This is a genomic window from Rhizobium sp. B230/85 (assembly GCF_019355735.1).
Classification (GTDB): domain Bacteria; phylum Pseudomonadota; class Alphaproteobacteria; order Rhizobiales; family Rhizobiaceae; genus Rhizobium; species Rhizobium rhododendri.
In genome coordinates, this window is record NZ_CP072156.1 from 1610093 (window position 1) to 1724915 (window position 114823).

At 61.0% G+C, this 114823-nt stretch carries 110 protein-coding genes, 1 tRNA gene and 1 pseudogene (2 of these 112 cut by a window edge); 49 read left to right on the top strand and 63 right to left on the bottom strand.

Annotated elements, in window-relative coordinates:
- From J5289_RS07755 to J5289_RS07775, 5 genes are all read left to right on the top strand, one after another.
- On the top strand, nt 1-2 hold a 2-nt sliver of the coding sequence (locus J5289_RS07755) for a hypothetical protein (RefSeq protein ID WP_209183259.1). It extends 211 nt beyond the left edge of the window; a 2-nt sliver of its 213-nt coding sequence is all that appears in the window; the start codon falls outside the window, past its left edge; only part of the stop codon is in view: it crosses the left edge, with 2 bases visible at nt 1-2.
- Between the two features lie 133 nt (nt 3-135).
- Complete coding sequence (locus tag J5289_RS07760; RefSeq protein WP_142829860.1) at nt 136-384, top strand: hypothetical protein; 249 nt, start codon at nt 136-138, stop codon at nt 382-384.
- A 47-nt stretch (nt 385-431) separates the two neighbouring features.
- On the top strand, nt 432-1103 hold the full coding sequence (locus tag J5289_RS07765; protein ID WP_111220345.1) for a response regulator transcription factor: 672 nt from the start codon (nt 432-434) through the stop codon (nt 1101-1103).
- Complete coding sequence (locus J5289_RS07770) at nt 1093-2493, top strand: HAMP domain-containing sensor histidine kinase (protein WP_209183260.1); 1401 nt, start codon at nt 1093-1095, stop codon at nt 2491-2493. The genes J5289_RS07765 and J5289_RS07770 overlap by 11 nt, the downstream gene beginning before the upstream one ends.
- 103 nt (nt 2494-2596) lie before the next feature.
- Nucleotides 2597-3025, top strand: a complete 429-nt coding sequence (locus J5289_RS07775) for a hypothetical protein (protein WP_142829856.1) — start codon at nt 2597-2599, stop codon at nt 3023-3025.
- 9 nt (nt 3026-3034) lie between these two features.
- Here J5289_RS07775 and J5289_RS07780 read toward each other — a convergent pair whose 3' ends face one another.
- The gene (locus J5289_RS07780) at nt 3035-3940 is read right to left on the bottom strand and encodes an LD-carboxypeptidase (RefSeq protein ID WP_209183261.1); all 906 of its coding nucleotides are present in this window, start codon (nt 3938-3940) and stop codon (nt 3035-3037) included.
- A 190-nt stretch (nt 3941-4130) separates the two neighbouring features.
- Here J5289_RS07780 and ccmI point away from each other — a divergent pair, with 190 nt between their 5' ends.
- The 9 genes from ccmI to J5289_RS07825 all read left to right on the top strand — a co-directional run bounded on the left by ccmI (nt 4131) and on the right by J5289_RS07825 (nt 16041).
- Nucleotides 4131-5297, top strand: coding sequence for a c-type cytochrome biogenesis protein CcmI (gene ccmI / locus J5289_RS07785; RefSeq protein ID WP_209183262.1), 1167 nt, complete (start codon nt 4131-4133; stop codon nt 5295-5297).
- Nucleotides 5294-5743, top strand: a complete 450-nt coding sequence (gene ccmE / locus J5289_RS07790) for a cytochrome c maturation protein CcmE (RefSeq protein WP_111220349.1) — start codon at nt 5294-5296, stop codon at nt 5741-5743. The genes ccmI and ccmE overlap by 4 nt, the downstream gene beginning before the upstream one ends.
- Nucleotides 5740-7728 (top strand): heme lyase CcmF/NrfE family subunit, encoded by a 1989-nt coding sequence (locus tag J5289_RS07795; RefSeq protein WP_209183263.1) that lies wholly within the window; start codon nt 5740-5742, stop codon nt 7726-7728. Before ccmE ends, J5289_RS07795 begins: the two co-directional genes overlap by 4 nt.
- 176 nt (nt 7729-7904) lie before the next feature.
- A complete protein-coding gene (locus J5289_RS07800; protein ID WP_209183264.1) occupies nt 7905-8375 on the top strand; it encodes a cytochrome c-type biogenesis protein in 471 nt (156 codons plus the stop codon).
- Between the two features lie 153 nt (nt 8376-8528).
- On the top strand, nt 8529-10082 hold the full coding sequence (locus J5289_RS07805) for a Do family serine endopeptidase (RefSeq protein WP_209183265.1): 1554 nt from the start codon (nt 8529-8531) through the stop codon (nt 10080-10082).
- 164 nt (nt 10083-10246) lie between these two features.
- A complete protein-coding gene (locus J5289_RS07810; RefSeq protein WP_111220777.1) occupies nt 10247-10924 on the top strand; it encodes a response regulator transcription factor in 678 nt (225 codons plus the stop codon).
- A complete protein-coding gene (locus J5289_RS07815; RefSeq protein WP_209183266.1) occupies nt 10921-12333 on the top strand; it encodes a HAMP domain-containing sensor histidine kinase in 1413 nt (470 codons plus the stop codon). Before J5289_RS07810 ends, J5289_RS07815 begins: the two co-directional genes overlap by 4 nt.
- Nucleotides 12334-12402: 69 nt before the next feature.
- A complete protein-coding gene (locus J5289_RS07820) occupies nt 12403-12942 on the top strand; it encodes an MOSC domain-containing protein (RefSeq protein ID WP_209183267.1) in 540 nt (179 codons plus the stop codon).
- Nucleotides 12943-13092: 150 nt separating this feature from the next.
- Complete coding sequence (locus J5289_RS07825; protein ID WP_209187370.1) at nt 13093-16041, top strand: bifunctional [glutamine synthetase] adenylyltransferase/[glutamine synthetase]-adenylyl-L-tyrosine phosphorylase; 2949 nt, start codon at nt 13093-13095, stop codon at nt 16039-16041.
- A 21-nt stretch (nt 16042-16062) separates the two neighbouring features.
- On the opposite strand, the pseudogene J5289_RS07830 reads toward J5289_RS07825, so the two are convergent.
- The 9 genes and pseudogenes from J5289_RS07830 to J5289_RS07865 all read right to left on the bottom strand — a co-directional run.
- A pseudogene (locus tag J5289_RS07830) lies at nt 16063-18369 on the bottom strand (PAS domain-containing sensor histidine kinase); the annotation flags it as partial.
- Nucleotides 18370-18581: 212 nt separating this feature from the next.
- On the bottom strand, nt 18582-21230 hold the full coding sequence (pepN, locus tag J5289_RS07835) for an aminopeptidase N (protein WP_209183270.1): 2649 nt from the start codon (nt 21228-21230) through the stop codon (nt 18582-18584).
- A 179-nt stretch (nt 21231-21409) separates the two neighbouring features.
- Nucleotides 21410-22654, bottom strand: coding sequence for an MFS transporter (locus J5289_RS07840; protein WP_142829836.1), 1245 nt, complete (start codon nt 22652-22654; stop codon nt 21410-21412).
- 254 nt (nt 22655-22908) lie between these two features.
- Entirely contained in the window at nt 22909-23097 is a 189-nt protein-coding gene (locus J5289_RS29185) for a hypothetical protein (protein ID WP_247749021.1), read from the bottom strand.
- A 155-nt stretch (nt 23098-23252) separates the two neighbouring features.
- Nucleotides 23253-24128 (bottom strand): uracil-DNA glycosylase family protein, encoded by an 876-nt coding sequence (locus tag J5289_RS07845; protein WP_209183271.1) that lies wholly within the window; start codon nt 24126-24128, stop codon nt 23253-23255.
- 61 nt (nt 24129-24189) lie between these two features.
- On the bottom strand, nt 24190-25479 hold the full coding sequence (locus tag J5289_RS07850) for an Hsp70 family protein (protein WP_209183272.1): 1290 nt from the start codon (nt 25477-25479) through the stop codon (nt 24190-24192).
- Nucleotides 25480-25631: 152 nt separating this feature from the next.
- Nucleotides 25632-28748: an efflux RND transporter permease subunit gene (locus tag J5289_RS07855; protein ID WP_209183273.1), complete on the bottom strand. Its 3117-nt coding sequence runs from the start codon at nt 28746-28748 to the stop codon at nt 25632-25634.
- The gene (locus tag J5289_RS07860; RefSeq protein WP_209183274.1) at nt 28745-29980 is read right to left on the bottom strand and encodes an efflux RND transporter periplasmic adaptor subunit; all 1236 of its coding nucleotides are present in this window, start codon (nt 29978-29980) and stop codon (nt 28745-28747) included. Before J5289_RS07860 ends, J5289_RS07855 begins: the two co-directional genes overlap by 4 nt.
- A 396-nt stretch (nt 29981-30376) precedes the next feature.
- Nucleotides 30377-31165 carry an SDR family oxidoreductase gene (locus J5289_RS07865; protein ID WP_209206599.1) on the bottom strand — a complete coding sequence of 263 codons (789 nt, stop codon included), beginning with the start codon at nt 31163-31165 and terminating at the stop codon, nt 30377-30379.
- A 252-nt stretch (nt 31166-31417) separates the two neighbouring features.
- On the opposite strand from J5289_RS07865, the gene J5289_RS07870 reads away from it, so the two are divergent.
- Together J5289_RS07870 and J5289_RS07875 are read left to right on the top strand one after the other, a co-directional pair.
- The gene (locus tag J5289_RS07870) at nt 31418-33082 is read left to right on the top strand and encodes an electron transfer flavoprotein-ubiquinone oxidoreductase (protein WP_209183276.1); all 1665 of its coding nucleotides are present in this window, start codon (nt 31418-31420) and stop codon (nt 33080-33082) included.
- Nucleotides 33083-33093: 11 nt separating this feature from the next.
- Nucleotides 33094-33624, top strand: coding sequence for a GNAT family N-acetyltransferase (locus tag J5289_RS07875; RefSeq protein WP_209183277.1), 531 nt, complete (start codon nt 33094-33096; stop codon nt 33622-33624).
- A gap of 68 nt (nt 33625-33692) precedes the next feature.
- Here the strand turns inward: J5289_RS07875 and mgtE are convergent, their stop codons facing one another.
- The 3 genes from mgtE to J5289_RS07890 form a co-directional block, all read right to left on the bottom strand.
- On the bottom strand, nt 33693-35066 hold the full coding sequence (gene mgtE / locus J5289_RS07880; RefSeq protein ID WP_209187372.1) for a magnesium transporter: 1374 nt from the start codon (nt 35064-35066) through the stop codon (nt 33693-33695).
- A 364-nt stretch (nt 35067-35430) separates the two neighbouring features.
- Nucleotides 35431-36444 carry a zinc-binding alcohol dehydrogenase family protein gene (locus J5289_RS07885; RefSeq protein ID WP_209206598.1) on the bottom strand — a complete coding sequence of 338 codons (1014 nt, stop codon included), beginning with the start codon at nt 36442-36444 and terminating at the stop codon, nt 35431-35433.
- A gap of 130 nt (nt 36445-36574) precedes the next feature.
- Nucleotides 36575-37777: an MFS transporter gene (locus tag J5289_RS07890; RefSeq protein WP_257623404.1), complete on the bottom strand. Its 1203-nt coding sequence runs from the start codon at nt 37775-37777 to the stop codon at nt 36575-36577.
- A gap of 338 nt (nt 37778-38115) precedes the next feature.
- Here J5289_RS07890 and J5289_RS07895 point away from each other — a divergent pair, with 338 nt between their 5' ends.
- Nucleotides 38116-39063, top strand: a complete 948-nt coding sequence (locus J5289_RS07895; protein WP_209183280.1) for a diacylglycerol kinase family protein — start codon at nt 38116-38118, stop codon at nt 39061-39063.
- A 9-nt stretch (nt 39064-39072) separates the two neighbouring features.
- Here J5289_RS07895 and J5289_RS07900 read toward each other — a convergent pair whose 3' ends face one another.
- Complete coding sequence (locus J5289_RS07900; protein ID WP_209183281.1) at nt 39073-40455, bottom strand: glutamine synthetase family protein; 1383 nt, start codon at nt 40453-40455, stop codon at nt 39073-39075.
- Between the two features lie 50 nt (nt 40456-40505).
- On the opposite strand from J5289_RS07900, the gene J5289_RS07905 reads away from it, so the two are divergent.
- Entirely contained in the window at nt 40506-41873 is a 1368-nt protein-coding gene (locus J5289_RS07905) for an aspartate aminotransferase family protein (protein ID WP_142829810.1), read from the top strand.
- Between the two features lie 14 nt (nt 41874-41887).
- Here J5289_RS07905 and J5289_RS07910 read toward each other — a convergent pair whose 3' ends face one another.
- The 3 genes from J5289_RS07910 to J5289_RS07920 are packed head-to-tail and all read right to left on the bottom strand — an operon-like array spanning nt 41888 to nt 45027.
- Nucleotides 41888-42562 (bottom strand): NUDIX hydrolase, encoded by a 675-nt coding sequence (locus tag J5289_RS07910; protein WP_257625425.1) that lies wholly within the window; start codon nt 42560-42562, stop codon nt 41888-41890.
- The gene (locus J5289_RS07915) at nt 42519-44015 is read right to left on the bottom strand and encodes a glycosyltransferase family 39 protein (protein ID WP_209183283.1); all 1497 of its coding nucleotides are present in this window, start codon (nt 44013-44015) and stop codon (nt 42519-42521) included. The genes J5289_RS07910 and J5289_RS07915 overlap by 44 nt, the downstream gene beginning before the upstream one ends.
- Complete coding sequence (locus tag J5289_RS07920; RefSeq protein WP_142829806.1) at nt 44008-45027, bottom strand: glycosyltransferase family 2 protein; 1020 nt, start codon at nt 45025-45027, stop codon at nt 44008-44010. The genes J5289_RS07915 and J5289_RS07920 overlap by 8 nt, the downstream gene beginning before the upstream one ends.
- An 89-nt stretch (nt 45028-45116) precedes the next feature.
- Between J5289_RS07920 and J5289_RS07925 the strand changes: the two genes are divergently transcribed.
- The gene (locus J5289_RS07925; RefSeq protein ID WP_209183284.1) at nt 45117-46088 is read left to right on the top strand and encodes a lysylphosphatidylglycerol synthase domain-containing protein; all 972 of its coding nucleotides are present in this window, start codon (nt 45117-45119) and stop codon (nt 46086-46088) included.
- Nucleotides 46089-46135: 47 nt separating this feature from the next.
- On the opposite strand, the gene J5289_RS07930 is transcribed toward J5289_RS07925, so the two are convergent.
- Nucleotides 46136-47629 (bottom strand): AMP nucleosidase, encoded by a 1494-nt coding sequence (locus J5289_RS07930; RefSeq protein ID WP_209183285.1) that lies wholly within the window; start codon nt 47627-47629, stop codon nt 46136-46138.
- Nucleotides 47630-47745: 116 nt separating this feature from the next.
- Nucleotides 47746-48015, bottom strand: coding sequence for a hypothetical protein (locus J5289_RS07935; RefSeq protein ID WP_142829803.1), 270 nt, complete (start codon nt 48013-48015; stop codon nt 47746-47748).
- A gap of 395 nt (nt 48016-48410) precedes the next feature.
- On the opposite strand from J5289_RS07935, the gene J5289_RS07940 reads away from it, so the two are divergent.
- Nucleotides 48411-48677 carry a sel1 repeat family protein gene (locus J5289_RS07940; protein WP_111220376.1) on the top strand — a complete coding sequence of 89 codons (267 nt, stop codon included), beginning with the start codon at nt 48411-48413 and terminating at the stop codon, nt 48675-48677.
- Nucleotides 48678-48810: 133 nt separating this feature from the next.
- On the opposite strand, the gene J5289_RS07945 is transcribed toward J5289_RS07940, so the two are convergent.
- From J5289_RS07945 to J5289_RS07985, 9 genes are all read right to left on the bottom strand, one after another.
- On the bottom strand, nt 48811-49923 hold the full coding sequence (locus J5289_RS07945; RefSeq protein ID WP_209183286.1) for a pyridoxal phosphate-dependent aminotransferase: 1113 nt from the start codon (nt 49921-49923) through the stop codon (nt 48811-48813).
- Nucleotides 49924-50007: 84 nt separating this feature from the next.
- Nucleotides 50008-50394 carry a PilZ domain-containing protein gene (locus J5289_RS07950; protein WP_111220378.1) on the bottom strand — a complete coding sequence of 129 codons (387 nt, stop codon included), beginning with the start codon at nt 50392-50394 and terminating at the stop codon, nt 50008-50010.
- 134 nt (nt 50395-50528) lie between these two features.
- Nucleotides 50529-50930, bottom strand: coding sequence for a DUF2177 family protein (locus J5289_RS07955; RefSeq protein WP_142829929.1), 402 nt, complete (start codon nt 50928-50930; stop codon nt 50529-50531).
- Between the two features lie 328 nt (nt 50931-51258).
- Nucleotides 51259-51594, bottom strand: a complete 336-nt coding sequence (locus J5289_RS07960) for a hypothetical protein (RefSeq protein ID WP_209184085.1) — start codon at nt 51592-51594, stop codon at nt 51259-51261.
- Between the two features lie 183 nt (nt 51595-51777).
- Nucleotides 51778-52581, bottom strand: a complete 804-nt coding sequence (iolB, locus tag J5289_RS07965) for a 5-deoxy-glucuronate isomerase (protein WP_209183287.1) — start codon at nt 52579-52581, stop codon at nt 51778-51780.
- Between the two features lie 43 nt (nt 52582-52624).
- The gene (gene iolE / locus J5289_RS07970) at nt 52625-53542 is read right to left on the bottom strand and encodes a myo-inosose-2 dehydratase (protein WP_209183288.1); all 918 of its coding nucleotides are present in this window, start codon (nt 53540-53542) and stop codon (nt 52625-52627) included.
- A gap of 36 nt (nt 53543-53578) precedes the next feature.
- Nucleotides 53579-55429: a 3D-(3,5/4)-trihydroxycyclohexane-1,2-dione acylhydrolase (decyclizing) gene (iolD, locus tag J5289_RS07975; protein WP_209183289.1), complete on the bottom strand. Its 1851-nt coding sequence runs from the start codon at nt 55427-55429 to the stop codon at nt 53579-53581.
- A 39-nt stretch (nt 55430-55468) separates the two neighbouring features.
- Nucleotides 55469-57400 (bottom strand): 5-dehydro-2-deoxygluconokinase, encoded by a 1932-nt coding sequence (gene iolC, locus J5289_RS07980; protein ID WP_209183290.1) that lies wholly within the window; start codon nt 57398-57400, stop codon nt 55469-55471.
- 98 nt (nt 57401-57498) lie between these two features.
- Nucleotides 57499-58374 (bottom strand): MurR/RpiR family transcriptional regulator, encoded by an 876-nt coding sequence (locus J5289_RS07985; protein WP_209183291.1) that lies wholly within the window; start codon nt 58372-58374, stop codon nt 57499-57501.
- Between the two features lie 301 nt (nt 58375-58675).
- Here J5289_RS07985 and J5289_RS07990 point away from each other — a divergent pair, with 301 nt between their 5' ends.
- The 6 genes from J5289_RS07990 to J5289_RS08015 all read left to right on the top strand — a co-directional run bounded on the left by J5289_RS07990 (nt 58676) and on the right by J5289_RS08015 (nt 64483).
- Nucleotides 58676-59899 (top strand): NAD(P)/FAD-dependent oxidoreductase, encoded by a 1224-nt coding sequence (locus J5289_RS07990; protein ID WP_209183292.1) that lies wholly within the window; start codon nt 58676-58678, stop codon nt 59897-59899.
- 6 nt (nt 59900-59905) lie between these two features.
- Complete coding sequence (locus J5289_RS07995) at nt 59906-60709, top strand: aldolase/citrate lyase family protein (RefSeq protein WP_209206597.1); 804 nt, start codon at nt 59906-59908, stop codon at nt 60707-60709.
- A 100-nt stretch (nt 60710-60809) separates the two neighbouring features.
- Nucleotides 60810-60900: transfer RNA gene (locus J5289_RS08000), tRNA-Ser, on the top strand.
- Between the two features lie 217 nt (nt 60901-61117).
- Nucleotides 61118-61456 (top strand): GNAT family N-acetyltransferase, encoded by a 339-nt coding sequence (locus tag J5289_RS08005; protein WP_209183294.1) that lies wholly within the window; start codon nt 61118-61120, stop codon nt 61454-61456.
- A 520-nt stretch (nt 61457-61976) separates the two neighbouring features.
- Entirely contained in the window at nt 61977-63038 is a 1062-nt protein-coding gene (locus tag J5289_RS08010; RefSeq protein WP_209183295.1) for a porin, read from the top strand.
- Between the two features lie 383 nt (nt 63039-63421).
- Nucleotides 63422-64483, top strand: a complete 1062-nt coding sequence (locus J5289_RS08015; RefSeq protein WP_142829783.1) for a porin — start codon at nt 63422-63424, stop codon at nt 64481-64483.
- A gap of 178 nt (nt 64484-64661) precedes the next feature.
- Here J5289_RS08015 and J5289_RS08020 read toward each other — a convergent pair whose 3' ends face one another.
- Nucleotides 64662-66728 (bottom strand): lytic transglycosylase domain-containing protein, encoded by a 2067-nt coding sequence (locus J5289_RS08020; RefSeq protein WP_209183296.1) that lies wholly within the window; start codon nt 66726-66728, stop codon nt 64662-64664.
- 217 nt (nt 66729-66945) lie between these two features.
- Here J5289_RS08020 and dapA point away from each other — a divergent pair, with 217 nt between their 5' ends.
- The 3 genes from dapA (at nt 66946) to J5289_RS08035 (ending at nt 68873) form a co-directional block, all read left to right on the top strand.
- The gene (gene dapA / locus J5289_RS08025) at nt 66946-67830 is read left to right on the top strand and encodes a 4-hydroxy-tetrahydrodipicolinate synthase (RefSeq protein WP_142829779.1); all 885 of its coding nucleotides are present in this window, start codon (nt 66946-66948) and stop codon (nt 67828-67830) included.
- A 147-nt stretch (nt 67831-67977) separates the two neighbouring features.
- A complete protein-coding gene (gene smpB / locus J5289_RS08030; protein ID WP_111220398.1) occupies nt 67978-68457 on the top strand; it encodes an SsrA-binding protein SmpB in 480 nt (159 codons plus the stop codon).
- Nucleotides 68457-68873, top strand: coding sequence for a DUF3830 family protein (locus tag J5289_RS08035; protein ID WP_142829777.1), 417 nt, complete (start codon nt 68457-68459; stop codon nt 68871-68873). Before smpB ends, J5289_RS08035 begins: the two co-directional genes overlap by 1 nt.
- Nucleotides 68874-68918: 45 nt before the next feature.
- On the opposite strand, the gene J5289_RS08040 is transcribed toward J5289_RS08035, so the two are convergent.
- The gene (locus J5289_RS08040; RefSeq protein ID WP_142829775.1) at nt 68919-69500 is read right to left on the bottom strand and encodes an NYN domain-containing protein; all 582 of its coding nucleotides are present in this window, start codon (nt 69498-69500) and stop codon (nt 68919-68921) included.
- A 305-nt stretch (nt 69501-69805) separates the two neighbouring features.
- On the opposite strand from J5289_RS08040, the gene rpoZ reads away from it, so the two are divergent.
- The 11 genes from rpoZ to recO all read left to right on the top strand — a co-directional run bounded on the left by rpoZ (nt 69806) and on the right by recO (nt 78839).
- Nucleotides 69806-70198 carry a DNA-directed RNA polymerase subunit omega gene (rpoZ, locus tag J5289_RS08045; protein WP_111220401.1) on the top strand — a complete coding sequence of 131 codons (393 nt, stop codon included), beginning with the start codon at nt 69806-69808 and terminating at the stop codon, nt 70196-70198.
- Between the two features lie 101 nt (nt 70199-70299).
- Nucleotides 70300-72525, top strand: coding sequence for a bifunctional (p)ppGpp synthetase/guanosine-3',5'-bis(diphosphate) 3'-pyrophosphohydrolase (locus tag J5289_RS08050; RefSeq protein ID WP_142829773.1), 2226 nt, complete (start codon nt 70300-70302; stop codon nt 72523-72525).
- A gap of 188 nt (nt 72526-72713) precedes the next feature.
- Nucleotides 72714-72863, top strand: a complete 150-nt coding sequence (locus J5289_RS08055) for a DUF3563 family protein (RefSeq protein WP_111220403.1) — start codon at nt 72714-72716, stop codon at nt 72861-72863.
- Nucleotides 72864-73003: 140 nt separating this feature from the next.
- The gene (locus J5289_RS08060; protein ID WP_111220404.1) at nt 73004-73594 is read left to right on the top strand and encodes a DUF2062 domain-containing protein; all 591 of its coding nucleotides are present in this window, start codon (nt 73004-73006) and stop codon (nt 73592-73594) included.
- A gap of 33 nt (nt 73595-73627) precedes the next feature.
- Nucleotides 73628-74032, top strand: coding sequence for a holo-ACP synthase (gene acpS, locus J5289_RS08065; RefSeq protein WP_209183297.1), 405 nt, complete (start codon nt 73628-73630; stop codon nt 74030-74032).
- Between the two features lie 114 nt (nt 74033-74146).
- Nucleotides 74147-74890, top strand: coding sequence for a signal peptidase I (lepB, locus tag J5289_RS08070; RefSeq protein WP_209183298.1), 744 nt, complete (start codon nt 74147-74149; stop codon nt 74888-74890).
- Entirely contained in the window at nt 74887-75606 is a 720-nt protein-coding gene (rnc, locus tag J5289_RS08075) for a ribonuclease III (protein ID WP_142829767.1), read from the top strand. Before lepB ends, rnc begins: the two co-directional genes overlap by 4 nt.
- A gap of 8 nt (nt 75607-75614) precedes the next feature.
- Nucleotides 75615-76562 carry a GTPase Era gene (era, locus tag J5289_RS08080; protein ID WP_111220408.1) on the top strand — a complete coding sequence of 316 codons (948 nt, stop codon included), beginning with the start codon at nt 75615-75617 and terminating at the stop codon, nt 76560-76562.
- 77 nt (nt 76563-76639) lie between these two features.
- Nucleotides 76640-77392, top strand: coding sequence for a Crp/Fnr family transcriptional regulator (locus tag J5289_RS08085; protein ID WP_142829764.1), 753 nt, complete (start codon nt 76640-76642; stop codon nt 77390-77392).
- Between the two features lie 231 nt (nt 77393-77623).
- Complete coding sequence (locus J5289_RS08090) at nt 77624-77992, top strand: response regulator (protein ID WP_374108578.1); 369 nt, start codon at nt 77624-77626, stop codon at nt 77990-77992.
- A 67-nt stretch (nt 77993-78059) separates the two neighbouring features.
- A complete protein-coding gene (gene recO, locus J5289_RS08095) occupies nt 78060-78839 on the top strand; it encodes a DNA repair protein RecO (RefSeq protein WP_209183299.1) in 780 nt (259 codons plus the stop codon).
- 13 nt (nt 78840-78852) lie between these two features.
- Here the strand turns inward: recO and J5289_RS08100 are convergent, their stop codons facing one another.
- Nucleotides 78853-79701 carry an MOSC domain-containing protein gene (locus J5289_RS08100; protein WP_209183300.1) on the bottom strand — a complete coding sequence of 283 codons (849 nt, stop codon included), beginning with the start codon at nt 79699-79701 and terminating at the stop codon, nt 78853-78855.
- Between the two features lie 8 nt (nt 79702-79709).
- Nucleotides 79710-80363, bottom strand: coding sequence for an HD domain-containing protein (locus tag J5289_RS08105; protein ID WP_209206596.1), 654 nt, complete (start codon nt 80361-80363; stop codon nt 79710-79712).
- A gap of 300 nt (nt 80364-80663) precedes the next feature.
- On the opposite strand from J5289_RS08105, the gene J5289_RS08110 reads away from it, so the two are divergent.
- Together J5289_RS08110 and J5289_RS08115 are read left to right on the top strand one after the other, a co-directional pair.
- Nucleotides 80664-80999: a hypothetical protein gene (locus J5289_RS08110; protein WP_209183302.1), complete on the top strand. Its 336-nt coding sequence runs from the start codon at nt 80664-80666 to the stop codon at nt 80997-80999.
- Nucleotides 81000-81259: 260 nt separating this feature from the next.
- On the top strand, nt 81260-81466 hold the full coding sequence (locus J5289_RS08115) for a hypothetical protein (protein ID WP_209183303.1): 207 nt from the start codon (nt 81260-81262) through the stop codon (nt 81464-81466).
- Nucleotides 81467-81494: 28 nt separating this feature from the next.
- Here the strand turns inward: J5289_RS08115 and J5289_RS08120 are convergent, their stop codons facing one another.
- The 8 genes from J5289_RS08120 to J5289_RS08155 all read right to left on the bottom strand — a co-directional run bounded on the left by J5289_RS08120 (nt 81495) and on the right by J5289_RS08155 (nt 86452).
- On the bottom strand, nt 81495-82301 hold the full coding sequence (locus J5289_RS08120; RefSeq protein ID WP_142829754.1) for a mechanosensitive ion channel family protein: 807 nt from the start codon (nt 82299-82301) through the stop codon (nt 81495-81497).
- A 59-nt stretch (nt 82302-82360) separates the two neighbouring features.
- Entirely contained in the window at nt 82361-82885 is a 525-nt protein-coding gene (locus J5289_RS08125) for a tyrosine phosphatase family protein (RefSeq protein WP_209183304.1), read from the bottom strand.
- Complete coding sequence (locus J5289_RS08130) at nt 82882-83502, bottom strand: HD family hydrolase (RefSeq protein WP_209183305.1); 621 nt, start codon at nt 83500-83502, stop codon at nt 82882-82884. The genes J5289_RS08125 and J5289_RS08130 overlap by 4 nt, the downstream gene beginning before the upstream one ends.
- The gene (locus J5289_RS08135; RefSeq protein ID WP_209183306.1) at nt 83499-84338 is read right to left on the bottom strand and encodes a folate-binding protein YgfZ; all 840 of its coding nucleotides are present in this window, start codon (nt 84336-84338) and stop codon (nt 83499-83501) included. The genes J5289_RS08130 and J5289_RS08135 overlap by 4 nt, the downstream gene beginning before the upstream one ends.
- Nucleotides 84339-84416: 78 nt before the next feature.
- Nucleotides 84417-85166 carry a hypothetical protein gene (locus tag J5289_RS08140; protein ID WP_209187377.1) on the bottom strand — a complete coding sequence of 250 codons (750 nt, stop codon included), beginning with the start codon at nt 85164-85166 and terminating at the stop codon, nt 84417-84419.
- 16 nt (nt 85167-85182) lie between these two features.
- Complete coding sequence (locus J5289_RS08145; RefSeq protein WP_142829924.1) at nt 85183-85440, bottom strand: hypothetical protein; 258 nt, start codon at nt 85438-85440, stop codon at nt 85183-85185.
- 110 nt (nt 85441-85550) lie between these two features.
- Nucleotides 85551-85976 (bottom strand): TIGR02301 family protein, encoded by a 426-nt coding sequence (locus J5289_RS08150; protein ID WP_142829922.1) that lies wholly within the window; start codon nt 85974-85976, stop codon nt 85551-85553.
- A 59-nt stretch (nt 85977-86035) separates the two neighbouring features.
- The gene (locus J5289_RS08155; RefSeq protein WP_209183309.1) at nt 86036-86452 is read right to left on the bottom strand and encodes an NUDIX hydrolase; all 417 of its coding nucleotides are present in this window, start codon (nt 86450-86452) and stop codon (nt 86036-86038) included.
- A gap of 133 nt (nt 86453-86585) precedes the next feature.
- On the opposite strand from J5289_RS08155, the gene J5289_RS08160 reads away from it, so the two are divergent.
- Genes J5289_RS08160 through J5289_RS08170 form a run of 3 tightly spaced genes read left to right on the top strand, consistent with a single transcriptional unit; the run spans nt 86586 to nt 88366 of the window.
- Nucleotides 86586-86906, top strand: coding sequence for a YnfA family protein (locus J5289_RS08160; RefSeq protein WP_209184086.1), 321 nt, complete (start codon nt 86586-86588; stop codon nt 86904-86906).
- Nucleotides 86907-86948: 42 nt separating this feature from the next.
- Nucleotides 86949-87713, top strand: a complete 765-nt coding sequence (locus J5289_RS08165) for an SOS response-associated peptidase (protein WP_209206595.1) — start codon at nt 86949-86951, stop codon at nt 87711-87713.
- Between the two features lie 35 nt (nt 87714-87748).
- The gene (locus J5289_RS08170; protein WP_209184087.1) at nt 87749-88366 is read left to right on the top strand and encodes a LysE/ArgO family amino acid transporter; all 618 of its coding nucleotides are present in this window, start codon (nt 87749-87751) and stop codon (nt 88364-88366) included.
- On the opposite strand, the gene J5289_RS08175 is transcribed toward J5289_RS08170, so the two are convergent.
- The 5 genes from J5289_RS08175 to J5289_RS08195 form a co-directional block, all read right to left on the bottom strand.
- Nucleotides 88363-88503: a hypothetical protein gene (locus tag J5289_RS08175; protein ID WP_162854772.1), complete on the bottom strand. Its 141-nt coding sequence runs from the start codon at nt 88501-88503 to the stop codon at nt 88363-88365. The two genes, J5289_RS08170 and J5289_RS08175, sit on opposite strands and share 4 nt — an antisense overlap.
- 252 nt (nt 88504-88755) lie before the next feature.
- On the bottom strand, nt 88756-89616 hold the full coding sequence (pssA, locus tag J5289_RS08180) for a CDP-diacylglycerol--serine O-phosphatidyltransferase (protein ID WP_111220425.1): 861 nt from the start codon (nt 89614-89616) through the stop codon (nt 88756-88758).
- A 21-nt stretch (nt 89617-89637) separates the two neighbouring features.
- Nucleotides 89638-90336: a phosphatidylserine decarboxylase gene (locus J5289_RS08185; protein ID WP_209187378.1), complete on the bottom strand. Its 699-nt coding sequence runs from the start codon at nt 90334-90336 to the stop codon at nt 89638-89640.
- A 112-nt stretch (nt 90337-90448) separates the two neighbouring features.
- Nucleotides 90449-92335: an ABC transporter ATP-binding protein/permease gene (locus J5289_RS08190; protein WP_209183312.1), complete on the bottom strand. Its 1887-nt coding sequence runs from the start codon at nt 92333-92335 to the stop codon at nt 90449-90451.
- Between the two features lie 230 nt (nt 92336-92565).
- The gene (locus J5289_RS08195) at nt 92566-94629 is read right to left on the bottom strand and encodes a LysM peptidoglycan-binding domain-containing protein (protein ID WP_209183313.1); all 2064 of its coding nucleotides are present in this window, start codon (nt 94627-94629) and stop codon (nt 92566-92568) included.
- A gap of 153 nt (nt 94630-94782) precedes the next feature.
- Here J5289_RS08195 and J5289_RS08200 point away from each other — a divergent pair, with 153 nt between their 5' ends.
- Nucleotides 94783-95406, top strand: a complete 624-nt coding sequence (locus tag J5289_RS08200; RefSeq protein WP_209183314.1) for a TIGR00730 family Rossman fold protein — start codon at nt 94783-94785, stop codon at nt 95404-95406.
- Nucleotides 95407-95419: 13 nt separating this feature from the next.
- Here J5289_RS08200 and rarD read toward each other — a convergent pair whose 3' ends face one another.
- The 17 genes from rarD to J5289_RS08285 all read right to left on the bottom strand — a co-directional run bounded on the left by rarD (nt 95420) and on the right by J5289_RS08285 (nt 111116).
- The gene (gene rarD / locus J5289_RS08205; RefSeq protein WP_209183315.1) at nt 95420-96331 is read right to left on the bottom strand and encodes an EamA family transporter RarD; all 912 of its coding nucleotides are present in this window, start codon (nt 96329-96331) and stop codon (nt 95420-95422) included.
- Between the two features lie 91 nt (nt 96332-96422).
- On the bottom strand, nt 96423-98036 hold the full coding sequence (cimA, locus tag J5289_RS08210) for a citramalate synthase (RefSeq protein WP_209183316.1): 1614 nt from the start codon (nt 98034-98036) through the stop codon (nt 96423-96425).
- Nucleotides 98033-98500 (bottom strand): GFA family protein, encoded by a 468-nt coding sequence (locus J5289_RS08215; protein WP_209183317.1) that lies wholly within the window; start codon nt 98498-98500, stop codon nt 98033-98035. The genes cimA and J5289_RS08215 overlap by 4 nt, the downstream gene beginning before the upstream one ends.
- 21 nt (nt 98501-98521) lie before the next feature.
- Nucleotides 98522-99487 (bottom strand): prolyl aminopeptidase, encoded by a 966-nt coding sequence (pip, locus tag J5289_RS08220; protein ID WP_209206594.1) that lies wholly within the window; start codon nt 99485-99487, stop codon nt 98522-98524.
- Nucleotides 99484-99960, bottom strand: coding sequence for a GFA family protein (locus J5289_RS08225; RefSeq protein ID WP_209183319.1), 477 nt, complete (start codon nt 99958-99960; stop codon nt 99484-99486). Before J5289_RS08225 ends, pip begins: the two co-directional genes overlap by 4 nt.
- Nucleotides 99957-100325, bottom strand: coding sequence for an endonuclease domain-containing protein (locus tag J5289_RS08230; protein WP_209183320.1), 369 nt, complete (start codon nt 100323-100325; stop codon nt 99957-99959). The genes J5289_RS08225 and J5289_RS08230 overlap by 4 nt, the downstream gene beginning before the upstream one ends.
- Nucleotides 100326-100552: 227 nt before the next feature.
- On the bottom strand, nt 100553-101944 hold the full coding sequence (gene cysS, locus J5289_RS08235) for a cysteine--tRNA ligase (protein WP_209206593.1): 1392 nt from the start codon (nt 101942-101944) through the stop codon (nt 100553-100555).
- Between the two features lie 231 nt (nt 101945-102175).
- On the bottom strand, nt 102176-102829 hold the full coding sequence (locus tag J5289_RS08240; protein ID WP_209184142.1) for a hypothetical protein: 654 nt from the start codon (nt 102827-102829) through the stop codon (nt 102176-102178).
- The gene (locus tag J5289_RS08245; RefSeq protein ID WP_209183322.1) at nt 102798-103022 is read right to left on the bottom strand and encodes a DUF2188 domain-containing protein; all 225 of its coding nucleotides are present in this window, start codon (nt 103020-103022) and stop codon (nt 102798-102800) included. The genes J5289_RS08240 and J5289_RS08245 overlap by 32 nt, the downstream gene beginning before the upstream one ends.
- Before the next feature lie 103 nt (nt 103023-103125).
- Entirely contained in the window at nt 103126-103866 is a 741-nt protein-coding gene (locus J5289_RS08250; RefSeq protein ID WP_209183323.1) for an SDR family NAD(P)-dependent oxidoreductase, read from the bottom strand.
- A gap of 87 nt (nt 103867-103953) precedes the next feature.
- On the bottom strand, nt 103954-105444 hold the full coding sequence (gene purF / locus J5289_RS08255; RefSeq protein ID WP_209183324.1) for an amidophosphoribosyltransferase: 1491 nt from the start codon (nt 105442-105444) through the stop codon (nt 103954-103956).
- Nucleotides 105445-105601: 157 nt separating this feature from the next.
- Nucleotides 105602-106243 (bottom strand): CvpA family protein, encoded by a 642-nt coding sequence (locus J5289_RS08260; RefSeq protein WP_142829711.1) that lies wholly within the window; start codon nt 106241-106243, stop codon nt 105602-105604.
- 85 nt (nt 106244-106328) lie between these two features.
- Nucleotides 106329-107732, bottom strand: a complete 1404-nt coding sequence (radA, locus tag J5289_RS08265) for a DNA repair protein RadA (RefSeq protein ID WP_142829709.1) — start codon at nt 107730-107732, stop codon at nt 106329-106331.
- Nucleotides 107732-108040, bottom strand: a complete 309-nt coding sequence (locus J5289_RS08270) for a type II toxin-antitoxin system RelE/ParE family toxin (protein WP_307877417.1) — start codon at nt 108038-108040, stop codon at nt 107732-107734. Before J5289_RS08270 ends, radA begins: the two co-directional genes overlap by 1 nt.
- Nucleotides 107979-108293: a type II toxin-antitoxin system ParD family antitoxin gene (locus J5289_RS08275; RefSeq protein ID WP_209183326.1), complete on the bottom strand. Its 315-nt coding sequence runs from the start codon at nt 108291-108293 to the stop codon at nt 107979-107981. The genes J5289_RS08270 and J5289_RS08275 overlap by 62 nt, the downstream gene beginning before the upstream one ends.
- A gap of 51 nt (nt 108294-108344) precedes the next feature.
- On the bottom strand, nt 108345-109514 hold the full coding sequence (alr, locus tag J5289_RS08280) for an alanine racemase (RefSeq protein WP_209183327.1): 1170 nt from the start codon (nt 109512-109514) through the stop codon (nt 108345-108347).
- A 105-nt stretch (nt 109515-109619) separates the two neighbouring features.
- Nucleotides 109620-111116, bottom strand: coding sequence for a replicative DNA helicase (locus J5289_RS08285; RefSeq protein WP_111220789.1), 1497 nt, complete (start codon nt 111114-111116; stop codon nt 109620-109622).
- A gap of 318 nt (nt 111117-111434) precedes the next feature.
- Between J5289_RS08285 and J5289_RS08290 the strand changes: the two genes are divergently transcribed.
- The 3 genes from J5289_RS08290 (at nt 111435) to J5289_RS08300 (ending at nt 114611) form a co-directional block, all read left to right on the top strand.
- Nucleotides 111435-111887: a MarR family winged helix-turn-helix transcriptional regulator gene (locus J5289_RS08290; RefSeq protein WP_111220444.1), complete on the top strand. Its 453-nt coding sequence runs from the start codon at nt 111435-111437 to the stop codon at nt 111885-111887.
- Between the two features lie 68 nt (nt 111888-111955).
- Entirely contained in the window at nt 111956-113545 is a 1590-nt protein-coding gene (locus J5289_RS08295) for an MFS transporter (protein ID WP_209184088.1), read from the top strand.
- Between the two features lie 13 nt (nt 113546-113558).
- A complete protein-coding gene (locus tag J5289_RS08300; protein WP_209183328.1) occupies nt 113559-114611 on the top strand; it encodes an HlyD family secretion protein in 1053 nt (350 codons plus the stop codon).
- A gap of 76 nt (nt 114612-114687) precedes the next feature.
- On the opposite strand, the gene rplI is transcribed toward J5289_RS08300, so the two are convergent.
- On the bottom strand, nt 114688-114823 hold the 3' end of the coding sequence (rplI, locus tag J5289_RS08305) for a 50S ribosomal protein L9 (protein WP_142829700.1). Its footprint extends 440 nt past the window's final position; 136 of the gene's 576 nt are visible here — the last part of the coding sequence; the start codon falls outside the window, past its right edge; its stop codon occupies nt 114688-114690.

Here is a 114823-nt window from a genome sequence, read left to right on the forward strand (position 1 = left end):
AGCCAACGCTGCTTTCGGGGAATGCCGTTCCCCATACAGGATGGGCACAGGATATCTATGCCCATTCATTTGCCATTCAGACGGCTTTGAGTAACTATTCGCTCACGTTATTGTCCCCCATGGAAGTTAATGAGCATGGCATCATCCTTGAGCGTAGCAGCGGTACTCGCCATCATGGCGGGATCGGCTGTGTTGCCGGTGACGACGCCGACGCTTGTCGCGCGAGCGAAGTCGGATTGCAGCGATGCGGCGTCGCAGGTGGTCGAGAAGACCGGCGGTCAGCTTCTGTCCGTCCAGCCTTCCGGCGACAGCTGCGTCATAACAGTTCTCGTTCAGGGCAATGGGGAGCGCCCGCGTAAGGTGACTGTAAAGGTTCCGATGTAGGACGAGCCTCGTCAGGTATCGCGAATCGTTAGGAATTGGGCGGAAACATGCGCATTCTCGTAGTTGAAGACGACGTCACACTGAACCGGCAGCTTGCCGACGCGCTGAAAGAGGCCGGCTACGTCGTCGATGTCGCTTTCGATGGTGAAGAGGGACACTATCTCGGCGATACCGAGCCATACGACGCCATCATCCTCGACATCGGCCTGCCGGAAATGGACGGCATCACCATGCTGGAAAAGTGGCGTGCGTCCGGCAAGGGAATGCCGGTGCTGCTGCTGACGGCCCGCGACCGCTGGAGCGACAAGGTCGCCGGCATCGACGCCGGTGCCGACGACTACGTGGCCAAACCATTCCATGTGGAAGAAGTGCTCGCCCGCATCCGTGCGCTCATCCGGCGGGCAGCCGGCCATTCCTCCTCCGAAATCACCTGCGGCCCGGTGCGGCTCGACACCAAAAGCTCAAAGGCGAGCGTCGATGGCAAGCCGTTGAAACTCACCTCGCACGAGTATCGCCTGCTCGCCTATCTCATGCATCACAAGGGCGAGGTGGTCTCGCGCACCGAGCTCGTCGAGCACATGTACGATCAGGATTTCGACCGCGATTCCAACACCATAGAAGTATTTGTGGGCCGCTTGCGCAAGAAAATGGGAGTTGATCTCATCGAAACGGTCCGGGGGTTGGGCTATCGTATTCAAGCGCCGACCAATGATAATTAAGTCTCTCACCGCCCGCGTCCTGCTGCTGACCACGATCTGGTCTGCCATGGCGCTGGTGGTCATCGGCTTCGTGATCTCTACCCTATACCGAAATAGCGCGGAGCGCGGTTTCCAAGACCTCTTGCGGGCGCAGCTCTACAACGTCATCAATTCCGTCACCATCGGCGACCAGGGCACGCTGGCAGGCAACCCGCAGCTCGGCGACCTGCGTTATGCCCAGCCGAAGACAGGCTGGTACTGGATCGTGGAGCCGCTTGGAACCTTTAACTCAGCGCCCCTGGTGTCACCCTCGCTGGGTTCGGTCAACTTGCCGGTCCTGTCAGTGCTGGAAGCGCCTTTCAACAAGTCCTACGAACGCTATTACATCGTCACCGACAGCGTCGGCAACCGGGTGCAGGTGGCAGAGACGGAGATCGTTTTCGTTGAAGGGGATGGCCGTGCGGCACGGTTCCGGGTGACGGGCAATATCGGCGTCATCGAGGCCGATGTCGAAACCTTTTCCCACAGCCTCTATCTTGCGTTGGGCGTCTTCGGGATCGGCAGCCTGATTGTCAACGCGCTTGCCATTCTTTACGGCCTCAGGCCGCTCGACGAGGCGCGTGGTGCTCTCGAGCGCATCAGGGCTGGTGAAAGCGAGCGGCTGCAGGGCGATTTCCCACGCGAAATCCTGCCGCTTGCCAACGAAGTCAATGCGCTGATCGACAGCAATCGCCGCATCGTCGAGCGCGCCCGCATGCAGGTCGGCAATCTCGCCCACTCGCTGAAGACGCCGATCGCCGTGCTGCTGAACGAGTCGCGCGTGCTGGATCAGTCGCATGGCGATCTCGTCAAAGGTCAGGCCGAGGCCATGCAGGGCCAGGTGCAGTCCTACCTCAACCGCGCCCGCATCGCAGCCCAGCGGGAATCGGTGCTTGCCCGGACCGACGTAGAGCCGGCGCTTGAGCGCCTGGTTCGGGTGATGCGGCGGCTGAATACCGAGATCGAGTTCCAGCTTACTGTCTCCCCCGGTCTGGCGCTGGCGATGGAGCAGCAGGATCTGGAGGAAACGGTGGGCAATCTGCTCGAGAACGCTGCCCGTTTTGCGAAGACAAAGGTTATCGTCACAGCCAGCGAGGCCGGCCCGGACGTGAAGGGTCTCGATCCCGCCCGGCGCCACTGGGTCGCGCTCACCGTCGAGGACGACGGGCCGGGACTTGAGCCCGATCAAATCCGCGAGGCGATGAAACGCGGCCGCCGTCTCGACGAGACGAAGCCCGGCACAGGCCTCGGCCTGTCGATCGTCAGCGAGATCACCGCGGAGTATCAGGGGGTGCTGACCCTCTCGCGCGGCAGCGCGGGTGGATTGCAAGCAGCCTTAATTCTGCCGGGCATCGTAAAGGATGTTGCGTGAGCGACGGCATGATGACAGAAAGATCATACGCGCCATGGGGATGCCCTGTGGAGACCGCGGAACGATATTTTATTTTTTTGGCAGTTAATTCTGGTTCGGTTGCATGAAGCTTGGCATTTCCTCTTTGACCGCTGCCGCCCTCCTGGCCGCCCTGTCCCTATCCGGCTGCAGTACTACAGCAGGAAAAGGCGCTCTGGCGCGCCTGTCGCCGATCAAGAGCAACTCCTCGGCGACCTTCATTACTGCGCTCGACGGTGGTATAATCGGCAATACCGGGCTGACGATGAGCGACAGCGACAAGCAGCGCGCGCTGGAAGCGGAGTATCGCGCGCTGGAGGCAGCTCCGGGCGGCCAGCCGGTGGTCTGGAGCGGCCGTACGATGAGCGGCCAGGTGGTCGCCGCTGCACCCTATCAAGTCGGTTCGCAGAATTGCCGCCAGTACACCCATACCGTCACTGTCGACGGCAAACAGACCGTCGCACGAGGCTCCGCCTGCCGCAACGACAACGGCACCTGGACACCGCTGGAGTAGATTTTCGGTCTAGTCCGGAAACGAGAGCGTCAGGCTCTCCGTATCCAGCACAGCGTCGCGGCCGATCGGAACCACGAGCGGCGACATGCCGTGCCCGAGCGGCAGTCCGCCGAGAACCGGAACGCCGAGCGTTTCGAGATGCTCCCTTAGAATATCGATGGCTGACATTACACGCGGCGTCTCGAACCCGGTGAACTGGCCAAGCGCTATTCCGGCCACGCCCTGAAGGTGTCCCGCCTTGCGGAGCATTGTGAGTTGGCGGTCCAGTTGCCCACGCGTCATGTTGACTGCCTCTAGCAACAGGATGGCGCCAGCCAGCGGTGGCAGTGCCCAGCCCGCAGTCGTTGCCACCATATCGAGATTGCCGCCGATGAGGGGACCCCTGACATGGCCGGATGTGGTGAGCGCCGCAGTCAACTCGGCCGGTCGCGAGAAGATGGAGGCATGACCCGGCAGCATCAGCGCCTCGTGCATAGCCTCGCAATTTTCCGCATCGAAGGCTCCATCGGCATTTCGCATGACGGCACCGTGAAGCCCGACCAGGCCGCAGTGGCGATAAAGGCTGAGATGCAGCGCGGTGATGTCGCTGAAGCCGACCATGAATTTCGGATCCCTGCGGACGGCGTCGAAGTCGAGCCGGTCGGCGATGCGGTAGGAGCCCTTGCCACCCCGCGTCGCGAAAATGGCGCGAATCCCCGGATCCATGAATGCTGCGTTGACATCAGCCAGCCGGTCGTCGTCTTCGCCGGCAAGATATCCTTTTTTATCGAAGATGTGGTCGCCGAACTCGACCTGCAGCCCCCAGCGCTCGAGGATTGCGGTTTGGGCAAGCACGCTTTCTCGCTCGGGAGGGCTAGCTGGCGAAACGAGCCGGACCCTGTCGCCAACCGTCAGCTTCGGTGGGATGACAGCCATCGGTAGCTCCCGTCGCGTCGAATGATGCACAAGACTTAGCGGCGATGATACGGCCTCGCAAGCGACTACAAAATCCCGGCATGATTGCGCCTCACTGCGCCTCTAGGATGCTTGCGACCAATCGCCTCAAATCTCTGCGATTATCGCTTTGGTGATTGGAATGTCTTGGCCGTTCAAGTATTGGAAATCCATGTTGTTCTGGATCATCGTCGCCGTACTGACGGCCAGTGTCGGCGCTGTTTTGCTCAGGCCGTTGTTGCGCGGCGCGCAGGCGGTAGCGCTTGGCCGCGAGGGCGAAGCTGCCGTATACCGGGACCAGCTTGCAGAACTCGACCGCGATCTCGCAGGAGGGGCGATTACCGCCGAGCAGGCAGGTTACGCCCGGGCGGAAATCGGCCGCCGCCTGCTCGCAGTCTCGGCTGCTCCAGAGAGGACGCGGCCGGCACAGACCGCACGCAAGTCCTACCGGCTGGCGCAGGCTTTCATCATCGTTCTTCTGCCTGCCCTCGGGCTCTGTCTTTACTTGCGGACCGGCGACCCCGGTCTGCCGTCGCAGCCGCTCCAGGCGAGGCTCGACAATCCCGGCAACGACATGGCCGTTCTGGTCGCCAAGGCCGAGCGCCATCTGGCAGAACACCCGGATGACGGAAAAGGCTGGGATGTTCTGGCGCCGATCTATTTCAGGACGATGCGCCTGCTCGATGCCGAGGTTGCCTATCGCAACGCGATCAGGCTGCTGGGGCCGACACCCGATCGGCTTGGCAACCTTGCCGACACACTGATGGCGGCCTCCGACGGCATGGTCACTGCACAAGCCCGCGAAGTGCTGCAGCAATCGATACAGCTTCAGCCCGACAACCCGCGCGCCCAGTTTTACCTGGCGCTGGCTTTCGAGCAGGAAGGCAAGGCGGAAGAGGCGAGAAATGCCTTCACCGCCCTCGCCAGCCAATCTCCGGCGGATGCGCCCTGGATGCCTGTTGTCAACGAGCATATCGCCAAGAACGGCGGCACGCCTTCAGCCCCGAAGACTGCGGACGCGAAGAGTGCCGATCCGAAGGCGCCCGGCGGCCCCGATGCCGCGCAAGTTGCTGCTGCCCAGACCATGGACGCCGGCGACCGCCAACAGATGATCAGGGGTATGGTCGACACGCTCGATGCGAAGCTCCGGCAGAACCCGGACAATTTCGAAGGATGGATGCGGCTGATACGATCCTATGCCGTGCTGAACGACAGGGAGCGGGCGGCCGATGCGCTGAAACGCGGACTGGTGGCTTTCCCGGCCAGCGGCGAGAAGGGCCAGCAACTCGTGGCCCTCGCAAGCCAGCTGGGTCTTCCTCCTGAAGGTGCCACGCCATGACCCGCAAGCAGAAACGCCTGGCCGTCATCGGTGGCGGCATGAGCTTCATCATCGCGGCCGTGCTGCTGGTGATGTTCGCCTTCAGCCAGTCAGTCGCCTATTTCTACATGCCCGGCGACCTCGCCAAGAAGCCGGTCGGGCCCGGCACGTTGATCCGGCTCGGCGGCCTGGTCGGCGAGGGGTCGGTGGTGCGCGGCGAGGGGACGACGGTGCAGTTTGCCGTCACCGATGGCAGCGACGCCATCAAGGTCCGCTACACCGGCATCCTGCCCGATCTGTTCCGCGAGGGGCAGGGCGTCGTCACGGAGGGGCGTTTCGAGCCGGGCGACGATGTTTTCGTTGCCGACACGGTGCTCGCCAAGCATGACGAGCGCTACATGCCCAAGCAGGTTGCCGACCGCCTGAAGAAGGACGGCGTCTGGAAAGGCGAGGAAGCCAGCAAATGATCATCGAGCTCGGGCATTACGCACTGGTTCTGGCCTTGGCCACCGCCATCATTGTCGCGACACTGCCGATGGTCGGTGCGCGCAGGCTCGATCAGGCAATGATGGACGTGGCACGGCCGGGCTCGATCCTGCTGTTCGCGCTGGTGGCGTTTTCGTTCAGCGTGCTGACCTACGCCCATGTCGTCTCCGACTTTTCGGTCGCCAATGTCTGGGAAAATTCCCATTCGCTGGTGCCGATGGTCTTCAAGGTGTCCGGTGTCTGGGGCAATCACGAGGGATCGATGATGCTCTGGCTGCTGATCCTCGCCCTGTTCAGCGCGCTCGTCGCCCTGTTCGGCCGCAATTTGCCGGACACGCTGCGAGCCAACGTATTGTCCGTTCAGGCGTGGATTTCGGTGGCCTTCCTGTTCTTCATCCTTTTGACCTCCAATCCCTTTACCCGCCTCGACCCGGCGCCAGCGGAGGGCAAGGATCTCAACCCGGTGCTGCAGGACATCGGCCTCGCCATCCATCCGCCGCTGCTTTATCTCGGCTATGTCGGCTTCTCCGTCTGTTTTTCATTTGCCGTCGCCGCGCTGATCGAGGGCCGCATAGACGCGGCCTGGGCGCGCTGGGTGCGGCCGTGGACGCTGGCGGCCTGGACCTGCCTGACGGCAGGCATCGCCATGGGGTCCTACTGGGCCTACTACGAGCTCGGCTGGGGTGGCTGGTGGTTCTGGGATCCGGTCGAGAACGCCTCGTTCATGCCGTGGCTTGCCGGAACCGCGCTGCTGCATTCGGCGCTGGTCATGGAAAAGCGCGATGCGCTGAAGATCTGGACGGTGCTGCTGGCGATCCTGACCTTCTCCCTGTCGCTGCTCGGCACGTTCCTCGTGCGCTCAGGGGTTCTCACCTCCGTGCACGCCTTTGCCAGCGACCCGACGCGCGGCGTGTTCATTCTCTGCATCCTGCTGATCTTCATCGGCGGGGCGCTGTCGCTTTTCGCCTTCCGCGCGCCGCGCCTGACGTCCGGCGGGCTGTTCGCGCCGATCTCGCGTGAAGGGGCGCTGGTGCTGAACAACCTGATCCTCACAGTATCTTGCGGAACGGTGCTCACCGGCACGCTATATCCGCTGGCGCTGGAAACGCTGACCGACGACAAGATCTCCGTCGGCCCTCCCTTCTTCAACCTGACCTTCGGCCTATTGATGATCCCGCTGCTGCTGGCCGTCCCCTTCGGACCGCTGCTCGCCTGGAAGCGCGGCGACTTGCTGGGCGCCTTCCAGCGGCTCTATACGGCGGCGGGCCTTGCCTTCGTCGCGGCGCTGGTGCTCTTTTATGTGCAGCATGGCGGGCCGGTGATGGCCGTTCTCGGCCTTGCCGCCGGCCTGTTCCTGATTTTCGGCGCCGCCACGGACCTCTGGTTCCGGGCCGGCATAGGAAAGGTTGCAGCCGATGTCGCGTGGCGGCGCTTTGCCGGCTTGCCGCGATCGGCCTTTGGCTCTGCGCTCGCCCATGCCGGACTTGGCGTCACCGTTCTCGGCATCGTCGCCGTCAGCACCTTCCAGACTGAAAACATCCTCGACATGAAGCCCGGCTCAAGCACTGAACTCGGCGGCTACAGCCTGCATTTCGACGGCATGAAGCCCGGCATCGGTCCCAACTTTACCGAGGATCGCGGCACCTTCACCGTCAGTCGCGGCGGCGTTGCGGTCGCCACCGTCTCGTCGGCCAAACGCATCTTCACCGCCCGCAAGAGCGCCACCACCGAGGCTGGTATCCTGACCTTCGGCCTCAGCCAGCTCTATGTCTCGCTCGGCGACGCCGGCCCCAATGGCAGCATTGTAGTGCGCATCTGGTGGAAACCGCTGATCGTTTGCATCTGGGGCGGCGCCATCGTCATGGCGCTCGGTGGCATGGTCTCGCTTAGCGACCGCCGCCTGCGCATCGGCGCCCCCAGCCGCCGGGCCAAGCCTGTGCGCGTGGCGATGGAGCCGGCGGAATGAGAGTGTGGGGGCTATACCCCCCTCTGTCGGCTGCGCCGACATCTCCCCGACAGGGGGGGAGATCATTCTTTTCCCTATTTGGCTCTAACGTCTCGGCTAATCTCCCCCCTTGTGGGGGAGATGTTCCGAAGGGCCAGAGGGGGGCTCTCGCCGCAATCGCGATACTCCTGGTCCTCATGCTGTTCCCCGTGGCGGCCTTTGCCGTCAATCCGGACGAGGTATTGACCGATCCGGCGCTGGAGGCGCGGGCGCGGGCGATCTCGACCGAACTGCGCTGCATGGTCTGCCAGAACCAGTCGATCGACGATTCCAACGCGGATCTTGCCCGCGACCTTCGCCTGCTGGTGCGCAAGCGGCTGATGGATGGCGACAGCGACCGGCAAGTGCTGGATTACATCGTTTCCCGCTACGGCGAGTTCGTGCTGCTGAAGCCTCGGCTCAGTGAAAAGACCTATGTGCTGTGGGGTGCGCCGCTCGCGCTGCTTGTCATCGGTGGTATAGCGATGGCCGTATTCGCTAGCCGGCGGCGCGGAAAACCGACCGGTACGCATCTCACCCCCGAAGAGCAGGCGAGGCTGGATCGACTGCTCGGCGAGCATGGTCTCGATGCGCAGCCCGGAACCGAAAAGACGGGAACATCGGCTTAAGGTTTTTTCACCCTGCCGGAAACATTCTGCAACATTACCAACATTTCATGGGCCGGACAGTTCACCGTAACGTGCAAGATCCTATATCCTTTCCATCAACTGATCGCCGCTGACCCCACGGCGCCAGTCCAGACGAAAGAGAAGGTAACGCACATGTTCGAGACCATCAAAGGCCGCCTGACGCGCAGCACTGCCTTGAAGGCTTCCGCTGTCGCCGGCATCGCTGTTGCTGCCCTGGCGACCGGCGTCCCAGCCGTGATTTCCAATTCCTATGCAGACGCCGTGGTTGTCCAGGCGCCGCAGGTTCCAAGCTTCGCCAATGTCGTCGATGCCGTGTCTCCCGCCGTCGTGTCGGTGCGTGTCGAGTCCCGCGTCAACCCCGCTGCTGCCGATGAGGACGACAGCTTCGGCCTCGGTCGCGGCTTTGACGACCTCCCGGACGATCATCCGCTGAAGAAGTTCTTCAAGCAGTTCGGCCAGCAGCCGAACGGCAAGGGCATGCAGGGCGAGCAGCAGAAGCCGAACGCCGACAAGGGTCGCCTCCGTCCGGTTGCCCAGGGCTCGGGCTTCTTCATCTCCGATGACGGTTACCTCGTCACCAACAACCATGTCGTCTCCGACGGTGCCGCCTTCGTCGTCGTGCTCAGCGATGGCACCGAACTCGATGCCAAGCTGATCGGCAAGGATCCGCGTACCGATCTCGCCGTGCTCAAGGTCGACGACAAGCGCAAGTTCACCTACGTCAAATGGGCCGACGACGAGAAGGTCCGCGTTGGCGACTGGGTCGTCGCTGTCGGCAATCCCTTCGGTCTGGGCGGCACTGTCACCGCCGGTATCATTTCCGCCCGTGGCCGCGACATCGGCTCCGGCCCTTACGACGATTATCTCCAGGTCGATGCGGCCGTGAACAAGGGCAACTCCGGTGGCCCGACCTTCAACCTCAGCGGCGAAGTCGTCGGCATCAACACGGCCATCTTCTCGCCGTCCGGCGGCAGCGTCGGCATCGCCTTCGCGATCCCTTCGACGACCGCCAAGGACGTCGTCGCCGACCTGATCAAGACAGGCTCCGTCTCGCGTGGCTGGCTTGGCGTACAGATCCAGCCCGTCAGCAAGGACATTGCCGAATCGCTCGGACTTTCCGAGGCGGCCGGGGCGCTTGTCGTGTCGCCACAGGAGGGTTCGCCGGGCCAGAAGGCCGGTATCAAGAACGGCGACGTAGTCACCGCAGTCAACGGCGAGCCGATCAAGGACCCACGCGATCTTGCACGCCGCATCGGTGCCATGGCGCCGGGCAAGAAGGTCGAGGTCGCCATCTGGCGCAACGGCAAGTCGCAGTCGGTCACCGTCGATCTTGGAACCTTGCCTGCCGAGCAGAAGGCATCGGCCGACGGCAACAATGCGCCGCAGGCAGAACCGCAGCAGCCAGCCTCGGAAAAGGCGCTTACCGATCTCGGCCTCACCGTCGGTCCGTCCGACGATGGCAAGGGTGTCGCGATCACCGGCGTCAATCCGGACTCCGACGCTGCCGACAAGGGCGTGAAGGAAGGCGAGAAGATCACCTCGGTCAATAACCAGGAGGTCGCCAACGCCCAGGATATCGCCAAGGTCATTACCCAGGCGAAGAAGGACGGCCGCACCCGCGCGCTTTTCCAGATCCAGTCGGACAACGGCAGCCGCTTCGTGGCTCTGCCGCTCAGCCAGGGCTGATCGCGGACAAGTAACGTGGAGGAAGCCGTGCAAGCCCCCGCCTGCACGGCTTCCTTGTTTTCAAAGCAACCATGGGTGAAATCATGACCACCGGTAGCCAGCCAAAATCCAACGCCGCCGATTCCGGTTGTGCAGCAGTGCCGCCGGCGGGTAATGTCACGCACATGAAGATTTTGATCATCGAAGACGATCTCGAGGCCGCCGCTTACCTGACTAAGGCGTTCCGCGAGGCCGGTATACTTGCCGATCACGCCAGCGATGGCGAGAGCGGCCTCTTCATGGGCTCTGAAAACACCTACGACGTCATGGTCATCGACCGGATGCTGCCGCGACGCGACGGGCTTTCGGTCATTGCCGAACTGCGCCGCAAGGCGATCCACACGCCTGTGCTGATCCTTTCAGCGCTCGGCCAGGTCGACGACCGCGTCACCGGGCTTCGCGCCGGTGGTGATGACTACCTGCCGAAACCCTATGCCTTTAGTGAATTGCTCGCCCGTGTCGAAGTTCTGGGCCGTCGCAAGGGCACGCCGGATCAGGATGTGCTGTACCGCGTCGGCGATCTCGAACTCGATCGCCTGTCCCACGAGGTCCGCCGGGCCGGCAAGGAGATCGTCCTGCAGCCGCGCGAATTCCGCCTGCTGGAATACCTGATGAAAAATGCCGGGCAGGTGGTGACCCGCACCATGCTGCTGGAAAATGTCTGGGATTACCACTTCGATCCCCAGACCAACGTCATCGATGTCCACGTCTCGCGCCTGCGTGCCAAGATCGAGCGGGATTTCAACATGCCGCTGCTGAAGACCATTCGCGGGGCAGGGTACATGATCAAGGACGAGGGATGAGTCGCTTCCGCGTCCTCTTCAAGTCGACCGCCGTCCGCCTGTCCGCCCTCTACATCCTGCTTTTCGCGCTCTGCGCTGCGACGCTGGTGTTCTACGTGACATCCATGTCCGAGCGGCTGATGACGGGGCAGATCCGCGATGCCGTCAGCCAGGAAGTCAATCAGGTCAAGCACGCCTATGAGGGCGGCGGCCTCAACCTCCTGCTGCGCACGATGGAGCGCCGCGCCCGCCAGCCGGGAGCCAATCTCTACGTCATTGCGAGCCCTACGGGCGTCATACTTGCCGGCAACGTCGCCTCCGTCCAGCCCGGCACCTTCGACGACCAGGGCTGGACCGAAGTACCCTTCACCTACGAGCGATATGCCGATACCGGCGCCGAGCGTCGCCACCTCGCCATCGCCAACATCTTCACGCTCGACAACGGCCTGCGCATCCTGATCGGCCGCGATCTCGGCGAGCCCGAGCGATTTCGTCTGCTCGTACGCCAGGCGCTGATGCTGGCACTGGCAATCATGGGTGTCGGGGCACTGGTGATCTGGTTCGGCATCGGCCGCAATGCGCTCCGCCGCATCGACCGGATGACCGATGCAAGCCGCAAGATAATGGCCGGCGACCTGTCGCAACGCCTGCCGGTCGGCGGTTCCGGCGATGAGTTCGATCGGATGTCGGATTCGCTGAACACCATGTTGGAGCGCATCGAGAAGCTCAACGAAGGCCTGCGCCAGGTTTCCGATAATATCGCCCACGACCTGAAGACGCCGTTGACCCGTCTGCGCAACAAGGCGGTCGACGCGCTCGACATCGACAACGAGGAGCGTCGGCGCGGCGCGCTCGAAGGCATCATCGCTGAATCAGACCAGCTGATCCGCACCTTCAACGCCCTGCTGATGATCTCCCGTGTTGAGGCCGGTGCGGTTGCGGCCGAAATGACCACGGTCGATCTCTCCGCCATTGTCGCCGACACCGCCGAACTCTACGAGCCGGTCGCCGAAGATGCCGGGCTCGTCCTCACGGCCGAGATTGAGCCCGGCGTGGAAATCCAGGGCAACCGCGAACTGATCGGTCAGGCGCTGTTCAACCTCATCGACAACGCCCTGAAATACGCGCCTGGCGGTAATGGTCAGCCGGAGGTCATTCTCAAGCTCAGCCGTGGTGCGGATGGCGTCACGCTCTGTGTCGCTGACCGTGGTGCAGGTGTGCCGGTGGAAAGACGCGAAGACGTGGTGAAACGCTTCTTCCGGCTAGACGAAAGCCGCTCGAAGCCGGGCACCGGCCTTGGTCTGTCGCTGGTCGAAGCCGTGATGGAACTGCATGGCGGCAAGCTGCAGCTTTCCGATACCGACCCCGACAGCAGCGAGGCCCGCGGCCTGACCGCGACGATGGTGTTTGCGAACGCCGGCAAGGGATAGGGCGGCCTTCACAAATCGGACATCGACCCATATTACCGCTGTGAGCAACTTCAAAGAGGAGCTCACGCCATGGCGTCAGTCATTTCCGTCGCCCGTGATCAGGTGCACCAGTTCTCCAAGGCTGTGGTCGATCGCATCGAGATCGTAGAGAATTTGGGCGTTGAGGGCGATGCCCATGCGGGCGTCACAGTGCAGCATCGTTCGCGGGTGGCTGTCGATCCGAACCAGCCCAATCTCCGTCAAGTCCACCTCATCGAGTGTGAACTGCTTGATGAACTGGCAGGCAAGGGGTTCGAGCTGAAGCCAGGAGATCTGGGCGAAAACATCCTGACCGAAGGTATCTCGCTTCTGGAACTCCCGACCGATACGATTCTGAAGATCGGAGCCGACGTCCGACTTCAGGTGACCGGCCTGCGCAATCCCTGCGCCCAGATCGAAAACTTCCGGACCGGGCTTTTGAAGAATGTCGTCTATACCGGAGAGGACGGCAACATCGTCCGCAAGGCCGGGGTCATGACTATCGTGCTTGCTGGTGGGAGCGTGCAGCCCGGCGACCAGATCGAGGCCGACCTGCCACCCTTGCCGCACCGCCCTCTGGAACGTGTGTAAGAGAAAATCATTGCCATGCCCTTGTCGCGAATCGTCGCGATCAACGCTATTGGCGGGGAGTGCACTTCGTCCTAGATTGGCTGGCAATCAGCGTCGCGCCTGTTGGCCGGGGCGTTTGACCACGACCGCTTGAACAGGCCGGAGTGCTGTGTGACCCCATCGACAGATCGACTGGATACCGTGGCTCCTGGCCTTCTGCGACCGTTGAGCCAGGCCGAAGCCAAATCTGCCCTGGCCAGACTGAAGACCCTTGGCAAGACCGAGCCGACAATAGCGGCGTTGCTCGACGGCGATACGGCGTTGCGGGATTTTATCGTCGCGGTTTTCACGCTTTCACCCTACCTCCGCGATACCGCCGAGCTCGACCCGCCTCTGCTCGCATCCGCCATCGATCTGCCTTTGCTGTCGCAGATCGACCGGTTGGTTACTGATGCCCGGGAGGCGTGGCGGCCCGTCGACGGCGTCGTCGCTTCCGAAACCGAGCTGATGGCCCGGCTGCGGCGTATCAAGCGCAAGACGGCATTTCTTATAGCGCTCGCCGACCTAGGCCGGCTGTTCGATGCAAAGACGTCGGCCCGCCTGCTGAGCAGACTTGCCGAGGCCTCCATTTCCGCAGCAATCGACTTCCTGTTGCTGTCGGCCCACGAGGCCGGCAAGCTGACGCTGGTGAACGTCACGGCGCCCAGCCAGGGCTCCGGCCTGATCGTTCTCGGAATGGGCAAGCTCGGCGCAGAGGAGCTGAACTACTCCTCCGACGTCGATCTGGTGATCTTCTTCGACGAGGCGGCGGGCATCGTTGCCGATCCGGACGACGCCATAGAAATTTTCCCGCGACTGATGCGGCGCCTCGTCCGCATCCTGCAGGAGCGCACGGCCGACGGATATGTGTTTCGCACGGACCTGCGCCTGAGACCCGATCCCGGCGCCACCGCCCTTGCCATGCCTGTCGATGCGGCGATGATCTATTACGAGGGCAGGGGGCAGAACTGGGAGCGCGCCGCCTTCATCAAGGCCCGCCCGGTAGCCGGCGACCGCGAGGCGGGGGCAGCCTTCATCCGCGATCTCGTGCCCTTCGTCTTCCGCAAATATCTGGATTTTGCCGCCATCGCCGATATCCATTCGATCAAGCGGCAGATTCATGTCCACAAGGGTCACGGCGCGATCGCGGTAAAGGGCCACAACGTTAAGCTCGGGCGGGGCGGCATCCGCGAGATCGAATTCTTCGCCCAGACCCAGCAGTTGATTGCCGGCGGACGCATGCCGTCGCTGCGCAGCCGGGCAACGGAGGCAACGCTTGCCGAACTGACCAGGGCAGGCTGGATCGATGCCGAAACGCGCGACGAGCTGAGCGAGGGCTACTGGTTCCTCCGCGATGTCGAGCACCGCATCCAGATGGTGCGTGACGAGCAGACCCACCTGCTGCCCGAGACAGACCCCGAACTGAGGCGCATCGCGCTGATGATGGGCTTTGCGGACCTGCCGCGCTTTTCGGAGCGGCTTGTGTCCGTGCTGAAGACAGTCGAAAAGCGCTATTCCCAACTTTTCGAGTACGAGAAGGGATTATCCGGCGAGGCCGGCAATCTCGTCTTCACCGGCCAGGCTGATGATCCCGAGACACTCCAGACCCTGCAGCGTCTCGGCTTCGACCGGCCGGCCGATATCTCCCGCATCATCCGCACCTGGCATTACGGCCGCTATCGCGCGACCCAATCGGTCGAGGCGCGGGAGCGTCTCACGGAACTGATGCCGCAATTGCTGCGCGCCTTCGGGGAAAGTACGCGGGCCGACGAGGCGCTGCTGCGCTTCGATCAGTTTCTCGCCGGACTGCCGGCCGGCATCCAGCTCTTTTCCCTGCTCGGCAACAATCCCGTGCTGCTCGGCCTTCTCGTTACCATCATGTCGGCGGCGCCACGGCTGGCCGATATCATCGCCGCGCGTCCACATGTCTTCGATGGCATGCTGGATCCGGGCATCATGACCGAGCTGCCGACGCGTAACAACCTCTCCTCGCGCCTCGAAAGCTTCCTGCAGCCCGCCCGGCACTACGAAGACACGCTCGACCGACTCCGCATCTTTGCCGCAGAGCAGCGCTTCCTGATCGGCATCGGGCTGCTCACCGGTGCGATATCTGGGGAGATGGCGGGACGGGCATTCAGCCATCTGGCCGATCTCGTCATCGCGTCGGCGCTGGATGCGGTTCAGAGCGAAGTAGGCCTGGCGCATGGCAATTTCCCCGGCGGTCGCATCGCCGTCGTCGGCATGGGGAAGCTGGGCAGCTTCGAACTCACAGCCGGGTCCGATGTCGATATTATTTTGCTCTATGACTACGACGATGGCGCAACCAGCTCGGATGGTCAGAAGCCGCTCGACGCCACCCGCTATTTCACCCGCATCACCCAGCGCCTGATCGCCGCCCTGTCTGCGCCGACGGCCGAGGGCATTCTCTATCAGGTCGACATGCGGCTGCGGCCCTCGGGCAACAAGGGGCCGGTTGCAACCCGCATCAATGCTTTCGAGAAATATCAGCGCGAGGAAGCCTGGACCTGGGAGCATATGGCGCTTACCCGGGCCCGGCTGGTTTGCGGCGACCCGACACTGGTCTCGCATGCCGAACGGATCATCGCCGGCATTCTCGCCGCGCCTGCCCATACAGCAAAGATCGCCACTGACGTGGCGGACATGCGGGCACTCGTCGATAACGAGAAGCCGCCCGCCGGAGTGTGGGATCTCAAGCACATGCCGGGCGGCCAGATCGACATCGAGTTCCTCAGCCAGTATGCGCGGCTGGTGTCGCCGCTCGCCGTTACGGCGGAAGACCGGGGCTTCACTACCGCAGAGGCGCTTGCGCGCTTCGGCCCCGGTCTCATCCCCGAACAGGATCTCGCCACGTGCCGGCAGGCGCTGGCGCTCTATACCGAGCTGTCGCAGCTGATCCGCCTTTGCATCGATGGTGTCTTCGATCCCGCACAAGCGCCGGCAGGGTTGATCGATCTCGTGGCCCACGCCGGCGATTGCCCGGATGTGGTGACACTGGAGGCTGAACTCCGCCGCCTAGGCGACGCGACGCGCCGCATATTTCATGCGGTCCTCGCGCGGTAAGGCACCCGTCGAGGTTGGCTGGTCTGGAATATAGACGGAGATGACGGTGCCGACGCCTTCGCGAGAACGGATGTTCATGGTGCCCTGATGCAGCGTTGCCAGTGAGCGGGAGATGGCAAGTCCAAGACCGGAGCCACCTTTGCTCTTGGCGTATTGGTTCTGCACCTGCTCGAAGGGCTGGCCGATCTTGCCGAGTGCGGATTTCGGGATGCCGATACCGGTGTCAGCGATCGTCAGCATGACACCTTCGCTGACATCGCGCAGGCGCACGGCGATCCGCCCGCCATTGTTGGTGAACTTGACGGCATTGGAAAGCAGGTTGAGCAGGATCTGCTTCATGGCTCGACGGTCGGCCGTCAGCGTTCTGCCTGTCAAGAAGCGCTGCTCTACCTGGATATTCTTCGAAGCAGCCGGCACCGAGGTAAAGCGCAGGCATTCCTCGATCAACGGCACCAGGTCGATTGTCTCGCAGGACAGCTTGACGTGACCGGCCTCGATCTTCGACATGTCGAGAATATCGTTGATGACGTTGAGCAGATGCTTGCCGCTGTCGTGGATATCGCGCGCATACTCGTCGTATTTTTCCGATCCGAGCGGACCGAACATCTGGTTCTGCAGGATTTCCGAAAAACCGAGAATGGCGTTGAGCGGTGTGCGCAGCTCATGCGACATGTTGGCGAGGAATTCGGATTTGGCCTTGTTGGCCGCCTCGGCGCGGTCTTTTTCGGCCAGGTAATTTGTGTTGGCAATCGAGAGTTCCGCTTTCTGGCGCTCGAGAGTTTGCCGCGAGGCGGAGAGGTCGTCGATGGTCGCATTGTTGCGTCGCTCTGATTCGCGCAGGCGCTCCTGGTGGCGTTTCAGCAGCGTGATGTCCGTGCCGACGGAAACGGTGCCGCCATCGCGCGTCCGGCGCTCGTTGATCTGCAGCCAGCGCTCGTCGGCAAGTTGCACTTCGGTGGTAACCGAGTAGCCAGAGCGGTCCGCATCGGCTATCCGCCGCTCGATCACGGGACGGGCTGCGGCTGCAGCCACGGCCGAACGCTCGGTACCGGGCATCAGGACGCTGTCTGGAAGCCCGTAGGCCTGCTGATAGTGGGCGTTGCACATGACCAGGCGGTCGTTTTTGTCCCAGAGTACGAAGGCTTCCGACGTACATTCGATAGCATCCGCCAGCCGCTGGTCGGCTTCGGCGTAGCGCTGCGCCAGCCGGTGCTGTTCGGTGACATCCATGGCGATGCCGATCATGTGCTCCTGGCCGGAATTGGTGCGGATAACCTGGGCACGGACCCGCATCCAAACATAGTGACCGCCGGCATGGCGAATACGCAGGATCTGGTCGATCTGGCTGGCCTTGCCCTTGGCGACGGCGCGTGCCAGCTCATACAGGCTGTTGTCGTTCGGATGCATCAGGCGGGCCGCGTCGCCGAAAGACAGCGTCTTGTCCGAGGCGGGCAGGCCGAGCATGTCGTACATCGAGCGCGACCAGAAGAATTCGCGGTTGGCAAAATCGAAATCCCAAAGGCCACACCGTCCGCGCGACAAGGCAGTCTCGACGCGCAGGTTGGATTCCAGAAATGTCTCGTCTGCATCCCGGGCTCGCCGGACCTGCATGTAATAGGCGTAGAGGATGACCAGCAGGATCGATGAAATCCCGGCAAATAGCGTCACGTTCAGGGTGAGCTCGTCGCGCCACAGGCGGCCGATCTGTTCCAGGGACACGGCCGACACGATGAACCCGCCCTTATCGCCGATAAGGGCGATCGAGGCGTAGTAGGGCAGGCCGCCGATGGTGGTTTCGATCACGCCCCCGCCGTCCCCGAACCGGCGAATGGTCGAGACTTCAGGAAAGAAGTCCGAGATCGTCAGACCGACGTAGCGGACCCCGTCGATGGAAGAGGCAAAGACGCGGCCGCTTGCCTGCACAAGCAGCACGAAGTCGCCGCTGTCGAGCCTGTCCTGCGGCAGGAAGGTGCGAAGCCGCGCTTCGGCCGCATCCCTGTCGCCGACATCGAATAATGTCACGTCATGGGCAAAAGCGGCGGATGCGACAGAGGCGGAGAGAACCGTGGAATGACGAGCCGCTGTTTCCATGCGGCCGTGCTCCATCACCATCGCGACGATATGCGAGGCAGCCACCACGGAGAGAAAGGCGAGAATCAAGATCGGGATTGCCCGCTTGAGGATGTTTTCTGCCTTGGAAAAATTGCGTGAAACGTTGCCGACGCTTACCCCTGCGCGGTCGATAAGACCGTCATGCCAAGATTTAAGATCGTCAAAATTGACACGCAGCCGCCCCTCGGCCGCAGTCGCCCGCCGCACGTCCACCATATCTCGCCCTGAACCTCGTGTGATTCGCGGCGCCGCTCGCCCGAACCTGCGCCAATGAATCATTCGCGATTCGGCTTGTCCAGAGGGCGTGATAAAACTTTCTTAACTATTTGCTATTGCAGGTTTTTTAGACGTCGAGATTGCGCCGGTCGGACACAATGCCCAGTCTTTGTCGTACTTGTCGCGCAAATCACCTGTTGCGTCGCCGCAAATCACTCCTTCAAAATGCGGTCGACGATGTCGCGCACGTCGGTCGAAAGCTCGCCCGCCCGCTCGATCTGCATCAGCGCCGCGCGCGCATGATCGGCGCGCACAGGTTCCAGCGATCGCCAAGAGCGCATCGACGTCAGGATACGGGCGGCAAGCTGCGGGTTGCGCGGGTCGATGGTGAGGATTTCTTCGGCTAGGAAGCGGTAGCCTCCGCCATCGGCGCGGTTGAAGCCCGTCGGATTGTTGAAAGCGAGGGTTCCGACCAGCGCCCGCACCCGGTTGGGATTGGCGCGCGTGAACAGCGGATCCTGCATCAACGCCTGGACGCGCTGCAATGTTGCGGCGCCGGGCATCGAAGCTTGGATCGCAAGCCACTTGTCGACGACCAGCGCATTGTCTTCGAATCGGCTCTTGAAGGTCGCCAGTGCCTCGTTGGCTTCCGCCGTTTCCGGGAAGCGATGCGCCAGGATTGTCAGCGCGTGGCTCAGATCGGTCATGTTGTTGGCAGCGTCGAAGGCGGCCTTGGCGCGCGCGGGAGTGTTGTCGGACAGCGACAAAAAGCCGAGCGCGGCGTTGCGGAGCGCGCGTCGGCCGGCGCTGGCGGCATCGGGGCTAAAGTCGCCCGGTGTTGCCATGCCCTCGTGGAGCGCCGCAAAGATATCCCTTCCGGCGTCGGCGATCTGCGAAAGGATCGCCTGGCGGCCGGCGTGGATCGCGTCCGGGTCGTTGTTGGCACCAAGCTCGCGGGCGAGGTCGGCCTCGCTCGGCAGGTTCAGCACCTGAGCGCGGAAGGCCGGCTCCAGTGTTTCGTCTGCGGCAGCCGTCAAAAGGGCGTCGATCAGCGTCTGGTCGCAGACGACGGGCGCACGATTTCGGGTGTCCTGGACGGCCCGCAGCAGGATCGGCAGCGCCAGATCGGTGAGTGCCTGCCAGCGCGCAAAATGATCGGACTCGAAGCGCGCAATGAGTGCAAGATCGGTGGCGCTCTGGTCGAAGTGCAGATTGATCGGCGCCGAGAAACTGCGGTTCAGGGAGAGCACGGGACGTGACGGGATGTCGTGGAAGACGACAGTCTGGGCGCGTTCGACCAGATGCAGCACGTCCGTCGTGAACTCCGCACCCTCGACTTTCGCCGGTGTCATTGGCTGACCGTCTTCGGAAAGCAGGCCAAGCCGCAGCGGAATATGCATCGGCTCCTTGGCAGACTGGCCGGGCGTTGCCGGCACGATCTGCTCGAGCGACAGCGTGAAGGTCCTGGCGAAAGCATCGTAGGCGCAGGAGGCGGTGACCAGCGGCGTACCGGCCTGATGATACCACAACGAGAACTGCGTCAGGTCGCGGCCGCTGACCTCTGCAAAGCAGGCAACGAAATCCTCGACCGTCGCGGCGTCGCCGTCATGACGCTCAAAATAGAGATCCATGCCTTTCTTGAACAGATCGCTGCCGAGCAGCGTCGCGATCATGCGCGTGACTTCGCTGCCCTTCTCGTAGACCGTCGTCGTGTAAAAATTGTTGATCTCGCGATATTTCGTCGGGCGGACGGGATGCGCCAGCGGTCCGCCGTCTTCCGGAAACTGTTCGGATTTCAGATGCCGGACCTCGGCGATACGCTTGACCGGGCGCGAGCGCTGGTCGGCTGAAAACTCGTGGTCGCGGAAAACCGTCAGGCCTTCCTTCAGGCAGAGCTGGAACCAGTCGCGGCAGGTGATGCGGTTGCCAGTCCAGTTGTGGAAATACTCGTGGGCAATGATCGCTTCGATGTTGGCATAGTCGGCGTCGGTCGCCGTTTCCGGATCGGCCAAAACATACTTGTCGTTGAAGACGTTGAGCCCCTTGTTCTCCATTGCCCCCATGTTGAAGTCGGAGACGGCGACGATCATGAAGATGTCGAGATCGTATTCGCGGCCGAAAACCTCTTCGTCCCACTTCATCGAGCGCTTCAGGGCATCCATAGCGTAGGCAGCACGCGGCTCCTTGCCGTGCTCGACATAGATCTTCAGCGTCACTTCGCGCTCGGACATGGTGACGAACGTGTCTTCGATGACGCCGAGATCGCCGGCGACCAGCGCAAAGAGATAGCTCGGCTTTGGATGCGGATCGAACCACGCGGCAAAGTGCTTGCCTTCGCCATACCCGGCACCGCCGAGGAAGTTACCGTTCGACAGCAGCAGCGGATTGGCGGCCTTGTCGCCGATGATGTTGACGGTGTAGGGCGCCAGCACGTCGGGGCGGTCGGGAAAATAGGTGATGCGGCGAAAACCCTCGGCCTCGCACTGCGTGCAATAGATGCCGCCGGTGCGGTAAAGGCCCATCAACTGGGTATTGGCTTCCGGGTTGATGATCGTGGTGATCGTCAGTTCGAAAGGCAGCGTCGCAGGCAGATCGCGCACAGTCAGGCTTTTGTCGGTGACCGAATACTGCGACGCCGGAACTTCTTCCTGGTCAAGCAGCAGGCCGGAAAGGCTCAATTCGTCGCCGTCGAGGATCAGAGGCGCTGTTGCATCGACTCCTTCGCGGCGGTGAAAGATCAGCCTGGCTTCCACCTTGGTTGCGGTCGGATCGAGTTCGAAGGTGAGGTCTACGCGCTCCAGGACAAAATCTGTGGGACGGTAGTCCGCCAAATGGACGATCTGGCCGATATCAGTGCGCATGGGGGTTCCTAGGTAGACGTTAGGGACGGTGGCCGAGCGGGCGCGAGCGTCGATTTGAAACAGCTTTATTCAATATGATTACATTAAAATCTGAACCAAAGCTAAAGCCATGTATTTCTTCGACCGCAATTTGCAATTGCTGTCCGAAATTCTTTGATAACAGAAGAATTTACCGGCGATCAGGCAAGGCGGTCGTCTGGCGAAGCAGTACGGACGGATGTCTCCGTCCCGCGCACCGGGATCGGCATGGCCTTGAAATCAGTTTTGTCGATGCGCCCCTCACCAACTTTTCGCCGCGCAGTGCGCCAGCCCGCGTAACCAGCATAGAACGCAAAAACCAGCGCCAGAAACCAGAGCAGTCCCGACGTGCCGAAGACCTGCATCATTGCACCAGCAGCCAGCGGACCGACGACGGTGCCGAGGCCGTAGAGGATCATGATGCCGCTGGAGATCGTCACATATTCGTCCGGGGCCGCGCGGTCATTGGCATGCGCGACGTTGATCGCGTAAATCGGGTAAAGCACCGTGCCGACGAAGAAGGCGGCGATATAGAGCGAGACGATGGAACGGACATCGAATAGGGTCATGACCGCACAGGCGACGACGCCGACGATGCCGCAAACGATCATCACCATGCGACGGTCGATCAAGTCGGATACCCTGCCTATCGGCATTTGCGAGATCGCCCCACCTGCCAGCACGCAGGCGAGGAGTGTCGCCCCCTGCGCCGTATTCATGCCGACGATCTGGGTGTAGACGCCGCCAAGACTATTCCAGGTGCCGGACAGGGCGCCCGATAGCAGCGAGCCGACAAAGGCAACGGGAGATAGTTGATAGAGCTTGGGAAGGTTGAATTTGGCCTGGGCTATCGGTGTCGGAGAGGCGGCCGTCGACAGCGCCGTTGGTAGCATGGCCAGCGCGAAGATGATGCCGCAAAGGATGAACAGAGACGTCGATTTGGGATCGCCGAGCGGGACGAGATATTGCCCGCCGATCGACCCTACCAGGCAGGTGATCATATACACCGAGAAGATCGTTGCCCGGTTGGCATTGGTGACGCGCTCGTTCAGCCAGCTTTCGATGATCAGGTAGCTGCCGGCGATGGCAAAGCCGCTGATGAAGCGGAACGCCACCCAGGCCCGCCAGTCCACCAGCAGCGCGCAGAGCAGGATGCCGACGCCGAGCAGCGAGATCAGGGCGCCGAACACGCGTACATGGCCAACCCGCTTCACAAACAGCGGAGTGATGATGCAGGAGATGGTAAATCCGAGCGTATAGCCGGTTGCGATGAAAGAGATCGTGAATGTCGACCAACCCTCCGCAACCGAACGGATCGGCACGACGTAGTTCATCAACCCGAGCCCGACCATCATCAGGAGGGTCGACAGCATCAGGCTGGCGATAGAGATCAGGCTTGCCAGCATGGCACTGTTCCGCTCTTGGCAGGGGTGGATGGCAGAGAATGTATTGTCCTCTATCCCACCATCGGCGCGCAATCAATCGCGACACGTCGCGGCGCATAAAGCGCGTCACCGCAAGCGAAATCGTATTTCCGTTTGAATGTGAATTGGCGGCTGAGGTTCTCGTGGCGCTGAGGCTGTTGCCCGGCTTGCTCTTTCAAGACGCTCGCATCGCCACGTTCACCGAGCACTTCAGCTATGCGGCGCCTGCACGCTTTTCAGGAGGCGCGAAATTCCGCGAACATCGTGGTCGGGCGGACAAGGCGGGAAGATGTGCCGGTGCCACGAGCCGTTATCTGCTCGTTTGTCGCCTCGAGGCGGCGATAGCCGTGCGGCCCGCGCAAAGAAGCATTTACCTGACGGAGGGTTTCAAACCCGCAATGTATAGGACGCGAACGAATGGTCATTGCCTTGGATCCTGATCGTGGTTCCTCCCAAGACGCCCAATTAATATCGCAATGCAGCATCGATTCTACAACGCATGTTGCCGCCATGGCAGTCATGCGTAAATCACATGGCTAAATTCATAATTTCATTATAGTGCCAAAAAAATAGTCGCTTATCAGACTGCATCGATCCGGCGGCGAAAAGCCAGAAGATCCTGCCACGCCAATCGCTTGTTGATCGGCGCGGTCAGCAGGTCCTGGGGATGCAGCGTCGCAATCGCCGGGACGGAGCCGGCTCCGGCGCCGATTTCGCGCCAGTGTCCGCGGAGGGCATGAATGGTCTCGTTACCGCCGAAGAAGAAGCGCGCAGTGAAATTTCCGAGCAACAGCAGGACTTTCGGCTCTGCCAAAGCGATTTGCCGCTCGATGAAGGGGCGGCAGATATCCGTTTCCGGAATGGATGGCGCACGGTTGCCCGGCGGCCGCCACGGAATGACATTGGTGAGTAGTATGCCATCACGATCAAGGCCGATCGACGCCAGCATCCGGTCGAGAAGAAGGCCGGACCGTCCGGCGAACACAGCGCCCTCGCGGTCATCGTCGGCGCCCGGCATCGGGCCGATGACCATGATTCCGCTCTCCGGGTTGCCGCTCGCAAACAGTGTCGAGCGCGCGCTGTTCTTCAGATTGCAGCCGTTGAAGGCTTCCAGGGCGGCTTTCAGTTCCGGCAGCGACCGAGCGCTTTCAGCAGCAAAGCGCGCCTGGTCGATAGCCTGTTCGTCTGGAATGGCCGGCGCGCGCGCTGCAGCGGGCGGCGCAGTCGCAACCGCCTTTGCCGAAGGCCGACGTTCGGCAGCGCTGGCGATCTGGCTTGCCGGCGTAGGCGAGGGTGCCGGCGCCGGACGCCCCGCCTGTCTCGCCGCTTTCAGCGCCTCGAATTCAGCAAAGCGGTCCACCGGATTCTCTTCCAGCATCCAACTGATGCCCGCGTCGGCATGGAAATGCAAAAGCGCGGCAAGTTCGGCCGAGGAGAGGTCTTGAACGGAGATCATGGCTGAACTCTACCGAAGCCGGTCGGGCAAGGGAAGGGCCAAAGCCCCCGCCATCCCCGGCTCAGGACGTCCACTGGGCGATATCGTCGCGCTCGCCGATCAGCGCCAGACCGTGCGCGATCGACAGCAATTCGCCACCGGTCTCGATCCGGCTCACGTCGAAGCGCTCGGTGAACAGCCGGCGCACGGCGGGCACGAACGACGTCCCGCCTGTCAGGAACACCTTGTCGATGCTGGAAGCCGGTGTGTTGGTCTTTTCCAGCACCTCGTCCAGGGCCGCCTCGATCCGCGCCAGTTCCGGCGCTATCCAGCCATCGAAATCGCTGCGCCGGATCGATGTCTTGCCGGCAGCGCCGAGAGGCGGAAAATTGAACTCCGCCTCTTCCGCGGATGACAATGCCATCTTGGTGGCGGAAACCGCCTGGTAGAGCGGATATCCCTCGTCATGCTCGATGAGCTCGATGAAGGTTTCGAGCTTGTCAGGCTCGATGGCCGTGCGGACCAGTTTTTGCAACTCCGGAAATTCGCGCGACGTCTTGAAGATCGACAGCTGGTTCCAGCGGCCGAAATTGGCGTAATAGGAGGAGGGCACCTCGAGCAGCTTGTCGAAGCTCTTGAAGTAGCTTCCCTTGCCGATCAGTGGCGAGACGACATTGTCGATAATGCGGAAGTCGAAATGGTCGCCGGCGACGCCGACGCCGGAATTGCCTATCGGCGTTGCGGTCAGCCGGCCAGCCGCAGTCTCGAACCGTATCAGCGAATAATCGGTCGTGCCGCCGCCGAAGTCGGCCACCAGCACCGTGGCGTCGCTCTTGAGGTTCTGCGCGAAGTAGAAAGCGGCCGCGACAGGCTCGTATACATAATGGATTTCCGGGAAACCCAGCCGCGTCAGCGCTTCGTTGTAACGCGCTGTCGCCAGCGCTGGATCCGGGTTGGCGCCGGCGAAATGCACAGGCCTTCCCGTGACGATACGGCCGATATCCGATGGCCAGTCGTCGCCGGCATAGGCCTTCAGGCGACGCATGAAAATTTCCATCAGGTCTTCGAAACTATGCCGCTTGGCGTGCACCAGCGTTCCCTGGAACAGCGCGCTGGCTGCAAAGGTCTTGATGGACTGGAGAAAACGGCAATCGCCGGGATTGTCGATGAACTGGCGGATCGCAGCGTTGCCCGCCTCGACCTTCAGCGCTGCAGCGCCGAGATGGCGATCCTTCATGAACGACAGGGCGGTGCGCATGCTGTCTGCGGAGCCGGCAGTGCTGGTGAACGAGACCGAGCGGGTGGTTGCTCCGTCCGCCAGCGCCATCACGCTGTTCGTCGTGCCAAAGTCGAAACCTAGCGCCTGAGCCATGCTCGCACTCCTGTCTGCCGAAAATGTCTGGATGGGGCGATGTCCCGCGTCAAAGCGAAACGCCCTCTGATCGAAGAGGGCGCGTCATCGCATAGGCCATCAGGCTGCGCAAGATGGTGAAGGCCCTGAAATCTCTCCGGACAGGCCAGAGGTCATTCCGCCGCAATCGCGGTTGGAGGGTTCTCCTGCTGCGGCTGCTCTTTCCTGCGGCCGAGGCGCCTGACGAAATTGTCGAGCCGGTTCATCTCCAGGAAGATGACGGGCGTGATGAACAACGTCAGGATCTGCGACACGACGAGGCCGCCGACGACTGCGACGCCAAGTGGCTGGCGGAGTTCCGAACTCGCGCCGCCACCGATGGCAATCGGCAGGGCACCGAGCAGGGCGCAGAATGTCGTCATCATGATCGGCCGGAAACGCCGGACGCACGCCTCATGAATAGCCTCGGCGGGCGACACCTTGTCCGACGATCGCAACGTCTCGAGCGCCACGTCGATCATCATGATCGCGTTTTTCTTGACGATCCCGATCAGCATCAATAGCCCGATCAGCGCGATGATCGACAGGTCGAAGCCAAACACTTTTAGCGCCAGCAAGGCCCCGAGAGCTGCTGCCGGCAAGCCGGAGAGAATTGTCAGGGGATGGATGAAGCTCTCATAGAGCACGCCGAGTACCACATAGATGGTGAGCACGGCGGCCAGGATCAGATAGGGCGTGCTGCCCTGCGATTGCTGGAAGATCTGGGCGGTGCCGCCATAGGACGTGAAGACGTCAGCCGGCATGTTGATCTGCTTCTTGATCTGGTCGATAAACGCCGTCGCATCGCCCAGCGCCTCCCCGGCCGGCAGGTTGAACGACACCGTCGTCGAAACCAGCTGTCCCGTCTGGTTGATCGTCACAGGTCCGGTATTGCGCTCGATATGGGCAAAATTGGATAGCGGGACCTGCGCGCCGGAGGAAGACGAGACGCGGATGCGCGAAAGCTTCTGGTCGTCCCAGGGCTGGTTGGCATCGTATTCGATGATGACGTCATAGCTGTCGCCGGTGGATTGGATCTGTGCGGCGGCATAGTCGCTGAACGCTTCCTGCAGCGTCGTGCGCAACGAGGCATTGTTGATGCCGTAGGCAGCAGCCTTCTCCGTGTCGATGACGATATTGGCCTGCAGCGCGTTGTTCTGCGCATCGGTCGTCACGTCGGTGAAGCGCGGATCCTTCTTCATCTCCACGAGCAGCTTGTTGGCCCAGGTGTTGGTCAGGTCGGCGCTTAGGGCCTGGACCACCAGCTGATACTGGCTGGCCGTCTGTCGTCCGCCGAAACGCAGGCTCTGCTGCGGATTGATGAACACCTGGATGCCCGGGATGGTCGCCACGGCGGCCCGCATTTCCCGGAGCGTCTGGTCGAGCGGCGGACGATCCTTCTTGTCCTTAAGCTGGGCATACATCGTGCCGTTGTTCAGAGTCTGGCGGGCACTGGCACCAACGATCGACATGACATGTTCGACAGCTGGGTTCTTTTCGATTAGTGCCGCAGCCTGGCTCTGGAGATCACGCATGGCATCATAGGAAATGTCCTGCCGGGTGCGAGTCGAAATCTGCAGGCGGCCAATGTCTTCGGTCGGGAAGAAGCTCGCCGGCAGGGTCATGAACAGGTAGATCGACAGCCCCACGGAGGCAAGGAAGCTGCCGAGCACCATGGCGCGGTTGCGCAGGCACCAGGCGACACCCTTGTCGTAGTTACGCTCAGTCCAGTTGAAGCCCCGGTTGAAAAGGCGAACGGGATACGGCGGATGACTGTGGCCGCTCGACAGGCGCGAACCTAGCATGGGCGTCACGGTCAGCGAGACGATTGCCGACGAGACGATGGCGATTGCCACCACCATGCCGAATTCGTTGAAAATACGCCCGACGACGCCGCCCATCAGCAGGATGGGTATGAACACCGCGATCAGCGAGATCGACATCGAGATGATGGTGTAGCTGACTTCCGCCGAGCCCTGGATGGCCGCTTGGCGCACCGGCATGCCGTTCTCGACATGTCTGAGGATATTTTCCAGCATGACGATGGCGTCGTCGACCACAAGCCCGACCGCTATCGTCAACCCGAGCAGTGAGATGTTGTCGACGCTGTAGCCGAGCACATACATCATGCCGAATGTTGCAACCAGCGACAGCGGAACCGCCAGCCCGGGGATGATCGTTGCCATCACGTGGCCGGTGAACAGGTAGATGACGAGGACCACGAGCCCGATTGTCAGTGCCAGCGTAAACTTGACGTCGCCGATCGCTTCCCGGATCGGTGCCGCCGAATCGTTCATGACAACCGTCTTCACCGATGCCGGCATCTCGGCATGCAGCTTCGGCAGCGTCTTGTTGATCTCGTCGACGACATCGACGGTATTGGCGTCGGGTTGGCGCTGGATCGACAGGATGATGGCCCGGCTGCCGTCATACCAGCTGCCGATATTCTGGTTTTCGACGCTGTCCTGAACGTTGGCAACATCGCTCAAATGAATAGGCGCACCGTTGGGATTGGCGATGACCAGGGTGCGGAATTGCGCGGCGTTGGTGCGCTGCGTATCCGCATTGATGGTCATGCTCTGGGCGGAGTTCTGCAATGTGCCGACGGGCACCTGGCTGTTGGCGTTGACGACCGCAGAGTTGACGGTGTCGATGCCGATGCCCCGGGCAAGCAGCTTGTCGGGGTCGACGCCGATCCGCACGGCATAAGTCTGAGCACCGTTGACCGTCACTTCAGCGACGCCCGGCAATGTCGACAGCGATGGGGAAATGATGTTCTCGGCGATATCGTCGAGCTTGCTGCGCGGCAGGGTGTCGCTCTGCACGGCGATCAGCATGACAGGTGCGTCTGCCGGGTTGGTCTTGCGATAGCTCGGCGGCGTCGTCAAATTGTTCGGCAGCTGCCGCGTTGCCGTGGAAATCGCCGCCTGAACGTCTGCGGCCGCAGCGTCGATGCTGCGGTTGAGATCGAACTGCAGGACGATGCTGGTGTTGCCGAGCGAATTGGTCGAGCTGATTTCGCTGATGCCCGGAATTGTCTCGAACTGCTTGATCAGCGGCGTCGCCACCGATGTCGCCATGGTCTGCGGCGAGGCGCCGGTCAGCTGGGCGGAAACGTTGATAGTCGGGAAATCGACCTGCGGCAGGGCTGCGACCGGTATCAGCTGGTACCCGGCAAGGCCGGCCAGAACCACGCCGATCGCGATAAGGGTAGTTGCGACCGGACGCTGAATACAAAAAAGCGGGATCATGGCTGGGCTCCGACCGCAAAGTTTTCGGTCTTGCCGTCAGCGGCGGATGCAACCTTTTGTGCCGCACCGTCGCTGAACTCTTCCTTGATTGTCTGGCCGTCCGTCACTTGCGACTGGCCCTCGATGATGACGTGATCGCCGACGGCGAGGCCCTTGGCGACGGCTGTGCGGTCGCCGTTGGCGCGCGCGACAGTTACCGGCGTGACGTGAACCTTGCTGTCCTTGCCGACCACGAACGCAATAAAGCCGTCCGGGCCTGGCGCCACAGCGACCGTCGGCACCACGATCAGCGGCTCCTTGTCAGAGAAGTGGACGGAGACGTTTTCCGATCTTCCGGGCCACAGTGCGCCATTGGCATTGTCGAATTTCGCCTTGACGATGATTGTGCCCGAGGCGGAATCAACCGTGTTGTCGAAGAAGCTGACTTCTCCCTGGCGAGGCTTGCCCTTGGCGGAGCGCGGAACGGTGCTGACGGGAACCGGACCAGCAGCGAGCGCCTCCTGCAACTGGCGCAGACTGGTTTCCTGCAGGTTGAATTTGACAAAAGCAGGATCGTACTTGGTGATCGTGACGATGGCGGTGCCGGGGCTCACATAGGCGCCGAGGCTGAGGGAGATGTCGCCGAGACGTCCGTCATAAGGCGCACGGATATCAGTGTGCTCCAGCAGCACCTCGTCCGACGCAAGCTGCGCCTTGTCGGCCGCAGCAGTCGCCACAGCTGCGTCGCGCGCCTCCTGCGCCTCGTCCGCCGTTGCCTGGGTGCCCGCCTTGCTGCTCAAAAGGTTCAGCGCGCGGGTCAGCGCTGATTCTGTCTGGGCCAGCGTTGCCTGGTCCTTCGCATACACCGCCTTGTCCTTGTCGACGGTGGCCTGCGCAGTGCGCGGATCGAGTTTGGCGATCAGGTCACCGGCCTTAACCGTTGCCCCATCCTGCGCAATGATCTGCGTGATCACGCCGCTTTCCTGCGCGGCTATGGTCGTCGAATCGACCGGCACCACCCATCCCGTGGCCGTCACATCCATAGGCAGGGTCGTCTCGACCGCAGCAACGGTTTTGACGACGACCGGCGCGCCTGACTTCTTACGATTGCCATTCTCGGCCGTGCTGGTGCTTGCGGGCGACGTGGAGCCCTTTCCAAGCAGGGCAGAAACATAAGGAAGACGTTCCCGGTAAGTCCAAAGCGCCGCACCTGCGACAATGACGAGACACAGCGTGATCCAGAATTTCTTCATATGTGCTACCGGTAAGGAACGACTTCGTAAGTAAGCGGCCTACAGATGTGCAATGAAACCAACGCAGAGATGACAGCGCCAGAGTAACACTTCACATTTCCGTTACCGCGCCATTAGAATACGTTCAGTTTATCTTGGCTGGCGAACCATTAGCGGGCAATCTATCACAGTTATTTCCGGGGAAAAATTAACACTTGGAAAGCTTCGGGTCGCCCGGCATGCCAAAAGGCGTTGAATCGCTCCGGAATTACATCCCAAGATTTCTCATTGCTTTCACATGCCTCCGCTGATTGCAGCAGGTGCGTTGTCGCCGCACCGGTCCTAACTTGCCTCACTCGTGGACAAGATGGAGAGCAGTCCGAACCCGGCGATCGATGTCGGGTTCGGCATCCGCGATCAGACGGAGCGCGCAGCGCCGCCGTCGCAACGGATCATCGAGCCGGTGATGTAGCTTGCCGGCTCGCTGCAGAGGAACGCCGCCGTCGCCGCGAATTCGTCGACCCTCCCATAGCGTCCGACCGGGATGCGTGCCTGCTTCTCGGCACGGATGTCTTCCATCGGGCGGCCCGTACGCTTTGCTGCCGCGCCGTCGAGGTCGTCGAGCCGGTCGGTTGCGATGCTGCCCGGCAGCAGCATGTTCGAGGTCACTCCGTAGCTTGCAACTTCGCTTGCCAGCGTCTTGCTCCACCCGGCAAGCGCCGGACGCATCGTGTTGGAAAGAGCCAGATTAGCCAGCGGCTCGATGACCCCGGAGGACGCAACGGTCAGGATGCGGCCCCAGCCCTGCGCCTTCATGGCTGGCAGCAGCGCGTTGGTGAGGGTGATGACGCGCGCCACCATGGTGATAAAGTAGCTCTCGAGATTTTCAGCGGTCATCTCTTCGGTGGTGCCGGGAGTAGGGCCGCCGCTGTTGTTGACGAGGATATCGAGGCCGCCAACCTTTGACGCAACTCCCTCGGTGAGTGTTTTGACGAAGTCGGGATCGGCGAGATCGGCTTGCAGCCAGAAGGCCTTGCCGTTTCCCTCGGCATTGATGGCTGCGCAGTTCGCTGCCAGCCTTTCGCCGCTGCGACCGCAGAGGAGCACGTCAGCGCCTTCGCGCGCCAGCGCCACGGCAATACCGTGTCCCAGTCCCTTTGAGGACGCCAGGATGAGTGCGCGTTTTCCCTTGATGCCGAGATCCATTTTGGTCGTCCTTCATTCTCGATGGCCTGTGCCAATGCTCTTCATATAGAGCGGCCGCTGGCGGCGTAGAAGAAAAATGCGCTGTCTTTTCCGTCTGTCCTTTGCCCACGGCATGAAAACTCGGCTCACGGTCGATTGTGCGAATTGAGGGAGCCGGCGTCGCATCCCGGCTCGACAATCTTATTCCGTTTTGACAAGAGATAAGACAAAACGGGGACAGGGCCGCGCGCACGGCCAAGTGGAGACGACGCTATGACCGATGCAATGGAACTGCCGGAACGCGAAAGCATGGAATTCGACGTCGTCATCGTCGGCGCCGGTCCGGCCGGCCTGTCGGCCGCTATCCGTCTGAAGCAGGTCAATCCGGACCTCACCGTCGTCGTGCTGGAAAAAGGCGCCGAGGTTGGCGCGCATATCCTGTCCGGAGCTGTAGTCGATCCTGTCGGCATCGATCGCTTGCTTCCGGGCTGGCGTGAAGAGGAGGGGCATCCCTTCAAGACGGAAGTCAAGGCCGACCATTTCATGCTGCTTGGCCCTGCCGGCTCTGTCCGCCTGCCGAATTTCCTGATGCCGCCGCTGATGAGCAATCACGGCAACTACATTGTCTCCCTCGGCCTCGTCTGTCGATGGCTGGCCGAGAAGGCAGAGCGGCTCGGGGTCGAGATCTACCCCGGCTTTGCTGCGACAGAGGTACTCTATAATGGCGCCGGCGCCGTTATCGGCGTTGCCACCGGCGACATGGGCGTCGAGAAGAATGGCGAGCCCGGCCCGAATTTCACCCGCGGCATGGAGTTGCTCGGCAAATACGTGCTGATCGGCGAGGGCGTCCGCGGTTCGCTGGCGAAGCAACTGATCGCCAAGTTCGACCTGTCCAAGGATCGCCAGCCGCAGAAGTTCGGCATTGGTATCAAGGAACTGTGGCAGGTAAAGCCTGAGAACCACAAGCAGGGGCTGGTGCAGCATTCCTTCGGCTGGCCGCTCGACATGAAGACTGGCGGCGGCTCTTTCCTTTACCATCTCGAAGACAACACGGTGGCCGTCGGTTTTGTCGTCCACCTCAACTACAAGAACCCCTATCTCTATCCCTTCGAGGAGTTCCAGCGTTTCAAGACCCATCCCGCGATCCGCGGCACGTTCGAAGGCGGCAAGCGTCTTTCCTACGGCGCCCGCGCCATCACAGAAGGCGGCTGGCAGTCGGTGCCGAAGCTGACCTTTCCGGGCGGCGCGCTGATCGGCTGCTCGGCCGGTTTCGTCAACGTTCCGCGCATCAAGGGCAGCCACAATGCGGTGCTGTCCGGAATGATGGCGGCCGACAATATTGCCGCTGCGATTGCCGCCGGTCGCGCCAACGACGAAGTTGTCGAGATCGAAAACGAATGGCGCAGCAGCGACATCGGCAAGGATCTGAAGCGGGTGCGCAACGTCAAGCCGCTATGGTCGAAGTTCGGCACGGTGCTCGGCGTCGCGCTCGGCGGCCTCGACATGTGGACCAACTCGCTGTTCGGCTTCTCATTTTTCGGAACAGTCAGCCACGGCAAGACCGATGCCGCCTCGCTGGAACCTGCGGCAAAGCATAAGAAGATCGACTATCCGCGTCCGGACGGCGTACTGACCTTCGACCGCCTGTCGTCCGTTTTCCTGTCGAACACCAATCACGAGGAAAACGAACCGGTCCACCTGCAGGTCAAAGACATGGCGCTGCAGAAATCCTCCGAACACGACATCTACGCCGGCCCCTCGACGCGCTACTGTCCCGCCGGTGTCTATGAATGGGTGGAGAAGGACGGAGCCGAAACCTACGTCATCAACGCCCAGAACTGCGTCCACTGCAAGACTTGCGACATCAAGGACCCAAACCAGAACATCAACTGGGTGCCGCCGCAGGGTGGTGAGGGGCCTGTCTATCCGAACATGTGAGGAGCGCCGGGATGACGGGAGATCCAGCCGACAGCTTCATCATCCGGCTGGCCCGGCTTGAGGAGTTGCCACGGCTGACGGAGATCGAACTCGATGCCTTCGCGACGCTCGCCGATGCGCGCGGTGGAAGCCGCGAGGCCCATGCCTTGCCGGAGAGCCTGCTGCGGCAATCGCTGGATGACGATCTGCTGTTCGTTGCCGCAGACAAAGAGAACCAGCCGATAGCCTTTCTCGCTGGTACGCAAAGCGACGAAATGCTTTATATCCGGGAGATAGACGTTGCACGTGCCTGGCAACGCAAGGGCGTCGGCCGGCGTCTGATGGCAACTGCCATCGAAACCGCCCGCGCCAGTCGCCTGCGCGGCGTGACGCTGACGACGGATCGTTTTGTGTCCTTCAACGCGCCTTTTTATGCCCGGCTGGGATTTTCGGAAATCGTCGACAGCGACCTTGTCCCTGAACTGCGCAAGGCGCTGCACAACGAAGTCTCCGTCGGCATGGGTGCAGACCGGCGTGTGGCCATGATCCTGCGTTTTACCTGACGGTTTGCACGTCGAGCGCGATGCGCCGATGGTTGGCGGGCGACTGCCGCCCGCCCGCCTGAGAGGCATCAGAGCAAGGTGCCGCTGAGGATCGCCAGGGCCACGGTGAAATAGATCACCAGGCCGGTGACATCGACCAGCGTCGCCACGAACGGCGCCGAGGCGCTGGCGGGATCGAGCCGCATCTTCTGCAGGATGAACGGCAACATCGAGCCGCAAATCGAGCCAAAGGTGACGATACCGATCAGCGCTCCGAACACCGTCAGCCCCACCAGCTGCCAGTGCGGTCCATAGTCGAACAACCCCAGCTGCTGCCAGGCAACGATACGGATGAAGCCGACAAGCCCGAGGATTGCGCCAAGTGTCACGCCGGTCGGCAATTCGCGCACAAGCACTCTCCACCAGTCCGAAAGCTTCAGTTCGCCGAGCGCCAGCGCGCGGATGATCAGCGACGTCGCCTGCGATCCGGAATTGCCGCCGGAGCTCATGATCAGCGGTATGAACAGCGTCAGCACGACCGCCTTTTCCAGTTCGCCCTCGAAATGCTGCATGGCGCTTGCCGTCAGCATTTCGCCGAGGAACAGCGCCGCCAGCCAGCCGGCGCGCTTGCGGATCATGCCGGTGAAGCTGATCTGCATGTAAGGCTTGCCGAGCGCTTCCATGCCGCCGAATTTCTGGGCGTCCTCCGTTGTGTCGGCAATCATCGTGTCGATGACGTCATCGACGGTGACGATCCCCAGCATCTTCTGTTCATCGTTGACGATCGGTAGCGCCAGCAGGTTGTGCTTGCGGATCAGGCGCGCGACATCCTCCTGTCTCATCAGCGGATACGCCGTAACCGGTTCGCCCATCTGGGCAACCGTGAGGATCGACGCGTCGTTCTCACCATTGATCAGCCGGCGCAGCGTGACGACATGGGTCAACGCATGCGTCAGGCTGTCGAGCACGTAGATGGCGTAGACAGTCTCGCGAGAGCGCTCCACCTGGCGCACGTGCTGCAGCGCCTGGCCGACTGTCCAGTCGTCCGGTACGCTCACATACTCCGTCGTCATGATGGCGCCCGCCGTGCGTGGCGGATAGCCCATGAGAGCCTTGATCGCCTGTTGCGTCGCAATGTCCAGCCGCGCAACGAGGTCGCCGCGGACATCTTCGTCCATTTCGAGGATAATGTCGGCAACGCGGTCGTTGGCGGTGGCGTTCAGCAACTTTGCCGCATACTCAGGCGGCATCGCGGTTACGATATCGGCCGCGTTGTGCAGCTCCGGTTGGTTGAGGACATGCACCGCCTTCTGCAGCGACAATGTGGCCAGTGTCGCGGCTGCCTCTCTCACGTCGAGGGCATTGAGCCGTTCGACGCGCTCTGCTGTGGTGATGCCGCGCGTTTCGTGAAGGAGGTTAAGCGCGGCGTGGCCGGCCCGAACGGGTAAGCTGTTAAGGTTCATGAGCTCGCCTTTCTGTCGATCCGCCGCAGCGGCGGATCGTGGCGAGCCGACAGGAGTCGGTTACTGCACGAAGGCCGCTGACGGCATAGGCAATCGACTGCTACTGTCGCTAGGCATCGTGAGATGACTCCGGTTGATCGGCATGGATGTCACTGACCTCCATGCCGCGAGAAATCGCGCCAAATGCCCGAAAAGTCAAGCGCGATAGGGGCTTGCAGCCGTTGCCGCATCGCTTTTTTCACGATTGCAAAAAACTGCATCGGCGGGTTGAGATGCGATATCATAACTGCAATTTACGGCAGTGAGGCCGGGTGGTTCACCCGGCCTCACTGTCTTCATCATTCGCAAGAAAGCCCTGAAAAATTTAGAATCCTGCCAGGACGATCTTGCCCTTCGTCGCGCCACTTTCCAGCATCGCATGTGCCTTCTTGAGGTTGGCGGCGTTGATGGTGCCGAGCGTTTCGGTCAATGTCGTGCGCACCTTGCCGGTGTCCACGAGCCCTGCCACCTCGGTCAGAAGGTTGTGCTGCTCGATCATGTCGGCGGTCTGGAACAGCGAGCGCGTGAACATCAGCTCCCAGTGCACCGAGATCGACTTGCGCTTGAAAGCCATGATATCGAGCGTCTTGGGGTCATCGATCAGCGCAAAGCGACCCTGCGGAGCGATCGCTTCGGCGATGTCAGCAAGGTGCTTTCCGGTATTGGTCGTCGAGAACACGAAAGCCGGTGCTCCAAGGCCTAGTGCCTTGATCTGTGGCGCCAACGGCTTGGAATGGTCGATGACATGGTGAGCGCCGAGTTCCCGGACCCAGCTTTGCGTTTCCTGACGCGATGCGGTGGCAATGACGGTCAGGTCCGTCAGCATGCGCGCCAGCTGTATTGCAATCGAGCCGACGCCGCCGGCACCGCCGATGATCAGGATCGTCCGCGAAGCACCTGGAACCGTGTCCTGCACCTTAAGGCGGTCGAACAGTGTCTCATAAGCCGTGATGGAGGTGAGCGGCAGGGCCGCAGCGGCGGCGAAGTCGAGACTTTTTGGTTTCAGCGCGACGATGCGTTCGTCCACCAGATGGAATTCTGCATTCGAGCCACCGCGATCGATGGCGCCGGCGTAGTAGACCTCGTCTCCCGGCTTGAACATCGTGACCTCAGCACCCGTCGCCTTGACGATGCCGGCCGCATCCCATCCGAGAACCTTGTATTGCCCGGCATCGGGTATGACGCCGGCACGGACCTTGGTATCGACGGGGTTCACGGAAACGGCCTTGATCTCGACGAGCAGATCCCGCCCGCTGGCTTCCGGCATCGGCAGGTCGACGTCGATCAATGCGCTTTCGGCTGAGATCGGCAGTGGATTCTGATAGGCGACGGCGCGCATGGGGAACTCCTGTGTTTGTAGCGAGACACGTTAGATGCGCATCGTTAATCGGCAACGCAAGGAGCATCGCCCTAGTTCGGTTCTATCGAGACCGTCAAATTGCGCCGTGAATGTCCGGGGAGGATGGAGGCTAGGCGATCCCGCCCTTGCGCTCCAGCGCAACGGATATGCCGAATACCGCGAGGCCACCGACCGAAAGGATGGCGCCGACATAGCCGGTGGCGGCCGCAGTGTAGCCCCAGGCGATGGCAATGCCGCCCAGCCATGCGCCGAGCGCGTTGGCGACGTTGAAGGCCGAGTGATTGGAGGCGGCGGCCAGCGTCTGGGCATCGGCTGCCACATCCATCAACCGAGTCTGGACGGCAGGACAGGCAGCAAAGCCGCAGCCGATCAGGAATGTGCAGACGCACAGCATGACGGGATCGGCAGCAGTCATCGAAAACAGCGTCATAATGACCACATTGAAAGCCAGCATGCCGCCGATTGTGCCCTTCAGCGAGATATCGGCCAGCCGCGAGCCGACGACATTGCCGACATTCATGCCGATGCCGAACAGTGCCAGTACGACCGGGATCATTCCCACCGAGAGGTGGGCGACATCCGTTGTCGTCGAGGCGATGTAGGTAAAGATCGAGAACATGCCGCCGAAGCCGACGGCAGCGATGGCGAGCGTCAGCCAGACCTGGACGCGCACCAGAGCGCCGAGTTCACGCAAAACGCTGGCGCCCTCGGCAACCTTGTCTTTCGGTAGGAACAAGGCGATCAACAGAACCGTCAGGGCGCCGAGGCCGCCAACCATCATGAATGCCGCCCGCCAGTCGAGCAACTGCCCGAGGAATGTGGCGATCGGCGTGCCTATCAGCGTTGCGATGGTGAGCCCGAGCATGACGCGTCCGACAGCCCGTGCGCGGCGATGGATCGGCACCATCGAGGCAGCCACCAGTGCTGCAACCCCGAAATAGGCTCCATGCGGCAGACCGGTCAGGAAGCGCAGCAGTGTGAAGCTGGCAAAGGTGGGCGCGAAAGCGCTCATGATGTTGCCGGCGGCAAAGACCGTCATCAGCAGCAGCAATAATGTCCGCCGGGCAAGCTTGGCCGACAGCACGGCAATTACTGGCGCGCCTATGACGACGCCAAGCGCATAGGCGCTGATCACATGCCCTGCTTCCGGCGTCGTCACACGGAACGTATCGGCGACGTTGGGAAGCAACCCCATGATGACGAACTCGCCTGTCCCGATGCCGAAACCGCCCATGGCAAGTGCCAGCATGACAAGCGCGACGGCAGTGCTCGATGGAGCTTCGACTGCGGATGGCGGATCGAGGTTGTCGATGACAAGGTCGGTCACGGAAGCTCCAGATAGGCTGGCTGCAGGAGGCTTTTCGCAGCGCCAGTAAATTTGGCGCCAGCCCCGGTCACAGATCGGAAAAATTGGGATGGCGCGATGCACCTGCAGATCACTATGAATCAAAAGGATAGCCGCGTCCCCTGCGTTTTTCGCACCGCAGCATGGCCGGTTGTGCATACGTAGGTCTACGACCGGAGCTCACCTTTCTTCACGTTGCCGTGACAGGAATGTCTTGATTTCGCTCGACGACAGGCCATCTTAGCGAGAGAATTGCATGGGCTGTCCAATATCGACTGTCCGAACTGAGGAAACCGGGATCCTCTATGAAGCTTATCGGACTTTTCAACCAAGACGGTGGCACATTCCGGACAACGGACATGAATGCCTACCGTATCCATGCGGAAAAGGTTTTCCGCGACGCCGGCCATGACTTCGAGTGTCAGGTGGTGTCGGGGAAGGAAATCGTGCCCGCCATGGAACGGGCGGCGCGGCGCGATGACATCGAGGGCATCATTGCCGGCGGTGGCGACGGCACGATTTCGGCGGCCGCCTCCGTCGCCTGGAAAAACAAGATTGCACTCGGCGTTGTGCCGGCCGGTACCATGAACCTCTTTGCCCGCTCACTTCAGCTGCCGCTGGATATCTGGCAGGTGCTCGATGTGATTGCCAATGGCGAGGTCGATGCAGTCGATATCGGCAGCGCCAACGGTCGGCCCTTCATCCACCAGTATTCTGCCGGAATGCACGCACGCCTGGTGCGCTATCGCAATTCCTTCACCTTCAGCTCGCGGATAGGCAAGATGTCTGCCAGCGTGCGGGCGGCCCTCGGCGTTATCTTCAACCCACCGGAATTCGATGTCGAGTTCGATATCGACGGCAAGAAAGAGCGCCGTCACGTGTCCGCCGTGTCCGTATCGAACAACCCGTTCGGACAAAATGCATTGCTCTACGCCGACGAGCTGACGACCGGAACGCTTGGCTTCTATCTCGCCAAGCCTATGAAACCGTTGGGCGTAACTCGGCTGGCCTTCGATATGCTGCGCGGCAAGTTTCGCGATAATGTCGATGTCATGGTCATGCACACGCAGTCGCTGCACCTGCATTATCCGAAGATGAGGTCCAGGGCTCACTGCGTGATCGACGGTGAACTGTTGCGGCTCGAGCGCGACGTCGAGCTGAAACTCCACCCGCGCGAGCTCAAGGTAATGGTTGCCCATGGAACGGCGAACCGCGTTGCCGTCGAGCAGAGCAGCGAGCCGGCTCCGGTCTGAGCAAGCGCATTATATGCGCGGCAAATATGTCCGGTAGTCGAGATCCGAGACGCTGCGCAGGAAATGGATGGCTTCCTTTTCCTTCGTATCCGCAAACAGCGTCTGGTACCTCTCGCCAAAAATCTCCCTTGTGAAGGCCGAGGCGCGAAACCGCTCAACGGCTGTCAGAAAATCATGGGTCAGCTTCGGTGCGTCGATAGCGGGCGCATCGGCGGTGGTCTCGGGCCCCGGATCGAGATCCTCCGTCAGGCCGCGCAGCATGCCGCCGAGGATGGCGGCGATTGCGAGGTAGGGATTGGCATCCGCGCCGGCAACGCGGTGCTCGATGCGAGCGCCTGCACCGTTTTTTTCGGGAATACGCAGCGCCGTGCCGCGGTGATCGTAGCCCCAGTTCATGTCGACCGGTGCAAACGATCCTGGCTGGAAGCGGCGATAGGAATTGGCAAAGGGTGCAAACACCAGCTGCGTTTCCTGCATCGTCCGCAGCAATCCGGCACACACCGATTTCAGCTTGGCGGGGTCGCCGCCCTCCGCGTCAAGAATATTGCGGCCATCCTTGTCGAGAATGCTGACATGGACGTGAAGTCCGGAGCCGGCATGATCGGTGTAGGGTTTGGCCATGCAGGTCGATTTCAGCCCATGCTGTCGTGCCGCCTGGGCCGCGATTCTTTTCAGGCCGATGCAGTCATCGGCGGCAGCCAGAGCGTCGGGCCTGTGCAGCAGGTTCACTTCGAACTGGCCCGGCCCGAACTCTGCAGTCGTCGCATCGGCCGGCAGGCCCTGCGCCCGGGCGTAAGCGCGCAGCGTCTCGAGATAGTCGCCGAGCAGGTCGACAGCATCCATGTCGTAGAGCTGAAATCCGTCCGGCTCGCCGCCATAGGTGAGGGCAGCGGGCGGCGACGGGACGCCGGTCTCGCGCCAATCCGCAGCCAGGAGATAGAACTCCAGCTCCGTCGCGACCACCGGCGTCAGCCCCATCCGCCGATAGCGCTCGACAACGGCAGCAAGGATGGCGCGCGGATCCATGAAGCTCGGCCTGCCATCGAGTTCATGCATTGTCGCCAGCACCTGGCAGGATCCGGCCGGCGCCCAGGGCATCGGCGCCAGGGTGCGCGGATCGGCGATGCAGCTTCCGTCGGGATCGCCGATGGTCATCGACAAGCCGTTCAACTCATCATTGTCGTAACCCCAGATATCAAGTGTTTGCGTCGATAGGGGCAGCCGCACGTCGCCGGCCCAGACCTTTTTCTCAGCCGAAAGCGGGATCTGCTTGCCGCGCAGCCGACCGTTCATGTCAACGATCAGCACCTCGATGCGAGCCGCAGGGTCCGGCGTGTCGTCTTTTGCGGTCTCGACCGTCATGCTCTTGAAAATCCTCGAATGCCCGGCCATGGTCGTAGCCGATCAAGCCCGGCCTTTCAATTCCGAAGGATTTGCAGACGATGACGGAGACGAAACCCTTGTCCAATCTCGCCGCCATCGATGCAGCCCATCACCTGCATCCCTTCGCCGATACCGGGAAGCTGAACACTGAGGGCACGCGCATTATCCAGCGCGGCGAGGGCGTCCATATCTTCGACAGCCTCGGTAAGAAATACCTCGATGGATTCGCCGGTCTCTGGTGCGTCAACATCGGATATGGACGCAAGGAGATCGCCGAGGCGGTCGCAAGGCAGATGAACGAGCTGCCCTATTACAATACGTTCTTCGGCACGACCACCACGCCGGCAACCCTGCTTGCCGAGAAGGTCTGCTCCCACGCCGGGCCCAACTTCAACCACATCTTCTTCACCAACTCCGGTTCCGAGGCGAACGACACATGGTTTCGCATGGCGCGGGTTTACTGGAGCGCTGTCGGCAAACCTTCCAAGAAGATCGTCATCGCGCGCCGTAACGGCTACCACGGCTCGACTGTCGCCGGCGCCAGCCTCGGCGGCATGAAATACATGCATGAGCAAGGCGACCTGCCGATCCCGGGGATCGTCCATATCGGACAGCCCTATTGGTACGCCGACGGCGGCGATCTGACGCCCGAGGCTTTCGGGCTCAAGGTGGCAGGCGAGCTTGAGGAGAAGATCGACGAGCTCGGCGAGGATAACGTTGCCGCCTTCGTGGCCGAACCGATACAGGGGGCAGGCGGCGTCATCATACCGCCCTCGACCTACTGGCCGGAGATCGACCGCATCTGCAAGGCACGCAACATCCTGCTGGTTTCAGACGAGGTGATTTGCGGCTTCGGACGCCTTGGCGAATGGTTCGGCTTCCAGCACTACGGTTTCACGCCGGACCTTGCACCCATCGCCAAGGGCCTTTCATCAGGCTATCTGCCAATTGGCGGCGTGCTGGTCGGAGACCGTGTTGCCGATGTGCTGATCAACGACGTCGGCGAATTCAACCACGGCTTCACCTATTCCGGCCATCCGGTATGCGCGGCCGCCGCACTCGAAAACCTGCGCATCATCGAGGACGAGCATCTCGTCGAGCGCGTGCGCAATGACATCGGACCCTATTTCGCTGCAGAATGGAGCAACCTTGCCGATCACCCCATGGTCGGTGAAGCCGTCAGCGTCGGCTTGATGGGCGCCCTGCAGCTTGCCGCCGATAAGACTACGCGCCGCCGCTTCGACAAGCCGGATGCCGTCGGCGCCATGGTTCGCAATCACGCGCTGGCCAACGGCCTAGTCCTGCGCGCCACCGCCGACCGCATGCTAGCCTCGCCCTCCCTGATCATCAGCCGCGAGGAGGTCGACACGATGGTCCGCATTGCACGTCTGGCGCTGGACGCGGTCTGGGCGGGAACCACCGCCTAAACCGACCATCCAAGTCAGACGATCCATTTCCCTGCCTTGTTCAGAGCAAGGGTCAAGGCTGCGACATGAATGGCCTGGATCATCTCTCCAGCCAGCATCATCCTGATGGCTTCGCGAATAGGCACTCGAACAATCTCGGTCCGCTCTGTCGGATTGTCATCCGGAAGCGCGTTGCATTCAATTCCGAGCGCCAGAACGATATGGCAAAGATTGGTATGGGTTGCCGGGTTCGGGGACAAAGACGCCACCGGCAGCCACTCCGCCGCCGAAAATCCGGTTTCCTCCCGCAGTTCACGCTGCGCCGCCTGCACCGGGCTGCCATCTTTAGCATCAATAGCACCGCCAGGCAATTCCAGCGAGATACGGCCTAAGGCATGACGATATTGTCTGAGCAAAAGAATATTGTCCTCGGTATCGATCGCCACGACCTGAACCCAGTCGCTATACTCGAGGACATAATAGGGAGCGATTTCAACGCCTTCGGATGTGACGCAATCGTCGGCCCTGACCGTCAGCCAGCGATCGCGCAGCGGGTAGCTCGACCTCTTGATGTCCCACGGAGCAAGATTGACATGCGCGGGCTGGGTCTGATCGCTTGCAGCCATGGCTTGCCTCCGAGTTTTGAAGAACGGATAGCCGCAGTGGTTACTGCGGATAGATCCAGGCATAGGCAAAATGTGCCGTGTCACCGGGCTTGCCGTGGATGTAGCCGACATCCGCCTGGCGAACGACCGCGTTTACATATTGCGGTCCGAGCGAGGTGCTTACCCATTCGGTGAGAACGGGTGGCATGGCATCACGACCCTTCTTCGGCAGCCAGACGAGCAGCACCGGCCTCTCCGCCGTCCACTGATAGGGCAGCGTCAGGTTGCCGAAAAACCGCGACATGACGGGCACGCCAGGAAACTGGAGTTTGAGGTTGCCGGCCGGCAGCCAGTCATCCGTCATCACCAGCCCCGGCGTCTTGCCTTCTGTGCTGACAATCTGGCTGGCAAAATCGGCATAGGGAACATTGTAGGCTTCATAAGAGCCGAACAGGCCCGGCACGGTCACGCGGGTCAGCAGGGCCGTCGGGATGAGCAGCATAAGTGCAATCGGAATGTAAACGAAACGCTTGGAAAAATCTTCAGCACGCAGCCCGGCAATTTCCATCTTCAGGCAAAGGTAGATCGGCAGCAGGAATAGAAACGGCAGCAGCCAGCGGTCGCGCATTGCAGTCATGCCGATGCCGAAAATCAGAACCAGCACCAGAACCGCGATGGCAACGAAGATCGTCGCCAGGAAACGCGTCCATTCGTTCGACCTCTTCAGGCTGGCAAACAGGCCTTTCCCGAACACCAGCGCGTAGACGATGGCGGTCGGCAGGCAGATGACAATGGCGAGCTTGAAAAACTCGAGAGGTCCCTGGACGAGTTTTGCCCAATGGCTCTTCGGCGCGTCCTGCTCCATGATCCCGAGCGTGCGACCGGAGGCCAGATCGAAATTGTGGAGCAGCCACAGGCCGTGCGGCAGGAAGATGATCAGTGCTATCAGCACAGTCACAAGAAACCGCTTGTCGAAAATGCGGACGCGGCCTTGCGGGTGCAGGAACACGGCAACGACGGTGGCTGCGGCCAGCAGCGCGAAATTGTATTTCGACAACATGCCGAGGCCGAGTGCCACGCCGGTGATCAGGTATCCGGTCCACGACGGCGTCTTAAGCGTCCGGATGACGCCATAGAGAAACAGGTTGATGGTCACCATCTGGGCGACCGTATGGGTGAGATCGCGTTGCGCCTCCCAGAAGAGCTGCGGAATGGTCAGCAGTGACAGGGTGGCGATGACGGCAAACAGCTTGTCGGCCAGCACCAGACGGGCGAGCTTGTAATAAGTCACGTAGATCAGAAACAGCACGAGGTTCTTGACGACGGAAATGATCGCCAGCGACAGGCCAAAGACCGAAACGAACGCTGTCTGCAGCCAGTTATACAGAGGCGGTTGCGAATCGTAGCCGAGCGTCAGCCATTGCGAAAAGAACGCCTGCTGCGATTCGTCGTAGCGCATGCTGTGCGGCATGAGCATGCGGACGACAAACTCGAGGCAGAAGTAGGCTGCCAAAAGGAGGATCACGGCATCGGGCTTGCGGACCAGCAGCCTATGCATGGGGATGATCCCGATCGAAGATCGTCCGGACGATGTAGTTTGGCGACGTGTCGTCACGGTAATAGTTGCGGGCAATCATCTCGGCCAGAATGCCGGTCGTGACCATCTGTACGGAGGCTAGAAGCAGCACGACGCCGACCATCAGCATTGGCCGGGTGCCGATATCGTTGCCCATGATGAATTTGTCGACGAACAGATAGGCCATGATGACCAGCGCAAGCGCGCCGAAGCCGAGGCCAAGCGACCCGAAGAAGTGGCCGGGCCGGGCCTTGTAGCGCATGAAGAACATCACGGAAAGAAGGTCGAGGATGACCCGGAACGTCCGTGATATGCCGTATTTCGACTTGCCATGGGCGCGGGCATGGTGGCTGACGACCATTTCGCCGATCCGCGAACTCGGCACCACGCTGGCGACCCAGGCCGGGATAAAGCGGTGCATCTCGCCCATCAGCTTGACCTGCTTGATGATCGCGGCCCGGTAGATCTTCAGGCTGCAGCCATAGTCGTGTATCTTGACGCCCGTCGTCCGGCCGATCAGGTAATTGGCGCACCATGACGGGATCTTGCGCAAGAGCAGTCCGTCCTGGCGATCCTTACGCCAGCCGACGAGAAGATCGAGATCGCGGCGTTCCAGTTCGGCGACCATGGCAGGAATATCTTTCGGGTCGTTTTGCAAATCGCCGTCCATCGTCGCGATCAGCCGGCCGGTGGCCGCATCGATGCCGGCCTGCATCGCCGCCGTCTGGCCGAAATTCCGCTGCAGTTCCACAAGTCGCAGGATCAGGCCTTCCTGGCCAAGATAGCTCCGGGCGTTGACCAGGGTCGCATCCGTGCTGCCGTCATCGATCAGGATCAGTTCCCAGCGACCGGGGAAAATGGCCATCGACTGGGTGATACGCTCGATCAACGGGCCGACACTGTCTTCCTCGTTGAAAACAGGCACGACCAGCGAAAGCTCGACTGGATTGACGGTATCCGCGTGAAGCCGATTAGACTCTGCCGTTGTCTGCAACGCTACTTTCTCCTAAAAGCCGCTATGATCGGTGGCCGGGCGAGCAAAGTTCGTACCGTCAGCCAGAGCTCACACGGGTGCTTTCCTACATGAAGAGTCCAATGGTTGCCACCCGACAATCCTGGTTTATTCGAAACCGGATGACGCTGCTGACCCTGGGCGTCGTCTTGCTCTACGCTGCCTTCATAGAATGGTTCTGGGGCTGGAGCGTCATCCTTGCAGAATGGGCAAAAGTCGGCGCCTTGCCGATCGTCGTCGCCCTCGCATTGCTGACCGGCACCTACTTTCTGCGGACGTGGCGTATCTACGATTATTTCCCGGGCGAGACGAAGGGTCACTTCGCAGCCCTTTTCCGAGTTACGCAGATCCACAACCTGCTCAACATCATGATGCCGTTCCGCACCGGCGAAACCAGCTTTCCGCTTTTGATGCGCTCCGAATTCGGCATTCCGCTGGTCCGCAGCACCGCGGCGTTGCTGGTCATGCGGTTGCTCGACCTCCACGCGCTACTCGCCGCCGCCGGCATGGGCCTCGCCGTAACATCACCGCATAAAGCCGTTGCCTGGTTGCTCTGGTGCTTTTTCCTGCTCTTGCCGGTCGCAGCCTTTGCGGTGCGCCGCCCGCTGGTCCGGCTCGCCGCCAAGGCGCTGCCCGCAAAGGCGCAGTCCATTGTCCTCGAGATCGAAAGGGGACTGCCCATAAACGCATCCGCTTTTGCAAGGGCCTGGCTGATGACCATCGTCAACTGGCTGGTCAAGGTGCTCGTGCTCGCCTGGGCGCTCGGACTTATGCAGGTTGCCCCGCTGGCGGCCAGTTTTGGCGGCGCTCTCGGTGGTGAGCTGTCTTCCGTGCTGCCGGTGCATGCGCCAGGCGGCGTCGGCACCTATCCGGCAGGCATTACGGCCGGTGCGCTGGCCTTCGGTGCCCCCTCCGACACGGCGTCGCTCATCACGCTGGCGCAGGCAAGCATCAACGGCCATCTACTGGTTATCGTTTCCGCACTCATCGGTACGGCGCTGGGACTGGCGATGTCGAAAGGCCGGGTCCAAAAGTCGGCCTGATGCCACCGCCCTCTCAGCAGGTTGGCAAGAGGGCGGTGCGTGTGTTCCTACTGGAACGCCGTCTCGAAAAAGCTGCGCAGCTTGCGCGAATGCAGCGCCTCGGGCGGCATGGCAGCGAGCTTCTGGATGGCGCGGATGCCGATCTGCAGATGTTGGTTGACCTGCGTCCGATAGAAGGCGGTCGCCATTCCCGGTAGCTTCAATTCGCCATGCAGCGGCTTGTCCGAGACGCAGAGCAACGTGCCGTAGGGCACGCGGAAGCGAAATCCGTTGGCTGCAATCGTTGCCGATTCCATGTCGAGGGCGATGGCGCGGGCCTGCGACAGCCGCTTGACCGGCCCAGCCTGGTCGCGCAGTTCCCAGTTACGGTTGTCGATGGTGCCGACCGTGCCGGTGCGCATGATCCGCTTCAGCTCGAAACCCTCGTAGCCGGTAATCTCGGCCACCGCTGCCTCAAGCGCCACCTGCACTTCGGCCAGCGCCGGGATCGGCACCCAGATCGGAAGGTCGTCGTCGAGCACATGGTCTTCACGCATGTAGGCGTGGGCAAGCACGTAATCGCCGAGCCTCTGGCTGTTGCGCAGGCCGGCACAATGGCCGAGCATCAGCCAGGCATGTGGACGCAGCACTGCGACATGGTCGGTGATCGTCTTGGCGTTGGAGGGGCCGACGCCGATATTGATCATGGTGATCCCGGCATGACCCTTCTTCTTCAGATGGTAAGCCGGCATCTGCGGTAGTCGCGGCGAAGCGATATCAGTATCAGGCGAGCTCGATCCGGCGTTGGTGATGATATTTCCCGGTTCGACGAAAGCTGTGTAGCCTTCGCCGCCCTTGGCCATCAGGTCACGTGCCCAGGTGCAGAACTCGTCGATGTAGAACTGATAGTTGGTGAACAGCACGAAATTCTGGAAATGCGCCGCGCTGGTCGCCGTGTAGTGAGCGAGCCGCGCCAGCGAATAGTCGATGCGCTGGGCGGTGAACGGTGCCAGCGGCGAGGGCTGGCCCGGAGGCGGTATATATTCGCCATTGGCGATCTCGTCGTCGGTCGTGTTCAGATCCGGCGTATCGAAAAGATCGCGCATCGGAATGTCGGCAAATGTCGCAGCCGAAGCCTCGACGTGCGCTCCTTCGCCGAAAGCGAAATGCAACGGGATCGGCGTCGTCGATTCGGACACGACAATCGGTACGTTGTGGCTGCGCATCAAAAGCGCCAGCTGCTCCGTCAGATAATGCCGGAAAAGCACGGGCCTGGTGATCGTGGTGGTGTAGATGCCGGGCGCGGTGACGTGACCGTAGGACAGCCGCGAATCGACATGTCCGAAGCTGGTAGTCTCGATGCTCACCTGCGGATAGAAGGCCCGGAAGCGAGCAGAGATTGGCTCCCCCTCGGCAAGTTCGGCGAATTTGCCGATCAAGAAGGCCGTGTTCCTGTCGTAGAGCTCGGTCAGAGCATCGACAGCTTTGACCGGATCGTCAAAGGTAACGGGCGCGAAGGGTTCGGGTGAGGATACGTCCAGCGGAGAGAATTTGTTGCTCATGCGCCATTATAGAGTGCTGTCTCCAACAAGCAAATGACGGCAACAGTGGCAGCCGGGATTTCCGCAGGATTTTTTTCCCCATCTGCGGCTCCGGGAAGATGCCAGCCCGCGACCCTTTACTGTACCGTCGAGCAATAAGAGCTTGTCGATTGCAGGCAGGTGAAGTTTGCGCCGAAGTGCGATTGCGAACCGCTGCCCCCGCTGTGCAGGACGGCTGCCGAAAAGCTGATGGCGAAAACTGCGGAAACCAAAGTGATGATGGTGAAGCGCCGCGCCAGAATTGCCATGTCCATTTCCCCCGTTGTTGGAACGGATCGCCCTTGATCCTGACGCCTTTCTGCCACGGTTCGTCTGAACGGCGGCTGATACGGCGGTTCATCCGGCATTCAGCTTGCCGGGTCGGCCTCAATTCGCATCGCCAAGACGGTGAATTCAGGCAAATACGAGCCGGGAAAAATCACGCGCCAACAACCGCGGCTCGATTCAGGGTTAGCAAAGGGTTGATTTGCAGATCCTAATTTTTCGTAAAATGCCAGGCAAAGTCCTTAATTCGCAAGGCCTGCGATGTTTAACAAAATCCCAAGTTTACCAAGCATTTGCACTTTGTTTGCATCAAATTAAGCAAGCATTTTAAGCGCTTTTTGAAGTCCTTATGCGATACTCAAATCATCAAACGAGCGGGGAAAACCCGCCACCCGGAAGGCCACCAAGCTGCGTTAGACGGCAAAGGCCCAACGGAAAACAGGGATTGCACTAACAGGTTGAAACAGGGACCGAACCGATGGCACGCTTTGAAATGACGACGTCTGAAATGGCCACCATGGGTGGCGAAAAAAATGCCGATATCTTTTGCGAAATGGGCCTGATGTACGCAACCGGCCGCGGTTGCGACATCGACCTGATCTCGGCCCACAAGTGGCTGAACATCGCTGCCATCAAGGGCTGCGACCGCGCCGCCGAGCTTCGCGCCGACGTCGCTGCCACGCTAACGAAGATGCAACTGGCAGCAGCCCTTCGCTCCGCTCGCGAGTGGATGACCATGCACTGAGGCAACGTCCTCAGACGATCAATACCAAGAACAATAACCTCGCAAAGAGGGGGAGCGTCAATGTCAAAAGGCAGACGCAACAGCGCTACCGCGACCGGCCGGGACAAGGCCGGCGCGGTTTTTGGCGCGATCATTACCGCAGCGTCTGGAGGACCTGCGGCAGTGCCTGCTCGAAAAGATCGAGATCGGCTTTCTGTCCGGCGCTGACGCGGACACACCGGTTGAGCGGCGCCACCCCGGGCATCCGGATGAAGACGCCGTGATCGAGCAGTCCGTCGACAATGGCCTTTGCGTAAACCGCGTCGCGGCCGCAGTCGATGGCTACGAAGTTGGTGGCCGATGCCAGCGGCATAACGTCGTTGTCGCGCGCGATCATGGCGATCCGTTCCCGGGCGTCGTGGATGTTGCCGATGACCTCTGTGAGATAGTCCTGATCGTCCAACGCGGCGAGCGCCCCGACGGTTGCCAGCCGGTTCATGCCGAAGTGGTTGCGCAGCTTGTCAAACGCTGCCACGGTTTGCGGAACGCCGATCGCATAGCCGACCCGCGCGCCGGCAAGCCCGTAGGCCTTGGAGAAGGTGCGGGTACGCAGGACATTGGGCATGTCGATGAGGGACGCGATCGGCGGCAAGGAAGATGCCGGCGCAGTCTCGCTGTAGGCCTCGTCCAACACCAGCATGCAGGTCTCCGGCAAGGCCCTTACAAAGGCAATGACGCTTTCCTGGTCCCACCAGCTTCCCATCGGATTGTCGGGGTTGGCAAGATAGACCAGCGGTGCATTCTCCCGCCTTACTGCGTCGAGCAGTCCCTCAAGGTTCTCGCGGTCGTCGAGGTACGGGACGGTGACGAGCCGACCGCCGAAACCGGCGACGTGGAAGTTGAAAGTCGGATAGCCGCCATGGGACGTCACCACCGGCGTGTTGGCGGAAACGATCATCCGGACGATCAGCCCGAGCAGCGAATCGACACCTTCGCCGATGGCAATGTTGGCGGGCCGTATCCCGAGGTGTGATGCCAGCGCCGTTTTCAGCTCAAAATTTTCCGGGTCGTTATATTTCCAGATCTCGCCAGTTTCCCGGCGCATCGCCTCGATGACCCGGGGTGAAGGACCGAAGCCGCTCTCATTGGCGCCGATCCGGGCCTTGACGGCAACGCCGCGTTGACGCTCCAGCGCTTCCGGTCCGACAAACGGCACGGTCGAGGGCAGGGCGCTGGTGAGCGGTGTAAAACGCGAAAAGACAGGCATGCTGGTGATTTCCCGGCGAAGCGATTGCAGTCGCCCGCACCATAAGCGCTTGTTGCCGGGTTTCAAGAGATGAGGCGGCTGGTGTCAGCGACGCATGGACCGCGCGGCATTGGCTTCGCGGTTACCGATCATGAAATCGGCACGCACCACAAGCCTCAATGTCTCAGGCGTCAGGAAGTTGATAAACCGCACGCCGATCCGGTCGCCATGCCGGTATGTCTCGGCGCAGCCGATGCGATAGGCGAGGCCGAGGATGTTGAGATAATAGTGTTGCGGCAGCCCCGCCGTGCTGCCGACAAGGAATGTCGCGCCGCCCTGCGAGATATCGATGATCTCGGCACTGCGCATCGAGACGCCGGTAAGGCAGGGTTTGACAGCGATAAGTCGTGCCGGACGCTGGACGAAAAAGCGCTCGAAGCTCCGCTCGTAGACCTCGGATTTGACGGACGCCAGATGCGTTGAGCGAAGCATGTTATTCCCCGGACGGTGGCTTACCGAAATCATCTCGGTTTAAGACACAAGCGTCGCACGAAGGCTTTGCGCATTCGTCAATCATATGGATGGCATTTTAGTGATCTGACATTTAGCTGCCAGATGGATCGATTTCAGGAAAAATACCGCGCAACCGCATATCCGCCGCCCGCGGTTGCAGCCGTAACAACGGTACCCCAGGCCATATCGACGACGCTGACCATGACGGGCCAGTTCTTCAGCGTCGAAAGGTTGGTGATATCGTAGGTCCCGTAAGCTGCAAGGCCAAGCACGGCACCAAATAGCAGAGCCCGCGTCAACGACCCGGCACCAACCGCAGGCATCACTGCGAGCATGACGACGGCAACGGTGAAAAACAGGTAGAAAAGTGCTGCGATCCCGAAATTCGGCTGTGGCAGCATCAGGTCGCCTAACTGGTCGCGATAGAAGGTGCGCGCCACAAGCCCGAGCCATGCGGCATCGAGAACAAGCAGCGTCACGAGACAACCTGCGTAGGCGGTAAGCGCTGTCTTGATCATGGGTAGAGCTCCTTTTTCAAAAAGTCCTACGCCGTTCGGCGACGGTCGGATTACCTTTCGTCAAATGATATTCGAACCGTGTGGGCAATTGGGCGTTGTATGTGGGACGATATTGCACGGATTCTTCGGGCGTAAGGTGCGCCCTGACGGAATGCTGCAGAAGTCAGGCGTAAAATTCAGTGACGGTTTCCCGGTCGGCAAAGCCTAGCGCCAAGTGGCTGCTGCTATGTCATCAGGGGGAAGGAGAAGCGCGGGGCGGCGGCCCCGCGCTTCTTTGATTCGGGCCGTCAGGTCGAGAGGCACTCAGTTGAGCCGCTTTCACGTCCTAGACGCCGACCTCGAAGTTCAAACGCAAGACATGATGTAGAAACTCAGCATTGATCAGCATGTTGAAGCTGACGGTGACCCGCGAACCCTCACGTTTGACGAGGGTGCAGCCGATCTCGTCGCGAATGCCGAGGATCTCGAGGAAAAAGTGATTAGGCAGATCGTGGCCGGTGCCCACCTCGAGCGTGGCGCCGGATTGCGACATGATCTTGATCATGCAGTCCGTTTGCACGCTCGTGCTGAGATGATGGCCCACAAAGATGATTTTGCCGGGTCTATCGACAACGAACTCCTGAAGCGCGGGCTGCTGGTCAGTGTTCGTCATGAGGTGCATCTGAAGGGGCATGTTGCCCTCCGCTGGTTGAATGATGTCAGAATAGAACGCTTCGCTTGATGAAGATTTAAGAGACTCCCTAAAAAACCAAGCATGTGTACAAATAAGCCGCAAATGCTCACTGCCTGGGCATTTTTGTGCCGGGACATACGCCGCGGCGCTGTCTCCCGGTATCCGCTACACTCAGGCCTTTACCAGCCAGGCATGTTCCGGGGCATTGTAGAACTTCCACACCCGTTTCGGCCCCGCCATCACATTCAGATAATAGAGATCGTAGCCGTGGCAGGCCGCACACGGGTGATAGCCCTTCGGCACCATCGTCACGTCGCCATCTTCCACAGCCATCACCTCGTCGAGCGACCTGTCGTCGGTATAGACGCGCTGGAAGGCAAAGCCCTGTGGAGGGTTGAGGCGATGATAATAGGTTTCCTCGAGAAAGCTCTCGTTTGGCAGATCGTCCTGGTCGTGTTTGTGCGGTGGGTAGGAAGAGGTATGGCCGCCGGGCGTGATCACCTCGACGACCAGCAGCGAGTGGGCGGCTCCATCGTCTTCCGGCATGATGTTGTTGACGTAGCGAACATTCGTCCCCTGGCCGCGCGTCAGCGCCGGGTGTGTGCCGGGCGGAAGGGCGCGGGCCGGGTGATCGCCGCCACCGGGTGCCGAGCAGACGGCCAGTTCGAGATCTGTTTCCGCCGTGACGGACCAGCTGGACCCGGCCGGGATGTAAAGCGCATGCGGAGCGCCGTCGAATGGGCTCATCCGTTCGCCCAGCAGCCCGAAATCCACATCTCCGGCTGTCGCCCGGCCTTTTCCGGTGACCCAGACAAGGCAGACCTCCCGCTCACCCGTATCACCCGCCGCTGTCTCGCCCGTCTTCAGGCGGTGCAGGTCAAACCCGACATAGGTCCAGCCGGCAGTTTCCGGGGTCACGTGATGGACTTTGCCAGTGGTGCCGCTTGGGCTGACATGCAGGTGGGACTTCGTCATTTTGCGATCTCCTGTAAACACCGGCAAAGGAATGAAAGCAGCTTCATCCTTTCGGAAAACCCTGCGTCTCAACCGTATAGCCGGCCGATGTCATGACGCGCATCAGTTCGGCGTGGCCAATTTCAGCCATTCGTTGCGGCGGCGCCTTGCGCGGATCCTGCTCGGCCTCGACCACGAACCAGCCCTCGTATCCGTAGTCGGCGAGCCGCTGGACGATGGCGCCGAAATCGAGCGAGCCGTCGCCCGGCACCGTGAAAGCGCCGAGTGCCACCGCGTCGAGGAACGACTGCTGGCTGCGATCCAGTCCGTCGACCACGGACTTGCGGATATCCTTGACGTGGACATGGTTGATCCGACCATGGTGGTTGTCGATGGTGCGCAGCACGTCTCCACCGGCAAAGGCCAAATGGCCTGCATCGAGCAACAGCGGAATGCCTTCGCCGGAATGCCGCATGAATGCGTCCAGCTCGGCCTCGGTCTCGACCACGGCCGCCATGTGGTGGTGGTAGGACAGCGGCATGCCCTTGTCGGCGCACCATTCCCCGAGCTCGGTCACACGATGTGCATAGGCCTTCATTTCGTCGTCGGACAGGCGTGGCTTGGTGGCCAGCGGCCTGGAGCGGTCGCCCTGGATGGAACGGCCGACTTCCCCATAGACAATGCAGGGTGCATCGACCGCCTTGAACAACTCGATCATCGGCGCGATGCGATCCTTGTTGGCGGCAAGCTCCTCGTCGACAAGCGTGCCCGAGAACCAGCCGCCGCAGAGCGTGACGTCGGCAGCCCGAAGGATCGGCAGCATCACGGCCGGATCGTCCGGAAAGCGGCGGCCCTTTTCCATGCCCGTAAATCCTGCACTGCGGGACTGCCTGAGGCATTCCTCCAGTGATACGTCGTCGCTCAGTTCCGGTAGATCGTCGTTCCACCAGGCGATGGGCGACATGCCGAGTTTGGCTTTCATCATGCTCTCCTCAAGATGTGATCCGGCGATTGTCCGCTATCCGATCCGCTGGGCGGCCCGCTTGGCGACGTAGTTCTTATGGGCCTCGTTGACTTCCGGGCGCAAACTCACCTCGGGAACGGCTACATCCCACCAGTGGCCACCTTCCTCGGTGGTAACCAGCGCATCGGTATCGATGACGAAGACAGACGTCCGGTCGTTCGTCCGGGAGGCTTCAATCGCCTGCTCGAGCTCGGTGATGGACGACACCTTCACGGCGATGGCACCCATGCTTTCCGCATGAGCACGGAAATCGATGGCCGGCATTACCTCGTGATAGGAGTCCTTCAAGAGATTGTTGAAGTTGGCTCCGCCGGTGGCCATCTGCAGCCGGTTGATACAGCCATAGCCCCGGTTGTCGAGCAGCACGACGGTTAGCTTCATGCCGAGCATGACGGACGTGGCGATCTCGGAATTCAGCATCATGTAGGAACCGTCGCCGACCATGACGACGACCTCCTTCTCCGGCCGCGCCAGCTTGGCGCCGAGCCCGCCGGCAAGCTCGTAACCCATGCACGAAAATCCGTATTCCATGTGGTAGCTGCCCGGCACCGTCGCCGGCCAGAGCTTGTGCAATTCGCCGGGCAGGCCGCCGGCAGCGCAGAGCACAATGCTGTTTTCGCCACCGATCGTCCGCGCAACTGCGCCGATAACCTGCGCGTCCGAGGGCAGGGCTGCGTTGGTGGTCGCCATCGCCTTGGCGGCAGCCTCCATCCAGCGCGCCTTTTCGTGCGATGCTCTCTCGGCGAGCGCTGCAGGGGCTTTCCATCCGGCAAGCCCGGCAGACAGCACCTTCAGTCCCTCGCGCGCATCGGCAACCAGCGTGTGGGAATCATGCTTGGCGGCGTCGAAGGCCGCGATGTTCAATCCCACCATCGAAAGCGCGTCGTTCTTGAACAGCGCCCAGGAGCCGGTGGTGAAATCCTGGCAGCGCGTGCCGACGGCGATGATCAGGTCGGCATCCTCGGCAATGGCATTGGCCGCCGACGTGCCGGTGACCCCGACCGAGCCGAGCGACATCGGATGGCTCTCGTTGATAGCCGATTTGCCGGCCTGGGTGACGACCACAGGAATGCCATGGGTTTCCGCGAATGAAGTCAGTTCGGCGGTCGCTTGCGAATAGAGGACACCGCCGCCGGCGATGATGACAGGCTTCTCCGCCTTGCGGATCAGGGCAATGGCGTTGGCCAGTTCGTCGGCATCCGGCCGTGGCCGGCGCTGCGTCCAGACATGTTCCTCGAACAGGCTGACGGGATAGTCGAAGGCTTCGGCCTGGACATCCTGGCAAAGCGCCAGCGTCACCGGACCGCAGTCCTGCGGATCGGTCAGCACCTGCATGGCGCGCTTCAGGGCCGAGATGATCTGCTCCGGCCGGGTGATCCGGTCGAAATAACGCGAGACCGGGCGGAACGCATCGTTGGCGGAAACCGTGCCATCGCCGAAATCCTCGATCTGCTGCAGCACGGGGTCGGGAGCGCGGTTGGCAAATACGTCGCCGGGCAGGAATAGCACCGGGATGCGGTTGACATGCGCCACGCCCGCCGCCGTCACCATGTTGAGTGCGCCGGGGCCGATCGAGGTGGTGCAGGCCATGAAGCGCTGTCGAAAGCTGGTCTTGGCGTAGGCAATCGCCGCATGCGCCATGCCCTGTTCGTTGTGGGCACGGTAGACCGGCAATTCGTCCCGGATCTGGTAGAGCGCTTCGCCAAGTCCGGCGACATTGCCGTGCCCGAAGATCGCCCATACGCCGCCGAAGATCTGGACCTTCTGGCCGTCGATGACGGTCATTTGCTTCGTCAGGAACTGCGCGACGGCCTGCGCCATCGTCAAACGGATCGTCTTGCCCATCGGGCGCCTCCCAATTTTCTTCTTTTCCAATCCGCGCGTCTACAGTCCGCGCGTCTTAAGCCAGGCCTCGGTCAGATGCCGGAAACGGCCGGCCATGTCGGCAATCGCCGCCTCGTCGTCGATCTCGCCAGCAAGCCAGCTGCGCGCTGCTTCGGCAAAGATCGTCCGGCCGACGGCAAAGCCCTTGACCGACGGTGCTGCGAGCGTCGCCTCGAAACCTTTCAGCAGTTCCTCGGCCGGCGCCTCCAGTCCCAAAAGCACGATGCCGCGGCAGAGCGGATCGTTGCCGGTCACCACCGCCTCGATGTTCTGCCAGGCGGCACGCGATGCCTGCGGCTCCAGCTTCCACCAGTCCGGCTTGATGCCGAGGTCGTATAGCTCCTGCATCGCCGTCGAGATTGTGTTGTCGTCGAGCGGTCCGTTCTTGCCGGCGATAATCTCGACCAGCAGTTCGCGCCCGACCTTCCGTGCCGCGTCGAACAGCGTGCGCAGCTTCTCCTGCTGCTCGGCTTTCAGCTCCGCCGGATCGTCCGGATGATAGAAGCAAAGGCACTTGATGCAATGGTCGACAGGCCATTCCACGAGTTGCGAGCCGATATCCTGGCTGAATTCGAATCGCAGCGGCTTCGACCCGGGCAATTCGACCGGCCGGCCAATCCACGAGAAGTTCTTGGTGGCAGCATCGAAGAAGGCATCGCGACCGAAACGTTCGTCGATCAGCATGCCGTAGCCCGGCCGTCCATCGGCAACGCGTGCCGCTGCCGAAACCGCCAGCCGCTTGAAGGCATTGATTTGCTCATAGGGGACGCCGAGTTCGTCGGCGACGCTGACCAGCTGCGAGCGGTGATCGATGGCCAGCGCCATCAGCAGCGGGATGTGACCCTTGCGGGTTGTCGCCCAGTGGATGTGGTTGAGGTCTTCGTCCTTGCGCAGTGCGCGCCGCCGGCTGCCGTGCTTGAGGAAGCTGTCGAGTTCGGCCCAGGTCGGATATTCCGGCGAGCAGAGCAGCCGCGATACGGCGAAGGCACCGCAGGCATTGGCCCAGGTGGCGCAGGTCTTGAGAGGCTCGTTCTTCAGCCAGCCGCGCAGAAAGCCGGACATGAAGGCATCGCCGGCGCCGAGCACATTATAAACCTCGATTGGAAAACCGTCGCCGACGATGCCAGCTTCGAGGTCGTCGGAAATTGCACCTTCATAGACAATGCAGCCCATCGCGCCGCGTTTTAGGACGATGGTGGCAGCGCTGAGTTCGCGGATCGTCTTCAATGCGCCGAGCACGTCATCGGCGCCGGACGCGATGAGGATCTCCTCCTCGGTGCCGACGATCAGGTCGCAGTCAGGGAGCGTCTGCTTCATCTTGGCCGTGACGCGGTCGGATTTCACGTAGCGCTCGAAACCTTCGGCATGGCCGGCAAGGCCCCAAAGATTGGGCCTGTAGTCGATATCGAAGACCACCTTGCGGCCATGCGCCTTGGCGACGCGGATCGCCTTGCGCTGGGCTGCTTCTGTATTGGGTTGAGAAAAATGCGTGCCGGAGACCAGCACGGCACTTGATGAAACGATGAAGTCTTCGTCGACATCGTCTTCGGTCAGCGCCATGTCGGCGCAGTCGGAGCGGTAGAAGATCATCGGCGAGACGCCTTCAGCCTCTACCGCCAGCAGCACCAGCGCTGTCAGCCGCTGCTTGTCGGTGACGATGCCATCGGTAGCGACACCCTCGCGGGCTGATTGCTCGCGGATGAAGCGTCCCATCTGCTCGTCGCCGACGCGCGTGATCAATCCTGATTTCAGCCCGAGCCTGGCCGTGCCGATGGCGATGTTGGCCGGGCAGCCGCCAACGGATTTCGCAAAGGACGCGATGTCTTCGAGCCTGGAACCGATCTGCTGGCCATAGAGATCGACAGAAGAACGGCCGATGGCGATGACGTCGAGCGTCGGCTCCGGCCGCGCGCCGTTGTTGAGATTTGCCATTGATATCCTCCGTCAAGATTTCCGCCGGCATCTCCCGTTGCCAACGCCGTGCACCGATAATGAAACATCGGTTCCGTAATTTTGTCAATTCGGAATGTTTATTCCATTTTATGTTTTCCGGATTTTGCCATGGCCCACTTTCTGCGCTGCTCGGCGATGGCGACGGGGAAAGCCATGATCAATGCCATGGACGCCGATAACGAACGAAAGCCGGCAAAATCCGATTCTGCCACTTCGAACCAGTGGGTGGCGCAGGCGGCGAGCGGCGAGAATGCCGAATCGGTGATGGCAATGAGTGGTACGCCGCGGTCGACCAGTAGCTGGCTTTGCACCAGGCTTTCTGCCGCATAGGGCGAAAAACTGGCGGCAATGGCTGCATCGCGTGGCGTGGCGAACTGCACAAGCTCCGTATCGACCCCGTTAGGCGAGGCAACGATCTGGTGGCGGATGTTTAGCTTGGAAAATGCGTAGGTCATGTGCGCCGTCAGCGGGTAGGAGCGTCGCTTGGCAATCAGGTAGATGGTTTCTGCTGCAGCAAGGATCTCGACCGACGTCGCAAAGGTGTCGGTCTGCACAGTTGCCGCCAGCCGGTTGATCGACTGGGTGGCGGAGGAGATAAAGCCGGCAAGGATCGCTGCATTCTCATCCTCGACGCGCGCCTCCTCCAGCGAGATCAGCCGCTCCTCGTAGCTGAGTGTCCGGTCACGCAGCCGTTCGCGGAAAATGCTCTGCAGATCGGAAAAGCCTTCATAGCCGAGATGGCGCGCCAGCCGCACCAGCGTCGAGGGCTGGACGTCGGACGCCGTGGCGATGCTGGCCGTCGTGCCAAAGGCGATTTCATCGGGGTTGTTGAGGGCAAAGACCGCAACCTGCGCCAGCCGTTTCGGCATGGAGGCCTTGCGCTCGATGATCGTGCTGCGAAGGCTTTCGAAATCGCGCGGCACCTTCGCCGGTATCGTCACGTCCTCACTCATTCCACGGCTTTCGTTTTTCCCGGTTTTCGGAACATATATTCCATCTGCAATGATACCGCATCTGCCGATTTCCGCCACAGGCAATTCAAGTAACTGAATTGCTTGCCGATTGTTGCAATCCTCTGGCATTTCACAAACGCTATGCTCGCAGCAAAACGATCCAGATGTTCCAAATCGTCCGGCATGACGCTTGATGGGCACCGCTGCGGTTGACGCTTTCCGGGCGAGGCGATACGCCTTGCCTTTGAAGCGCGATGCGAGGCCGCCACGGCTTCGTGTCCCCAATTTCTGGAGGGCTTGCGTGACGGGTAGATTGCTCATTGTCGGAGCAGGGCAGGCCGGCTTTGCTGTTGCTGCCAAGCTGAGGGCTCTCAAGGACACGCGGCCGATCACGCTGGTCGGCGCGGAAGAATCGCTGCCGTACCAGCGCCCGCCGCTGACGAAGAAATACCTGCTCGGCGAGATCAGCTTCGATCGCCTGATGTTCCGCCACGAGCACTGGTATGCCGAGCACGATATCGACATCCGTCGCGCGACCTGGGCAGAACAAATCCATCGCGACCGGAAGCAGGTCGTCATGCAGGACGGCAGCGCGCTCGACTACGAAACGCTGGTGCTGGCGACAGGCGCAACACCGCGCCGTCTTCCTGCGGCCATCGGCGGCGATCTCGAGGGCGTCTATGTCGCCCGGGACAAGCGCGACGCCGATCTCCTGTCAGGTGAAATGCGTGCCGGCCGCCGTGTCCTTATAATAGGGGGCGGCTATATCGGTCTCGAAGCGGCAGCCGTCGCCCGTCATCGCGGCCTCGAAGTCACACTCATCGAGATGGCCGATCGCATCCTGCAGCGGGTTGCCGCCAAAGAGACCGCCGACATCATGCGGGTCATCCACGCCGACCACGACGTCGTCATCCGCGAGAAGACCGGCCTCAAGCGGCTGGTGGGCAAGGACGGCCGTGTGGTTGCCGCAGAGCTTTCCGATGGCTCTACCCTCGACGTCGATTTCGTCGTCGTCGGTATCGGCGTCGCGCCGCTGGATCGTCTTGCCAAGGAAGCCGGCCTTATGGTTGCCAACGGCATCGTCGTCGACGAATACGTCCGCACCTCTGATCCCAGCATCTATGCCGTCGGCGACTGCGCCGCGCTGCCCTGGCAGGGCGAATTGATCCGTCTCGAATCGGTGCAGAATGCTGTCGACCAGGCAGAGGCTGCGGCCGCGATCATCGCCGGTGGCAAGGAACCCTACGTGCCGAAGCCGTGGTTCTGGTCCGATCAGTATGACGTCAAGCTGCAGATCGCAGGCTTCAACAAGGGCTACGACGATACGGTGCTGCGGCATGGCGCCCGCGAAGGATCGGCCTCCGTCTGGTATTTCAAGGCCGGTCGGCTGATTGCCGTCGATGCGATCAACGACGCCCGCGCCTATGTCACCGGCAAGAAGCTCATCGACGCCGGCCTGACGCCCGATCGCGACCTGCTGGCCGACGCCGACGCCGGCACCGACCTCAAGACCTTGCTCGGATAAGTGACGATGACCCTGCCACCCAATGCATTCAAGATCGCCCTGCGCGAGCGCCGCCCGCAGATCGGCCTCTGGGTGGCGATGGCCGATGCCTATGCCGCCGAGATCGCCGGCCATGCCGGTTTCGACTGGCTGGTCCTGGACGGTGAGCACGGCCCCAACGATCTTCGCAGTATAATGGCGCAGTTGCAGGCTCTTCAGGCCTCGCCGTCGGAACCGGTGGTTCGACTGCCGACTGGCGCAAGCTGGATGATCAAGCAGTTTTTCGACATCGGCGCCCGCACGCTGCTCATCCCGATGGTCGATTCGGCCGAGCAGGCAGCAGAACTCGTTCGCGCTGTCCGCTATCCGCCGGACGGCATCCGTGGCATGGGCGCCGGCATCGGCCGCGCCTCGCGGTTCAACACTGTTGCCGGCTACGTCGCCGATGCAGGCAAGGACATCTGCCTCCTTGTGCAAGCCGAAACCCGCGCGGCGCTTGCCGACCTCGAGCGGATTGCCGGTGTCGAGGGCATCGATGGCATCTTTATAGGGCCCGCCGACCTTGCTGCCGACCTGGGCTTTCCGGGCAATCTCGAGGCGCCCGAGGTGCAGGCGGCGATAGAGGCCGCCATAGCCACCATCGTCAAAGCGGGCAAACCGGCCGGAATCCTGACATTCAACGAGACCCTCAACCGCCGCTACCTGGGACTCGGCGCCACTTTCGTTGCGGTCGGCGCCGATGTCACCGAATTCTCCACAGCACTCCAGCGCCTTCGCCGACGCTACGGCCCCGAACCGGAAAATGCCGAAGCCGGCCCACGCGGCTACTAGCCCTCGCACTCTCAGGGTTTAGCGCACAGCAAGACACTTTTCTGACGGCATTGGAAAAAAAACCTTGCCTTTGGAGCCTTTGCCAAATAGTCACGGCCTCGGAGAGGTGGCCGAGTGGCCGAAGGCGCTCCCCTGCTAAGGGAGTATACGTCAAAAGCGTATCGAGGGTTCGAATCCCTTCCTCTCCGCCATTTACCCGGCAATATTGCCTCACCAGACTTACTGCATTCCCCGATTTAGATGTCGTCTCCATGCATCGTCACTGACGCGGGCATCAGTTCTGCGCTGCTTCATGATCGACCAGCCATCGCCCTGTCATCTTGCAACTACAGTCATCTGAGCAGGAGTGAGCAGAGGCAGCAGGTGATGCTTTGAATCGATCCATTCCCGTCCCGAGATGATCTCAATATGCTTTGGCTGGAGGCCTGGGGCTGCTGTGAGCTAAATGATTTCTCTCGTATCTTGTCCCGCCGCCCGGCGGGCATCGTGGCTTACGCCGATGGTCAGCTCGTCGGTTTCGTGAATGTTGCGTGGGATGGAGGTGTTCACGCCTTTATTCTCGACACCTGTGTCGACCCTCGAATGCGACGACAGGGGATTGCTACCGGCAGGATAAAAGAGGCCACCAGTATTGCACAGGAGCACGGTGCAAGGTGGTTGCGTGTCAACGTCGAGCCGCAGCTGGCCTCACTCTACCGTAGTTGCGACTTCTGGCCGACGGAGGCGGGGCTTATAGAGCTGCAGTAATGACGTCCGCCGGACCGGATGCCTACCCAATGTCTGCACCCAAGCTCGAATCGCAGACCGGCATCTGCACATACGATCCGAATCGACGTCCAGCGCATGTCCATTCCTCAATCGGGAATCGTTGCCGGGCTGTTTCCAAATGTTGCCGCCTGCCGTGGAAATGCCGTACATGTGGCAGGGTTTCCAGGGATTTTGTGCGTCGGCAGGTCTCCCGAAAGACTGTTATGGCTAAGCGCAGCGGAGTTAAGTCCGTGCGAGATAAGGCTTTTTCTTAATAAAGACTAAATAAACCACCCTTCACCTCACCTTTTTGTGTCCTTTCGGCAACATGAATTGGGGAAGGGTCTCCCCAAAACCCCCTTCCGGCAAGATGTCGATTGCGTGACGGCGCCCGTCGAGTATTTTCAACAACGGAAGCGAGGGCGTGATCGTCCACTTCTTGAAACATGGGGATGGGGCAGGGAATGCCTTCGGGTTAAAAATCCCAGACCCAATTGAAACTTTGAACTGGAGGTCAATCATGAACATCAAGAGCCTACTTCTCGGCTCCGCTGCTGCCCTCGCAGCAGTATCCGGTGCTCACGCTGCAGACGCTATCGTAGCTGCTGAGCCTGAGCCGCTTGAATACGTCCGCATCTGCGATGCATACGGCGCTGGCTACTTCTACATCCCAGGCACGGAAACCTGCCTCAAGATCGGCGGCATGGTTCGTACTGAAGCTCAGTGGCACAACCCATACGCTGTTGGCGATCGCTTCAAGCGCGGCACGGAATGGCACACTCGCGCTGAACTCAACGTCGACACGGCAACGGACACAGAATACGGTCCGCTGAAGACCAACATGGTCTACCGTTTCGACTCGACTGAAGGTGTCAACGACTCCAAGGTTCTGTTCGCAACGATCAGCCTCGGCGGCTTCATCGTTGGTAAGACGGACTCGCAGTACAATCAGTGGATTGGTTATGCTGGCAACGTCATCAACGACGACGTGATCGGCGATGGACCTTACGAGCTGAACCAGCTCTCCTACGTATACGACGGCGGCAACGGCTTCACTGGCGTTCTGTCGGTTGAAGACAGCCAGTCTGGCGCTGGTGCAATCGACCCGAACACGGGCCGTGATGTTTCTGACCACTACACACCTGACTTCGTTGCCGGCCTCGGCTACAAGACTGGCATGTTCGGTCTGAAGGTTGTCGGCGGCTACGACTCGGTCGTTGAAGAAGGCGCTGTCAAGGCTCGCCTCGACCTCGACTTCGGCACGTTCTCTGCCTTCTTGCTCGGCCAGTACAACACTGACGGCAACAAGATCAACCGCTACGCCAATGGCGATGCTAGCGGCGCTTCGACCGGCGATTGGCAGGTTTGGGGTGGCACGACTGTCAAGTTCAACGACAAGCTCGAGTGGAACACTCAGGTTTCGTATGCTGACAGCAAGACCTTCGAAGCTACGACAAACCTCAACGTTTTCGTTGCTAAGGGCTTCAAGATCCAGCCAGAAATCACCTACGTCAAGTACGACAACGCCGTTCTCGACGACAACACGTTCTCTGGTATCCTTCGCTTCCAGCGCACGTTCTAATTCAATCCGACTTCGGTCGATTGAAAGGAGCCCGGCTTTCGAGCCGGGCTTTTTCGTTTTTACTCTTTGTCTGTTCTCCAGGTCTTGTTTCCGCTGCCTTTTCCAGGCCGCGAGGTGATCAATCACCTTTCATGACGGAATTATCACAGTTTCGTGACGTGATTTTTGTGCAACGCACCAATCCAAAGCTTTGTCACAAACGGTGCCTGTTACGCATTGATATTTCATTGTTATATTCAATCGCTATGGTCTGCCCAGAACCGAAGCAGACGCGCTTTGGTTCTCCCCAAGGGGGGGTCACAAATACAGGGATGGGGTAGGGCACGCCGATTTTTCGGCGCGACGTCTCACGCCCAGTCGTCTTTTGATTGGAGCTAATTGCAATGAACATTAAAAGCCTTCTTCTCGGCTCGGCCGCTGCCTTCTCGGTAGTATCCGGTGCACATGCTGCCGACGCCATCGTCGCTGCTGAACCTGAGCCGCTGGAATACGTCCGCATCTGCGACGCTTACGGCGCTGGCTATTTCTACATCCCGGGCACGGAAACCTGCATCAAGATCGGCGGCAAGGTTCGCTCTGACGTCAGCTGGTACAACGCTTACAAGGCCGGCCAGGACGCTGCTGCTCGCGGCACATACTGGAAGACCCGTGCCGAACTTTCGATCGACACTGCAAGTGACACCGAATATGGCGCCCTGAAGACTGACGCCGTTTTCCGCTTCGAGTCGGCCGAAGGTAACAACACCAACAAGCTTCTCTGGGCCAACATCAGCCTGGGTGGTTTCCTCGTCGGTAAGAACGACTCGGTCTACTCGACCTTCCTCGGCTACGCTGGCGACGTCATCAACGACGACATCATCGAATACGGCATCAACGGCACCGACGAACTGAACCAGCTGACCTACGCCTACGACTCTGGCACCGGCTTCACGGCTGTTGCTTCGCTCGAAGACAGCACCAACGGCACTGCAGCTGGCGCCAATGGCGAGAACAGCTCGGATCACTACGCTCCGGACGGCGTTCTCGGTCTCGGCTACAAGGCCGGCGCTTTCAACTTCCGCGTTGTCGGCGGCTACGACTCCATCGTCGAAGAAGGCGCTGTCAAGGCTCGTGTTGATGCCAAGTTCGGCGGCTTCACCGCCTTCCTCATGGGTGGCTACAACACCGATGGCAACAAGCTCAACAAGTATGCTGGTGCCGGTGGTGCTGGTATCGGTTGGGGCGACTGGGCTGTCTGGGGCGGCATTGGTCAGCAGATCAACGACAAGCTGAAGGCCAACGTGCAGCTGGCCTACGACGACAAGAAGACGTTCGCAGCAACGGGCAACCTGAAGTTCAACCCGGTCAAGAACCTGCTCATCGAGCCGGAAGTCACCTACGTCAACTACGACAGCGTCAACAAGGACACCTGGTCTGGCATCATCCGCTTCCAGCGTTCGTTCTAATACTGAGTTGATCTAACCTCCTGTCAAAGAGATGGCCCGGTATCCCAGCCGGGCCATTTTCGTGCCGACAATTTCGAGCCGGTGAGCTTGGGAATTGGATCCCGAGCAGAAACTCTGTCCCCGTCAGTCCGCGGGGAGGGTGGCGAACTCAACGAATCAGCAGCCGCGACAGGCCCCTTCAGCCGCGTCCGTGGATGAGGTCCTGCTCGATATCGCTTTTCTGACCAAGCCGAGCCTTGTAGACCTCGTAATTTTCCATCACCCTCTGCACATAATTGCGGGTTTCCGGAAATGGAATGCGCTCGATCCAGTCAACGACTTCGTCCATCGACTTGCCGCGCGGGTCGCCGTAGCGGTTTATCCACTCGGGCACTTTTTTCGGACCGGCATTATAGGCGACGAAGGTCAGGATATAGGATCCGCCGAATGCATCTATCTGCTCGCCGAGATAATGCGAGCCGAGCGTCGCATTGTAGCCGGCATCTTTCGTCAGGCGGTCGGCGGAATAGACGATCCCGTGGCGACCGGCCACAGCCTTGGCGGTCTTCGGCAGCAGTTGAAGCAATCCACGGGCATCTGCGGACGACACGGCCTGCGGATTGAAGGCACTTTCCTGCCGGGCGATGGCGTAAGCCATGGCTTTTCCGGAGCCTGCGATATTGGCGTCGTCTGGAATGACGCCGATCGGAAAGGCAAGCGCTGCGACATCGACGCCGCGTCCATAGGCGATCTTGCCGACTTGCAGCGAAAGCTGGTGATTGCCGGACTGCTCGGCGCTGGCCGCAAGCAGCGCTATCTCGCCCGGGCTTTGCAGCTGTTGGGCTAGCGCGCGGTAAAGACTGTCGGCGCGCCAGCCATTGCCGGCTGCCTCTAGGCGCGCGATCGCCAGCACCGCTTCTCGCGATTGAAAGCGCTGCCGGTCTTCCGGCGATGGCGATGGGTAGGTCACGTCCAGCATCTGCCGTCCGAGCTTTTTCGCGGCAAGCTGACCGTAGAACGTGCTCGGAAGGGCGGCGGCCTTCGCGTAGAAATCACTGGCCTTTCCCGGGCCGCCGGCTTCCGCCGCGCGTCCGAGCCAATACCAAGCACGAGAGACGGAGATCGGTCCGTTCGACACGCCGAGGATCTTGCGAAAATGCGTTGCTGCCGTGGAGGGATCCTTCAGGCCGCGCAGCGCATACCAGCCTGCATGGAACTCCGCTTCGCCGACATCGACCGGGGTAACGGCGACGTTGTCGTCGGCAATTCTGTATGCGGCCTTGTAGTTACCTTGGTCGACAAGGCCGCGGCTGACGATTCGCTGCTCGTCCCACCACTGGCTCGCGTCGATCAGCAGGCTGCGATCGCGCGGCATTTGTGCCAACAGGGCTGCAGCCGTATCGTAGTTTTCCTTGCGCCGCTCAAATTCGATCCGCATGAAGAGGTAGGCGGGGTCGCTTTTCCACTGCGGTGAGATGTTGGCAAGCAGGCTCGCAGCCTTGGGGCTTCGATCGTTGACAGCTGCCCACGCAGTATAAAGCGATTGTGCCTTGCCGAGATCGCCGAAGCGCTTCGCCTGCGCCGTCTTGCTCCGGTAGAGCAGAAGATCCATGCGGGCCTTGTGGTCGGACGGGCTGAGCAGGCCGCCAAAAGCTGCCAGATATTTGTCCTCGAGCGATGCGTCCAGCGTCTGGTTTCGCCAGACGTTGCGGATATAGGCGGCGGCCTGGGCTGGCTTTCCAACGGCAATGAGGGCCTTTGACAACACGAATGCACCTTCTGGCGTCTCTGGTGCTGTCTCTCCAAAGGCAGCGAGCACCTCGGCCGTGGACGGGTTCTCGTTGTAGATCGCCCGCTCGGAAAAGCCACGCAGACTGGCGAGCCCCGGCCAGCCCGCAAGTTCTTGCGAGGCGGAGGCTATTTCTGCGGACGGTATTCCGGTCTGTCCCGACGTGGCAATGGCCCAGGTGAGGATGTGGCGGTCGAGGGTTCCGCGCGCCATGCCGTTGCGGACGGCGATGGCCTGCAACGGCTTCCGGTTCGACAGCGCGTCGAGGCCGGCCTTGAGATCGGCGCTCGCAGGCGCAATGTTGGAAGCGCGTGGAATAGAACCAGTCGTCAGTGGATCGTTCGGGATTGCCATGGCGACTGATGTCTGCGGCTGCCCGGCCGGATCAGGGGCGCTTTCAATCGGCAGCCCGGCCGCAAGACAGCCCCAGGCAATGGCAAGGCCTGTGGCGGACACGACCAGGATCGATTTGTTCATCCGGCTACTCACGCGAATTCAGATCCCCTCAATCTGCCGAAAGCCATCTTAACGAAACCTTAGCGCATGCACGAATTATCGATCTAACATGATACCGGAATTTGCAAACGAAGCCATAAAGCGCGCTTGTCGGAGCCAGATGGCCGCTTTATGGTGCGCAGATTCATAACCAAGGATTGCGGCCGAAGCGTGAAATGCCAGGCCTTGAGGAGTTTGCATGTTCAGGGGATCCATTCCCGCTCTCGTTACGCCCTTTACCGCTGCGGGCGCCGTCGATGAAGCTTCTTTTGCCTCGCACGTAGAATGGCAGATCACCGAGGGGAGCACCGGGCTTGTCCCTGTTGGCACCACCGGCGAATCGCCGACCCTGTCGCACGCCGAGCACAAGCGCGTCGTCGAGCTGTGCATCGAGGTCGCCGCCAAGCGCGTGCCCGTCATGGCAGGCGCGGGATCCAACAATACGCGCGAAGCGATAGAACTGGCACAGCATGCCGAAAAGGTTGGCGCGAATGCAGTCCTGGTCGTTACGCCCTATTACAACAAGCCGACGCAGAAGGGGCTCTATGCTCACTTTTCGGCGATTGCCGAGGCCGTTAAGCTGCCGATCTACATCTACAATATTCCAGGCCGCTCTGTCGTCGACATGACGCCTGAAACCATGGGTGCGCTGGCTAAGTCCTATGGGAATATTGTCGGCGTCAAGGATGCGACCGGCAAGATCGAGCGCGTTTCCGAGCAGCGCATCACCTGCGGCAATGATTTTCATCAGCTGTCGGGCGAGGATGCGACCGCTCTCGGCTTCAACGCCCATGGCGGGGTCGGATGTATTTCGGTGACGGCAAACGTCGCGCCGCGCCTCTGTGCCGAGTTACAGAAGGCGACCCTTGCCGGCGACTACAAGGCGGCGCTTTCGATCCAGGACCGGTTGATGCCGCTGCACAAGGCAATCTTTCTCGAGCCCGGTCTCTGCGGTGCAAAATATGGCCTGTCGCGTCTGGAGCGGATGAGCCGCCACGTTCGCTCGCCGCTGCTGTCTACGCTGGAACCGGGTACGGAAGCAGCGATCGATGCTGCGATGCGCCACGCCGGCCTGCTGAATTGATAGCTTGAGGCGAAGGCGGCGGCGTTCGTCGCCGTCGCGTCTTCACAATCCGGTCATACTCCCCTATCTAGGGCCCTGAACATCACTGCGGCCCGCATTTTCTCATGTTTGAGCGCCGCCGGTACCCGAGGGACGGAACAACAGATCATGGCACCCAAAGGCAGCCAACGCGTCGTCAAGAAGGTTGTCGCCGATAACCGCAAGGCTCGCTACAACTATGAGATCCTCGATACCTATGAAGCCGGCATCATGCTCATGGGCACCGAGGTGAAGGCGTTGCGCGACGGCAAGGCGAATATCGCGGATAGTTATGCCTCGGACGAAGGCGGCGAGATCTGGCTGATCAATTCCTATCTGCCGGAATATCTGCAGGCCAATCGCTTCAACCACGAGCCCCGCCGTCGCCGCAAGCTGCTGCTGACCGCCCGCGAAATCAACAGACTTCGCGTCGGCATCAATCGTGAGGGCATGACCCTCATTCCGCTGAAAATCTATTTCAACGATCAGGGCCGCGCCAAGCTCGAACTGGCTCTTGCCAAGGGCAAGAAGCTGCACGACAAGCGACAGACGGAAAAAGAACGCGACTGGAACCGCCAGAAGACCCGAATTCTGAAGGACAACGGCTGATGCAGATGGTGAGGCTGACCGTCGGCGACCTGGTCTTCGTCGCTCGTTTCGAGAACAAGAAGGCGCCTCGGACCTGCAAGGCATTCCAGGCTCTGCTGCCCTTCGTCAATCAGACGATCCACTCGCGCTGGAGCGGCGAAGCGGTCTGGGTACCTCTCGGCGATTTCGAGTTCGGCGTCGGTTTCGAAAACCACACCACCCATCCGTCACGCGGCGATATCCTGCTTTATCCCGGCGGCCACAGCGAAACGGAGCTGCTTTTCGCCTATGGCAGCTCGTCATTTGCCAGCAAGATGGGCAGTCTTGCCGGAAACCATTTCCTCACCGTCGTCGAAGGCGCTGAGCACCTGCCGGAGATGGGCCGCCGTGTTCTCTGGAACGGCGCGCAGCCAATCCGCTTCGAACCCATTGGCTGACCGTCTAACGCAGTTTCACTACTCAGGCGGATGTCGTCGACCGAACTATTCTTCCTGTTCGGCCGTCGGTGACGCGTCTACAAGCCGTGCGGGTCTTTCGGACGGGTCCCTGCCGATCTCGGATTTCAGCGAGACCAGGTCGATGAAGTGATCGGCCTGCCGACGAAGGTCGTCGGCGATCATCGGCGGCTGGGTCGCCATCGTCGAGATGACGGAAACCTTGCGTCCGCGGCGCTGCAGCGCTTCGACAAGCGTCGTGAAATCGCCGTCCCCGGAGAAGATCACCATGTGATCGACAGTCTCGGACTGCTCCATGGCATCGATGGCCAGCTCGATATCCATGTTGCCCTTTATCTTGCGGCGTCCCATGGAGTCGGTGAATTCCTTGGCGGGCTTCGTGACCACCTTGTAGCCGTTGTAGTCGAGCCAGTCGATCAGCGGCCGTATGGAGGAATATTCCTGGTCCTCGATCAGCGCAGTGTAATAGTACGCGCGCAACAGGTAGCCGCGTTTCTGGAACGCTTTCAGCAGCTTGCGGTAATCGATGTCGAAGCCGAGGCTTTTGGAGGCGGCGTACAGATTCGCGCCGTCAATGAAGAGTGCAATTTTCTCGCGAGGGTCAAACATGGCTGGTTTATCCATTGCTGCAAAAAGAAAACACTAAAAGGCAATCAAAACAAAGCCTTATCGCTAAAATATAGAAACAGGTCGCTTAATTCACGAATTGTTCATATAAGGAGATTTAGGGCAGGATTCCAGTTATTCCAAGCAACTCTGGATTGAAATGAAAAATTCAATTTCCGCTTCCTCGTCCAGCAGCGGTTGTTAATCTGTCGCCTTGCGAGGAAAAACTTGAATTTGCCGCCGTTTGATTGTATCCGGCATCCTAATTCCATACATGTCGACGACATCACGACCGTAAAGGACAGGCAATGGCCCGTGTCACCGTAGAAGATTGCATTGATAAGGTAGAGAACCGGTTCGAGCTTGTTTTGCTCGCCAGCCATCGCGCCCGGCTCGTCTCCCAGGGTGCAGCGATCACCATCGACCGCGACAATGACAAGAACCCCGTAGTTGCTCTTCGTGAAATCGCTGACGAGACCCTGTCTCCCGACGACCTGAAGGAAGACCTTATCCACTCGCTGCAGAAGCACGTCGAAATCGACGAGCCTGAGCCAGATCCGGCAACTCTTGCCGCCGCTGGTTCTTCCTCCGAGGAAGACGACGACAAGCCGGAAGCTGTGACTTTCGACCAGATGTCGGAAGAAGAGCTGCTGGCCGGCATCGAAGGCCTTGTACCGCCGGAAAAGAGCGACGATTACTGATCGTCAATCTTGATGCTCCGCATTGGAGCTATATGATGGTGAAATGTCTGTGCGCCAGTCATCCGATTGGCGCGCTTTTCTTTTTACCGGAGTAGCGTTGGATGATGCGGCAATACGAGCTTGTAGAGCGAGTTCAGAAGTACAAGCCCGATGCCAACGAAGCGCTTCTGAACAAGGCTTATGTCTATGCGATGCAAAAGCATGGACAGCAGAAGCGCGCCAGCGGCGATCCCTATATTTCTCATCCGCTGGAAGTCGCTGCGATCCTAACGGATATGCATCTCGACGAGTCGACGATTGCGGTCGCCCTCCTGCACGATACCATCGAAGACACGACGGCAACGCGGGCCGAGATCGACGAGCTTTTCGGTGAGGACATCGGCCGGCTGGTCGAGGGGCTGACGAAGATCAAGAAGCTCGATCTCGTCACCCGCAAGGCAAAGCAGGCTGAAAACCTCCGCAAGCTGCTGCTCGCCATCTCCGACGATGTGCGCGTATTGCTGGTGAAGCTCGCCGACCGCCTGCACAACATGCGCACGCTCGACCACATGCCGGCAGACAAGCGCGCCCGCATCTCGGAAGAGACGATGGACATCTACGCGCCGCTTGCCGGGCGCATGGGTATGCAGGACATGCGCGAGGAACTGGAGGAACTGTCCTTCCGCCATATCAATCCGGAAGCACACGACACAGTCACCAAGCGCCTTGAGGAGTTGTCGCAACGCAACGAGGGGCTGGTCAAGAAGATCGAAACCGAGTTGCGCGATCTCCTGGTCGCCAACGGCCTCGACAATGCCGTCGCCAAGGGCCGGCAGAAGAAACCCTATTCCGTCTTCAGAAAGATGCAGTCGAAGTCCCTGTCGTTCGAGCAACTGTCGGATGTCTATGGCTTTCGTATCATCGTTGACGACCTGCCTGCCTGCTACCGGGCGCTCGGCATCGTCCACACGCGCTGGCGCGTCGTTCCCGGTCGTTTCAAGGATTACATCTCCACGCCCAAGCAGAACGACTACCGTTCGCTGCACACCACCATCGTCGGCCCGTCGAGCCAGCGCATCGAGCTGCAGATACGCACCCGGCGCATGAACGAGATTGCCGAATACGGCATTGCAGCTCACGCGCTATACAAGGATCAGAACGCGGCGGAAGGCGATCTGCTGTCGCGTGAAAGCAACGCATACTCATGGCTGCGCCGCACTATCGAGGCATTGGCGGAGGGTGACAGTCCGGAGGAGTTTCTCGAGCATACCAAGCTCGAACTGTTCCAGGATCAGGTCTTCTGTTTCACGCCGAAGGGCAAGCTGATCGCGCTGCCGCGCGGCGCAACGCCGATCGACTTTGCCTATGCCGTGCATACAAACATCGGCGATACGACAGTCGGTGCCAAGATCAATGGTCGGATCATGCCGCTCGTCACACGGCTTGCAAACGGCGACGAGGTCGAGATCATTCGCTCCGGCGTGCAGGTACCGCCCGCCGCCTGGGAAGAGATCGTCGTTACCGGCAAGGCGCGCGCCGCCATCCGTCGCGCCACCCGCATGGCCATCCGCAAGCAATATGCCGGCCTCGGCTACCGCATACTCGAGCGTACCTTCGAGCGGGCCGGCAAGATCTTCACCCGAGACGCGCTGAAGCCGGCGCTGCACCGGCTCGGCCAGAAGGATGTCGAGGATGCCATTGCTGCTGTCGGGCGAGGGGAGATGTCGTCGCTGGACGTGCTGCGCGCGGTCTATCCCGATCACCAGGACGAACGGGTGACGGTTAAGCCTGCCGGCGACGAGGGCTGGTTCAATGTCCGCAGCGGCGCCGGTATGATTTTCAAGATACCTGGCCAGAGCAAGGTCGCCGATCTCGCCAATGCCGGCATTGACGACCTCGAAACCCTGCCGATCCGCGGACTGGCCGCCGACGTGGCCGTGCATTTCGCGCCGACGGGCGCAGTGCCCGGGGACCGTATTGTCGGCATCCTCGAGAAGGGCCGGGGAATCATCATCTATCCCATCCAGTCGCCTGCGCTGCAACGCTTCGACGACCAGCCGGAATGCTGGATCGACGTGCGCTGGGACCTCGACGAGGCCAACAAGTCGCGGTTCACCGCCCGCGTGCTGATCAATGCTCTCAACGAACCCGGCAGCCTTGCCAAGATCTCGCAGACCGTCGCCGACATCGACGTCAACATCCGCATCTTCAATACCGTGCGTGTTGCAGCCGATTTTACCGAGATGGCGCTCGATGTCGAAGTCTGGGATCTGCGCCAGCTGAACCAGATGTTGCTGCAGTTGAAGGACCTCGACTGCATTGCCACTGTTAAGCGTCTTTATGAATAATTAACCGGGCCGCAGGCACCGGAGGCGCCATGTGCATCTTTTATGATCGTTTCTTAGTCATTTTGTCGCAGGTAATAGCCTACGTATGCATAGAATGCATGGCTGCACTGGTAATCGGGCGTTGGTCATTAACGCCTGCACGAGCTATATTCACCTCATCGAAAGAACAACCAGATGAGGAAATGACAATGTTTGGTCCCTTCAAGAAATTCGCCCGCGCCCTTCGCGTTCCTAGTGTTGAAGAACGCGAAATGGCTTACCTCAACGGTTCTAACGACCGCTTTGACCTTGAGTATCGTCAGCGTCAGGTCGACCGTGGTGCATTCCGCAACCGTTAATCGACAGTAGACTTACGAAATGGGAAAGGCGGCGTGCAAATGCAACGCCGCTTGCGAGTGGTAAAACACTTGCATCACTCGGAAAAAGAAGCGCATGAGCGCTCTTGTCATCGCGGCTTCGCCTGCACTAGATATGCCGCATGTTATTTCGCCGAAGAAAACCACAGAAGCTAACTGAAAAGCTGCGCGACATGGTCTGGCCCCGCAAGGGCTTCATGCGTCCTGTCCGCTATTTCCAGAGACGCATCGTTCGCCTCAGTGCTTCCCCGCATGCCATTGCGGCTGGTTTTACTGCAGGCATCCTTGTTTCATGGACGCCCGTGATCGGTGTCCATATCGTCATCGCTTTCGTGCTGGCTTACATCGTTCGCGGCAACCTGCTCGCAGCGACCCTCGGCTGCCTTGCGGCCGGCAATCCTTTTACCTACCCCTTCATTTGGGCCATCACATGGGAGATCGGGCATCTGATCCTCGGGCGCGATAGCGGCAACCAGGGCGGATCCATCGACCTCCCGGCGCTGTTCCACCAGCTCGACGTCTGGCAATTGTGGGATGTCGTCCTGAAGCCGATGCTGATCGGCGCCATTCCCCCTGCCATCGTCTCTGGTGTCATCGTCTACAGCATCACGTTCTACGGTGTCCGGGGCTTTCAGCGCCGCCGCAAGGCACGGCTTATGGAGCGCGCCCGCGACCGCGTCACGCTTGCAGTCGAGAATGCATCCAGCGTCTAGGCGCAATGTATCGCGTCTACCAGGAGATCCGGCATGATCATCGGCATCGGCAGTGATTTGATCGACATCCGTCGGGTCGAAAAATCGATCGAGCGCTTCGGCGAGCGTTTCACCGGACGTTGCTTTACCGCCCTCGAGCGCCAGAAATCCGACAGCCGCAAGAACCGCGCGGCGTCGTACGCCAAACGTTTCGCGGCCAAGGAGGCCTGCTCGAAGGCTCTTGGCACGGGGCTTGCCCAGGGCGTCTTTTGGCGCGACATGGGCGTCGTCAATCTCCCGAGCGGCAAGCCGACCATGCAATTGACGGGTGGAGCTGCCGATCGCCTTGCCGCGATGATGCCGGCTGGCCACAAGCCCGTCATTCACCTGACCATTACCGACGACTTTCCGCTGGCTCAAGCCTTTGTGATCATCGAGGCTGTGCCCGCGACATCCTGATGCCTTGCTTCAGTCGCTTTTCATGCGGGTGGCATTGCAGCAGTGATATGAAGCGGCTAGAGAGTGCCTGACAGTCAATTGCGCCGGTGGGGTGCAAAAAAGGAATAAGACTTCGTGTCCGAGAAAGCCGTAAAGCAGCCGAATGCCCTGTGGGAAAACGTCAAAGTCATCGTTCAGGCATTGCTCCTGGCAATGGTGATCCGGACGGTGCTTTTCCAGCCCTTCACCATCCCGTCCGGCTCGATGATGCCGACGCTGCTGGTTGGCGATTATATCTTCGTCAACAAGTTCGCCTATGGCTATTCGAAGTACTCCTTGCCGTTCTCGCCCAACCTCTTCAGCGGGCGGATCTTTGCAAGCGAGCCGAAGCGCGGCGATGTCGTCGTCTTCCGGTTCCCGCCAAATCCCGAGATCGATTACATCAAGCGCCTTGTCGGCCTGCCGGGCGACCGCATCCAGGTCAAGGACGATCTTCTCTATATCAACGGCCAGGCCGTACCGCGCGCCCCGGACGGCAGCTTCACGTCGGATTACAAGCAGGATCCGGGCGAAGACGTCCCGGTGTTTCGCGAAACCTTCGAGAATGGCAAGACCTTCGACACGCTCGATCAGTCGCCTGTGTCGCGTGGCGACAACACGCAGGAGTTCGTCGTTCCGCCAGGCCACTATTTCATGATGGGCGACAACCGCGACAACTCGCTGGATAGCCGTTTCGACGTTGGATACGTGCCGGCTGAAAACCTTGTCGGTCGCGCAAGCGTCATCTTCTTCTCGCTGGGCAACGACACTTCGTTCCGCGAAATCTGGAAGTGGCCGAGCAACATGCGCTGGAACCGTATCTTCAAGGTCGTGCAATGACCAAGCTACAGGCACTTTCGTCGGCCGACCGTGCCAGACTTGAGGCAGCGATTGGCCACGAATTTGCCGAAAAGGAACGCCTCGACCGCGCGCTGACGCATGCCAGCGCGCGCACGGAAAAAGGTGCCAACTACGAGCGCCTCGAATTCCTCGGGGATCGCGTGCTCGGGCTTTGTATCGCAGAACTGCTGTTCAGCACCTTCGGCAAGGCGGACGAGGGGGAACTCTCGGTTCGCCTCAATCAGCTTGTCAGCGCCGAAACCTGTGCGCAGGTGGCCGACGAGATGGAGTTGCATCTCTTCATTCGCACCGGTGCCGACGTCAAGAAAACGACGGGCAAGCGGATGCTCAACGTCCGCGCCGACGTCGTCGAAAGCCTGATTGCCGCGCTCTATCTCGAGGGTGGCCTGGAGGTGGCGCGGAAGTTCATTTTGCGCTATTGGGAGGGGCGGGCCATTCGCGCCGATGGCTCCCGGCGCGATGCCAAGACAGAATTGCAGGAATGGGCCCACGCAAAGTTTGCCGTCAGTCCGGTTTACCGGATTGAAGACCGAAGCGGACCGGATCATGATCCCCGCTTCACGGTGACGGTGGAGGTGGCGGGAACAAAGCCTGAGACTGGGACAGATCGCTCCAAGCGCGCCGCCGAACAGGTGGCCGCGACCAAGATTCTGGAGCGCGAAGGCGTATGGCAGAGTTCGTCTGCCGGAAAATGACGGAAAAAATGACCGATACTGAAGACACAAGCGCTGTTGACGGCGTGGCCGTAGCCGATGAACGCCCGACACGCTCGGGCTTCGTCGCCCTGATCGGACCGACAAACGCCGGCAAGTCGACCCTCGTCAACCGCTTTGTCGGGGCGAAGGTGTCGATCGTCAGCCACAAGGTGCAGACGACGCGCGCCATCGTGCGCGGTATCGCAATCCACGACCGCACCCAGATTGTCTTCATGGACACGCCCGGCATCTTCAAGCCGCGCCGCCGGCTGGACCGCGCCATGGTGACGTCTGCCTGGGGCGGCGCCAAGGATGCCGACCTGATCATGCTGCTGATCGACAGCGAGCGCGGTCTTCGCGGCGATGGCGATGCCATCCTCGAAGGCCTGAAAAACGTCTATCAGCCGAAGATCCTGGTGCTGAACAAGATCGACCAGGTCAAGCATGAAGACCTGCTGGCGCTGGCGCTGGCTGCCAACGAAAAGATCCCCTTCACCCAGACCTTCATGATCTCGGCCGAAAAGGGCCACGGTTGCGAGGATGTCATGGACTATCTGGCAAAGACATTGCCGGAAGGTCCTTGGTACTATCCGGAAGACCAGATTTCCGATCTGCCGATCCGTCAGCTGGCCGCTGAAATTACCCGCGAAAAGCTGTTCCTTCGCCTGCACCAGGAGCTTCCCTATTCCTCGCATGTCGAGACGGAGAAGTGGGAAGAGCGCAAGGATGGTTCGGTGCGCATCGAGCAGGTGATCTACGTCGAGCGCGACAGCCAGAAGAAGATTGCACTCGGCAAGGGCGGCGAAACGATCAAGGCTATCTCGAGCGCATCCCGCAAGGAACTCGGCGAAATCCTGGAGCAGACGGTTCATCTCTTCCTGTTCGTCAAGGTCCGTGAAAACTGGGGCGACGATCCGGCCAGGTTCCGAGAAATGGGGCTGGATTTCCCGAAGTGACCCTCACTTTGGTACTCCACCCACAGGCTTCCTAACGGCGGGTCCGGACGGTCTCGCAGCAAGTTGCAAAGTCAGCTATGAGCAAGACCGCCAATACGAATGATACCCGGACCCCATGCGAGCTTTGCCCGCTGAGGGCGAAGCCGAGTTTTCGGGAGTTCGATGCCGACGAGCTCGATTTCGTCTCGCATTTCAAGCGTGGCGAACTCGCCGTCGATGCTGGCGCGACAATCCTCGTCGAGGGTTCGCACAGCGCCCACCTTTTCACCGTGCTTTCCGGCTGGGCCTTTCGCTACAAGGTCCTGGAAGACGGTCGCCGCCAAATCCTTAATTATGTCATGCCCGGTGACCTTCTAGGTCTGCAGGGAACGATCATGGGCGAGATGCAGCACTCTGTGGAGGCACTTTCGCCGGTGACGCTCTGTGTGTTCGAGCGCGACAAACTGATGACGCTGTATAACAGGCATCCATCACTGGCATACGACCTGACATGGATCGCGGCACAGGAGGAGCGCATCCTCGATGAGCACCTGCTCAGCATCGGCCGGCGTTCGGCGCTGGAAAGGGCGGCCTATTTGCTGGCCTATCTGCATCAGCGTGTAAGTGCCATCGAGCTGTTCAGCGGCAGGACTGTGCTGCCTGTCACCCAGCAGCATATTGCCGACACTCTGGGTCTTTCGATTGTTCACACCAACAAAACGCTGAAGAAACTCGCCGAGCGCAAATTGATTCGCTGGCAGGAGCGCGGTTGCGACGTGCTGGACGGGCAAGGATTGGCCGATCTGGCGGAATGGAGCGGGATAAGCGGAGGTAAACGCCCATTCATTTGATATCCGAATGAAAATACATGTCTTTTTTAAATGCTTAACCGCAGGAAACAGCATAGGTAGAGCGGGTCGTTAATTATAGGCGTTTGCACAACTATGGTAAGATGGCCCGAAACGACTACAATAGAGGGAAGGCAAATGCCTTCCATCGACATGGCTGCGCGGAACGCCGGAGACCAAGATGAGACTTCTACTGGCAGACTGCGCTTCGCACCGGCCTTCTTGGCAAGAAAGATGCCAATGATTCCGCAGCGCGTTCTCGTTCTCGAAGACAATCTTATCATTGCGATGGAAGCGGAGGAAATCCTTCGTGAAATTGGCTCGACCAAGGTCGAGCTGGCGTCGAACCTCGACGAAGCTTTGGCAGCGATTAACCTCGGCCAATATGATCTGGCTCTCCTCGACGTCAATCTTGGCGAAGCGATGAGTTTCAATTTTGCACGGCTCCTGACGGAGCGCGGCATCCCCTTCGGTTTCGTCAGCGGATACTCCGATACGCAGGAGTTCCCGGATGACCTGCAGGATGCGCCACTGCTGGTGAAGCCGTTCGACGAACGGGCCATGCTGCAGTTCCTGGCCAAGATGTTTCCGGCCACCGTCTGAAGCGGTTCTCGTGACAGCCTGCCTGCTTTCCACTAGACTTGCGTCTTCATAGGGACGAGTGCGTCGGATGCAGTGGCAGGACCAAGCCATCATTTTGGGTATCAAGCGCCTTGGCGAATCGAGTGTGATCGCCGAGATGATGACCCATGGCCATGGTCGACATCTGGGGCTCGTCCGCTCCGGCCGCTCGCGGTCGATGCAGCCTGTGCTGCAGGCCGGGAACCAGGTCGAAGTCACCTGGCGCGCGCGGCTGGACGAGCATCTCGGCGAATTCCGCGTCGAGCCAGTGCGTCTCCGCGCAGCCCGGCTGATGGAAACGGCGACGGCGGTCTACGGGGTCCAGGCAATGGCAGCACTTCTTCGGCTGCTGCCCGAGCGCGACCCCCATCCTCACCTCTACAACGCGCTCGACGTCATTCTGGAGAACCTGCATGATCCCGCCGATGCCGGCGAGCTTTTCGTGCGCTTTGAATTGGCCGTCCTCAACGACCTCGGCTTTGGCCTCGATCTGGCGGAATGCGCTGCGACCGGCGTGAGGGAAGACCTCGTCTACGTTTCTCCGAAGTCGGGCAGGGCCGTCAGCCGGGCTGCAGGTGCTCCCTGGGCAGACAAGATGCTGGCGCTTCCGGCCTTTCTGGCTGTCGGCAACGGCAAGGCGGCGGACGGGGAAAGTCTGGCCGCTGCGTTTCGCTTGAGCGGCTTCTTCCTCCATCGCCACGTCTACGAGCCGCGGGGCATCGATATCGGCGCAACCCGCCACGGTTTCGTCCAGTCGGCACTGAAGGCGCTGGACAGGGCAGCAGCAGCAGCTGAGCTTGAAGAATCCCCCCAAGCGGTGCCGCTTTAGACCGGTGCGCCACTCACCGTCGTTTGAACGCCCAGCCTTCGCTGCGCTCTTCGATGATCTTCACGAGGTTGCCGACCTCGATCATGCCTTCGCCACGGGGCACGGTATTCCAGCCGAACAGCGGGCCGGGGACGCGCCGGTCTGCAGACATCCTGAGGCGTCCCATGGAAGGCATCGGGTTGGCGACGTCGCGAGAGCCGGTGAGTTGATCCTGGGTGGTCATGATGCAGCGGGCGCAGGGTTTGACGAGATCCATCCTAATGCCGTTGATCTCGATCGCCGCCCACCGATCCTCCTGCCACGGCTCTGGACAATCGATGACGATATTTGGGCGAAAGCGATCCATTCCGACGGGCGACGAGCCATGGGTGGCAAGGTCCTCGTTCAGAGCGGACAGCGAGCCGGTTGTCGTCACCAGGATCTGGAAGCCATCGGCAAAGGTCACAGGCGCTGCACTGCCGACCCAGGCTTCCTCCGCGAGGCGTTCCGATGCGTCGTCAAAAATCGCGAGTTGCACCTCTCGGCCGAGCCAGCCGGATAGTGCCCGGTTGGTTGCCTCGTCGGCGACAGCAGCACTGACGATCGATTTCCAGATGTCCACGTCGAGACGCGCGACCGGGCTGGGGCGCTGGACAACGATATCGCTCTTTCCCTCCATACGCAGGAGGAGTGATCCACTACTAATCTCTACGGTGATCCGGGCCAGCAGCGGCAGTTCGCGCTGGGTGATCGCTTTTCCGTCGGGAGCCACTACCATGGCGCGCCGGTCGCCGACGAGGCCGAAGGCATCGACCGCCGAGGCCTGCAACGCAATACCGCGTGCGCTCTTCACGGGGTAGATAAACAGGTCGCTGATACGCATGCTGCCTCTCAGATTTCATCGATGAACATGGAAAGCACTGTTTTCAGACGTTCGTGCCGCGCCTTGGCCATGGCCGCCCCGGTCTTCGTCTGGAACTGATCGGCCAGTTTGAACAGCTTTGTCTCGAAGTGGTCAATCGCAAAGCGCTTGTCGTCGAGCGGTCGCTGGGTGGCCAGAGGATCGAGGGGATCGTAGAGACCGGAGCCAAGACGTCCGGCGATGTAGAAGCACCGGGCCGCACCGACCATGCCGATTGCGTCCAGCCGGTCGGCATCCTGCAATATTCTCGCCTCCAGCGTCTGCGGCGGCAGGTTAGCGGAAAAGCTGTGGGTGGTGATGGCGTGCGCCACTGCTGCAATGTCGTCAGGTGACCATCCCATGCCCGCAAGGACGCCTGACGCCTTGTCTGCCGCAAGCGCCGAAGCCTGATGACGCATCGGCGAATCTTTCTCGACCGAGACACAATCGTGCAGCAGGACAGCCGCCGTCAGGATGCGCCCGTCACCGCCATCCACCGAGCGGATATGCATGGCGTTTTTGAACACCCGGAGGATATGAGCGATGTCATGGGAGCCATCGTCGCTATCCGCTGCATGGGCCACGAGAGAGGATGCCAGTGCACCGAAAGGAGAAAAGGCTTCCGACAGCAGGGTATCACGCATCGCCGTTCCTATCGTTCATGAAGAATCGGCCTCGTTGGACCGGGCCCGATCCTAGCTGATCGGGGGCGGGAGACGATACCCGTTATCCACGGGCGCCATTGTTTGCAATTGCCATCTCGCCTTCTTCCGATTGCAGAATCACACCGGTAGCGTCGCGTGGGTAGAAATCACTATGGTTAATGACCATTAACTTTTTGTTTTGACCCGGAGCGCAAATCGGTTTACTTCTTAATAAATGATTTAAATTGTACTGCGTCTAACCGACGTCGCATGAGGCGGCACCTTCCCTAGGAGGTCCCTATGTCCCATGTATCAGTATCAACATCTTCCTATCCCTACCGTGGAACTCTTCTCCGCCTCGATACCAATGGCGACGGGCTGTTGAGCCGTGAAGAAATTGCGGCAGATCAGCGCCCCGGCATCATGGCTGCCAATGTCGACGAGCAGCCGAGCGTTAGTACCAGCAGCAGCGCGCTGGTCAGTCTGGTCGCAAAGCTGATGCAGATCCCGACCGATGGAAATGGCGCTCCCCTGATGGGCGGTGCTGCGGATGTAGATTCCGAAAGCGATGCGCAACCAACCGATATCTATCGCAACACTTATGGCCAGTATGCCCTGGACGACATGGCGGCCTGACCAACTTTCCTGACGATGCCGCCGCGACTGGCAGGTGTCGCCACTTATTTAACGATTTCGATTTGCGTGTACCTACGCGTTTTATAGCCGGCAGACATTGTTGGCCCAATTTACATACCGGCGATGATCGCCTGGTTTTCCAGCCCCACCCGTCTTGAGCAGTTGTGATTGCGAAGGCTCTTCATACGCCGCAACCGAACCGACGTGCGCCAATGCGCCGAAGGAAGGGTCCATTTATGTCCGCTACGGAGACCACGGCAATGTTGAAAACAGTTCAGTTTCCGCAAGGAATACATATTCTTGGATCGCAGGCCGCTTCTGCGCCCGGCACGGAGATCGGGAGCAGGGTCAGGCACGACGCACTCGAGGACTATCTAGCCGAGATGCAGGCCGAAATGTCTGCCTACACGGACCTGGCCGCACCCTATGAGTTCGGCCGTTCTTTACCCGTCAATAGCGCCGTATAACTTGCGTCCCGATCGCGACAAGCGAGCATCAGGAAATCTCGATCTCCCTGGCATCGAGTGACGCCTTGGTTTTGCGCATCATCTCGCGCGTCGTGGTGCTCCAGCCGCCGGTGCTGACCCAGTATTGCAACGTCACACTGATCGTTCCGCCGAGGCTGTTGACATAGGCAGTCGGCGCGGGCGTTTTCTCCACGTTGGGATCGCTTTCCGCTATCTCCATCAGCGTCGCCAGCACCGCATCGATGTCGCCTTTCGAACTGACGCCGATGGTGATCTTGTGCTTGCGGCTGGGCTCGCGGCTGAAATTGGTGATCGGCGTGTTCCAGAGCGTCGAATTCGGGGCCAGTCGGTAAAGGCCTTCCGCCGTCCTTAGCTCCGTGGCGAACAGCCCGATTTCCTTGACCGTGCCGGTGACGCTTCCCGTCTCAATATACTCGCCGACCCGAAATGGCCGCAGCACCAGCAGCATGATGCCGGCAGCTATATTCTGAAGCGTACCCTGCAGCGCCAACCCGACGGCAAGCCCCGCAGCCCCGAGAGTGGCAATGATCGATGCCGTCTGCACGCCGAACTGGCCGAGCACGGTGACGAACACCAGAATGAGCAAGCCATAATAAAGGACATTGGTGAAAAAGCGCGCCAGTGTTTCATCGATGCCGTGGACGCGTGAAATGCCGGCGAATGCCCAGCGGCTGACGAAGCCGGCCAGGACCCAGCCGGAGATCAGCAGGATGAGCGCTCCCATGATCGAAAACGTATATTGAACGGCCAGCGCACTCGCCTGCGTCAACGCAGTCCGTGTAGCGACGATAAGGTTCGCTGCCTGATTTTCCATGATGATAGACCAGCCTTTTCTGCAATGTCGGGCGGTAGATGGAGCAATTGCCGGCCCGGTCAACCAGCCGGGTCGAGCGGCAAGACGAAAGGCATGTTGCCGTCGCTGTCCGCGCCACGCCCGGCAGCCTTGACCGCTGCGACCAGTCTGCCCTGCCGTCCCAGCAACTGATCGCCAAACGCCACTAGTCTTGAATTCGGCGTTGCCTGCGGTGATGCGCGGCGAAGGCGAGCGACGAGGGCGACATCGTCTACATCGGGATCGATTGCCAGTGCTGCGATCAGCGCTGCTGCCGGCGAACGGGAAACACCCATCCAGCAGTGGATCAGCAACGGGGCGGAGCGGTCCCAGCTTCGCGCAAAGGCGATGATCTGCTCGACATGGGCTTCCTGCGGTGCGACCAGCTTGTCATTGCCGGCAAAAGTGATGTCGTTCATGCCGAGCAGCAAATGGCGGTCGGCCGAGATCACAGCGGGCCGGTGAAAGCTGTGCTGCTCGGCCATCAGGCTTATCATCTCGCGGGCTGCGTGGCGCACAGCCATCTCGGCAATGCGCTCGAGCGGTGAAACGATAATGGCGCTCATCGTGCGAAACCTGCGGCTCTGCGTCTTTCCGCCTCCAGCGCCTCAAACCGGGCGAGGAACAGCGCTTGCGCCTCTATGGCGGGCAGGGGATCGATCGGCAGCATCTCCTGGACGATGTCGCGCGGCTGGCCGAAGAATTTCCTCGCCTCGACAGGTGTGAAACCGGCGAGAACGGTCGCTTCGAAATAGGCGGCGATGGTGTCCGCCTTCTTGATGTTGTCCTTGAGCAACCGCGACGGATGGGCGGGCAGGCCGAAGCGCAGGTGGATGGCGGCTTCGAGCCGCTTTTCCACGGCCTTGTAGCCGCCGCCGACCACTGCCTTGAACGGCGAAATCATGTCGCCGATGACATATTCCGGCGCGTCGTGCAGCAGGGCCACCAGCAGGTCATCAGCTGTACTCGGCACGATCCGCCGCAGAATATCCTCGACGACGAGACAATGCTGTGCGACCGAAAATGCGTTGCTGCCGGACGTCTGGCCGTTCCAGCGGGCGACGCGCGCCAGCCCGTGGGCAATATCTCCGATTTCGACATCGAGCGGCGAGGGATCGAGCAAATCGAGGCGACGCCCCGACAGCATGCGCTGCCACGCACGCGGTTCTTTCGTCGGTGTCACGCCGTGGCCTCGTCGGCCTTGCTTGGGAACGAAAGCCCGGACCAGGCGGGCAGGGCCAATGCCACAGGAAGTTCGCCGGCAAGGATCGGCGTGTCGCTCGCCATGGCTTCTCCCGCCCTGTCGATGCGAACTATGGCAAGGCCTCTGTTGGCAGAGACAGAACCCAATGTGCCGATCGGCTTCCCACCGGCAAGAAGGACGGTTCCGGTTTCCGGGAGATCAGAGTCGGCCGAGACCAGCACCAGCCGCTTGCGGGCGGTGCCGCGATGCTGCATGCGCGACACCACCTCCTGGCCGACGTAGCAACCCTTCCGGAAAGAGAGCCCGCCATTCAGATCCATCAGGACATCGTGGGGAAAGGCGTCCTGCAACGAAAAGTCGATACCGGAGGAGGGAACGCCCGCAGCAATCCGCGCGGCGTCGTAGATGGCGACGGGATCGTCGCCATGGGCGCCGGGAAGGCGTTGGAGTGCAACGCCGGCCTTCGCAAAGCGGCTGTCGGCATATCCGCCGTTGCCAGCGTCGCCCCAGCTGACGGTCACGCCCTGCTCGTCGGAAGCCGTAATCTCGACCGCCGCCCTAAGTCGGTACATCGAAAGCCGCTTCAGCAACGCTTCGCCCTGGACGCTGTCCGTCTCGACGACAAAGCCGTCACCGTCGCGCCAGATCATGAAATCGAACATGATCTTGCCCTGTGGTGTCAGCAACGCTCCCGGACGCGCTTCGTCTGCGGCAAGGGCGCCGAGATCGGTGGTGATCAGGTTTTGCAGGAATGATTCGGCGTCCGCGCCGATGATGCGCAGCAGTGAGCGGTCATTGAGAAATACGGCTGGCATGGGCAATCCGTCACGTTTGTGCTGAGGCCTGAAAGTAGGCGTGACGGGAGACGATCGCAAGTTCCCGCCGCTGGCAGGCTATTCGCTGGCCGAGAAGAACTTCCACTTGCCGTCTGGCGTAATGCCGACCCGGTAGAAATTGTAGCCACCGAATTCTAGCATGTCGGAGTAGTCGCCGGCCGTGACGATCCGCATCAGGTCGACCTTTTCAGGCGCCGTCAGCGTCTTGATGTCTTTTCCGGCGAAGTACGGCCAGACATACATTTCATTCGGCGTTCCCTGGCCGACATGCGCAAAGCCGGTCGACAGCAGGTCGAGAAGGATCGACATCACCTCGATACCGTCCTTGTCGCCGGAGAGGTCGTGAAGGGACTTGATCGGGTCTTCGCCCGGATCGTCAGCCGTTACCTGCGTCTGGTTAAGACCGCCGCCGACATTCATCAGCGGGCGCAGGCGTTCCGGATCGCCGGAGGCGGCGGCCTCGACGATGGCCTCGCGCAATTTGCGCACCGCGTCAGGCGCCTTGTTGATATCAAAGAGGAATTCGACAGATTTGGTTGGAGTGCCGCTCGCTGGCGCACTGTCGCCTGTGCTCGGCGCGGCCTGGCTGTTCACCAGCGGGTCAGGCATGGGGATGCCCTTGCTGGGTGCTTCCAATGCCTGCAGGACGGGCTTCTCGCGTGGTGTAGCAGGAGCTTGCTTCACAGCATCGTTAAGGAGCGAAAATGCAAAGGCGGGTGCGGCCGGCATGGCGCTTGCTGCCAGAAGCGTCGCAGCCATCACGGAGGTGACAGACTGTCGCAGAACATCGCCCATGGCACGCGGCATAAAAGATCTCTTGAGGTTATTGCAGGGAACGGATCGGCGAGAACTCGCCCGACAACATGCGTTCACGGAGCGATTCGAGCAAGGCCTCGGCACCCTGTTCGCCCTGAAGGCGTATGGTCTCGCGCAAGGCATGGGCGATGGCGGCGCCGGCAATGATTTCCGGTTCGATACCGTCGGCTACACCGTCCGCCCAGGCTTCGTTCTGATATTCCAGAGCCGCCTGCATCTTCTCATGGACGATCATGTCGTCGATGTCGTTGAGGCTTGGTTCCATCATTTTCTTTAATCCTCGAGAACGCCCGGTGTACTTACTGCCCGGTTAACAAGTTTAACAGCCTTTTCCTAAAACGACACGGGTCGCTATGGAAAGAGGTTAATAAAGCGTCAATTTCCGAACCGCGCAGTTATTTCGCCAGCGAGTGTTGCACCTTCGTTACGGTACTGCTGTTCGGCGGTCATAGCCTGTGGCGTGCAATCCGTATAGACGGAAGCGAAAGATCTATAGCCACGGTTGAATGCAGCGGTCATTCGTTCCTTCCTTTTCGGCTCGTTCTTCGTCTCCGTGTCCAACAGTTTTTGCATGGCTTCGCGCCAATCTTGCGGCTCTGTTGGCGCACACAGGTGACGGAGATAGGTCACCGAGCCCAGAATTTCACCCAGCCGAAGTAGCTTATCGTCGTAGGGCGCTGGGGTCCCCGCATCTGCCGGCGGCGGATCCGGTACAGGCTCTGCCTTGGGCGACGCCGCCTCAGCCTGGATGGCGCACAGCGATAGCAACAGCGAGATGACGATGACAGGCCGGGGAATCATCGTGCCAGTTGACAGGCTGCGGAGGGTGCGAGCAAGTGGTCTGGCCGCTTCTCCCGCAATTAATGCGTTTGCGACAGCTTCTCGACACATTCGAGAACGCTCTGTGGCACCGGCAATGCCCTGATCTCGTCGAGCGTGAACCAGCCGACTTCAGCCGCATCGTCGGCGGCAGTGGCAACCGCATCCTCGTCGGCGTCTACCAGAAATACGGACAGAATAAAGTGGCTGTCTGCACTGCCGTCCTTGCCAGGATGGCGAAGATCGTAGGTCGCAAAGGGCCGGGGATTGCTGACGGCAATACCGGTCTCCTCCTCGAACTCGCGCAAAGCCGTCTCGGCCGGTGTCTCGCCGGCCTCCGCCCGCCCACCCGGAAAGGCATACATGTCCTTGGACGGAGGATTGCGGCGCAGCACGAGCAAAAACCGTCCGTCGCGCTCGAGGATCGCGGAGGATGCAGGCTGTGGAGTTGGGGTCATGGGGCACCCTAAACTGTTGAAGCAATTGCTCTCAACATCGCATGCTGCAGATTATTCATCTAGCTTTGACGACACCTTCGCAGCAATGCCATATCCTAAACCAAAAGATAATTGGCGGCATGGGTTGCGAATGATCACGTACGGGCTTTACGCATTGGCAGCGCTAGCGGAGATTGCCGGCTGCTTTGCCTTCTGGGGCTGGATGCGGCTGGGCAAGACGCTCTGGTGGTTGGCTCCCGGCATGCTGTCGCTGGCGATGTTTGCCTGGCTTTTGACACTCGTGCCGAGCGAGGCGGCCGGTCGCACGTTTGCCGCCTATGGCGGCATCTATATCGTTGCGTCGGTGCTGTGGCTCTGGCTGGTCGAGGGCCGGGCGCCTGACCGTTGGGATATTTCCGGTGCCGTGGTTTGCCTGGCGGGAACGTTGCTGATCCTGTTTGGCCCGCGCGGCTAGCGTGGCCTTGACCGGACCTGCGGTGAATGCAAGACAGATCTCATGTGTGGCCGATTTGCGTTGAAAGCGACGCCCGAAGAGGTGCGGGAATTGCTCGGGCTCCTGGAACTCGAGAGCTTTCCCGCGCGCTTCAACATTGCCCCGACCCAGCCGATCCTCGTGGTCGTTTCCGGGGAACGCCCGGATGCGGGCAGCAACCTCCCGGATCGTCGTGCCCTGCTCGTGCGCTGGGGGCTGACGCCCTCCTGGGTCAAGGATCCCAAGGCTTTTCCCCTGCTGCTCAATGCCCGTGCCGAATCGGCAATCGAAAAGGCCTCGTTCCGCGCCGCCATGCGCCATCGCCGCGTGCTGATACCCGCCTCCGGCTTTTATGAGTGGCACAGGCCCGACAAGGAGAGTGGCGAGAAGTCGCAACCCTACTGGATACGCCCACGCAACGGCGGCGTCGTGGTCTTTGCCGGATTGATGGAAACCTGGTCGTCGGCCGATGGCTCCGAAGTCGATACCGGGGCCATCCTGACCACGACCGCCAACGGAACGATTTCGCCGATCCATGACCGCATGCCCGTCGTCATCAAGCCCGAGGATTTCGCGCGATGGCTGGATTGCCGGACGCAGGAGCCGCGCGAGGTCGCAGATCTGATGGTGCCGGCCGACGAAGACCTGTTCGAGGCCATCGCCGTCTCCGATCTCGTCAACAAGGTTTCCAACATGGGCCCGGAGTTGCAAACGCCGATTGAAGTGCAGCCGCGCCTGAAGCCGGCGCGCAAACATGACCCGGGAGACGACCAGTTGCGCCTGTTCTGACGTGCCCTTGTCATTTTGTGGAATTCCCGATGCCAATTCTCTCTGCCGCTTTCTCCGGCGCCCTGCTAGGTGCCTCGCTGATCATCGCCATCGGCTCCCAGAACGCCTTCATCCTGCGCCAGGGGCTGCTGCGGTCGCATGTCTTCGTGCTTTGCCTGATCTGCGCGCTGTCTGATGCGTTGCTGATTGCCGCCGGCGTGGCAGGGTTGGGGACCGTAGTGGCCCAGTCGCCGCGGTTGATAGCCTTCGTGACCATCGGTGGCGCCGTGTTCCTCGGCACCTATGGCGTGCTGGCCTTTCGCCGTGCATGGCGGCCGCAGGCGATGCGCGCCGCCGGTGGCAACGGGCTGACCCTGCCGGCAGCAGTTGCGACCTGCCTGGCATTCACCTTTCTCAATCCGCACGTCTATCTGGATACGGTGCTGCTGCTGGGAAGCCTTTCCGCGGCCTATGAGGGAACGTCGCGGTTCGCCTATGGCGCAGGTGCCGCTGCGGCTTCTTTCGTCTGGTTCTTTGGGCTGGGCTACGGCGCGCGCTTGCTGCAGCCGGTTTTTGCCAAACCCGCCGCCTGGCGGGTCCTCGATGCAATCATCGGTGTCGTGATGAGCCTGCTTGCCCTCAGCCTGCTCTATAAATTCTATGCCGGCGCTTAAGCGATCTTCTTGGAGGTAGCCGACTTGCCCTTCAGCATCAGATGGGCGGCAGTCACGGCCTTGAGGCCGATCGGGCGGTAGAGCGATGCGAGGTCTGTCTTGGCCGGTTGTGTCGTACTTGTGTTGACGGTGCTCATTAGGATCTCCTTCCCAGGTGGTTGTAATGCTTTCTCTTTCACGGCCAATCGTGACGAATCGGAGGCGGTGCCGATCAGCTTTTGTGAACGTGCAGCATAATCCGCGAGCCTGACGCGAGGCCTGATTCGCGAATGCCGCATCAATGAGGAGGGAGATGGCACGCCAATGCGGGCCGCCGGACAGGCTGAGCAGCCGTCAGTATCTTCAGGCGGCATGGCGAGAGAGGGCGCCGATGCTGTCAGCTGGAGGTGTCAGATATGCCGGCCGATATCGTCGTTGGCGTCATCGACATCGGGGTCTGCAGGGCCGTTGATGGTGTAGGTGCCATATTTGCGCTGCCAGGAGCGGGCGCCAAGCGGTAGAGACAGGAGGTAGCCGGCCACGGTTACCACCATCACCTCCCAGGTGTAGCTCATCAGCAGTGCCACATAGACGACGACTCCGAGCATGATCGGAAGCACCAAGTCGCGGCGGATACGGCTGCCTTCGCTCTTGCCCGACCAGACGGGCAGGCGGCTCACCAGGAGGAAGCCGATGATGACGGTATAGGCTGAGGCAATGTAGCCGAATGTCTTGTCGGGCATGATGCCGAGGAAGCCGAGATAGACGGGTGCAAGCACCAGCATCGCACCCGCCGGTGCCGGGACACCAACGAAGTATTCGGATTGCCACGGGGCCTTGTTGTCGCGCTCGGCCATCACATTGAAGCGCGCCAGCCGCAGCCCGGCAGCGATCGCATAGATGAGGGCCGCGATCCAGCCGAGAGAATGGGCCTGGTTCAGCACGTAGACATAAAGCACAAGAGCCGGCGCCACGCCGAAGTTGACGATATCGGCGAGCGAATCCATCTGCGCACCGAATTTGGACGTCGCCCGCATCATCCGCGCAACCCGGCCGTCGACCCCATCGAGAAACGCTGCAACCAGAACCATCGCGACAGACAGTTCGAAGCGCTCCTCGAAGGCGAGCCGCACCCCGGTCAGGCCGGCGCAGATCGCCAGCACGGTAATGAGGTTGGGCACCATCAGCCGCAGCGGGATCTCCCGCAGGCGCGGGCCGCGTGCTTCTTCGTTTTCGCCGAGCGGTTCCAGCTGAGGAAATGGCGTCTTCATGTCGCGATCTCCCGGTGACGCTTAATCGCGTCGGCTGGTGGTCGGGCCTTTCAGCGACCCGAATTCGGCAATGACTGTTTCGCCGGCAATCGCCGTCTGGCCGAGCGTCACGCGGGGCGAAAATCCGGCCGGCAGGAACACGTCGAGGCGCGAGCCGAAACGAATGAGGCCGATGCGCTCGCCAGCTTCGATAGGCTCGTTGGACTGGGCGAAGCAGAGGATACGACGCGCCACGAAGCCGGCAATTTGTACGACGCCGATCTGGCCGCGCACGGTATCGATGACCATGCCATTGCGTTCGTTCTCGTCGCTGGCCTTGTCGAGCTCGGCGTTGAGAAAGTTGCCCTTGCGATAGGCGATGTTGCTGATGCGGCCGCGCATCGGCGCGCGGTTCACATGGCAGTTGAAGACGTTCATGAAGATGGAGATGCGCAGCATCGGTTCGACACCGAGGTTCAACTCGGCCGGCGGCGTGATCATCACAACGCTCGATACCTTGCCGTCAGCCGGCGAGATCACGAGGTCCTCGTCCTGCGGCGTCAACCGCTCCGGATCGCGAAAGAAGTAGGCGCACCAGAGTGTCAGGATCAGGCCGATCCAGAAAAGCGGCTTGAAAAACCACCCGAGGACCAGCGATGCCACGAAGAAGGCGGCAACGAAGACGTAGCCCTCCTTGTGAACAGGGACGATCGTATTGCGGATGGTGTTGTACAAGCTCATCGATGGCGGCCTTCCGTTGTTAGCCCTGACGCTGACTACAGGCAAAACGGGCGGCAAGCAATGCCGCCGAGACCGCCGCCCCCAGCTGATCGCGCCGGCGGCTCGCTGCTGATCAGGTGGCTGGCGATAGACGCACCACGACGCCGAGGTCGTCGCTCTCGCGAACCTGCTTCAGATGTTCTTCCGCCTGTGTCGCTTCGCGCTGGCGGTTCCACATGGAGGCGTAGAGGCCGTTCTGCTCCAGCAGGCCGGCATGGGTGCCGCGCTCGGCAATCTCGCCGCTCTTGAGAACGATGATCTCGTCGGCACCGATGACGGTCGACAGGCGGTGGGCGATGACCAGCGTCGTGCGGTTTTTCGAAACGACGTCGAGCGCAGCCTGGATCTCCTGTTCGGTCGTCGTGTCGAGTGCCGAGGTCGCCTCGTCAAGGATCAGCACTGGCGGCGCCTTGAGAATGGTGCGTGCTATGGCCACACGCTGCTTCTCGCCGCCGGAGAGCTTCAGGCCGCGCTCGCCGACCTTGGTCTCGAAGCCATCGGGAAGCTGGTCGATGAAATGGCCGATCTGCGCCACTTCGGCAGCAGCCAGAACAGCAGCGTCGTCGGCGTCCGGGCGGCCGTAGCGGATGTTGTAGGCAATCGTGTCGTTGAAAAGCACCGTGTCCTGCGGCACCATGCCGATTGCCCTGCGCAGGCTTTTCTGGGTGACGCTGCGCACATCCTGGCCGTCGATGGTGATCGTGCCGCTCTGGACGTCGTAGAAGCGATACAGTAGCCGCGACAGCGTCGACTTGCCGGCGCCGGAGGGCCCGACCACCGCCACGGTCTTGCCGGCCGGCACCTCGAAGGAGATGCCTTTTAGGATAGGTCGCGCCGCGTCATAGGCGAAATGCACGTTGTTGAAGGCAATGGCGCCTTGGTGGATCGTCAGTTCGGTAGCCCCGGACGCGTCGGTGACCTCGGCCTGAACCTCGAGCAGATCGAACATCTCCTCGATGTCTGTCAGACCCTGGCGAATTTCGCGGTAGACGAAACCAATGAAATTGAGCGGCACCGAGAGCTGCAACAGCATCGAGTTGACGAACACGAAATCGCCGACCGTCTGCGTGTGGTTGAGCACGGCGAAGGCCGAAAAGATCAGCATTACGGTGGTGCCGAGACCGAAGATCACGCCTTGGCCGAAATTGAGCCAGCCAAGCGACGTCCAGACATCGGTCGCGGCCTTCTCGTAACGCGCCATCGACTTGTCGAAGCGCTTCGCCTCCATCTCCTCGTTGCCAAAATATTTGACTGTTTCGAAGTTCAGCAGAGAATCGATGGCCTTGGTGTTGGCGTCTGTGTCGCTGTCGTTCATCGTGCGGCGGATCGAGATGCGCCAGTCGCTGGCCCGCACTGTAAACCAGATGTAGATGGTAACGGTCACGGCTGTTATCGCGAGGTAGGAAAAGCCGTAGCCCCACCAGAAGATCGCAGCCGTCAGCAGGAACTCTACGAAAGTCGGGACCGTGTTGAGGATCGTAAAGCGAACGATCGTCTCGATGCCTTTGGTGCCGCGTTCGATGACCCGCGAAAGGCCGCCGGTCTTGCGCTCCAGGTGAAACCGCAGCGACAGCTGGTGCATGTGCACGAAGGTGCGGAACGCCAGCTGGCGCACGGCATGCTGGCCGACACTGGCAAAAAGCGCATCGCGCAGCTGGTTGAGGGCGAGCTGGATCAGCCGAGTGACATTGTAGGCAATGACGAGGGCAACGGCCCCCATCATGAAGTTCGGTACGATGCCGTTCAGGTCCATCTTGCCGTTCAGCGCGTCGATCGACCACTTGAAGAAATAGGGGACGAGCAGGAGCACGAACTTGGAGATCAGCAGGAAGACCGAAGCCCAGACGACGCGCATCTTGAGATCGGTGCGGCTGGCCGGCCACATGTAGGGCCACAGATTGAGGATAGTGCGGAACGGATTGCTGGCATCCGCCGAAATCGTCTTCTTGCCGTCTGCCATGCAACTCTCCCGCATCACCGGGGATCTGGAGTGCCGGTCAGATCCGGTCGATCACGCGGTGTAAAAATGCCGCTGGTCTGTATGGCTTCACAAGCCATGCCGGCCGGGGCATCCGGCGCACGCATATACTATTCGATAGCCGTTCGAAAAGTTTTATGATCACTTTAACGCGAAGGAGCGGGCGAAAATTCTACCCGGCCCATTCCCGACGCAAAACCAAGGCGATCAGCCTAGAGATGCTTGCCCGACATACGCTGGCGATGCAGCTCTTCCGAATTCGGCAAGGCGTCTTTTGGCAGCCCGAACACCTGGCCGGGCAGGATGCGGTCGGGATTGTGGATCTTGTCCTCGTTGGCAAGATAGATCGTCGTGTACCGCACGCCCAGTCCATAGGTTCGCCTGGAAATCTGCCAGAGCGTATCGCCCTGGCGGATGATGACGGCATTCTTGTTGACGGCAAGCGGTGCCTGTTCGTAGGTTTTGACGCCGGAAGTATCTGTTCCGGCGGTCGGAGCAGGTGCTGCAGCGACCGATCCTGCTGCAGGTTTCAGCAGCGGCGAGATCAGCTGGTCGAGACGGGCGATTACCGCGCCGACTGCCACGGGATCGCGCGGCAGCGGTTCCAGCAGGGCCAGTGCCTTGCCAGCGCCGTCGGATGCCATGGACGCGGCCTGTTTCAGGGCCGCGCTGGCATCGATGGCTGGGCGGAAATCGCGCAGCCCCTTCAGGGCAAACTCCGTGCCGGAGCGGGCAGCGGCTAGCTGTTCGTTGCCCGGCATCTGGCCACCCTGGAAAAGGCCCTTGAGCAGCGCAAAGGCACGTCCAAGATCGCTGCGCAGCTTGCCGAGCTGCCCCTCGTCGAGCGCTCCGGCAGGCGCCGGGTTAACAGCGGCGGCGGCCGGCGACTGGGCGGCAACTGTCAGCTGGCTTCCTTCCGGACGGTTGAAATTGACTGCCGTGCGCACGATGACCTTACCGTTGGCATCCAGGCCATCGACCCGGATCTTATGATCGCCGACCGCCAATGGCATGGCGCCGTCGATGACGAAATGGCCGTCGCCGCCGGCCGTGCTCTCGCCGATCTGCTTTTCGTCGGCATAGGCGCGGACCTTGAGATTTGCGCGCGTGGCACCGGCGACGAAAAGATGGTCGTTCTCGACCTCGACAGCGCTGATGACCAGTCCTGCATGATCGGTGGTCGCCGGTGGTGTGCCGGCATCGGCTGCCGTTGCGGCAGCATCGGCCTGCGCCGTTGCAGGTGCGGTGGTGGCATCAGGCGCTGCCGAAGGAGCCGGCGTCGCAGCCGACTTGGTGGCCGGTGCCGTGACACGCGGCTGCTTGGCTTCCGGAGCGGTCATGATGCGGCTTGCCTCGCCGGGCTTGGTGACCATCGCCAGCAGCTGCGAAGAGCCATCCTTCGGGATAGAGACCGTTGCTGTCTCCTCGGAGATGACGGATGTGCCGTCCTTGCCAGTCGATTTCAGGGTGATCTCGTGGTCGCCGGCGGGAAGTGGATTGTCGAGCACGGCAGCGAAATCGCCTCCCGGCCCGACTTCGGTCGAGTTGATCACCTTGTCGCCGTCGATGATGTCGAGCTTGGTGCCTGGCGCGGCACGGCCGGCGATGACAGTTGAGCCATCGGGCTCGACGCGCAACACGTCGAAGGCCGGCTTAATGGGGGCGGCCGGCGCCTGTGCCAGCGGTGTGGGATCGCCAAGCAGGACAGCGCGGGCACGGTCGATTGCGGCGACGGCATCGGCGATGTTTTCCGGAAGCGCCTTGATGACGGCCAGGGCCTTGCCGGCACCCTGATGCGACTTGTCGATCAGAGTTGCGGTCGCCGGATCTGCATTGTCGGGTTTCGCGACATCGACGATTGCCTGCAGGCTGTTGATTGTCTTGGTCTTTGCGGCATCGAATACGTCCTCCGTCGGGCCCTTGCCATCGGCAAACAGCGCCTTGAGTTCAGCAAGCGAGGTGGTAGCCTTGTCCTTGAGGGCGCCGATCATGACAGCGATGTCGACGGGCGCTGGCGAAGGTGCCGTTGCCGGTGCTGCCGACTTGGCAGCTCCCTCTGCAGCTGGCGCCGTCGCATCTGCGGTCTTTGCCGGTGTATCCGCCGGTTTCGCGGTATTGTCGGCAATGATGTTGCCCACCTGCGAGCTTGCCTGGTTGATGGCGTCGCCGATCGGCTTCTTGTCGCTGCCGATGCGCGGCAGCACGAAGAAGACCATCAGGATGGTCGCAATTACCAGCACCAACAAGGCCAGCAATCCGGCGCGGTTCTTCATCATCAAGGTCTCCAGGCGGCATCGTCGTCGCAGTTATAAAAATTGCTAACGATTTCCGCTGCTTTTACAAGCTTGCTCAGCTATTTCCGGGGAATGAGGCACAGGTTTTCCGTTAAATTTCTTGACTGGGCATCTGCTGCATTGTTGTTTGCAGGCATGAATCAAGAATCTTTGCCAATTCAATCCATCTGCGTCTATTGCGGCTCCCGCCCCGGACGTGACCCTGCCCACATGGAAGCCGGCCGCGCGCTGGGCAAGGCGATTGCCGAAAGCGGCCTTCGCCTCGTCTATGGTGGCGGCACAAAAGGCATCATGGGTGCCGTTGCCTCCGGCGTGCTGTCCAATGGCGGGCAGGTGACCGGGATCATCCCGGAATTCCTCGTCGACATGGAAGCGACGCGCCATTCGCTCGGCCAGCTCGACGAGCTGATCATCACCCCCGACATGCACACCCGCAAGCACCGGATGTTCGAGCGGGCAGATGCCTTCGTGGCATTGCCGGGCGGCATCGGGACACTCGAGGAAATCGTCGAGATCATGACCTGGGCGCAGCTTGGCCAGCACGAAAAGCCGATGGTCTTTGCCAATATCAACGGGTTCTGGGATCCGATGATGGAGCTGATCCGTCACATGACCGGCGAGGGTTTCGTCCACACCGCCCACAGGGTCCAGCCGATGGTCATCGATGCCGTCGCCGATATCGTCCCCGCGGTTCTCGCCCACGCCGCCGAGACGAAGGCCGGTCGGGCGGGCGACGAGAACGTGATTTCCAAGATGTAGACCGGTGGCGGGCTCAGCGCCCGCGGCTGGTTTTCAGCATCGACCACGTGTAGAGCACGAGCCCGGTCCAGATCAGCGGGAAAGCAATCATGCGGGCCGTGCCGAGCGGTTCATGGAAAACGAACACGGCCAGCAGGAAAACCATTGTCGGCACGATGTACTGCAGGATGCCGATCGTCGACAGGCGTAGCAACTTTGCGCCGTTGGCATAGATCATCAAGGGCAGGGCGGTGACGAGGCCGCAGCCGACCAGCAACATCGTATCGTTGGCGCCAGTGGCATAGAGATGGCCCTGGCCGATGCTTTCGAGATAGATGATGTAACCGAGCGCCGGCAGGCTGAGCAGCAGCACTTCAAGGAAAAATCCCTGGTTCGGCCCGACCGGCAGCGTCTTTCGGAAAAAGGCGTACAGCCCCCATGACAGCGTCAGCAGCAGCGCCACCCAGGGTGGGCGCCCGGCGTCCACCGCGAGGATGACTACCGCGATAGCGGCGAGCAGGATTGCGACCAGCTGCGGCACCGAGATCCTCTCCTTGAGCAGCAGCGCCCCGAGCGCGATGCTGAACAGCGGATTGATGAAATAGCCGAGTGCCGCATCCAGCGAGTGGCCATTGCCGATCGCCCAGACATAGGTCCCCCAGTTGATCGTCACAAGCAATGCCGTCATCGAGGCCAGCGCGATGGTCCGAGGGCTCCTGAGCGCCGCCTTCAGGTCGCCCGTCCGCCCGAGGAACAGCAGGACGGCGCCCGCCACAGGCACAGACCAGACGATGCGATGGGCGATGACCTCGGCTGCCGGGATATGGGCGAGCGCTTTCATGTAGAGCGGCAGTATTCCCCAGAACAGATAGGCCGCCAGCGCAAAGGCAAAACCGCGCGGACTGTCTTCGTTCTTCATCAGGGTAGCGGTTGCATCGGCAGACATCGGATGGTTCCATATTTTGTTGTTATGGTCCGATTAGCCGATGCGCCCGCACTTCACCAATTCATTTCCTTGACGGACCTATTCGTGGCGCTCACTCTGCGGCGATCTTGCCGGCCATATGGCGATTTTTCATCAGCTTGTAGACCACCGAATCCGTCAACGCTTCGAACGAGGCGTCGATGATGTTTTCGGATACGCCGACCGTCCACCAGCGCACCCCGTCGCTGTCGTTCGATTCGATCAGCACCCGGGTGATCGCCTCGGTGCCGCCATTGAGGATACGCACCTTGAAGTCGGCGAGCACGAGGTCCTCGATCTCGGCCTGGTATTTGCCGAAATCGCGGCGCAGCGCCAGGTCGAGCGCGTTGACCGGACCGTCTCCCTCCGCCACCGACATGATCGTCTTGCCGTCGATGATCAGCCGCACCACGGCTTCCGAGACGGTCTTCACCCGCCCGTGCGAATCGAAGCGACGTTCGACCATCACCCGAAAGCCGTCGATCGAGAAGAATTCCGGGATGGTTCCGAGTGTCCGGCGTGCCAGCAACTCGAAACTGGCGTCGGCCCCCTCATAGGCATAGCCGAAGGATTCCCGCTCCTTGACGATAGAAATCAGCCGATCGAGCTTCGGATCGTCCTTGGCGACGGTAATGCCGCGCCGCTTCAGCGCATTGATGAAATTGGCCTTTCCGCCCTGGTCGGAGACCATAACCTTGCGAAAATTGCCGACGCTTTCCGGCGGCACGTGCTCGTAGGTGCGCGGATCTTTCAGCAGCGCCGAGGCATGGATACCCGCTTTGGTCGCAAAGGCCGAACCGCCGACATAGGGTGCCTGGTGGTTCGGCGACCGGTTCAGCAGTTCGTCGAAGGCATGCGACAGGCCGGTCAGCCCAATCAGCCGCTCGCCGTCGATGGCGGTCTCGAAGCGGCTGTTGTAGGCGCTCTTCAGCGCCAATGTCGGGATCAGTGTCACCAGATCGGCATTGCCGCAGCGCTCGCCGAGGCCGTTGAGCGTCCCCTGTATCTGCCGCACGCCGGCCTCCACGGCCGCCAGCGAATTGGCGACCGCCTGGCCGGTGTCGTTATGGGCGTGGATGCCGAGCGCTTCGCCGGGCACGCCCTCGGCAATGACGGCTTCGATGATGGCACGGATTTCCGATGGCTGGGTGCCGCCGTTGGTGTCGCAGAGAACCACCCACCGGGCGCCTGCCGCATAGGCGGACCTGGCGCAGGCCAGCGCATAACCGGGGTTTGCCTTATAGCCGTCGAAGAAGTGTTCGCAATCGACCAGCGCTTCCTTGCCTGCGCCGACAGCCGCCTTGACGCTCTCGGTGATACAGTCGAGATTTTCCGCGTTCGAGATCCCGAGTGCGACTTCGACATGGTAGTCCCAGCTCTTGGCGACGAAACAGATGGCATCGCAGCTGGCCTGCAGCAGGCCTGCCAGCCCCGGATCGTTCGACGCCGAGACGCCGGCCCGCTTGGTCATGCCGAAAGCGACGAAGGATGCATTTTTCGTGCGCTTCTGGCCGAAAAAGGCCGTGTCGGTCGGATTGGCGCCGGGATAGCCGCCCTCGATATAGTCGAGCCCGAAATCGTCTAGCAGGCTCGCAATAGCGATCTTGTCCTCGACCGAGAAATCGACGCCGGGGGTCTGCTGGCCGTCGCGCAGCGTCGTGTCGAACAGATAGATGCGCTCTTTCATGGGAGTGGCCATTCGGTCGTATCGTGATCGGGATGTTGATGGGGGCGTCGATTGAGCATTTCCTCGGGCGAGGCGGTGCTGGAGATCGACGGCAGATGCGGCTGCGTATCGAACCAGGGCACCTTGCTGCTCGTCCAGTGCTGCCCCTTCGGCTCAACTTTGGCCGGATTATCCAGGCTGCCGATCGATATGTCGATCTGATCGCTGCCAACAGCCTTGAACGTCAAGGGAGTGCCGCATCGCGAGCAGAACCCGCGCTCCGCAGCCTCTGAACTTCTATAAGAAGCGGGCAGGCCTCTCGACCACTCGAGATCGTCGGTGGCGACGGTAAAAAACGGCCACGAGATCGATCCGACGGCCTTCTGGCACATCCGGCAGTGACAGATCGCCTGGTGGCTGATCGCCCCCAGTACCCTAAAGCGGATCGCGCCGCATTGGCAGCCGCCAGTTAGAATGTCTCGCATGCCTTCCTCCCTCGCGCCCGGTCAGCTGTCTATCTTACCCGCAAACCGGTCGGTCGCGCGGATCAGCTGGTCGAGAATGCCGGGTTCGGAATAGGCGTGTCCGACCCCCTCGATCAGGTGAAACTCCGCCTTCGGCCAGGCCTTGTGGAGCGCCCACGCATATTTTGCCGGGCAGGGCATGTCATAGCGCCCGTGCACGATCACGCCGGGAATGTCCTTCAGGCGCACCGCGTCACGGATCAGCTGACCTTCCTCGAGCCAGCCGGCGTTGACGAAGAAATGGTTCTCGATGCGCGCAAAGGCATAGGCGAATTCATCACCCTCGAACGCTGTGCTCGTGGAAGGTTCCGGCAGCAGCGTGATCGTCTCGCCTTCCCAGATCGACCAGGCCTTGGCGGCGGCGAGGCGCACATGGCTGTCCTCATGGGTCAGGCGGCGGTGATAGGCGAGCATCATCTCGTGGCGCTCGTCAGCCGGAATATGGGCGACGAAGCGCTCCCACTTGTCGGGAAACATTTCGGAGACGCCGAACTGGTAGTACCAGTCGAGCTCGGCCTTGGTCAGCGTGTAGATGCCACGCACCACCAGCTCGCTCACCCGCTCCGGAAACTTTTCCGCATAGGCCAGCGCCAGCGTCGATCCCCAGGAACCGCCGAACACCAGCCATTTCTCCACGCCGGCCATTTCCCGCAGCCGTTCGATGTCATCGACCAGATGCCAGGTGGTGTTGGCATTCAGATCCGCCGCCGGCGTCGACTTGCCGCAACCGCGCTGGTCGAACAGCGTCACGTCATAGAGCGTCGGATCGAACAGCCGCCGATGGCTCGGCGATATCGTGCCCCCAGGGCCGCCGTGCAGGAAGACCGCTGGCTTTGCACCGGGCGTACCTATGCGCTCCCAGTAGACGACATGGCCATCTCCGACATCAAGGTGGCCGGAGGCATAGGGTTCGATCTCGGGGTAGAGGGTACGCAGGACTTCGGTCATAGGTTCAAACCTTTGGAGGGCCAGGTGTCGGTGTCGTGGTCGGGGTGCTGGAAGGAGATGATCGCTTCCTGGCGGGCGTAGAAATCCGGGTCCGTGTGAACGGGCTGCTCGAAGATCGTTTCTATCCATGGCAGGCGGGCGGTATGATTGACCTGGAGCTGCGGGGCCAGGTCGTCACGCTCGTCGAAGGCGCCGATGGCAATCTCGAGGCCACCGGGATGCCGGTAGGTGAGGGGCGTGCCGCACTCGCTGCAAAATCCGCGCTCGATGTTGACCGACGAGCGAAAATAGCTGGGTGCCCCGCGCGTCCATTCGGTAGCATCCGCGGGCGCTGTAACCAGCGCCGAAAACAGGCCGCCGAACTGCTTCTGGCACATGCGACAGTGACAGATCGACGGCCGCCCGAGCGCTCCCGTGATCCTGAACCGCACCGCACCGCATTGGCAGCCGCCGCTTCTGGTGAGTTGTGTCATGGCCTGTGGTCTCCCGTTGAGAGGACGATGTGAAGGCAGACGGCGCCGATGTCCTTGAGGATGTCGTCGTTCCAGAAGCGGAGAACTGTCCAGCCGTCTTGCTGCAGGCGGAGCGTTCGCTGCTTGTCGTAGGAAACCGCCTCTGAAGCGCCATGCTGGGAGCCATCGACTTCAACGATCAGCCGGTGGCTGGGACAGGCAAAATCGACGATGTAGCCGGCGATCGGCATCTGGCGGCGGAAACTGAGACCCATCAGGCGGTGGGCACGCATCTCGTTCCAGAGTTTCAGTTCTGCGTCGGTCAGCGCCTTGCGCATCTGGCGGGCGTTGGAACGCATTTTTGGAGGGATGGGCGTATGCGGCACGTTACCCCCCTCTGTCACTGCGTGACATCTCCCCCACAAGGGGGGAGATTGGCTGGCGGCACGGTCTTGCCCCGCTACGACCCGTGGAGTTTCTGGCAATATCTGCCTGAGATCAAGAGAGGATACCGTATCAGCATGGACATCGCCACACCCACCCAATCTCCCCCCTCGTGGGGGAGATGTCACCGAAGGTGACAGAGGGGGGTATGCCGCGGCAGCTGCAGGTATCACCGCTTGATCTCCCAGGTGGTGACCCGTTCGCCGGTCGAGGCGTCCTTGCCGTCCTTCAGCTGCACACCCTTGGCAGAGAGCTCGTCGCGAACCTTGTCGGCCTCGGCGAAATTCTTTGCCTTCAGCAGTTCAAGGCGCATCTGCACCAGCGCATCGATCGCCGCCGTCAGATCGGCGCCGACGTCCTTTTTGTCGGGCAGCACGCCGAGCAGCGCAGCGCTTGCGGCAAACACCGGCAGCACCGCCGGATCGGTATTGGCGGCCTGGGCAAGCGCATGCAATGCCTGAACGGCAACAACGGTGTTCAGATCGTCGGCCAACGCATCGACCACCGAGGGGGCCGGTGCCGCGTCCGAGGGGCCGGCAGCCGGCCATTTGGCGATCAGCCGTTCGGCTTCCTCCAGCCGTTTCACTGAAAAGTCGATCGGCTCGCGGTAATGCGTCATCAGCATCGCCAGCCGAAGGACTTCGCCGGGCCATGTCCGGCCGCCAAGCTTGTCGGTTTCCAGGAGCTCGGCGATGGTGACGAAGTTGCCGTCGGATTTCGACATCTTGCGGCCTTCGACCTGCAGGAAGCCGTTGTGCATCCAGACATTGGCCATCACAGCCGTGCCGTGAGCGCAACGGGACTGGGCGATCTCGTTCTCATGGTGCGGGAAGATCAGGTCGAGGCCGCCGCCGTGGATATCGAAGACGTCGCCGAGGTACCGGCGGCTCATCGCCGAGCATTCGATATGCCAGCCCGGCCGGCCACGGCCCCAGGGGCTGTCCCAGCCGGGTTCATCGGCATCGGACAGTTTCCACAGCACGAAGTCGCCGGGGTTCTTCTTGTGAACATCGACTGCGACCCGGGCGCCTGCCTGCTGCTCGTCGAGATTTCGCTTCGACAGCTGGCCGTAATCCGCCATCGACTTCGTGTCGAACAGCACCTCGCCCGCCGCCGCATAGGCATGGCCTTTCTCCACCAGCGCCTCGATGATCGAAATCATCTGGCCGATGTTGTCAGTGGCGCGCGGCTGCACGGTCGGCTCGAGGCAGCCGAGCGCCATCACATCCTTCTGGTACTGGTTGTCGGTCTTTTCCGTGACCAGCCGGATGGCGGCATTGAGCGCCATGCCCGGATAGTCGCGAAGGGCGCGGGCGTTGATCTTGTCGTCGACGTCAGTGATGTTGCGCACATATGTGACGTGCTCCGACCCATAGACCTGCCTGAGAAGCCGGAACAGCACGTCGAAGACGATGGCCGGGCGGGCGTTGCCGATATGGGCGAAGTCGTAGACGGTCGGACCGCAGACATAGAGGCGGACATTGCTCGCATCGATCGGCACGAACACGCTCTTTTCGCGCGTCAGGGTATTGTAAAATTTCAGCTCAGGCGTCCCGCCCATGTCCACTCTCCCAGATGCACGATCGAAAAAAATCGTCGCGGCCGGCGGACCGGGCGTTTCTCATCTTTGCGCAATGGGGAGACGAAAACGGCCAGGCCAGCGGTGCGCTAGCGAATAATTTTCCGGCAGATGCTGCAAATAGCTGTTTTCATGGCTGGCTTTATGGCGCGGCACGGGATTTTGGTCAAGAGCAGCGGAGGCATCGCGGATGTAGTCTTGCGATTTATTGCCTCATGCCTGACGCTTCCACTCATGCATGGCCTCGATTACTTCGACAGTCGGATACTCCCTGATATCCTCCTCGGACGACCCGGCTGCGAGTTCGCGTTTCCAATACCATTCCTGAAAAGCCAGATATTCCCCGAGTATCTTGGAGGGGCTTACCCTTGCCGTTGAGGGTTGAGCGACGAGCCACGTTCGAACATGCCTGACGGCTTTTGCAAAGTCGCCCTGGTGTGCTTGGATGTCCCAGCCGGCGATGTCGGACAGCGACTTTTGATAGTCGAAGCGCTCCTGTTCGAGGATCAAAATGACCTTTTCCGACAACGGGGAATTTCCGAACCGCTTGCAGGCATGATCCATTCCGAGCTCGAACGGCATATTCATGCGAGAGTATTGCCCGATAGAGGTAGCCTGGCAACGGCTCAGATCATGGATTCCGTACTTCGAGCCCTTGATAAGTTCAACGATCTTTTCGAGGCGGCTTGCCGCATTGTCACGGTTTTCTGGGGCCAATCGAGGAAAGAATCCGAGAAAAACCACGCAGAATGCAATGGCTTGAAGGATCGGCGCAAAGGCTTCGTCAAACGGACAATTGATAAAAACCGAGCGTTCGAACGGAGGTTGCGCCACTCTAACGCTTCGATTGAGCGTGGTTTTCGCCAAACGTGTTCCGCTCGCGAATTCGTCCGTCTTCGCCGTGAATGTAAAGTTCGGTTCCGTAGTTTCGAGCGATTGCGGTCGCGGCCTTGATGGCTTCATCTTGGGTGGCGTGAACACTGGTAGAACGCGCCGAGCCTGCCTTTCTGACGCTCCACTTTCCCGCTTGGGGCACAACATGCTGGGCTTTGCTTGTCATCGCACGATCCTCAATTCCGTGGTCGACCACGTCGGGCCAGTGAAAGCGATGTCGCTTTATTCCCGGCAATGCAATGTTAGCATGCAACCCCGCTCGCGGCCACCTATTCCGGCAACCGGTAATCCACCAGCCTGTTCTCCCGCACCACGAACAGCTTGCCAGTCTCCGTTACATCGGGTCCAACCAGCCCCATGATGACCTCGGCTACATCGCGGGGATGCTGCACGGTCTCGGGGTCTTCTCCGGGCATCGCCAGTGCCCGCATGGCAGTGCGGGTGGCGCCCGGGTCGAGGCTGGTGATGCGCAGCGGTGTGCCGTGTGTTTCTCCGGCCCAGGTGCGGGCCAGGGCTTCGACGGCCGCCTTGGAGGCTGAGTAGGGCCCCCAGAACGCACGGCATTTATGAGCGGCGGAAGACGACAGGATGACGGCGCGACCGGCCTCGGAGCGCATCAGCAGTGGCTCTACTGACCGGATCAGTCGCCAGGTGGCGGTGACATTGATCGTCATGACCTTCTCGAAGACCTTCGCCTCGACATGGCCGATCGGCGAAATTGTCCCGAGCACACCGGCATTGGCAACGAGGATATCGAGCTTGCCCCAGCGCTCGAAGATCGAGCCGCCGAGCCTGTCGATGGCATCCATGTCGGCAAGGTCGAAGGGCACCAGCGTTGAACGTCCACCGACAGCCTTGATGGCGTCGTCCAGCTCCTCCAGTCCGCCGACCGTGCGGGCGCAGGCGATGACGTGCGCGCCTGCCTTGGCCAGTTCCAGAGCGGTGAAATATCCGATGCCGCGCGAGGCGCCGGTGACCAGGGCAATCTTGTCCTGCAGGTTGACGCTCATGATACCGAGTTCCGTTCGCAATTTTATGGGGCGATAATATGCCCCATAACAGACTATCGGTCAGTCCATCAAGCGCGGCTCTCGGCCTCAACCGTTGCCGGCAAGCACCGATAGCTTGCGGACATTGTTGATGCTTTCCCGATCGAGCAACCGGGTCGGATAGTCGCCGGTGAAATAGTGGTCGGTGAACTGGGGTGCAACGGGATCGCGCGGCTCACCGCCGACAGCCCTGTAGAGACCGTCGATGGACAGGAAGGCGAGGCTGTCGGCGCCGATGAAGGCACACATGGCTTCGAGGTTCTCATACTGGTTGGCCAGCAGCTTGTCGGCGTCAGGCGTATCGATGCCGTAGAAATCCGGGAAATAGATCATCGGGCTGGCAACGCGGATGTGCACCTCGCTGGCGCCGGCCTCGCGGATCATCTGGACGATCTTTACCGATGTCGTGCCGCGGACGATGGAATCGTCGACGAGCACGACGCGCTTGCCTTCGAGGATTGCGCGGTTGGCGGAGTGCTTCAGCTTGACGCCGAAGGCGCGGATCGACTGGGTCGGCTCGATGAAGGTTCGTCCGACATAGTGGTTGCGGATGATCCCAAGCTCGAACGGTATGCCGCTCGCCTGCGCGTAGCCGATTGCCGCCGGCGTGCCGCCATCCGGCACGGGAACGACGAGGTCAGCCTCGACCGGCGCTTCATTGGCCAGATTGATGCCCATGTTGCGACGGGCGACGTAGACGTTGCGGCCGCCGACAACAGAGTCCGGGCGCGCGAAGTAGACATATTCGAACAGGCACAGCCGCTCGGGCTTGGGCTGATCGGCCTTGCGCGAATCGATGGTGATCGAGCCGTCGCTCTGGATCTCGCAGATGATGACTTCGCCGTTCTCGACGTCGCGGATGTATTTTGCGCCGATGATGTCGAGCGCGCAGGTCTCGGAACAGAAGATCGGCTTGCCATCGAGTTCGCCCATGACCAGCGGCCGGATGCCGATCGGATCGCGGGCGGCAATGAGCTTGGTACGGGTCATCGCCAGCATCGAGTAACCGCCTTCCATCTGGCGGATAGCATCGATGAAGCGGTCGGAAGAGGAAGCATGCTTGGAGCGGGCGATCAAGTGCAGCACGACTTCGGTGTCCGACGTCGACTGGCAGATGGCGCCATCGGCAATCAGCATGCGGCGCATTGTCAGGCCGTTCGTGAAGTTGCCGTTATGGGCAATAGCGATGCCGCCGACTTCCAGTTCGGCAAACAGCGGCTGGACGTTGCGAAGGATCGTCTCGCCCGTGGTCGAGTAACGGACATGGCCGATGGCACGGTCGCCGGGCAGGCGGGCAAGGGTTGCCGGATCCGTGTAGTGGTCGCCGACCAGACCCATGCGGCGCTCCGAATGAAAGCGCTGGCCATCGAAGACGACCATGCCGGCTGCTTCCTGGCCGCGGTGCTGCAGGGCGTGCAGGCCGAGCGCCGTCAGCGTTGCCGCGTCGGAGTGGCCGAGAATACCGAATACGCCGCACTCTTCGTGCAGCGTATCTCCGTCGATGTCGTTATCGATTGCAGGGGATGGTGACAGGGTCATGGCTGAAGGCCTTTGCTCTCACGGGGTTCGGGCAGCGCTGGGGCTGGGATCCAAAATAACTGAAAATCCGGCCGGGCGATATGCCTGGCCGGATAGGGTCGTCGATGCCGATCAGATGGCGATGCCAGCCAAACGGGTCAAGCCTGGTGACGCAGCGTCAATTATTCGTCGCCGGAGCGGCAGGTGTCGTCGTCGGTGCCGCTGGCGAAGCCGGTGCGTCGTCCGATGGGGCTGCATCGCTCGGTGCGGCCGCGTCATCGTTCAACTGCTGCTTTTCCGGCTGGATCTTGTCGATAACGTTGGTCCGGATCATCTGCGCGAATTTCTCCGGCAATGCAGCCTCCAGCTTGACCACCATCGAATCGAGGAAAGGCTTGGACTTGGCATTGTTGACCCAATCGGGGCGGTGCGGCTCGTCGACGAGCCAGTTCCAGAAGGCAACGGCGACGACCAGCAGCAGCACGCCACGGGCGGCGCCGAAAAGGAAACCGAGTGTGCGGTCGAGCGCGCCGATGCGGCTGTCGATGATGAAATCGGCGATCTTCATGGTGATGAAGGAGATGATGATCAGCGCGATGAGGAAGACGACTGCGGCCGAGCCGACGATGGCGATGCGGTCGTCATCGGTGTAGTGCTTGGCGTATGGCACCAGCTTGGGGTAAAGATAGTAGGCCGCAACGGCCGAGCCGCCCCAGCTGACGATCGACAGAATTTCGCGGGAGAAGCCGCGTACCATGGCGAGAACGGCGGAAAACAGCACGACGCCGATAACAATACCGTCGAAAATCGTAATGGGCATCTATACTTTACTCCAAGACCTGCCATGGGCGCCATGGCTATCGTCTGCCTGAATGCGTCTTGCCTCGTCGCCAGAGCGAAAAGGTTCAGTCCTCGTCTTCCGTCGGCCGCAGTGCGCCCTTCGATCCGGCGACCCTGACCACCATGTCGGTCAGGCTGTCGATCTCGTTCCAGCGGCCGCCGCTGCCTTTCGGCAGTTCAGCCGAGCCGGATGGTAGGAGCGCTTGCGCAAAGCCCAGCTTCTCGGCTTCCTTCAGGCGTTGTGCCGTATGGCCCACGGGCCGCACGGCGCCAGAAAGACTGACTTCGCCGAAATAGACGCAATCGGCGGGAAGGGCAATACCGGCAAGGGATGAAACCAGTGCAGAGGCCACCGCAAGGTCGGCCGCCGGCTCCGAAATCCGGTAGCCGCCGGCGATGTTCAGGTAGACATCGTGGCTGCCGAGCCGCACGCCGCAGTGGGCCTCGAGCACCGCAAGGATCATCGATAGCCGCGACGAATCCCAGCCGACGACCGCGCGCCGTGCTGTTCCGAGCGACGTTGGCGCCACCAGCGCCTGCACCTCGACGAGGATCGGCCGCGTTCCCTCCATGCCGGCAAAGACGGCAGCACCCGGCGATTTGGAATTGCGCTCACCCAGAAAAAGCTCCGACGGGTTGGCGACTTCGCGAAGCCCGATATCGGACATCTCGAAAACGCCGATCTCGTCCGTCGGGCCGAAGCGGTTCTTGACGGTGCGCAGGATACGGTAGTGGTGACCACGGTCGCCCTCGAAATAGAGCACTGCATCGACCATGTGCTCGACGACCCGCGGCCCGGCGATCTGGCCATCCTTGGTGACATGGCCGACCAGCACCATGGCGGAGCCCGTCTGCTTGGCAAAGCGGATCATCGCCTGCACGCCGGTGCGCACCTGGGTGACGGTGCCGGGCGCCGATTCGGCAAGCTCGCTCCACAGGGTCTGGATGGAATCGATGATGACCAGATCCGGTCGCTTGCCATCGGCGAGCGTCGCCAGGATATCCTCGACATTCGTCTCGGCCGCCAGCATCACGTCGGTATCGGCGGCCTTCAGCCGCTGTGCCCGCAGTCGGATCTGGGCAACCGCCTCTTCGCCCGAGACGTAGACGATCTTGTGGCCTCGGCGCGCAAGGGCAGCTGCCGCCTGCATCAGCAGCGTCGACTTGCCGATGCCCGGATCGCCGCCGACGAGCACTGCCGAGCCACGCACAAAGCCGCCGCCCGTCGCCCGGTCGAGTTCGGAAATGCCGGTATAGATCCGCGGTGCTTCCTCGATTTCGCCGGACAGCGCCACCAGCGTCACCGCTCTGCCCTTCTTTGGCACGCGGCCAGGGCCGGAGCCGATGCCGCCCATCGGGTCTTCCTCGACGATGGTGTTCCACGCACCACAGGATTCGCATTTTCCGGCCCAGCGATTGTGGATGGTGCCGCAGTTCTGGCAGATGAATTGAGTTCTGGCCTTGGCCATCAGGGAATGCTTTCGGTAAAATCTTCGGCGGACGTATTTTGACGGCCATGCAATATGCGCATCACCGTCATCGCGTTTTCAGATACGAAAAAATAGATGCATCGCTCTCGGTAGGGGAAAGCTCGCAAACCTGGAATGAAAGGACGAGGCACCCCGGTAACGCCCGTTTGCGCCATCCACTTCAGCTGCCGGTTTATGTCGTTCAGCAACTGCAAGGCGGCAACGGGATTGGAATCCGCAATGTAATTATGAATGCCGAGTAGATCGTTTAGGGACCTGTGCGACATTACCAGGCGACGCGATCGCATTTTTCTGCTCCTCGGCCATCTGCCTGATATGGGCTGTTAGATCCTCGGCGGTCTCAAACTCCATCACGCGTCCTGCGTCCACGTCGTCGATGCCCTCCTGGATAAGACGGCGCAACTCTGCCAGCTTGCCTTCGTTGCTCCCAAGCAGACGGAGCCCGGCGGAAATAACAGCACCCGCATCAGGATGTACGCCGGCTTGAACCTGGTCTTCGATAAAGGCGCGGTCTTCGTCGCTGAGATGGATATCCGTCATCACGGTCTCCTTTTGTTCACGCTTAACACAGGCAGGCAAGCGGTGGAAGCCTCATGGCTCCTCGACCAGATACCGCCGCTGGTGGCGGAGGCCCATGCTGGTGAGCATTTCGTAGCCGATGGTGCCGGCGGCGCGGGCAGCATCGTCGACGCGGATATTGCTGCCGAAAAGTTCCACGTAGTCGCCGGCCCGAACGAGCCCGTCCGGCAGGTCGGTGATATCGAAGATCGTCAGGTCCATGGTGATGCGGCCGGCGACGGGCACGCGATAGCCGGCGATGAAGCCGTGGCCGGCGGCGATCCCTGTCTGGCGCAACGGCACGCCGCCGCTCGACTGGCTGCGCATGTACCCGTCCGCATAGCCGGCGCATACGACCGCCAATGTGCTGTCGCGGGTCAGCTGCATGGCGCGGCCATAGCTGACGGCTTCGCCGGCTTTCACTTGCCGCACCTGCAGGACTCGGGCTTCGGCGGTGGCGACCGGGCGCATGGGGTTGGCCACACCGGGCACAGCCTCGCCGCCATAGAGTGCGATACCGGGGCGGGTCACGTCGAAATGGTATTCCGGGCCGAGAAAAATGCCGGCCGATGCGGACAGGCTCGATTCGATGCCTTCGAAGGCGCGGCTGACTTGCCGGAATGAATCGAGCTGCTGCCGGTTCATCGGCGAGGCCGGATCGTCGCCGCAGGCAAGGTGGCTGACCACCAGTACTGGCGAAAAGCTGGCGGGACGGGACACGTCGTCGGCGAGCGCCATTGCCTCCGGAACTGTCAGGCCCAGCCGGTTGAAGCCGGTATCGACCTGCAACGCGCAAGGATATTCGCCATAGTCGGCCACAACGGCCATCCAGAAAGCCAATTGCTCCTCGGACGATATGATTGGAACCAGATCGTTTTCGAAAAACAGCCGCTGCATGCCAGGCCAGATCCCCGCAAGCACGAAGATGCGGGCATCGGGCGCATAGAGTCGCAGCGTGACGCCTTCCTCGACGGTGGCGACGAAAAAGTCGCGGGCTCCGGCGATGTAAAGGGTTTCGCCGACCTCCTCAATACCGAGGCCATAGGCATCTGCCTTGACGACAGCGGCGGTACGGGCGCGGCCGGATCGCCGGGCCATGTCCTGCCAGTTGGCGACCAATGCCCCCAGATCGACCGTCAGCCGCAGGCCGGCGGCGTCAAAGGCATCGAGTTCATCGTCGAAGTCTTCGGAAAGGTCGGTCATGAAACCTCAATGGAATTGGCAGGAGAGAACTGAGCCCAATCATGATAGAGCCGATTCAGGTTGAAATGAAGACGGCCCCGGCTGCCAATCCCGCGTAGCCTGGCATTAATGCTCCTCGTACGGCGTGAACGACGAATCCGCGAGATCTGCGAAGCGCGTGAACTCGGCCTGGAAGGCGAGCTTTACGGTGCCGGTCGGTCCATGGCGCTGCTTCGAGATGATAACGTCGGCGGTGCCCTTGACCTTCTCGAACAGCTGTTCCCACTCGTTATACTTCGGGTCGGCCGGATCGCGGGGCTCCTGGTTCTTGACGTAATATTCCTCGCGATACACGAACAGCACGACGTCAGCGTCCTGCTCGATCGAGCCCGATTCACGCAAGTCCGAAAGCTGCGGCCGCTTGTCGTCGCGATTTTCCACCTGACGCGACAGCTGCGACAGGGCAATGATCGGCACATTCAGTTCCTTGCCCAGCGCCTTCAGGCCGGTGGTGATCTGGGTCACTTCCTGCACACGGTTCTCACCCGATTTGCCCGAACCGGTCATCAGCTGGATATAGTCGATGACGAGCACGTCGAGGCCCCGCTGGCGCTTCAGGCGGCGGGCGCGGGCGGCGAGCTGGGCGATCGAGATACCACCGGTCTGGTCGATGAAAAGAGGCACCTTCTGCATCATCATCGAGCAGGCGACGAGCTTTTCGAAATCGGCGTCGTTGATGTCGCCTCGGCGGATCTTCGACGAGGAGACTTCCGTCTGCTCGGAGATGATACGCGTCGCCAGCTGTTCCGACGACATTTCCAGCGAGTAGAAGCCGACGACGCCGCCGTTCTTCGCCTTGGTCGAGCCGTCTGCCTGCACTTCGCCCTCGTAGGCGGCGGCGATGTTATAGGCGATGTTGGTGGCGAGGGACGTCTTGCCCATGCCGGGGCGTCCGGCCAGCACGATCAAGTCCGAGCGCTGCAGTCCGCCCATCTTGCTGTCGAGCGAATGGATACCGGTAGAGATGCCCGAAAGCCCGCCATCGCGCTCCTTGGCGACGGCAGCCATGTCGATTGCCATGGCGACAGCATCGTTGAAGGCCTGGAAACCGCCGTCGTAGCGACCGTTTTCAGCGAGTTCGAACAGCCGGCGCTCGGTATCCTCGATCTGGCTTTGCGGCGGCATGTCCAGCGGTGCGTCATAGGCGATGTTGACCACGTCCTCGCCGATTGTGATCAGCGCCCGACGCAGGGCGAGGTCGTAGATGGCTCGACCGTAGTCTTCGGCATTGATGATCGACACGGCCTCGGCGGCAAGGCGCGCCAGATACTGCGCCACCGTCATGTCGCCGACTTTCTCGTCGGCCTTCAGGAAGGTCTTGATGGTCACCGGGTTGGCGATCTTGCCCATGCGGATGATGTCGCCGGCAACCTCGAAAATCCTTCGATGAAGCGGCTCGTAGAGATGCACGGGCTTCAGGAAGTCCGAAACGCGGTAATAGGCGTCGTTGTTGACGAGAATTGCGCCCAGCAGCGCCTGCTCCGCCTCGATGTTGTTCGGGGCTTCACGGTAATGCTGTTCGGCGGGAGCAAGTGCTGCGCTCTTGCGACCTGCGTCGTTCATCACATCCATCTCGATCTCCTACCTTCACTTCGCGGTGGTGTTCGACCCTGGGGCCTTGGGCGTCAAGGCCGTTCGGCCGATAATGCACCCGGCATGGGTGATTCGTCCGCCCTATGCCCGTTGTCCACAGGGCCACAAAAAAGCGTGCAATCTTTGCATTTGCCGCTTGCTCCGCATGGAGTGCCCGACTCGCCCGTGCCGGAAGGCAAATTAGACTGTTTGACTGTTGTCTGTCTTTGAGCGCGAGACAGCCGTCGCTTGAAAAGATGATAGAAGCCGGTAATCTGACAGCCTTCAGAGCAAGATAAAGCGTGAAACATGCCCGACAAAGCGACGAGCCGTGAATTCTTCGATGAGCTTTCGGCTTTCAACAGAAAGTTGCGGGCGGGCTTCGATGCTCTTGTTCGCAAGCGCGGCATGACGCTTGCCCGCGCCCGCGTGTTTTTTGCGCTGGCCAAGAAGGACGGTATCAACCAGCGTGAATTGGCCGAGCTTCTGGAGCTCGAAACGCCGACGCTGGTGCGCATTCTCGACGCGATGGAAGGCCAGAAGTTTATCGAGCGTCGCGCCGTCGAGACCGACCGCCGCGCCAAGCAGATCCATACCACCGAGGCCGGAAAGGTCATCGCCATCGAGATCGACGCGCTGGCAGCGCGGGTCCGCGCCGATATCCTCGAAGGCATATCCGACGCAGATCGGGCGACCGCGCTCAAGGTGATCCGCACTATGGCGGCAAATCTGCCGAACATCGGCAAAGACGAGGTAGCTTGAGCGCCGTTGCCGCCACCGACGGAGAGGCTGCAGGTGGCGCTGCCGGCACCCCGGCACCGGCGCCTGCAATGGCTGATCCACCGGCGATGCCGGGATGGAAGGCACTCGGCTACATGCTGTCCTCGGTGATGTTCTTTCTGACGCAGGGGCTGGGGATGAACCTCGCGCTTGCAAACCTTACCCAGATCCAGGGCACCATTGCCGCGACGACAACGGAATCCGCCTGGCTGTCGGCTGCCTACATGGCGCCGAATGTCAGCCTGGCGATCTTTCTGGTCAAGATCCGCATGCAGTACGGCGTGCGCAATTTCGCCGAGATCAGCATCATCGGCTTCGTCGTCGCCTCGCTGCTCAATCTGTTCGTCTCTGATCTCCAATCGGCAGTCATCGTTCGTTTTCTCAGCGGCATTGCCGCAGCGCCATTGTCGACGCTCGGCTTCCTCTACATGCTCGAGGCATTCCCACCGGCCAAGAAACTGACCGTCGGGCTCAGCCTGGCGATGATGAATACGACGCTAGCAGCACCGATCACGCGGCTGGTGTCGCCGACACTCCTCGATTTCGGTGAGTGGCGGGGTCTCTACACGCTGGAAATGGGCCTCGCCCTTTTGGTGATGCCGATCATCTATCTCCTGCCGCTGACTGCCCCGCCGCGGGTCAAGATCATCAACTTCGGCGATATCGTCGTCTATCTCCTGGTCGCCATCGGTTTTGGCTGTCTCGCCGTCGTTCTGTCCGTCGGCCGGCTCTACTGGTGGCTGGAAGTGCCATGGCTCGGCGTTGTCCTCGCCGTCAGCATCGCGACGCTGACGGTGGCGGTGGTGATCGATCTCGACCGAACGACGCCGCTCATCGATATCCGCTGGCTTCTGACGTGGCCGAACGTGCGCCTGACCATCGTGCTGCTCGTCTTCCGCATGATCGCGGCGGAGCAGAATTCTATCCTGCTGATCTACTACCAGAATATCGGCCTGCTCTACGATCAGCTGCAGATGCTCTACACCATCATCCTGGTGTTCTCGCTCGTCGGGGGGCTGACCTGCGCAGCCCTGATGAATGTCGGCTACACTTGGCAGATCCAGATGATCGCGCTGCCGATGATGATAGCAGCCGCCTTCATGGATAGCCAGGTGACAAGCCTGACGCGTCCCGAGCAGATGTATCTCAGCCAGGCGCTGATGTCGGCCGGAATCACGCTGTTCCTGCCGCCGGCACTGTCGCCCGGTTTCCGCGCCGCGCTTTCGAAGGGACCGTTTTACCTGGTGACCTTCTTTGTGATTTTCCTGTTTACTCAGAGCATCGGCTCGCTGATGGGGACGGCCTTCTATGGCACCCTCATCACCATCCGTGAAAAATTCCACTCCAGCGTCCTGGTCGAGCACGTCCTGCTCACCGATCCGATCGTTGCCCAGCGGGCAGCGCAGCTTTCAGCCTCCTATGGCAAGGTGATTACCGATTCGCGCCTGCTGAACGGCGAGGGGCTTACGCTGCTTGGCGCCCAGGTCACGCGCGAGGCCTACAGCCTTGCCTTCGGCGACGCCTTCTTCGTGGCCGGGGTGATCGCAGCCTTGGCATTTGTCGTATTGATTGCAAACCGGCTGATCGCCGTCATCCGCACCAAACCGGCCGATGCGCCGGCCACCGCATCCGCGACCTGAGGAACGCTGCACCATGTCCAGGCTTGTCCGATCTCCCATCGAAGTGGTTGCCGTCCTCGCCGGCATCGGCGGCATCATGCTGGTGCTCTATGCCTGGCATCTGCCACCCTTCAGGACATCTGTGGAGACGACAGACGACGCTTACGTCAAGGGCTACGTCACGGTCATCAGCCCGCAAGTCAGCGGCTACGTCACGGACGTTCGCGTCAAGGACTACGAGAGCGTCAAGCAGGGCGAGGTACTGGCCAGGGTCGACGACCGCATCTACCAGCAGAAACTCGCCCAGGCGCGTGCCAACCGCGACGGCCAGAAGGCGGGCCTTGCCAATTCCCGCCAGCAGGAGCTGGTAGCTCGCGCCGAGATCGCCTCGAGCCAGGCGGCTGTCGATAGCGTGCAGGCGGGGCTGACGCGGGCGCAATTGGCCTGGGAACGCATCGAGACGCTCGTCCAGAAGGGCGTATCGACCACCAGCGATGCCGAGACCGCGCAAGCGACGCTCGAGCAGGCAAAGGCTGCCGTCAACCAGGCGCTGGCAGCCGTCGAGGTCTCGCGGCAGAACCTGACGACGATCATCGTCAACCGCGCCTCGCTCGAGGCAGGCATTGCCGGCGCCGAGGCGGCGATGCAGCAGGCGTCCATCGACCTGCAGAATGCCACCATCATTGCCCCGAGGTCGGGCAGGCTCGGTGAAATTGGCGTCCGGTTGGGCCAATACGTCACGGCCGGCACGCAATTGCTGGCGCTCGTGCCCGAAGACACCTGGGTGATCGCCAATTTCAAGGAAACGCAGCTCGACGGCATGCAGGTCGGCCAACCCGTGGCGATCTCCGTCGACGCCTTCGGTCACCGCCGGCTGAAGGGCCACATCCAGAGTTTCTCGCCTGCTGCCGGTTCCGAGTTCGCCGTGATCAAGCCCGACAACGCCACGGGCAATTTCACCAAGGTAGCCCAGCGCGTAGGCGTCCGCGTGACGATTGACCCCGGCCAGCCGGAAGCCGCCAATCTAGCCCCCGGCCTCTCCGTCGTCGTCTCCATAGACAAGGCTTCGAAGCCGGAGGCGAATTAGGCCTGAGGCCACAAAACGCAAAAAGCCCGGATCGTGAGATCCGGGCTCAAACGCCGCCGTGAAGCGAAAGTTGTGACTATTCGTCGTCGCGGTTGCCGTCGGCATCCGGATCGAAGAAGTCTTCCGGACGCAGTGCGTCTTCGTCGATGCCGTAGATGGCGTCGGCCGAAGTCAGGGTTTCGCCCTGCTTCTGGCGTTCGGCTTCTTCGGCG

Bases quoted from the DNA above. Each gene is read 5' to 3' on its own strand.
- J5289_RS08040 (WP_142829775.1), bottom strand. From the start codon at position 69,500: ATGTTTGACCCTCGCGAGAAAATTGCACTCTTCATTGACGGCGCGAAT.
- J5289_RS07945 (WP_209183286.1), bottom strand. From the start codon at position 49,923: ATGCCTGTCTTTTCGCGTTTTACACCGCTCACCAGCGCCCTGCCCTCG.
- J5289_RS08270 (WP_307877417.1), bottom strand. From the start codon at position 108,040: ATGCGATCGCGTCGCCTGGTAATGTCGCACAGGTCCCTAAACGATCTA.
- J5289_RS08145 (WP_142829924.1), bottom strand. From the start codon at position 85,440: ATGGAACCAAGCCTCAACGACATCGACGACATGATCGTCCATGAGAAG.
- J5289_RS08245 (WP_209183322.1), bottom strand. From the start codon at position 103,022: ATGACAAGCAAAGCCCAGCATGTTGTGCCCCAAGCGGGAAAGTGGAGC.
- J5289_RS07935 (WP_142829803.1), bottom strand. From the start codon at position 48,015: ATGCCGGATGAACCGCCGTATCAGCCGCCGTTCAGACGAACCGTGGCA.
- radA (WP_142829709.1), bottom strand. From the start codon at position 107,732: ATGGCCAAGGCCAGAACTCAATTCATCTGCCAGAACTGCGGCACCATC.
- J5289_RS08105 (WP_209206596.1), bottom strand. From the start codon at position 80,363: ATGCGTGATACCCTGCTGTCGGAAGCCTTTTCTCCTTTCGGTGCACTG.
- iolD (WP_209183289.1), bottom strand. From the start codon at position 55,429: ATGGGCAAGACGATCCGTTTGACGATGGCGCAGGCCGTCGCGCAGTTC.
- pip (WP_209206594.1), bottom strand. From the start codon at position 99,487: ATGACCGAAGTCCTGCGTACCCTCTACCCCGAGATCGAACCCTATGCC.
- J5289_RS07840 (WP_142829836.1), bottom strand. From the start codon at position 22,654: ATGCTGGCAAGCCTGATCTCTATCGCCAGCCTGATGCTGTCGACCCTC.
- J5289_RS08090 (WP_374108578.1), top strand. From the start codon at position 77,624: ATGCCAATGATTCCGCAGCGCGTTCTCGTTCTCGAAGACAATCTTATC.
- J5289_RS08115 (WP_209183303.1), top strand. From the start codon at position 81,260: ATGTTGAAAACAGTTCAGTTTCCGCAAGGAATACATATTCTTGGATCG.
- alr (WP_209183327.1), bottom strand. From the start codon at position 109,514: ATGACCGACCTTTCCGAAGACTTCGACGATGAACTCGATGCCTTTGAC.
- J5289_RS08150 (WP_142829922.1), bottom strand. From the start codon at position 85,976: ATGATTCCCCGGCCTGTCATCGTCATCTCGCTGTTGCTATCGCTGTGC.
- iolE (WP_209183288.1), bottom strand. From the start codon at position 53,542: ATGAAAGCCAAACTCGGCATGTCGCCCATCGCCTGGTGGAACGACGAT.
- J5289_RS08005 (WP_209183294.1), top strand. From the start codon at position 61,118: ATGCTTTGGCTGGAGGCCTGGGGCTGCTGTGAGCTAAATGATTTCTCT.
- J5289_RS07960 (WP_209184085.1), bottom strand. From the start codon at position 51,594: ATGCACCTCATGACGAACACTGACCAGCAGCCCGCGCTTCAGGAGTTC.
- acpS (WP_209183297.1), top strand. From the start codon at position 73,628: ATGATCATCGGCATCGGCAGTGATTTGATCGACATCCGTCGGGTCGAA.
- J5289_RS07930 (WP_209183285.1), bottom strand. From the start codon at position 47,629: ATGAGCAACAAATTCTCTCCGCTGGACGTATCCTCACCCGAACCCTTC.
- J5289_RS08055 (WP_111220403.1), top strand. From the start codon at position 72,714: ATGTTTGGTCCCTTCAAGAAATTCGCCCGCGCCCTTCGCGTTCCTAGT.
- J5289_RS07765 (WP_111220345.1), top strand. From the start codon at position 432: ATGCGCATTCTCGTAGTTGAAGACGACGTCACACTGAACCGGCAGCTT.
- J5289_RS07875 (WP_209183277.1), top strand. From the start codon at position 33,094: ATGACGGGAGATCCAGCCGACAGCTTCATCATCCGGCTGGCCCGGCTT.
- J5289_RS08175 (WP_162854772.1), bottom strand. From the start codon at position 88,503: ATGAGCACCGTCAACACAAGTACGACACAACCGGCCAAGACAGACCTC.
- era (WP_111220408.1), top strand. From the start codon at position 75,615: ATGACCGATACTGAAGACACAAGCGCTGTTGACGGCGTGGCCGTAGCC.
- J5289_RS07820 (WP_209183267.1), top strand. From the start codon at position 12,403: ATGGCGTCAGTCATTTCCGTCGCCCGTGATCAGGTGCACCAGTTCTCC.
- dapA (WP_142829779.1), top strand. From the start codon at position 66,946: ATGTTCAGGGGATCCATTCCCGCTCTCGTTACGCCCTTTACCGCTGCG.
- J5289_RS08165 (WP_209206595.1), top strand. From the start codon at position 86,949: ATGTGTGGCCGATTTGCGTTGAAAGCGACGCCCGAAGAGGTGCGGGAA.
- J5289_RS08015 (WP_142829783.1), top strand. From the start codon at position 63,422: ATGAACATTAAAAGCCTTCTTCTCGGCTCGGCCGCTGCCTTCTCGGTA.
- J5289_RS08275 (WP_209183326.1), bottom strand. From the start codon at position 108,293: ATGACGGATATCCATCTCAGCGACGAAGACCGCGCCTTTATCGAAGAC.
- J5289_RS07900 (WP_209183281.1), bottom strand. From the start codon at position 40,455: ATGGCCGGGCATTCGAGGATTTTCAAGAGCATGACGGTCGAGACCGCA.
- J5289_RS07795 (WP_209183263.1), top strand. From the start codon at position 5,740: ATGATCATCGAGCTCGGGCATTACGCACTGGTTCTGGCCTTGGCCACC.
- J5289_RS07865 (WP_209206599.1), bottom strand. From the start codon at position 31,165: ATGGATCTCGGCATCAAGGGAAAACGCGCACTCATCCTGGCGTCCTCA.
- J5289_RS08135 (WP_209183306.1), bottom strand. From the start codon at position 84,338: ATGCCAGCCGTATTTCTCAATGACCGCTCACTGCTGCGCATCATCGGC.
- J5289_RS08195 (WP_209183313.1), bottom strand. From the start codon at position 94,629: ATGATGAAGAACCGCGCCGGATTGCTGGCCTTGTTGGTGCTGGTAATT.
- J5289_RS08250 (WP_209183323.1), bottom strand. From the start codon at position 103,866: ATGAGCGTCAACCTGCAGGACAAGATTGCCCTGGTCACCGGCGCCTCG.
- J5289_RS08035 (WP_142829777.1), top strand. From the start codon at position 68,457: ATGCAGATGGTGAGGCTGACCGTCGGCGACCTGGTCTTCGTCGCTCGT.
- J5289_RS07925 (WP_209183284.1), top strand. From the start codon at position 45,117: ATGAAGAGTCCAATGGTTGCCACCCGACAATCCTGGTTTATTCGAAAC.
- iolB (WP_209183287.1), bottom strand. From the start codon at position 52,581: ATGACGAAGTCCCACCTGCATGTCAGCCCAAGCGGCACCACTGGCAAA.
- J5289_RS29185 (WP_247749021.1), bottom strand. From the start codon at position 23,097: ATGACCATTCGTTCGCGTCCTATACATTGCGGGTTTGAAACCCTCCGT.
- pssA (WP_111220425.1), bottom strand. From the start codon at position 89,616: ATGAAGACGCCATTTCCTCAGCTGGAACCGCTCGGCGAAAACGAAGAA.
- J5289_RS07780 (WP_209183261.1), bottom strand. From the start codon at position 3,940: ATGGCTGTCATCCCACCGAAGCTGACGGTTGGCGACAGGGTCCGGCTC.
- J5289_RS08110 (WP_209183302.1), top strand. From the start codon at position 80,664: ATGTCCCATGTATCAGTATCAACATCTTCCTATCCCTACCGTGGAACT.
- J5289_RS07985 (WP_209183291.1), bottom strand. From the start codon at position 58,374: ATGAGTGAGGACGTGACGATACCGGCGAAGGTGCCGCGCGATTTCGAA.
- purF (WP_209183324.1), bottom strand. From the start codon at position 105,444: ATGACCCTGTCACCATCCCCTGCAATCGATAACGACATCGACGGAGAT.
- J5289_RS08155 (WP_209183309.1), bottom strand. From the start codon at position 86,452: ATGACCCCAACTCCACAGCCTGCATCCTCCGCGATCCTCGAGCGCGAC.
- J5289_RS07860 (WP_209183274.1), bottom strand. From the start codon at position 29,980: ATGAAGAAATTCTGGATCACGCTGTGTCTCGTCATTGTCGCAGGTGCG.
- smpB (WP_111220398.1), top strand. From the start codon at position 67,978: ATGGCACCCAAAGGCAGCCAACGCGTCGTCAAGAAGGTTGTCGCCGAT.
- J5289_RS08125 (WP_209183304.1), bottom strand. From the start codon at position 82,885: ATGAGCGCCATTATCGTTTCACCGCTCGAGCGCATTGCCGAGATGGCT.
- J5289_RS07815 (WP_209183266.1), top strand. From the start codon at position 10,921: ATGAGTCGCTTCCGCGTCCTCTTCAAGTCGACCGCCGTCCGCCTGTCC.
- J5289_RS07995 (WP_209206597.1), top strand. From the start codon at position 59,906: ATGACCCTGCCACCCAATGCATTCAAGATCGCCCTGCGCGAGCGCCGC.
- pepN (WP_209183270.1), bottom strand. From the start codon at position 21,230: ATGCGCACTGATATCGGCCAGATCGTCCATTTGGCGGACTACCGTCCC.
- J5289_RS08225 (WP_209183319.1), bottom strand. From the start codon at position 99,960: ATGACACAACTCACCAGAAGCGGCGGCTGCCAATGCGGTGCGGTGCGG.
- J5289_RS07885 (WP_209206598.1), bottom strand. From the start codon at position 36,444: ATGCGCGCCGTCGCCTATCAGAATCCACTGCCGATCTCAGCCGAAAGC.
- J5289_RS07895 (WP_209183280.1), top strand. From the start codon at position 38,116: ATGAAGCTTATCGGACTTTTCAACCAAGACGGTGGCACATTCCGGACA.
- ccmI (WP_209183262.1), top strand. From the start codon at position 4,131: ATGTTGTTCTGGATCATCGTCGCCGTACTGACGGCCAGTGTCGGCGCT.
- J5289_RS08190 (WP_209183312.1), bottom strand. From the start codon at position 92,335: ATGGCAGACGGCAAGAAGACGATTTCGGCGGATGCCAGCAATCCGTTC.
- J5289_RS07800 (WP_209183264.1), top strand. From the start codon at position 7,905: ATGCTGTTCCCCGTGGCGGCCTTTGCCGTCAATCCGGACGAGGTATTG.
- mgtE (WP_209187372.1), bottom strand. From the start codon at position 35,066: ATGAACCTTAACAGCTTACCCGTTCGGGCCGGCCACGCCGCGCTTAAC.
- J5289_RS08020 (WP_209183296.1), bottom strand. From the start codon at position 66,728: ATGAACAAATCGATCCTGGTCGTGTCCGCCACAGGCCTTGCCATTGCC.
- J5289_RS07760 (WP_142829860.1), top strand. From the start codon at position 136: ATGGCATCATCCTTGAGCGTAGCAGCGGTACTCGCCATCATGGCGGGA.
- J5289_RS07850 (WP_209183272.1), bottom strand. From the start codon at position 25,479: ATGGCTCAGGCGCTAGGTTTCGACTTTGGCACGACGAACAGCGTGATG.
- recO (WP_209183299.1), top strand. From the start codon at position 78,060: ATGCAGTGGCAGGACCAAGCCATCATTTTGGGTATCAAGCGCCTTGGC.
- rnc (WP_142829767.1), top strand. From the start codon at position 74,887: ATGACCAAGCTACAGGCACTTTCGTCGGCCGACCGTGCCAGACTTGAG.
- J5289_RS08050 (WP_142829773.1), top strand. From the start codon at position 70,300: ATGATGCGGCAATACGAGCTTGTAGAGCGAGTTCAGAAGTACAAGCCC.
- J5289_RS08285 (WP_111220789.1), bottom strand. From the start codon at position 111,116: ATGAACGACGCAGGTCGCAAGAGCGCAGCACTTGCTCCCGCCGAACAG.
- J5289_RS07870 (WP_209183276.1), top strand. From the start codon at position 31,418: ATGACCGATGCAATGGAACTGCCGGAACGCGAAAGCATGGAATTCGAC.
- cimA (WP_209183316.1), bottom strand. From the start codon at position 98,036: ATGAAAGAGCGCATCTATCTGTTCGACACGACGCTGCGCGACGGCCAG.
- J5289_RS07855 (WP_209183273.1), bottom strand. From the start codon at position 28,748: ATGATCCCGCTTTTTTGTATTCAGCGTCCGGTCGCAACTACCCTTATC.
- J5289_RS08140 (WP_209187377.1), bottom strand. From the start codon at position 85,166: ATGCCGCGTGCCATGGGCGATGTTCTGCGACAGTCTGTCACCTCCGTG.
- ccmE (WP_111220349.1), top strand. From the start codon at position 5,294: ATGACCCGCAAGCAGAAACGCCTGGCCGTCATCGGTGGCGGCATGAGC.
- J5289_RS08085 (WP_142829764.1), top strand. From the start codon at position 76,640: ATGAGCAAGACCGCCAATACGAATGATACCCGGACCCCATGCGAGCTT.
- J5289_RS08200 (WP_209183314.1), top strand. From the start codon at position 94,783: ATGAATCAAGAATCTTTGCCAATTCAATCCATCTGCGTCTATTGCGGC.
- iolC (WP_209183290.1), bottom strand. From the start codon at position 57,400: ATGGCAAATCTCAACAACGGCGCGCGGCCGGAGCCGACGCTCGACGTC.
- J5289_RS08215 (WP_209183317.1), bottom strand. From the start codon at position 98,500: ATGCGAGACATTCTAACTGGCGGCTGCCAATGCGGCGCGATCCGCTTT.
- J5289_RS07805 (WP_209183265.1), top strand. From the start codon at position 8,529: ATGTTCGAGACCATCAAAGGCCGCCTGACGCGCAGCACTGCCTTGAAG.
- J5289_RS08120 (WP_142829754.1), bottom strand. From the start codon at position 82,301: ATGGAAAATCAGGCAGCGAACCTTATCGTCGCTACACGGACTGCGTTG.
- J5289_RS07775 (WP_142829856.1), top strand. From the start codon at position 2,597: ATGAAGCTTGGCATTTCCTCTTTGACCGCTGCCGCCCTCCTGGCCGCC.
- J5289_RS08290 (WP_111220444.1), top strand. From the start codon at position 111,435: ATGCCCGACAAAGCGACGAGCCGTGAATTCTTCGATGAGCTTTCGGCT.
- J5289_RS08300 (WP_209183328.1), top strand. From the start codon at position 113,559: ATGTCCAGGCTTGTCCGATCTCCCATCGAAGTGGTTGCCGTCCTCGCC.
- J5289_RS07770 (WP_209183260.1), top strand. From the start codon at position 1,093: ATGATAATTAAGTCTCTCACCGCCCGCGTCCTGCTGCTGACCACGATC.
- rarD (WP_209183315.1), bottom strand. From the start codon at position 96,331: ATGTCTGCCGATGCAACCGCTACCCTGATGAAGAACGAAGACAGTCCG.
- J5289_RS08185 (WP_209187378.1), bottom strand. From the start codon at position 90,336: ATGAGCTTGTACAACACCATCCGCAATACGATCGTCCCTGTTCACAAG.
- J5289_RS07810 (WP_111220777.1), top strand. From the start codon at position 10,247: ATGAAGATTTTGATCATCGAAGACGATCTCGAGGCCGCCGCTTACCTG.
- J5289_RS08295 (WP_209184088.1), top strand. From the start codon at position 111,956: ATGGCTGATCCACCGGCGATGCCGGGATGGAAGGCACTCGGCTACATG.
- J5289_RS07915 (WP_209183283.1), bottom strand. From the start codon at position 44,015: ATGCATAGGCTGCTGGTCCGCAAGCCCGATGCCGTGATCCTCCTTTTG.
- J5289_RS07845 (WP_209183271.1), bottom strand. From the start codon at position 24,128: ATGATCTCCGTTCAAGACCTCTCCTCGGCCGAACTTGCCGCGCTTTTG.
- J5289_RS07950 (WP_111220378.1), bottom strand. From the start codon at position 50,394: ATGCTTCGCTCAACGCATCTGGCGTCCGTCAAATCCGAGGTCTACGAG.
- J5289_RS07905 (WP_142829810.1), top strand. From the start codon at position 40,506: ATGACGGAGACGAAACCCTTGTCCAATCTCGCCGCCATCGATGCAGCC.
- J5289_RS08260 (WP_142829711.1), bottom strand. From the start codon at position 106,243: ATGCCCATTACGATTTTCGACGGTATTGTTATCGGCGTCGTGCTGTTT.
- cysS (WP_209206593.1), bottom strand. From the start codon at position 101,944: ATGGGCGGGACGCCTGAGCTGAAATTTTACAATACCCTGACGCGCGAA.
- rpoZ (WP_111220401.1), top strand. From the start codon at position 69,806: ATGGCCCGTGTCACCGTAGAAGATTGCATTGATAAGGTAGAGAACCGG.
- J5289_RS08060 (WP_111220404.1), top strand. From the start codon at position 73,004: ATGTTATTTCGCCGAAGAAAACCACAGAAGCTAACTGAAAAGCTGCGC.
- J5289_RS08100 (WP_209183300.1), bottom strand. From the start codon at position 79,701: ATGCGTATCAGCGACCTGTTTATCTACCCCGTGAAGAGCGCACGCGGT.
- J5289_RS08010 (WP_209183295.1), top strand. From the start codon at position 61,977: ATGAACATCAAGAGCCTACTTCTCGGCTCCGCTGCTGCCCTCGCAGCA.
- J5289_RS07940 (WP_111220376.1), top strand. From the start codon at position 48,411: ATGGCACGCTTTGAAATGACGACGTCTGAAATGGCCACCATGGGTGGC.